The 112,561-nt window shown below is 63.9% G+C and carries 108 protein-coding genes (2 of these 108 only partly in view); 70 read left to right on the top strand and 38 right to left on the bottom strand.

All coding sequences use genetic code 11. The features are described from left to right. On the top strand, positions 1-159 hold the 3' portion of the coding sequence (locus CUR21_RS19085) for a transglutaminase domain-containing protein (protein WP_100198139.1). 126 nt of this gene lie to the left of the window's left edge; the window shows 159 of its 285 coding nt (coding positions 127-285); its start codon lies off the left edge, out of view; the stop codon is at positions 157-159. Positions 160-307: 148 nt separating this feature from the next. Here the strand turns inward: CUR21_RS19085 and CUR21_RS16360 are convergent, their stop codons facing one another. Both CUR21_RS16360 and CUR21_RS16355 read right to left on the bottom strand, forming a co-directional pair. Continuing rightward, a complete protein-coding gene (locus CUR21_RS16360) occupies positions 308-1,906 on the bottom strand; it encodes a peptide chain release factor 3 (protein ID WP_100198138.1) in 1,599 nt (532 codons plus the stop codon). A 49-nt stretch (positions 1,907-1,955) separates the two neighbouring features. Next, positions 1,956-2,987, bottom strand: coding sequence for a Hint domain-containing protein (locus CUR21_RS16355; RefSeq protein ID WP_100198137.1), 1,032 nt, complete (start codon positions 2,985-2,987; stop codon positions 1,956-1,958). Positions 2,988-3,121: 134 nt separating this feature from the next. Between CUR21_RS16355 and CUR21_RS16350 the strand changes: the two genes are divergently transcribed. Both CUR21_RS16350 and CUR21_RS16345 read left to right on the top strand, forming a co-directional pair. Beyond that, complete coding sequence (locus tag CUR21_RS16350; RefSeq protein WP_100198136.1) at positions 3,122-3,901, top strand: SDR family oxidoreductase; 780 nt, start codon at positions 3,122-3,124, stop codon at positions 3,899-3,901. Between the two features lie 118 nt (positions 3,902-4,019). Next, a complete protein-coding gene (locus tag CUR21_RS16345) occupies positions 4,020-5,102 on the top strand; it encodes an ABC transporter ATP-binding protein (protein ID WP_100198135.1) in 1,083 nt (360 codons plus the stop codon). A 3-nt stretch (positions 5,103-5,105) separates the two neighbouring features. On the opposite strand, the gene CUR21_RS16340 is transcribed toward CUR21_RS16345, so the two are convergent. Then, positions 5,106-5,783: a YafY family protein gene (locus CUR21_RS16340; RefSeq protein WP_100198134.1), complete on the bottom strand. Its 678-nt coding sequence runs from the start codon at positions 5,781-5,783 to the stop codon at positions 5,106-5,108. A 162-nt stretch (positions 5,784-5,945) separates the two neighbouring features. Between CUR21_RS16340 and CUR21_RS16335 the strand changes: the two genes are divergently transcribed. Genes CUR21_RS16335 through CUR21_RS16320 form a run of 4 tightly spaced genes read left to right on the top strand, consistent with a single transcriptional unit; the run spans position 5,946 to position 8,519 of the window. Continuing rightward, entirely contained in the window at positions 5,946-6,161 is a 216-nt protein-coding gene (locus tag CUR21_RS16335; RefSeq protein ID WP_100198133.1) for a twin-arginine translocase TatA/TatE family subunit, read from the top strand. A gap of 38 nt (positions 6,162-6,199) precedes the next feature. Further along, positions 6,200-6,769 (top strand): Sec-independent protein translocase protein TatB, encoded by a 570-nt coding sequence (gene tatB, locus CUR21_RS16330; protein ID WP_100198132.1) that lies wholly within the window; start codon positions 6,200-6,202, stop codon positions 6,767-6,769. After that, a complete protein-coding gene (locus tag CUR21_RS16325) occupies positions 6,766-7,683 on the top strand; it encodes a twin-arginine translocase subunit TatC (protein WP_100198131.1) in 918 nt (305 codons plus the stop codon). Before tatB ends, CUR21_RS16325 begins: the two co-directional genes overlap by 4 nt. Next, complete coding sequence (locus CUR21_RS16320; RefSeq protein ID WP_100198130.1) at positions 7,680-8,519, top strand: ATP-binding protein; 840 nt, start codon at positions 7,680-7,682, stop codon at positions 8,517-8,519. Before CUR21_RS16325 ends, CUR21_RS16320 begins: the two co-directional genes overlap by 4 nt. A gap of 70 nt (positions 8,520-8,589) precedes the next feature. On the opposite strand, the gene CUR21_RS16315 is transcribed toward CUR21_RS16320, so the two are convergent. From CUR21_RS16315 to bchF, 15 genes are all read right to left on the bottom strand, one after another. Continuing rightward, on the bottom strand, positions 8,590-9,063 hold the full coding sequence (locus CUR21_RS16315; RefSeq protein ID WP_100198129.1) for a cytochrome c family protein: 474 nt from the start codon (positions 9,061-9,063) through the stop codon (positions 8,590-8,592). Positions 9,064-9,176: 113 nt separating this feature from the next. Next, on the bottom strand, positions 9,177-10,388 hold the full coding sequence (gene hemA, locus CUR21_RS16310) for a 5-aminolevulinate synthase (protein ID WP_100198128.1): 1,212 nt from the start codon (positions 10,386-10,388) through the stop codon (positions 9,177-9,179). Next, positions 10,378-11,220, bottom strand: coding sequence for a putative photosynthetic complex assembly protein PuhE (gene puhE / locus CUR21_RS16305; protein WP_100198127.1), 843 nt, complete (start codon positions 11,218-11,220; stop codon positions 10,378-10,380). The genes hemA and puhE overlap by 11 nt, the downstream gene beginning before the upstream one ends. Before the next feature lie 99 nt (positions 11,221-11,319). Continuing rightward, complete coding sequence (gene acsF, locus CUR21_RS16300) at positions 11,320-12,420, bottom strand: magnesium-protoporphyrin IX monomethyl ester (oxidative) cyclase (protein WP_100198126.1); 1,101 nt, start codon at positions 12,418-12,420, stop codon at positions 11,320-11,322. Next, positions 12,417-12,713 carry a hypothetical protein gene (locus CUR21_RS16295; protein WP_100198125.1) on the bottom strand — a complete coding sequence of 99 codons (297 nt, stop codon included), beginning with the start codon at positions 12,711-12,713 and terminating at the stop codon, positions 12,417-12,419. The genes acsF and CUR21_RS16295 overlap by 4 nt, the downstream gene beginning before the upstream one ends. Before the next feature lie 13 nt (positions 12,714-12,726). Further along, the gene (gene puhC / locus CUR21_RS16290) at positions 12,727-13,194 is read right to left on the bottom strand and encodes a photosynthetic complex assembly protein PuhC (protein WP_100198124.1); all 468 of its coding nucleotides are present in this window, start codon (positions 13,192-13,194) and stop codon (positions 12,727-12,729) included. A 10-nt stretch (positions 13,195-13,204) separates the two neighbouring features. Beyond that, on the bottom strand, positions 13,205-13,843 hold the full coding sequence (gene puhB, locus CUR21_RS16285; protein ID WP_100198123.1) for a photosynthetic complex putative assembly protein PuhB: 639 nt from the start codon (positions 13,841-13,843) through the stop codon (positions 13,205-13,207). Positions 13,844-13,906: 63 nt separating this feature from the next. After that, a complete protein-coding gene (gene puhA / locus CUR21_RS16280) occupies positions 13,907-14,674 on the bottom strand; it encodes a photosynthetic reaction center subunit H (RefSeq protein WP_100198122.1) in 768 nt (255 codons plus the stop codon). Positions 14,675-14,693: 19 nt separating this feature from the next. Then, entirely contained in the window at positions 14,694-16,133 is a 1,440-nt protein-coding gene (locus CUR21_RS16275) for a PucC family protein (protein ID WP_100198121.1), read from the bottom strand. Further along, on the bottom strand, positions 16,130-16,798 hold the full coding sequence (gene bchM / locus CUR21_RS16270; RefSeq protein WP_100198209.1) for a magnesium protoporphyrin IX methyltransferase: 669 nt from the start codon (positions 16,796-16,798) through the stop codon (positions 16,130-16,132). The genes CUR21_RS16275 and bchM overlap by 4 nt, the downstream gene beginning before the upstream one ends. Before the next feature lie 2 nt (positions 16,799-16,800). Next, the gene (bchL, locus tag CUR21_RS16265; protein WP_100198120.1) at positions 16,801-17,703 is read right to left on the bottom strand and encodes a ferredoxin:protochlorophyllide reductase (ATP-dependent) iron-sulfur ATP-binding protein; all 903 of its coding nucleotides are present in this window, start codon (positions 17,701-17,703) and stop codon (positions 16,801-16,803) included. An 85-nt stretch (positions 17,704-17,788) separates the two neighbouring features. Further along, on the bottom strand, positions 17,789-21,385 hold the full coding sequence (locus tag CUR21_RS16260) for a magnesium chelatase subunit H (RefSeq protein ID WP_100198119.1): 3,597 nt from the start codon (positions 21,383-21,385) through the stop codon (positions 17,789-17,791). Beyond that, positions 21,375-22,970, bottom strand: a complete 1,596-nt coding sequence (gene bchB / locus CUR21_RS16255) for a ferredoxin:protochlorophyllide reductase (ATP-dependent) subunit B (protein ID WP_100198118.1) — start codon at positions 22,968-22,970, stop codon at positions 21,375-21,377. The genes CUR21_RS16260 and bchB overlap by 11 nt, the downstream gene beginning before the upstream one ends. Next, on the bottom strand, positions 22,967-24,304 hold the full coding sequence (locus CUR21_RS16250; protein ID WP_100198117.1) for a ferredoxin:protochlorophyllide reductase (ATP-dependent) subunit N: 1,338 nt from the start codon (positions 24,302-24,304) through the stop codon (positions 22,967-22,969). The genes bchB and CUR21_RS16250 overlap by 4 nt, the downstream gene beginning before the upstream one ends. Continuing rightward, positions 24,301-24,816, bottom strand: a complete 516-nt coding sequence (gene bchF, locus CUR21_RS16245) for a 2-vinyl bacteriochlorophyllide hydratase (protein WP_100198116.1) — start codon at positions 24,814-24,816, stop codon at positions 24,301-24,303. Before bchF ends, CUR21_RS16250 begins: the two co-directional genes overlap by 4 nt. A 521-nt stretch (positions 24,817-25,337) precedes the next feature. On the opposite strand from bchF, the gene CUR21_RS16240 reads away from it, so the two are divergent. The 8 genes from CUR21_RS16240 to idi all read left to right on the top strand — a co-directional run bounded on the left by CUR21_RS16240 (position 25,338) and on the right by idi (position 33,929). Next, positions 25,338-25,946 carry a B12-binding domain-containing protein gene (locus CUR21_RS16240; protein WP_157792046.1) on the top strand — a complete coding sequence of 203 codons (609 nt, stop codon included), beginning with the start codon at positions 25,338-25,340 and terminating at the stop codon, positions 25,944-25,946. Positions 25,947-25,993: 47 nt separating this feature from the next. Then, positions 25,994-27,406, top strand: a complete 1,413-nt coding sequence (gene ppsR / locus CUR21_RS16235; protein ID WP_232622834.1) for a transcriptional regulator PpsR — start codon at positions 25,994-25,996, stop codon at positions 27,404-27,406. A 171-nt stretch (positions 27,407-27,577) separates the two neighbouring features. Further along, positions 27,578-29,239: a magnesium-protoporphyrin IX monomethyl ester anaerobic oxidative cyclase gene (bchE, locus tag CUR21_RS16230; RefSeq protein ID WP_100198114.1), complete on the top strand. Its 1,662-nt coding sequence runs from the start codon at positions 27,578-27,580 to the stop codon at positions 29,237-29,239. A gap of 3 nt (positions 29,240-29,242) precedes the next feature. Next, positions 29,243-29,878, top strand: coding sequence for a bacteriochlorophyll 4-vinyl reductase (gene bchJ / locus CUR21_RS16225; RefSeq protein ID WP_100198113.1), 636 nt, complete (start codon positions 29,243-29,245; stop codon positions 29,876-29,878). 109 nt (positions 29,879-29,987) lie between these two features. Continuing rightward, positions 29,988-30,896, top strand: a complete 909-nt coding sequence (gene chlG / locus CUR21_RS16220) for a chlorophyll synthase ChlG (protein WP_100198112.1) — start codon at positions 29,988-29,990, stop codon at positions 30,894-30,896. After that, a complete protein-coding gene (locus tag CUR21_RS16215; RefSeq protein ID WP_100198111.1) occupies positions 30,893-32,182 on the top strand; it encodes a BCD family MFS transporter in 1,290 nt (429 codons plus the stop codon). Before chlG ends, CUR21_RS16215 begins: the two co-directional genes overlap by 4 nt. Before the next feature lie 2 nt (positions 32,183-32,184). Beyond that, complete coding sequence (locus CUR21_RS16210; protein WP_100198110.1) at positions 32,185-33,378, top strand: geranylgeranyl diphosphate reductase; 1,194 nt, start codon at positions 32,185-32,187, stop codon at positions 33,376-33,378. Next, complete coding sequence (gene idi / locus CUR21_RS16205) at positions 33,354-33,929, top strand: isopentenyl-diphosphate Delta-isomerase (RefSeq protein WP_100198109.1); 576 nt, start codon at positions 33,354-33,356, stop codon at positions 33,927-33,929. Before CUR21_RS16210 ends, idi begins: the two co-directional genes overlap by 25 nt. A gap of 108 nt (positions 33,930-34,037) precedes the next feature. Here the strand turns inward: idi and bchO are convergent, their stop codons facing one another. From bchO to crtA, 4 genes are read right to left on the bottom strand one after another with little or no spacing between them, the layout of a single operon-like run. Further along, on the bottom strand, positions 34,038-34,901 hold the full coding sequence (gene bchO, locus CUR21_RS16200) for an alpha/beta fold hydrolase BchO (RefSeq protein WP_100198108.1): 864 nt from the start codon (positions 34,899-34,901) through the stop codon (positions 34,038-34,040). 3 nt (positions 34,902-34,904) lie between these two features. Beyond that, positions 34,905-36,569, bottom strand: a complete 1,665-nt coding sequence (locus CUR21_RS16195; protein ID WP_100198107.1) for a magnesium chelatase subunit D — start codon at positions 36,567-36,569, stop codon at positions 34,905-34,907. Positions 36,570-36,576: 7 nt separating this feature from the next. Beyond that, complete coding sequence (bchI, locus tag CUR21_RS16190) at positions 36,577-37,632, bottom strand: magnesium chelatase ATPase subunit I (protein WP_100198106.1); 1,056 nt, start codon at positions 37,630-37,632, stop codon at positions 36,577-36,579. Further along, positions 37,632-38,405: a spheroidene monooxygenase gene (gene crtA, locus CUR21_RS16185; protein WP_369802543.1), complete on the bottom strand. Its 774-nt coding sequence runs from the start codon at positions 38,403-38,405 to the stop codon at positions 37,632-37,634. The genes bchI and crtA overlap by 1 nt, the downstream gene beginning before the upstream one ends. Positions 38,406-38,483: 78 nt before the next feature. Between crtA and CUR21_RS16180 the strand changes: the two genes are divergently transcribed. From CUR21_RS16180 to CUR21_RS16170, 3 genes are all read left to right on the top strand, one after another. After that, positions 38,484-40,070, top strand: a complete 1,587-nt coding sequence (locus CUR21_RS16180; protein ID WP_100198105.1) for a phytoene desaturase — start codon at positions 38,484-38,486, stop codon at positions 40,068-40,070. After that, positions 40,067-41,071: a 15-cis-phytoene synthase gene (gene crtB, locus CUR21_RS16175; RefSeq protein WP_100198104.1), complete on the top strand. Its 1,005-nt coding sequence runs from the start codon at positions 40,067-40,069 to the stop codon at positions 41,069-41,071. Before CUR21_RS16180 ends, crtB begins: the two co-directional genes overlap by 4 nt. A 195-nt stretch (positions 41,072-41,266) precedes the next feature. Further along, positions 41,267-41,746, top strand: coding sequence for a TspO/MBR family protein (locus CUR21_RS16170; RefSeq protein ID WP_100198103.1), 480 nt, complete (start codon positions 41,267-41,269; stop codon positions 41,744-41,746). Between the two features lie 193 nt (positions 41,747-41,939). Here CUR21_RS16170 and crtC read toward each other — a convergent pair whose 3' ends face one another. Further along, on the bottom strand, positions 41,940-42,782 hold the full coding sequence (gene crtC / locus CUR21_RS16165; RefSeq protein WP_100198102.1) for a carotenoid 1,2-hydratase: 843 nt from the start codon (positions 42,780-42,782) through the stop codon (positions 41,940-41,942). Next, entirely contained in the window at positions 42,779-44,329 is a 1,551-nt protein-coding gene (gene crtD, locus CUR21_RS16160) for a 1-hydroxycarotenoid 3,4-desaturase CrtD (protein WP_100198101.1), read from the bottom strand. Before crtD ends, crtC begins: the two co-directional genes overlap by 4 nt. 122 nt (positions 44,330-44,451) lie before the next feature. On the opposite strand from crtD, the gene CUR21_RS16155 reads away from it, so the two are divergent. From CUR21_RS16155 to CUR21_RS16075, 17 genes are all read left to right on the top strand, one after another. Then, positions 44,452-45,321, top strand: a complete 870-nt coding sequence (locus CUR21_RS16155; RefSeq protein ID WP_100198100.1) for a polyprenyl synthetase family protein — start codon at positions 44,452-44,454, stop codon at positions 45,319-45,321. Between the two features lie 76 nt (positions 45,322-45,397). Continuing rightward, a complete protein-coding gene (locus tag CUR21_RS16150) occupies positions 45,398-46,438 on the top strand; it encodes a methyltransferase (protein ID WP_100198206.1) in 1,041 nt (346 codons plus the stop codon). Positions 46,439-46,659: 221 nt separating this feature from the next. After that, complete coding sequence (gene bchC / locus CUR21_RS16145; RefSeq protein WP_100198099.1) at positions 46,660-47,604, top strand: chlorophyll synthesis pathway protein BchC; 945 nt, start codon at positions 46,660-46,662, stop codon at positions 47,602-47,604. Next, on the top strand, positions 47,601-48,605 hold the full coding sequence (locus CUR21_RS16140) for a chlorophyllide a reductase iron protein subunit X (RefSeq protein WP_100198098.1): 1,005 nt from the start codon (positions 47,601-47,603) through the stop codon (positions 48,603-48,605). Before bchC ends, CUR21_RS16140 begins: the two co-directional genes overlap by 4 nt. Before the next feature lie 63 nt (positions 48,606-48,668). Beyond that, positions 48,669-50,192 (top strand): chlorophyllide a reductase subunit Y, encoded by a 1,524-nt coding sequence (gene bchY, locus CUR21_RS16135; RefSeq protein WP_100198097.1) that lies wholly within the window; start codon positions 48,669-48,671, stop codon positions 50,190-50,192. 124 nt (positions 50,193-50,316) lie between these two features. Then, positions 50,317-51,819 (top strand): chlorophyllide a reductase subunit Z, encoded by a 1,503-nt coding sequence (bchZ, locus tag CUR21_RS16130; RefSeq protein ID WP_100198096.1) that lies wholly within the window; start codon positions 50,317-50,319, stop codon positions 51,817-51,819. Next, on the top strand, positions 51,812-52,024 hold the full coding sequence (gene pufQ / locus CUR21_RS16125) for a cytochrome PufQ (protein ID WP_100198095.1): 213 nt from the start codon (positions 51,812-51,814) through the stop codon (positions 52,022-52,024). The genes bchZ and pufQ overlap by 8 nt, the downstream gene beginning before the upstream one ends. Before the next feature lie 161 nt (positions 52,025-52,185). Next, a complete protein-coding gene (gene pufB / locus CUR21_RS16120; RefSeq protein WP_100198094.1) occupies positions 52,186-52,335 on the top strand; it encodes a light-harvesting antenna LH1, beta subunit in 150 nt (49 codons plus the stop codon). A gap of 13 nt (positions 52,336-52,348) precedes the next feature. Continuing rightward, positions 52,349-52,522 (top strand): light-harvesting antenna LH1, alpha subunit, encoded by a 174-nt coding sequence (pufA, locus tag CUR21_RS16115; protein WP_100198093.1) that lies wholly within the window; start codon positions 52,349-52,351, stop codon positions 52,520-52,522. A gap of 128 nt (positions 52,523-52,650) precedes the next feature. Further along, complete coding sequence (gene pufL / locus CUR21_RS16110; RefSeq protein ID WP_100198092.1) at positions 52,651-53,499, top strand: photosynthetic reaction center subunit L; 849 nt, start codon at positions 52,651-52,653, stop codon at positions 53,497-53,499. After that, positions 53,492-54,415, top strand: a complete 924-nt coding sequence (gene pufM, locus CUR21_RS16105; protein ID WP_100198091.1) for a photosynthetic reaction center subunit M — start codon at positions 53,492-53,494, stop codon at positions 54,413-54,415. Before pufL ends, pufM begins: the two co-directional genes overlap by 8 nt. 10 nt (positions 54,416-54,425) lie before the next feature. Further along, positions 54,426-54,668 carry an RC-LH1 core complex protein PufX gene (gene pufX, locus CUR21_RS16100; RefSeq protein WP_157792045.1) on the top strand — a complete coding sequence of 81 codons (243 nt, stop codon included), beginning with the start codon at positions 54,426-54,428 and terminating at the stop codon, positions 54,666-54,668. Between the two features lie 199 nt (positions 54,669-54,867). After that, on the top strand, positions 54,868-56,793 hold the full coding sequence (gene dxs / locus CUR21_RS16095) for a 1-deoxy-D-xylulose-5-phosphate synthase (RefSeq protein WP_100198089.1): 1,926 nt from the start codon (positions 54,868-54,870) through the stop codon (positions 56,791-56,793). Between the two features lie 144 nt (positions 56,794-56,937). Then, on the top strand, positions 56,938-57,618 hold the full coding sequence (locus CUR21_RS16090; protein WP_157792044.1) for a hypothetical protein: 681 nt from the start codon (positions 56,938-56,940) through the stop codon (positions 57,616-57,618). A 146-nt stretch (positions 57,619-57,764) separates the two neighbouring features. Then, complete coding sequence (locus CUR21_RS16085) at positions 57,765-58,418, top strand: protein-L-isoaspartate O-methyltransferase (protein ID WP_100198087.1); 654 nt, start codon at positions 57,765-57,767, stop codon at positions 58,416-58,418. A 73-nt stretch (positions 58,419-58,491) separates the two neighbouring features. Further along, entirely contained in the window at positions 58,492-59,853 is a 1,362-nt protein-coding gene (locus tag CUR21_RS16080; RefSeq protein WP_100198086.1) for a TolC family outer membrane protein, read from the top strand. A gap of 190 nt (positions 59,854-60,043) precedes the next feature. Continuing rightward, on the top strand, positions 60,044-60,925 hold the full coding sequence (locus CUR21_RS16075) for a hypothetical protein (RefSeq protein ID WP_157792043.1): 882 nt from the start codon (positions 60,044-60,046) through the stop codon (positions 60,923-60,925). Between the two features lie 113 nt (positions 60,926-61,038). On the opposite strand, the gene CUR21_RS16070 is transcribed toward CUR21_RS16075, so the two are convergent. Continuing rightward, positions 61,039-61,365 (bottom strand): DUF6280 family protein, encoded by a 327-nt coding sequence (locus CUR21_RS16070; protein WP_100198084.1) that lies wholly within the window; start codon positions 61,363-61,365, stop codon positions 61,039-61,041. Between the two features lie 218 nt (positions 61,366-61,583). Here CUR21_RS16070 and efp point away from each other — a divergent pair, with 218 nt between their 5' ends. Then, positions 61,584-62,147, top strand: coding sequence for an elongation factor P (gene efp, locus CUR21_RS16065; RefSeq protein WP_100198083.1), 564 nt, complete (start codon positions 61,584-61,586; stop codon positions 62,145-62,147). Between the two features lie 74 nt (positions 62,148-62,221). Here the strand turns inward: efp and CUR21_RS16060 are convergent, their stop codons facing one another. Together CUR21_RS16060 and CUR21_RS16055 are read right to left on the bottom strand one after the other, a co-directional pair. Beyond that, on the bottom strand, positions 62,222-62,995 hold the full coding sequence (locus tag CUR21_RS16060; RefSeq protein ID WP_100198082.1) for a folate-binding protein YgfZ: 774 nt from the start codon (positions 62,993-62,995) through the stop codon (positions 62,222-62,224). Further along, positions 62,992-64,800, bottom strand: a complete 1,809-nt coding sequence (locus tag CUR21_RS16055) for an ABC transporter ATP-binding protein (protein WP_100198205.1) — start codon at positions 64,798-64,800, stop codon at positions 62,992-62,994. The genes CUR21_RS16060 and CUR21_RS16055 overlap by 4 nt, the downstream gene beginning before the upstream one ends. A gap of 146 nt (positions 64,801-64,946) precedes the next feature. Here CUR21_RS16055 and CUR21_RS16050 point away from each other — a divergent pair, with 146 nt between their 5' ends. Continuing rightward, entirely contained in the window at positions 64,947-66,182 is a 1,236-nt protein-coding gene (locus CUR21_RS16050; protein WP_100198081.1) for an alanine--glyoxylate aminotransferase family protein, read from the top strand. Between the two features lie 87 nt (positions 66,183-66,269). Here CUR21_RS16050 and CUR21_RS16045 read toward each other — a convergent pair whose 3' ends face one another. Then, positions 66,270-66,671: a DUF305 domain-containing protein gene (locus tag CUR21_RS16045; RefSeq protein ID WP_100198080.1), complete on the bottom strand. Its 402-nt coding sequence runs from the start codon at positions 66,669-66,671 to the stop codon at positions 66,270-66,272. 213 nt (positions 66,672-66,884) lie between these two features. On the opposite strand from CUR21_RS16045, the gene CUR21_RS16040 reads away from it, so the two are divergent. Beyond that, a complete protein-coding gene (locus CUR21_RS16040; protein ID WP_198431737.1) occupies positions 66,885-67,676 on the top strand; it encodes a gamma-glutamyl-gamma-aminobutyrate hydrolase family protein in 792 nt (263 codons plus the stop codon). A gap of 83 nt (positions 67,677-67,759) precedes the next feature. Then, complete coding sequence (locus CUR21_RS16035; RefSeq protein WP_100198078.1) at positions 67,760-68,446, top strand: D-lyxose/D-mannose family sugar isomerase; 687 nt, start codon at positions 67,760-67,762, stop codon at positions 68,444-68,446. Between the two features lie 78 nt (positions 68,447-68,524). On the opposite strand, the gene CUR21_RS19050 is transcribed toward CUR21_RS16035, so the two are convergent. Both CUR21_RS19050 and kynU read right to left on the bottom strand, forming a co-directional pair. Further along, positions 68,525-69,643: a L,D-transpeptidase gene (locus tag CUR21_RS19050; RefSeq protein ID WP_304528571.1), complete on the bottom strand. Its 1,119-nt coding sequence runs from the start codon at positions 69,641-69,643 to the stop codon at positions 68,525-68,527. A gap of 176 nt (positions 69,644-69,819) precedes the next feature. Then, positions 69,820-71,016 carry a kynureninase gene (gene kynU / locus CUR21_RS16025; protein WP_100198077.1) on the bottom strand — a complete coding sequence of 399 codons (1,197 nt, stop codon included), beginning with the start codon at positions 71,014-71,016 and terminating at the stop codon, positions 69,820-69,822. 131 nt (positions 71,017-71,147) lie between these two features. Here kynU and CUR21_RS16020 point away from each other — a divergent pair, with 131 nt between their 5' ends. The 7 genes from CUR21_RS16020 (at position 71,148) to CUR21_RS15990 (ending at position 79,715) form a co-directional block, all read left to right on the top strand. After that, the gene (locus CUR21_RS16020) at positions 71,148-71,621 is read left to right on the top strand and encodes an isoprenylcysteine carboxylmethyltransferase family protein (RefSeq protein WP_100198076.1); all 474 of its coding nucleotides are present in this window, start codon (positions 71,148-71,150) and stop codon (positions 71,619-71,621) included. A 120-nt stretch (positions 71,622-71,741) separates the two neighbouring features. After that, complete coding sequence (locus tag CUR21_RS16015) at positions 71,742-73,319, top strand: Re/Si-specific NAD(P)(+) transhydrogenase subunit alpha (RefSeq protein ID WP_100198075.1); 1,578 nt, start codon at positions 71,742-71,744, stop codon at positions 73,317-73,319. Between the two features lie 13 nt (positions 73,320-73,332). Next, positions 73,333-74,835 (top strand): NAD(P)(+) transhydrogenase (Re/Si-specific) subunit beta, encoded by a 1,503-nt coding sequence (locus CUR21_RS16010; RefSeq protein ID WP_100198074.1) that lies wholly within the window; start codon positions 73,333-73,335, stop codon positions 74,833-74,835. Positions 74,836-75,054: 219 nt separating this feature from the next. Then, on the top strand, positions 75,055-76,338 hold the full coding sequence (locus CUR21_RS16005; RefSeq protein ID WP_100198073.1) for a DUF3422 family protein: 1,284 nt from the start codon (positions 75,055-75,057) through the stop codon (positions 76,336-76,338). Positions 76,339-76,432: 94 nt separating this feature from the next. Then, positions 76,433-78,403, top strand: a complete 1,971-nt coding sequence (locus CUR21_RS16000; protein WP_100198072.1) for a heme lyase CcmF/NrfE family subunit — start codon at positions 76,433-76,435, stop codon at positions 78,401-78,403. 5 nt (positions 78,404-78,408) lie between these two features. Beyond that, a complete protein-coding gene (locus CUR21_RS15995; RefSeq protein WP_100198071.1) occupies positions 78,409-78,867 on the top strand; it encodes a cytochrome c-type biogenesis protein in 459 nt (152 codons plus the stop codon). 71 nt (positions 78,868-78,938) lie between these two features. Then, positions 78,939-79,715, top strand: coding sequence for an enoyl-CoA hydratase-related protein (locus tag CUR21_RS15990; RefSeq protein WP_100198070.1), 777 nt, complete (start codon positions 78,939-78,941; stop codon positions 79,713-79,715). Between the two features lie 54 nt (positions 79,716-79,769). On the opposite strand, the gene CUR21_RS15985 is transcribed toward CUR21_RS15990, so the two are convergent. The 7 genes from CUR21_RS15985 to CUR21_RS15955 form a co-directional block, all read right to left on the bottom strand. Then, complete coding sequence (locus CUR21_RS15985; protein ID WP_100198069.1) at positions 79,770-80,156, bottom strand: hypothetical protein; 387 nt, start codon at positions 80,154-80,156, stop codon at positions 79,770-79,772. Beyond that, a complete protein-coding gene (ilvN, locus tag CUR21_RS15980; protein ID WP_100198068.1) occupies positions 80,156-80,716 on the bottom strand; it encodes an acetolactate synthase small subunit in 561 nt (186 codons plus the stop codon). The genes CUR21_RS15985 and ilvN overlap by 1 nt, the downstream gene beginning before the upstream one ends. A gap of 87 nt (positions 80,717-80,803) precedes the next feature. Continuing rightward, entirely contained in the window at positions 80,804-82,558 is a 1,755-nt protein-coding gene (locus CUR21_RS15975; RefSeq protein ID WP_100198067.1) for an acetolactate synthase 3 large subunit, read from the bottom strand. A 392-nt stretch (positions 82,559-82,950) separates the two neighbouring features. Next, positions 82,951-83,865, bottom strand: a complete 915-nt coding sequence (locus tag CUR21_RS15970) for a calcium/sodium antiporter (protein ID WP_100198066.1) — start codon at positions 83,863-83,865, stop codon at positions 82,951-82,953. A 110-nt stretch (positions 83,866-83,975) separates the two neighbouring features. Then, a complete protein-coding gene (locus tag CUR21_RS15965; RefSeq protein ID WP_157792042.1) occupies positions 83,976-84,650 on the bottom strand; it encodes a phosphotransferase in 675 nt (224 codons plus the stop codon). Positions 84,651-84,706: 56 nt separating this feature from the next. Further along, a complete protein-coding gene (locus tag CUR21_RS15960) occupies positions 84,707-85,357 on the bottom strand; it encodes a response regulator transcription factor (RefSeq protein WP_100198064.1) in 651 nt (216 codons plus the stop codon). After that, a complete protein-coding gene (locus CUR21_RS15955; protein ID WP_100198063.1) occupies positions 85,354-86,754 on the bottom strand; it encodes a cache domain-containing protein in 1,401 nt (466 codons plus the stop codon). The genes CUR21_RS15960 and CUR21_RS15955 overlap by 4 nt, the downstream gene beginning before the upstream one ends. A gap of 251 nt (positions 86,755-87,005) precedes the next feature. Between CUR21_RS15955 and CUR21_RS15950 the strand changes: the two genes are divergently transcribed. From CUR21_RS15950 to CUR21_RS15835, 24 genes are all read left to right on the top strand, one after another. Further along, positions 87,006-88,091: a TRAP transporter substrate-binding protein gene (locus CUR21_RS15950; protein ID WP_100198062.1), complete on the top strand. Its 1,086-nt coding sequence runs from the start codon at positions 87,006-87,008 to the stop codon at positions 88,089-88,091. A gap of 199 nt (positions 88,092-88,290) precedes the next feature. Then, positions 88,291-89,169, top strand: coding sequence for a TRAP transporter small permease subunit (locus CUR21_RS15945; RefSeq protein ID WP_232622841.1), 879 nt, complete (start codon positions 88,291-88,293; stop codon positions 89,167-89,169). A gap of 15 nt (positions 89,170-89,184) precedes the next feature. Beyond that, positions 89,185-91,536: a TRAP transporter large permease subunit gene (locus CUR21_RS15940; RefSeq protein ID WP_100198060.1), complete on the top strand. Its 2,352-nt coding sequence runs from the start codon at positions 89,185-89,187 to the stop codon at positions 91,534-91,536. A gap of 134 nt (positions 91,537-91,670) precedes the next feature. Continuing rightward, positions 91,671-92,456, top strand: a complete 786-nt coding sequence (locus tag CUR21_RS15935; protein ID WP_100198059.1) for a ThuA domain-containing protein — start codon at positions 91,671-91,673, stop codon at positions 92,454-92,456. Further along, the gene (locus CUR21_RS15930; protein ID WP_232622833.1) at positions 92,453-93,505 is read left to right on the top strand and encodes a Gfo/Idh/MocA family protein; all 1,053 of its coding nucleotides are present in this window, start codon (positions 92,453-92,455) and stop codon (positions 93,503-93,505) included. Before CUR21_RS15935 ends, CUR21_RS15930 begins: the two co-directional genes overlap by 4 nt. A gap of 150 nt (positions 93,506-93,655) precedes the next feature. Beyond that, the gene (fabF, locus tag CUR21_RS15925) at positions 93,656-94,915 is read left to right on the top strand and encodes a beta-ketoacyl-ACP synthase II (RefSeq protein ID WP_100198058.1); all 1,260 of its coding nucleotides are present in this window, start codon (positions 93,656-93,658) and stop codon (positions 94,913-94,915) included. Positions 94,916-94,918: 3 nt separating this feature from the next. Beyond that, on the top strand, positions 94,919-96,097 hold the full coding sequence (gene mltG, locus CUR21_RS15920) for an endolytic transglycosylase MltG (RefSeq protein ID WP_100198057.1): 1,179 nt from the start codon (positions 94,919-94,921) through the stop codon (positions 96,095-96,097). A 206-nt stretch (positions 96,098-96,303) separates the two neighbouring features. Beyond that, complete coding sequence (locus tag CUR21_RS15915; protein WP_100198056.1) at positions 96,304-96,630, top strand: hypothetical protein; 327 nt, start codon at positions 96,304-96,306, stop codon at positions 96,628-96,630. Beyond that, on the top strand, positions 96,590-97,933 hold the full coding sequence (locus tag CUR21_RS15910) for a DNA-packaging protein (RefSeq protein ID WP_100198055.1): 1,344 nt from the start codon (positions 96,590-96,592) through the stop codon (positions 97,931-97,933). Before CUR21_RS15915 ends, CUR21_RS15910 begins: the two co-directional genes overlap by 41 nt. Before the next feature lie 51 nt (positions 97,934-97,984). After that, positions 97,985-99,175: a phage portal protein gene (locus tag CUR21_RS15905; protein WP_100198054.1), complete on the top strand. Its 1,191-nt coding sequence runs from the start codon at positions 97,985-97,987 to the stop codon at positions 99,173-99,175. Further along, a complete protein-coding gene (locus tag CUR21_RS15900) occupies positions 99,172-99,414 on the top strand; it encodes a hypothetical protein (protein WP_100198053.1) in 243 nt (80 codons plus the stop codon). Before CUR21_RS15905 ends, CUR21_RS15900 begins: the two co-directional genes overlap by 4 nt. 4 nt (positions 99,415-99,418) lie before the next feature. Further along, positions 99,419-99,967: an HK97 family phage prohead protease gene (locus CUR21_RS15895; protein ID WP_100198052.1), complete on the top strand. Its 549-nt coding sequence runs from the start codon at positions 99,419-99,421 to the stop codon at positions 99,965-99,967. A 34-nt stretch (positions 99,968-100,001) separates the two neighbouring features. After that, on the top strand, positions 100,002-101,198 hold the full coding sequence (locus CUR21_RS15890) for a phage major capsid protein (RefSeq protein ID WP_100198051.1): 1,197 nt from the start codon (positions 100,002-100,004) through the stop codon (positions 101,196-101,198). 148 nt (positions 101,199-101,346) lie between these two features. Beyond that, complete coding sequence (locus CUR21_RS15885) at positions 101,347-101,949, top strand: hypothetical protein (protein WP_100198050.1); 603 nt, start codon at positions 101,347-101,349, stop codon at positions 101,947-101,949. Continuing rightward, a complete protein-coding gene (locus tag CUR21_RS15880) occupies positions 101,946-102,284 on the top strand; it encodes a head-tail adaptor protein (RefSeq protein ID WP_100198049.1) in 339 nt (112 codons plus the stop codon). Before CUR21_RS15885 ends, CUR21_RS15880 begins: the two co-directional genes overlap by 4 nt. Beyond that, on the top strand, positions 102,281-102,679 hold the full coding sequence (locus CUR21_RS15875; protein ID WP_100198048.1) for a DUF3168 domain-containing protein: 399 nt from the start codon (positions 102,281-102,283) through the stop codon (positions 102,677-102,679). The genes CUR21_RS15880 and CUR21_RS15875 overlap by 4 nt, the downstream gene beginning before the upstream one ends. Before the next feature lie 33 nt (positions 102,680-102,712). Continuing rightward, a complete protein-coding gene (locus tag CUR21_RS15870) occupies positions 102,713-103,126 on the top strand; it encodes a phage major tail protein, TP901-1 family (RefSeq protein ID WP_100198047.1) in 414 nt (137 codons plus the stop codon). Further along, a complete protein-coding gene (locus CUR21_RS15865; RefSeq protein WP_100198046.1) occupies positions 103,126-103,446 on the top strand; it encodes a gene transfer agent family protein in 321 nt (106 codons plus the stop codon). Before CUR21_RS15870 ends, CUR21_RS15865 begins: the two co-directional genes overlap by 1 nt. Continuing rightward, complete coding sequence (locus tag CUR21_RS15860) at positions 103,443-103,730, top strand: rcc01693 family protein (RefSeq protein WP_100198045.1); 288 nt, start codon at positions 103,443-103,445, stop codon at positions 103,728-103,730. The genes CUR21_RS15865 and CUR21_RS15860 overlap by 4 nt, the downstream gene beginning before the upstream one ends. Then, positions 103,639-104,292, top strand: a complete 654-nt coding sequence (locus CUR21_RS15855; RefSeq protein WP_100198044.1) for a phage tail tape measure protein — start codon at positions 103,639-103,641, stop codon at positions 104,290-104,292. The genes CUR21_RS15860 and CUR21_RS15855 overlap by 92 nt, the downstream gene beginning before the upstream one ends. Positions 104,293-104,302: 10 nt before the next feature. Continuing rightward, the gene (locus tag CUR21_RS15850) at positions 104,303-104,935 is read left to right on the top strand and encodes a DUF2460 domain-containing protein (protein WP_100198043.1); all 633 of its coding nucleotides are present in this window, start codon (positions 104,303-104,305) and stop codon (positions 104,933-104,935) included. Then, a complete protein-coding gene (locus tag CUR21_RS15845; RefSeq protein WP_100198042.1) occupies positions 104,932-105,795 on the top strand; it encodes a DUF2163 domain-containing protein in 864 nt (287 codons plus the stop codon). Before CUR21_RS15850 ends, CUR21_RS15845 begins: the two co-directional genes overlap by 4 nt. A 4-nt stretch (positions 105,796-105,799) precedes the next feature. Beyond that, complete coding sequence (locus tag CUR21_RS15840; RefSeq protein ID WP_100198041.1) at positions 105,800-106,279, top strand: peptidase; 480 nt, start codon at positions 105,800-105,802, stop codon at positions 106,277-106,279. Then, complete coding sequence (locus tag CUR21_RS15835) at positions 106,280-110,173, top strand: glycoside hydrolase TIM-barrel-like domain-containing protein (protein WP_100198040.1); 3,894 nt, start codon at positions 106,280-106,282, stop codon at positions 110,171-110,173. A gap of 45 nt (positions 110,174-110,218) precedes the next feature. Here CUR21_RS15835 and CUR21_RS15830 read toward each other — a convergent pair whose 3' ends face one another. Continuing rightward, positions 110,219-112,561, bottom strand: the 3' portion of a protein-coding gene (locus tag CUR21_RS15830; protein WP_100198039.1) for an error-prone DNA polymerase. 1,074 nt of this gene lie beyond the right edge of the window; only the last 2,343 of its 3,417 coding nucleotides appear in the window; the start codon falls outside the window, past its right edge — the gene reads right to left on this strand; its stop codon occupies positions 110,219-110,221.

Genomic DNA, 112,561 nt, shown 5'->3' with positions numbered 1-112,561 from the left:
ACCCTTCCCGCACGGTATGTAAATGGCCATCTGGGCGGTTTTGCTGTGCCGGTATCAGCAGGCCCGAGGGACTGTGCGGCGTGGATGAAGGCCGCTCTTGGGGGCGCGTGGCACCCCTTTGATCTTTGCAACGTTCAGAGACGGATCGGGGTGGCCTAGGGCCGGAATGCGGTCCATGCGCCAAGGCGCACCACCTTTGGCCCCCATCAGCTCTGGTCTTTCACCGTGATCACGGATGCGTTGTCCGAAAAATAGCGCAGCACGCCGGCTCCCCGCTTGGGGCGCACGGCGCGGGGTAAAACGGTGGTCAGACCATCATTTCCTTGGTCGCCGTCAACCGCAATTCGGGGTAATCGCGCACCACGCGGTCAATGTCCCATTGCAGGCGGGTGAGGAACACCACATCGCCATCATGATCTGTCGCGATATGTTGCTTGTTCACCGCGATCAGCTTGTCGACCTCGGCTTTCGGCCCTTGCACCCAACGCGCCGACGAAAACTGACTGCCTTCAAAGCGAACGGGCAGCGAATACTCTGCCTCGATCCGGCTGGCCAAGACGTCAAACTGCAACGCCCCGACGACGCCAACAATGAAGCCTGATCCGATCATCGGCTTGAAGACCTTGGCGGCACCTTCTTCGGCGAATTGCATCAGCGCCTTTTCAAGATGCTTGGCTTTCATCGGGTCACCGGCGCGCACACCTTGCAGAAGTTCGGGCGCAAAAGACGGGATGCCGGTAAAACGCAGGCCTTCGCCTTCGGTCAGCGCATCGCCGATGCGCAACTGGCCGTGGTTCGGAATGCCGATGATATCGCCTGCCCAAGCCTCTTCGGCCAGTTCCCGATCGGCTGCAAGGAACATCACCGGGTTTGCAATCGCCATCTGCTTTTTGCTGCGCACATGTGTCAGCTTCATGCCGCGTTCGAAATGGCCTGACGCAAGCCGGACAAAGGCCACGCGGTCACGGTGCTTTGGGTCCATATTGGCCTGCACTTTGAAGACCACGCCGCTGACCGCGGTTTCCTCGGGCGCGACCTTGCGGGTCGCAGTGGGTTGCGGTTGCGGTTCCGGACCATAGGTGCCGATCCCGTCCATCAGTTCCTTGACGCCAAAAGAGTTGATCGCGGACCCGAACCAGATGGGCGTCATTGAGCCGTTGAGCAGGGCCTCGCGGTCGAAAGCCGGTAACAGCTCTTTGGCCATCTCCAGCTCTTCGCGGAGTTTCGCCAGCGCTTCGGCCGGAACGTGTTCAGCCAGCTTCGGATCGTTCAACCCGTTGATCTGGATGGTTTCGGCCACCCGGTTGCGATCAGCGCGGTCCATCAGTTCCAGCCGGTCGTTCAGGATATCGTAGCAGCCAAGAAAATCGCGCCCAGAGCCGATTGGCCAGCTGGCGGGCGAGACATCAATGGCAAGGTTTTCCTGAATCTCATCGATGATCTCGAATGTATCGCGCGCCTCACGGTCCATCTTGTTGCAGAAGGTCAGGATCGGCAGGTCGCGCAGGCGGCACACCTCAAACAGCTTGCGGGTCTGGCTTTCCACACCCTTGGCGCCATCGATCACCATGACAGCGGCGTCCACCGCAGTCAGGGTGCGGTAGGTGTCTTCAGAAAAGTCGCTGTGACCGGGGGTGTCGACCAGATTGAAACGATAGTCGCGAAAGTCAAAGGACATCGCCGAGGCAGAGACCGAGATCCCCCGCTCTTGCTCCATCTTGATGAAGTCAGATCGCGTGCGGCGTGCTTCGCCTTTCGCGCGCACCTGACCTGCCATCTGGATGGCGCCGCCAAACAGAAGGAATTTTTCGGTCAGCGTGGTCTTGCCGGCATCAGGGTGCGCGATGATGGCAAAGGTGCGCCGGCGGGCGATTTCGGGCGGAAGGGAGGGGCGATTGGTCAACATGACGGCGCGTTTACCGCAAAGCGAAACGCCCGTCCATCACAGCTTGCGCCTACCTGTCGTCCGGGCCTCGGCGGGACGGCGCGTAAAGCGCCGTGCGTCCCAATGCATCGAGGAACTGGCGGCTCGCTTCGGTGCCGAAATGCTGCACATGCGCCAAGCCCGGAAACTGCGCCTTTACATCCTGCGCCATCTCGGAGGGCAGACGCGACAAGGTGGCATCGTTGACCATCAGGCTTTCGGCAGGGACACCTTCCGCGTAGATGATCTCGTGTCGGTCGAAGACCAGCGAGAAGTAGTCAACAAACCCCCCTTCGCGCTGAAACACCTGTTCGCCGTCGACCAAATGTTTTGCTTGCACCAAAAGTTCCGAAGTTTGCAATCCGGCCCGCTTTTGCCGCTGATAGAGAAAGATCCGGTGGTGGGGGCTGACGATCAGATCGCCCGCGTTGCCCAAGGTGCCCTCGGTGATCACCACGGGGGCAAAGGCGCCTTGTGCCCGCAGGGTGGCCTTGCCAAGCCAGCGCAGCGGCTGCGGGCCGTGATCGCGGGTCAACACCTTGTCACCAACGGACAGCGACTCGATTGGATGCTGGCGCCCATCCGCGAGGGTGATCATGGTGCCTCTGGCAAAGGACACGCACAGCAGATCGGCAAGCCGCACAGCCTCTGGCGCATCGTCGACGGCGACAAGCGTGTAATCAGAACTTGATGACATGGGCGACAAGGGCAGCACCAGCCCGACGCCACTTTCCAGCCGCATCAGCAAAAGATCGATCTTGTCGCCATCGGAGGCAATCAATGTGTAGCGTGCCTCCAGATCGATCGCTTCGCCGGGGTGACCGATCTGGCTGCCATCGGCCACCCGCTGCGTGTCTGGCCTCAGCGGTGTTTCATGCGACAGCATCAGCCGCAGGGGCTGGGTCGCGTCTTCCAGAGCATAGATGTCGCCCAGACAAACCTCATCCGCCGCGCCCAAGCCATCGCCGCCGTTGACCCCGTGGATGACATAAATGCTGTCAGCGCGGAACACTTGGCAGGCATGGCCGGGAAAGGCCGAGGCGTGTGGTTCTGGCGGGGTCATTCGAATACGTGCCTGTCCTGCTGTGCGGCACCCGCCCCCTCGGCCGCCTTAGGTTGAATTAGCCCGAAGGCCCTCTTGCGTCAACGCGGCAGGGACTGTTACCCACGTAGAACGGTGGCAGTCTGGGGGACAGGATGGATCTGGGGATCAAAGGCAAGCGGGCGCTGGTCTGTGCAGGCTCGAAAGGGTTGGGCCGGGGCTGTGCCGAAGCTTTGGCTGCGGCAGGGGTGGATCTGGTGCTGAATGCCCGTGGGGCTGAGGCGTTGGAGGCCACGGCTGCCATGTTGCGGGCGGCGCATGGGGTCCAGGTCGTGACCGTGGCGGCTGACATCACTGGTGATGCCGGGCGCGCACAGGTGCTTGAGGCCGCAGGTCATGTGGATATTCTGGTGACCAACGCTGGCGGTCCTCCTCCGGGCCTGTGGAGCGACTGGGAGCGGGCGGATTTCATCAAAGCGCTTGATGCCAATATGCTGACGCCCATCGCATTGATGACGGCTTTGCTGCCGGGAATGATCGACAAGGGCTGGGGGAGGGTTGTCAATATCACCAGCCAATCGGTCAAAGCGCCGATTGCACAGCTGGGGTTGTCGAATGCGGCCCGCACAGGGCTGACCGGCTATGTCGCGGGCACGGCGCGCCAAGTGGCGCCCCATGGCGTGACGATCAACAACCTCTTGCCGGGCATTCACGATACCGATCGCGCGACGGCGCTTGATGCTGGAGTGATGGCCGCGGAAGGGCTGACAGCGCAAGAAGCGCGGGCGCGGCGCGAGGCGACCATTCCGGCGCGCCGTTATGGAACGGCCGCCGAATTTGGGGCGGCTTGCGCCTTCCTGTGTTCAATGCATGCAGGCTTCATTGTCGGTCAGAACATCCTGCTGGATGGCGGCGCCACCAACGCCACGATCTGAACCCGCGCGGCGCCTTCTCAGCGCTGGGGATGTTTCGTCACAGGTGAGACCGGGCGCATACCCTTGCCCTGAGGCGGGGGGGCTGCTAGGGGAAGTTGACGAAAAAGCTAGGATACCCATGCAGCCTTCGCAGTCCCGCCTGATCGTAGATCGCCTGAGCCGGTCCTTCGGAGGACGCAAGGTGGTGGATGACGTCAGCCTTGAGGTTGGAGCCGGGCAGGTGACCTGCTTGCTGGGTCCGTCGGGCTGCGGGAAATCAACCACGCTGCGCATGATCGCCGGAGTGGATCAGCCGGGCGCGGGACGCATTTTGATTGATGGCGTCGAGGTTGCGGCGCCGGGGCGGCATGTGCCGCCAGAGCATCGCTCGGTTGGCCTGATGTTTCAGGATTTTGCCTTGTTTCCGCATCTGAGTGTTGCGGAAAACGTCGCCTTTGGCCTGAAAGGGGACCGCACGGCCCGGTTGCGGCGTGTGGACGAGTTGTTGGAGCGCGTCACGCTGAGCGGATTTGGCAGCAAGCATCCGCATCAACTTTCGGGCGGTGAGCAACAGCGGGTGGCCTTGGCGCGGGCCTTGGCGCCGCGACCGCGTGTGATGTTGATGGATGAGCCGTTTTCCGGGCTCGACAATCGGCTGCGCGATGGGATTCGAGATACGACGCTGGATATTCTGAAGGACGAGGGCGCTGCGGTGGTTCTGGTCACGCATGAGCCGGATGAGGCCATGCGGATGGCCGACGAGATTGCGCTGATGCGGGGCGGGCGGATCGTGCAAAGCGGCGCGCCCTATAACGTGTATAATGCCCCGGTCGACAAGGCCGCAGCCGCGTTCTTCAGCGATATCAACGTGATCCGCGGCACGTCGCGGGGGGCGCTGACAGAGACCCCCTTTGGCGCTTTTCTGACGCCCGGTCAGGAAGATGGCGCTGCGGTGGACATCGTGATCCGTCCTCAGCATTTGAAGATCGATTTTGACCGCGGTGGTCGCGGGCCGAACCCGACCCCGCAAGAGGGCACGCCCGCGCGGGGCAGTGTCATCCGCTCCCGCTATCTGGGGCGGGAAAGTCTGGTCGAGTTCCGCATGGCCTTTGACGGATCGACCCTGACCGCGAGCGTGCCGGGGGTGTTTTTGCCGAAGGTTGGCACTGTGTTGTGGCTGATGATCCGCCGGGACCGCTGCTTTGTCTTTCCCGCGCGCTGAGGTTCAGCTTTCGCCCGCCATATGCGCCCGGTAATCGGCCAAGGTTTGGCCAGGGCTGTCGGTGAAAGTTTCCTCTGTCTCGGCGATGGCCATGATGCGGTCTACGCGGAAACTGCGAAATCCATGGCGCTGCTCACACCACGCGGCAAGCGTCCAGACGCGGCCCGTGAGGTCGAGGGCCAAGGGCCGGATGTCGCGGTGGCTTTCGCGGCCTTCGGGATCGACATAGGTGAGCGTCAGCCGCTGGCGCGCTTTTATCGCGCGCCGCAAAAGCGGCACATGGCCAGCAGAGCGGTTGGTTTCCTTGCCGGTGAAGACAAACAGGTCATCGCTTTCGGCCTCGGGGGGGGCCGGCGTCACGCTTGCAATTTTCGTTGCCAGCACACGCGCGGCTCGGGCCAAGGCCGGGTCTGGCCCTTCGGCCACGAGGCGCACCCCGGCGCGCAGCGCCTCGAGTTCTGCTCCGGTCAGGATCATCGGCGGCAAGGTGATCGGGGCGCGCAGGATGTAGCCAACCCCGCGCTCGCCTTCGACCGGAAGGCCAGAGGCCATCAATGTGCTCATGTCGCGCCAGATGGTTCGAACCGAAACACCCAGACGGTCGGCCATCTCGCCCGCGCGGTGGAGCCGCCCGTCACGCAGGATCTGGATCAGGTCGAACAGGCGGTCGGTGCGGCGCATGGCAGGTCCGTTTGATAGGCAACTGACATATAGCTGTCAGGTATCTGAGTGCCTAGCCCCCGTCGCGTCCCTGAATCAGGCTAGGAACGCAGGCTTTGCAGCGTTAGTGAAGAACAACAGACAAGGGGTGGTGTGGTGCCCCGGTCAGCAGGAGGATTTGACATGCTGAACAACATCGGCCTTCCCGGCCTTCTTCTCATCGCGGTTGTTGTGCTCGTCCTGTTTGGGCGCGGCAAGATTTCCTCCTTGATGGGGGAAGTGGGCAAAGGCATCACGGCCTTCAAGAAAGGTGTGAAGGACGGCTCGGAAGAGATTGAAAACGCGTCGACAACGCCTGTGCGCGACGTCACGCCCGCGCCAGAAAAAGACAAGATCTGATCCGCCGTCCCGCCTGAGCGGAAAGGAAGACCTGCGCCATGTTTGATTTTGGCATGTCCGAATTGCTTGTCATCGGGGTGGTTGCGCTGATCGTGATCGGCCCAAAAGATCTGCCGGAACTGTTCCGCAGCCTTGGTCGGTTTACCGCCAAGATGCGCGGTATGGCGCGTGAGTTTTCGCGGGCGATGGAAGCGGCGGCGGATGAAGCCGGGGTTAAGGATGTGGCCAAGGATCTGAAAACTGCCACATCGGCCAAGTCGATGGGGCTGGAAGCGGTCAAGGAGGCGGCGTCTAAGTTTGAAAAATGGGACCCGCTGAAGAATGCGGCGCGGCCCACCGGCACGTCAGCGGCGCCGGCTTTGCAACCCGACCCGCAGGCTGCGCCTCCCGCAGAGTCTGCCACATCTGAGGCTGCCTCGATGGGACCTGCAACACAGGCGCTGGCCGAGGCAAAGGCGGCACGGCAGGCGATTGTTCAGGAGGCCGCGGAAAAGTTGAAGAAGCCCGCGCCGCCGATGGCGCCTGCTGACGCGACAGAGACGATCCTTGAACCGTCCCCCGCGCCTCACACACCAAACACTGACCGCACCCCCAAGGCCGAAGCATGACCAAATCCGATGAGATCGACGACAGCTCTGCCCCGCTGATCGAGCATCTGGCCGAGTTGCGCAATCGCCTGATCTGGGCGGTTTCGGCCTTTGTGGTGGCAATGGTTCTGTGCTTTTTGGTGGCGGAACCGATCCTTGCCTTTTTGTTGCGCCCGATCGAAGAAGCGATGCGCAATTTGGGAAATCCCAATCCCATCATGCAGTACACGGCGCCGCAGGAGTATTTCTTTACCTTGATTCATATCTCGGTGGTGGCGGGGCTGGCGGTGTCGTTTCCGGTAATTGCCTATCAGCTGTGGCGGTTCGTGGCACCGGGGCTGTATCGCAATGAAAAGAACGCGTTTCTGCCGTTCCTGATCGCCTCGCCACTTCTGTTCATCCTGGGCGGGGTGTTTTCGCACTATGTCGTGACGCCGCTTGCGATGGCGTTTTTCCTTGGCTTTGCGGATGCGACATCGGTGGTCTCGGCGCTGTTGCCGGTGCTGTCGGATGCGCCGATTGCGGATGTGCCGGTGGCCACGCCTTTGACCGAGGCTGTGCAAAATCAGGGCATCGAGATCGTGTTTCAAGGCAAGGTCAATGAAACGCTGGATATCTCGCTGAAGCTCATCATTGCCTTTGGTCTGTGTTTTCAGCTGCCGGTTCTTCTGACCCTGATGGGCAAGGCGGGGCTGGTGTCTTCGGCGGGGTTGGCGGGCACACGCAAATATGCGGTCGTGCTGATCCTGATCGTGGCCGCCTTGGTCACGCCGCCCGATGTCATGAGCCAGCTGATCCTGTTCATGGCTGTTTACCCGCTCTATGAGGTGTCAATCTTCCTGATCCGCCGGATCGAGAAGAAGCGTGAAGCCGAATTGCGCGCGCAAGGGCTTTGGGAAGACCCAGAGGCCGAGGAAGAAGACCACAAGGCATGACCGAAGACGCTTTGAACCGCATCGCCGCCGCGCTGGAGCGGCTGGCGCCACGCCCGCGCCCGGCGCCAGACTTCACGGCCGCCGATGCCTTTGCTTGGCACACCGACCCGGACAGGTTGGAGCCGGTGGCCAAGGTGGCCCGGGTCGATCTGTCGCTGCTGGTGGGTGTGAACCGCGCGCGCGACACGCTGTTGGACAACACGCGGCACTTTGCGCAGGGGCTGCCGGCCAACAACGCGCTGTTGTGGGGCGCGCGCGGGATGGGGAAGTCCTCGCTGGTCAAGGCGATCCATGCGGCGGTGCGCGCCGAAGGCCTGCCGCTGAAGATTGTCGAACTGGCGCGCGAAGACCTGCCTTCGGTGCAGCGCCTGCTCGCGCTTTTGCGTCAGGCTGATGCCCGGTTCATCCTGTTCTGCGATGATCTCTCCTTCAGCCATGATGACCAGCACTATAAATCGTTGAAAGCGGTGCTGGATGGCGGCATTGAGGGGCGGCCCGAAAATGTCTTGCTTTACGCAACCTCGAACCGGCGGCATCTGATGCCGCGCGAGATGATCGAGAATGAGCGGTCCAGCGCGATCAACCCGGCGGAAGCGGTGGAGGAGAAGGTTTCGCTCTCTGACCGCTTCGGACTTTGGCTTGGCTTCCATCCCTGTAGTCAGGACGATTATCTTGACATGATCCGCGGCTATTGCGCGGCGCATGGGGTGACGGTGGCCGAAGACCGGCTGCGCGCCGAGGCGATCGAATGGCAGGCCACGCGGGGCGCAAGGTCGGGCCGGGTGGCGTGGCAGTTCTTCTGCGATCTGGCGGCGCGCGAAGGGGTGCGGCTGTAGGTTTGCCGGAAAGTTCGATTGCAAAAGGCCCCGGAAGATCCGGGGCCTTTGCTGTTCTGGCAGAGCCTGATCAGTTGGTCGCAGCCGGAGCGGCTTCACCTTCCACGGCTGGCGACAGCGAGGCGATATAGGCCCAGACATCGGCCTGTTCCTTGGCATTGCCCAGCTTGAACGACATCTTGGAGCGTGCGCCGTTGTCATCCAGACGTGTCTTGAGGAACTTGGCCGGGTCCGCGACATATTCAGCAAAACTGGCTTCGTCCCAGACGAAACCGGTTGCGCCCAGGGCAACCAGCGACTCACCATAGCCGTTGAAATCGGCTTGGGTGCCGGCAGCGCGACCGGGCAGACCGTAAAGGTTGGGGCCGGTTTTGGCATTGCGGCCACCCAGAACCTTGCCCTCGGCATCTGCGATCACGTGGCAGGTCTGGCATTTGTTAAACACACGTTCCCCGGCTGCGGCATCACCGCTGGCGTCCTGCGCGAAAGCAGGCGCGGCAAGGGCAAATGAAGCGAAGGTCAGGGCAGTCAAAGCGCGTTTCATAGGGATCCTCCCAGAGGTTTATTTGGGGAAACATGGACCTGCTGCAGCAAAAAGCAAGTCACACCAAGGTACAGCACAACAAAATACAGTGTATGAACAAGCATGATACCGCGTCAGGCCACCGCATGCGCCAAGGCGCAGTGCCGCCACAAAGACGCAAGCGCTGTGACCAGATGGTCAATGTCGGCGTCGGAATGCAGCGGCCCCGGAGTGATGCGCAAGCGTTCGGTACCCTTGGGCACGGTGGGGTAGTTGATCGGCTGCACATAGATGCCCCAATCGTTCATCAGGATATCGCTGATCATCTTGCACTTGACCGGATCGCCGATCATCACCGGGATGATATGGCTGCCATTGGCCAGATGCGGAATGCCTGCGGCATCCAGCCGGGTGCGCAGGCGGGCAACACGCTCTTGCTGGGCCGCGCGCTCGTCCGACGACTCTTTCAGGTGCCGGATGGAGGCGGTCGCAGCAGCGGCAACGGCTGGCGGCAGGGCGGTGGTAAAGATGAAGCCGCTGGCAAAGCTGCGGATGAAATCGACCAAGGGCGCGGATCCGGTGATATAGCCGCCGACGCAGCCATAAGCCTTGCCCAGCGTGCCTTCGATCAGGTCGATGCGATGCGCGAGCCCTTCGCGCTCGGTGACGCCGCCGCCGCGTGGGCCATACATGCCCACGGCATGGACCTCGTCGATATAGGACAGCGCGCCATGGGCTTCGCAGACCTCGACGATTTCGCGGATCGGAGCCACGTCGCCGTCCATGGAATAGACCGACTCAAAAGCCACGATCTTGGGTCGGTCGCCCACGGCATGCAGCTTGCGGTCCAGATCGCGCCAGTCGTTGTGTTTCCACAGCACCTTGTCGGCGCGGGAATGGCGGATGCCTTCGATCATCGAGGCGTGGTTTTTCTCATCCGACAGGATGACGGCCCCCGGAATGCGCGCGCCCAGCGTGCCAAGGGCCGCCCAGTTCGACACATAGCCCGAGGTGAACAAGAGCGCCGCCTCCTTGCCGTGCAGATCGGCCAGTTCGCGTTCGAGCAGAATGTGGTGGTGGTTGGTGCCACCGATGTTGCGGGTGCCACCGGCCCCGGTGCCACAGGCGCGCACCGCGCTCACCATTGCCTCGACCACCTTCGGATTCTGACCCATGCCCAGATAATCATTGGAGCACCACACCGTCACATCACGCAGTTGCCCGTCCTTGTGATTGGCCGCGCGCGGGAAGTTGCCGCAGCTGCGTTCCAGATCGGCGAAGATGCGGTAATTGCCATCGGCTTTCAGCTGGTCCAGCTGGCGGGTGAAGAGGGCGTCAAAGTCCATGCGGGGTCTCTTTCAACGTCGTGTGCAGGGCTGGCTGGGGCTTGCCTTGCAATTGCGGTTTGCGCTCGGGCAGCATCCAGCGCCAAAGCTTCTGGTCGGGCAGGGGGATGACCATGAACCAATGCTCCAGAAGGGCGAGCAGGGTCAGGGCAGAGAGCAGCGTAAAGCCGATCAGCGCGCCGGGCGTAGAAGCGGCAGAGGCGCGTTCCAGCCAGCAATAGGAGGCATAGCTGAGCAGGGTGATCGAGAGCGGGAACACCCAGTTCATCGGCGCATGGCGGAAATGGCTGGCCAGATGCTGAAGCGGACGCGGCAAGAACTCGGTATGAATGCGCGGCACGCCGAAGAACAGGTTCAGCTTGGCCGAAATGCGCGCGAAGAACAGGATGGCAAAGGTCCAGAGTCCAAAGATGTTGGCTGCGTCTTGGGTCATCAATGCGATGGTGGCCAAAAGCGCGATCAGCACCAGTTCATGCCAAAGAATGGTCCCCACCGCACGTAAGAAGCGCAAGGGCAGGGACAGGTTTTCGGGGCAGGGCTTGGTGTTGGGGCCAGTGATGATGCCCGACAGAAAGGCAAGTTCGACCCAGGCCCAGACCGCGAGCGCCGAGAGAAAGGCCAGATAGGCCCCAAACGCCGAAGTGTCGGACAGGGTTTCATTCAGCCCGACAATCCCCGCCAGCAACAGCGGCAGTCCCAGCAGGACCGACCACAGATGCGCGTCATGGCCTTCGTTATCGGCACGCCGCACCCGCCACAGGATCAGCCCGGTGGAGATCCACCACAGGAAAATGGCTGACAGCGCGGCGAGCCATGGGTTAGTCAAGGACATACGTGGCCCCCCTGTGTCCAGAGGGGCCACGCGCGGCGGCGGGACGCGCCCATCCCGCTGCCGCAATCACCGCTTGCGCGGCGATCTGAAAGATCGCGGTCAATACGCTGGCTCCAGCCGCACATTTGCGGGGGGCGTCGTCTTGATGACCGGGATCGTGTAAAGCGAAACGAAGGCGGCAAGGGCGCGCGCCGTGCCCCAAGCCTTGGTCAGACGGCCTTTCGCGCCGCCCTGTTTTGCCCCGCGTTCCATATCCAGCATGGCCGCATTCATGCGGCGCAGGCCCGGAATCCAGCGCGGGTGGTCGATATCCAGCTCCACCGGAAACACCTGCCGTGCGATCGCCGATGTCTTGCGGAACACTTCCTGGTCATACCAGTCGATATCGACGCCCAGCGCGTCGTGGAAATCCACGCGGGCGTGATCGCGCACCCACATGGTGGAATAGACCGCCGTCAGGAAAAAGCGGATCCACAGCTTGTTCTGCCAGCTTTGCGTCAGTTTTGGATCGGTGCGCATCAGAAGGGCAAAGGCCTCGCCATGGCTGAACTCGTCATTGCACCATTCGCGGAACCATTTGAAAATGGGGTGGAACCGGTGTTCGGGATGCGCCTCAAGGTGGCGATAGATGGTGATGTAGCGCGCGTAGCCGATCTTTTCCGACAGGTAAGTGGCGTAGTAGATGAACTTGGGCCGGAAATAGGTGTATTTCTTGGCCTTGGTCAGAAAGCCAAGGTTCACCGCAACGCCCGCTTCGCGCAGCGCATCATTGATGAAACCGGCATGCCGCGCCTCATCACGGGCCATGTAGTTGAACAGCTCGCAAATGTCGGGATTGTTGCCGCGGCGTTTCATTTCCTTGTAAAGCACGCAGCCCGAGAATTCGGCCGTGCAGGAGGACACCAGAAAATCGATGAACTCGGCGCGCAAGGCAGGGTCCATACCGGCCCAGTCGACGTGATCCCAGTCGGCGTTCTTCTTGAAGTGGCCCTTGTTCGGGTCTGACCTCATCTGCGCGATCAGCACGTCCCATTCGGCGCGGACGGGGGTGACGTCGATGCGGTCCATCTCGTCGAAATCGGTGGTGTAGAACCGTGGATTCAAAAGCGTGGTGTCGGTGGCCATCGCGGTGGTGTCGAACTTGCCCGACAGTTCGGCGTGCAGTTCGCCATGCGTGGTGTCGTGAGACGCGTCTTTCATACCGTCAACTCCTCGGAAAAGGAGAATTCGCACAGCTCCATGAAGTCGAAATCGCCCGTCATCCGCACCCATTGGCGTTCCAGCCATGTGGCGCGGGTGATGGTGGCGACACGGTCTTCGATGACGAGCTCGCCATAGGCGGCCAGCACCGGCGCGCCATGCACAAGCACCTCGTCCCCCGGATGCACCACGGCGCCATTGTTGAAACGGACGTGGGCGTGCAGGGCCTCGAACCGGTGGCTGACCTCGACGGTGCAGGGCACCTGTTCCTTCGCTTTGGTGAAAAATCCCATGATCTTGGTTCCCTTATTTTGGTTGGTCCAGCAGCCGTTCGAACGCGGCTTTGTTGTCGCCGCCAAAGGCATAAAGCTCGGCGCTCCAGCCCGTGGTCGGGTCTTCGGCCACAAGACGGCCGTTGTCGTAGCGCACAATCCTCAAGGGTGGATTGCCCGTAACCTTGGCGACCAAGCGCGCACGCGCCATGGCCGACTGGATCACGGTGATGAAACCGCCATGCGGCAGATCCATCAGCAGGGTGCCGTCAGCATCGCGGACCACAACCGCCTGTGCTGACTTGCCTTCAAGAACCAGCCACCGCTCTGACACGGCGGTTGCGGCTGGCGGAACGCCCACATGCGGGCGGTTGGTCAGAACCGAGAGCGTGACGATGGCCAAGGTGATCATCGCAAGGGCGAACATGGCCCACAGAAGAACACGCGGGATCATCTCGCGCTCGGGCGAGGGACGGTCGGCAAGGCTGCGAAGCTGGGCCATGGTGCGCCTCTTATTCTGCGGCCAAGACGGCACCCACGGGGGCCATCGTCACGACAGGTTCGTTCAGTTTGGCCTGTGCCGCATCGGCAAGCAGACGGGCCACGTTCTGCGCATCAGCGATGCAACGCAGCGCGGGCTGTGTTTGCTTGGCAAAGCCGGGGCGTAGATGTGGCCAGAGCACCGCAAAAGACAGGCGCGCGCCTTCGGTGATTTCAAGCGCGATGGTGCCGGTGCCGCCGGGGCGCAGATCCAGCCGCGCGGTGCCGATCCGCAGGAAGGGAATGGTATAGGTGATGGGCAGCGCCGCCCCGATCCGCAGGATCACCCGCGCGCTGGTGATGGTGTAGATCGACGCCCGTGCCTGCGCAAAGGCCAGAAGATAGACCACGGCGTAACCCGCAAGCGCCAGAGCCAGATAGGGCAGGCCGGTCGCAACCATCAGTGCCGCGCCGCCATCCGCATAGGCCCCGCCTGCGCGCCAGACCACGATTGCCAGCATATAGGCGGCGATCCAGTTGATCTTATAGGCTTCCCGCGCAAGCGCCATGGCCTGCGGTTTGCCCTGCCAGAGGATCTCTTCCCCCTTTGGCAGTCCGGCCGGAACGCCGGGCATCAGTTCAAAGTCGAAATCGCGATTGCGGTCTGACATCTCAGACCCTCCGTATGTGCGGGTAAGACGGGGCGGCGCGGGCGCGCGCCGCCCCCCTTGCGTTCAGTTGCCGTATTTGCGACCCGTCGCATACATCCAGCCCGAAGCGACATAGGCCGAGATTTTCTCTTCCTCGAGCTTGGTCACGGTGGTGAGCGACTTGGTCGGCGGGATGTTGGCGAATTGGTCCGAGGTGATGGCGCGCACGCGAACACGATCGGCCCAGATCCGCGCCAATGTCATCGGGATCAGACGGCGCTCGCCCGAGTTCAGCTCGACCTCAAGGTAGCGCACCATCTGCTCGGGCGCGTCGACCCACATGTCGCTGATGCGGCCCACCACTTCCAGATCGGCGGCTTGAACCGGCAGGCCGCGCGGATCGCGCCCTGCGCTGACCGCAAAGCCCTTGGCCATCGCCATCGGCACGATCTTGGCATGGCCATGACCGTCCAGCTCGGGCTCGTCCCGACGCGGCGCCCAAGAGGCGGGGCCGACGCCATCCAGCATCGGGTTGCCGGTGGGGGCATGCGGGAAGCCTTCAGAGACGGCGGTGCGGGCCAAGGCAAGATCAGTGCGGCGATGTTCGGCTTCGTTCTGCACCGAAGGCACGGTCACGCTGCCTTTGCCATTCGGCAACAGAAAGGTCTTGGGCTTGGGCACAGGGAAGGGGCCCTGGTTCGGCGCGGGCAGGCCATCCTCGGTCTCCAGCGGATAGCCTTCGCGCATGTTTTCGGTTTGCAGGTAATAGATCAGCAGGGCGAAAAAGCCCCAGAACAGCCAGATCGACAGGCTTGCCAGATCAAAGTTACCAAAGAAGTTTACGCCAACCATGGATTGGTCCTCCGTTCATTCAGGTTGGGAATTCGGCAAGGGCCAGTTTGCCCCCGTCGGCGTCCGGTTTCGGTGGGGTCAGGATGCCGACCTTGACCAGCGGGCCAAGGACGACAAGGGTTGCAAAAAGCAACCCGATCTCAAGGTGATAGACGGCCGAATAGCCGATGCTCGGGTCGGTCAGCGCGCCCAGCTTGCCGCTGGTGGCCAGATGGCTGACGACATCGCGCAAGGTGCCGCCGATCAGGATGGCAAGGCCTGCCGCCGTTGCTTGCGCGGCGCCCCAAGCCCCCAGCGCAAGCCCCGCCCCCGCCATGCTGCGCGCTGGCATCGTCATGGCGGCGGTCAGGGTGGAGATGCCAAAGAGCCCGCCGCCAAAGCCGATGCCAAAAGCCCCTGCGTAAAAGATCAGGGTGCTGTCCAGCGGCGCCGCAAAGATCACGCAGGAGAAAGCCGTGATCCCGGCCAGAATGCCGCGTGCGGCCATGCGGTAAGGATCCAGCCCGCGCGTCAGCCAGCGCGCCGCCAGCAAAAAGCCGATCAACGCCCCGCAGGCCCAAGCGGCGGTCAAGAGCGTGGTCGCCCCGACCGACAGGCCCAGAATCTCGCCGCCATAGGGCTCCAGCAGCACGTCCTGCATCTGAAACGCCAGCGTGCCCAGCACCACCACCGCCAGCAATCGCCCCGCCGTGCCGCCTGCCAGCAGATCGCGCCAAGCATCCCGGAACTGTGGGCGCGGCGCGGCGCGCTCTGCCTTGGTCATCGGCGCCACTTTCTCCTGCTTCCACAGCGCGATGATGTTCAGCACAAGCGTGGCTGCCCCGCAGCCCTGCACCACGCGCACCAGCGTGATGGGGTCATAGTCGCGCAAAAGATAGCCCACGATCACCGCCGAGACGCCCATTCCCACCAAGAACATGATGTAAAGCAGCGCCACCACGCGGGGCCTTGTTTCATCGCTTGCCCTGTCGGCAGCCAGCGCAAGCCCCGCCGTTTGCGTCATGTGCATTCCAAGCCCGGTCATCAGGAAGGCCAGCGCCGCCAGCATCTCACCTGCCCAAGCCGGGCCATGGATCTGGTCGCCCGACAGCACGATGAGCGCGAAAGGCATGACGGCCAGCCCGCCCATCTGCCACAGGCTGCCAAACCAAAGGTACGGCACCCGCTTCCAGCCAATCGCGCTGCGATGGGTGTCGCTGCGATGGCCCAGAAAGGCGCGGAACGGCGCCACCAGCACCGGAATGGCAATCATCAACGCCACCAGCATCGCCGGGATCGACAGCTCGACGATCATTACCCGGTTCAGCGTGCCCAAAAGCAGCACCGTCGCCATGCCCACTGACACCTGAAACAGGCTCAGCCGCAGAAGCTGGCCCAAGGGCAGCCCCTCGGACGCTGCATCGGCAAAGGGCATCCATCCGGCCCCCAGCTTTGCAATGTCCTTCTTGCGCAGGATCATGGCCGGTACTCCAGACATTCGCTGATATAGAACCCGCGGCTGACCCGGTTGACGCGCGACAACCCCGGCCCGGCTGATTTCGCAAGGCTGTCAAAGGCATGCGGGATCATGGTGGGTGAGCGATCCGCGCGTGGAAACAGCTTACCGGCGGTGAAAAAGGTCATCAGAAACGGTGTGCGCGGGGCCACGGTGAACACGATCTTGCCGCGCGTGCGCTGCCCCAGCCGTTGCAAGATGCTGATGATATCCGCCGCCCGGTAATAGATCAGGCTGTCCATCGCGATCACATGGTCAAAGCTGCCATGGGCGTCGTCGGTCATATCGCCCGCGGCAAAGGTCACCCGCGGGCGGAACCGCGCTTCGAGCCTCTCTTCGGCAATGGCGATCAGCTGCGGCGAGATATCCACCGCCACCACATCCGCGCCGCGCCGCGCCAGTTCTGCCGTCATCAGCCCGGTGCCGCAGCCTGCGTCCAGAACCCGCGCGCCCGTCAGATCGGCCGGCAGTTGCGCCAGCATGATCGCGCGCATCTCATCCCGCCCCATGCGCACGGTCTGCCGGATGCGGCTGACCGGCGCGTCAGAGCACAAACGCTCCCACACTTTGGTGGCGCTGCGGTCGAAGTAATCCTCGACCCGGGCTCGGGTGGTGGAATAGTCGGACATGATCAATCAAATCCCAGAAGTTCAAAGATGTCGCGGTCAGGCAGGGGGGCGGGCGTCGATCCGGGGGCCTGCACCGACCGCCAGAGCGTATCGGCCAGCTTCATGTATTCGGCGCGCGCCATGACCACGTCTTCGGCGTCATCCATTTCGAACAGGGTCTTCTTCTTCAGACGGCTGCGGCGGATGGCGTCAATGTCGGGCATATGCGCCAGACGGTTAAAGCCGACGCGGGCGCAATAGCGGTCCACCTCATCGGTTTCGCGTGACCGGTTGGCGACGCAGCCCGCAAGCTGCACCTTGTAATTGCCCGATTTCGCCTGCACCGCTGCGATGATGCGGTTCATCGCATAGATGCTGTCAAAGTCGTTGGCGGTGACGATCACCGCGCGGTCCGCATGCTGCAAGGGCGCGGCAAAACCACCGCAGACCACATCGCCCAGCACGTCAAAGATCACCACATCGGTGTCTTCCAAAAGGTGATGCTGCTTCAAGAGCTTCACCGTCTGGCCCACGACATAGCCGCCACAGCCCGTGCCTGCGGGCGGCCCACCGGCCTCCACGCATTTCACGCCGTTAAAGCCAACGGCGACGTAATCTTCGGGGCGCAATTCCTCGGCGTGGAAATCCACCTCCTTCAGAATGTCGATCACCGTCGATTGCAGCCGCCCGGTCAGGGTGAATGTGCTGTCATGCTTGGGGTCACAGCCGATCTGCAACACGCGCTTTCCCATCATGGAAAACGCGGCCGACAGGTTCGAGCTGGTGGTCGATTTCCCGATCCCGCCCTTGCCATAGACCGAAAACACCTTGGCGCCTTCGATCTTCAGACTGGCATCCTGATGCACCTGCACCGACCCGTCGCCATCAAGGCCTCTCAGATTTGGTATCTCGTCACGCGGGCTCATGCTGTCGCCCCTTTCATCTGTTCAAAAATATCCCGGGGTCTGGGGCAGAGCCCCAGTCCACCGACGTCACAGGCGATCCCGCATCTCATTCTGCCGCGATCCCTTCCAAACGGTCTTCCATCTCATCGGCGGCGCGTTGCAGCGCGGCGAGGGTTTCGGCATCGGGCTGCCAATAGGCGCGATCCGAGGCTTCCAAGAGCCGCTGCGCCATCCGGTTGCTGGCTTCGGGGTTGAGGGTGGACAGGCGCTTGCGCATGGTCTCATCCAGCACAAAGGTCTCCGACAGGCGCTGATAGACCCATGGGTCCACCTGTGCGGTGGTCGCCGACCAGCCCAATGTATTGGTCACATGCGCCTCGATCTGGCGCACCCCTTCGGCGCCATGCCGCAGCAAAGCCTCGAAAAACTTGGGGTTCAGACTGCGTGACCGGGTTTCCAGCGCGATCTGGTCGCGCAGGCTGCGCACGGTGCCGGTGCCACGGGTCTGATCGCCGATGAAGACCGGGGCATCCTGCCCGCCACGGGCCCGCTTTACCGCGCGCGCAATACCACCCAGCGTGTCGAAGTAATGGTCGACCGACGTCACCCCAAGCTCGACCGACTCCAGATTCTGATAGGCCAGATCCACGTCCTTCAGCGCCTTTTGCAGCAATGCGGCGTTCTGCACAGGCTTTCCCAGTCGGCCGTAGGCAAAGCTCTTGCGCGCCTCATAGGCGTCGGCCAACTCATCTTCGGCGCCAAAGGCCGAGCTTCCCACCAGCACATTGACGTTCGAGCCATAAGCGCCTTCCGCATTGGAAAACACCCGCAAGGCGGCGGTGTCCATGTCCACCCCCATCTCGGCCGCATAGGCAAGCGCATGCGCACGGATGAAGTTCTGGCTCAGGGGCTCATCTGCCGTGGCTGCCTTGAAGGCCGCCTCTGCCAGCATGCGGGTCTGCAAAGGCAACAGATCGCGGAAAATCCCCGACAGGGTCATCACCACGTCAATGCGCGGGCGGCCCAGTTCCGCCAGCGGGATCAGATCGGCACCGGAGAGCCGCCCGTAATGGTCAAACCGTGGCCGCGCGCCCATCAGAGCCAGCGCCTGCGCGATGGGGCCGCCATCGGATTTGATGTTGTCCGACCCCCACAGCACCAGTGCGACCGAACGCGGCAGCCGCTCTGCCGCCGCCAAGAGCCGACCGGCCTGCGCCGCACCATCCTGCATGGCAAAGGCGGTCGGCATGCGGAAAGGGTCAAAGGCGTGGATATTGCGCCCGGTGGGCAAAATCTCGGGCGCGCGGATCAGGTCGCCGCCGGGCACCGGCTGGATGAACCGGCCCGACAGGGCCCGCAGAAGCGCCGGCATTTCATGCTCTTCGCGTAAAAGACGGTCTGCCTTTGCCTTGTCGGCGCTGTCAGGCATCAGGTTGAGCATCGCCTGCCGCTGGTCATCGCTCATGCGCTGGCCCAGCACATGCAGCCCATCCGTGATCAAGGCGCCTTCGGTTTCCAAAAGCTTGATCCAAAGCCGGTCGAGATCGCCGGGCTCCAGATCGACTGCCCGGGCTTGTTCGCGCAGCAGCGCGGTCAAATCAGCGGCCTCCGGCGCGCCCGGCGGCAGGGCGCGCAGGCGCGAGACGGTGTCCTTCACATCCGCAAGGCCCTTGTAGAGGCCGGATTGCGCCAAGGGCGGGGTCAGATGCGTGATCGTCACTGCATTTGATCGACGCTTGGCCAAAGTCGCCTCGGATGGGTTGTTCGCCGCATAGAGGTAGACGTTCGGCAGATTGCCGATCAGCCGGTCAGGCCAGCAGCTTTCCCCCAATCCCGCCTGCTTGCCCGGCATGAATTCCAGCGCGCCATGCATTCCGAAGTGCAGCAGCACATCGGCGCCAAAATCGTCACGCATCCAGCGATAGAAGGTGGTGAAGGCATGGGTCGGCGCAAAGCCCTTCTCGAACAAAAGGCGCATCGGGTCGCCCTCATAGCCGAAGACTGGCTGCAGGCCGACAAAGACATGGCCCATCTGGCGGCCCAGAACATACACGCCGCGCCCGTCGCTCTGCACGCGCCCCGGGGCCGGGCCCCAAGCGGCCTCCACATCGCGCAACCAGCGTGTCTTTGCCACCATCTCCGCCGCGGGCACGATCGCGGCCACATTGGCGGGCTGCCCGTAAGTCTTTGCCGATCCGCCCAACACTGCCTCGCGCAGATCCTCGACGGTGGCAGGCGGGTCAACGCAATAGCCCGCGGCGCGCAGGGCGTGCAGCGTGTTGTGCAAGGACTCGAACACCGCCAGATAGGCTGCGGTTCCGGCCGCCCCGGCATTGGGTGGAAATCCGTAAAGCACGATCCCCACCTTGCGCGCCGCTACCTCCGAGCGCCGCAGGCGGGCCAAACGCGCGACCTTGTCGGTCAAGGCCTCAATCCGCTCGAAGCAAGGCGCCATGGCCCGCGTCGTCAGCGCCTCGGCGCTTTGCGGCTGGCACCGTTGAGCACAACCCGTGCAACCGCCCAGATCATGCCGTCCGGCAAAGACAGTGGGATTGGTCGCGCCGTCGATTTCGGGCAGGGCGATCAGCATGGTGGTCTCGACCGGACCAAGGCCGCCGCCCGAGCTGCTCCATTGGCCCAAGGTCTGAAACTCGAGCGGATGCGCAGCGATATAGGGCACATCCAGTGCGGCAAGCGCCGCCACCGCCGCCGGACTGTCATTATAGGCGGGACCGCCGACCAGACTGAACCCGGTCAAAGACACCAGCGCGTCGATCTTGGCCCCGACCGGACCCTGAAAATAGGACTCCAGCGCGGGGCGGCCATCCAGCCCCCCGGCAAAGGCGGGCAAGACCGCGATGCCCTTGGCTTCAAACGCCGCGATCACGGCATCGTAATGCGCGGTGTCGCCTGCAAGGATATAGCTGCGCAGCATCAGCAGCCCGACCGTGGCTCTCGCATTCTCCGGCCGTGGGATGGCTGCGGTCTGGGTGCTGATGCGCTCGGGCAGCTGAGGGTGGTAAAGGCCGACCTCCGGATAATCGATCGGTGCCGCCGCCGCGATCTTGGCCCAGTCACGCTTGCCGGAATAGCGGCTCACCAGAAAGCGCACCATGGCTTCAAGGTTGTCGTCCGACCCGCCAAGCCAATATTGCATCGACAAGAACCAGGCGCGCAGATCCTGCGCCTTGCCGGGGAAATACTTCAGGATCTTGGGCAGACGCCGCAGCATCGCCATCTGCTTTTCGCCCGAACTGGCCGAGGGTTGCTTGCTGCCGCGCAGCTTTTTCAACAGCGCCATCGGCCCCGAGGCTTCGACGCTCATGTCCAGATCGCCCATCCGCGTCAGCTTGACGACCGAGGGGTCGGCAATCACGCCGACAAAGGCATCGGCGCGCGTGCGCGCGGCCTGCAATTCGGGCAGGATCGCCGCGATATGCTCTTCGATGAACAGAAGGTTCGCCACAACCAGATCCGCGCTATTCACTGCGGCCTTGGCGGCGGCCAGAGCGGCGGGGTTTTCGGCCCATTCGGCGGCGGCATGCACGGACACCTCGATGCCCGGAAAATCTTTGGCAAGCCGGGGCGCGATTCGTGCCGCCGGGCCTGCCGCATGGGCATCCAGCGTCACGATCACGAAACGGTAAACCCCGTCGCCTTTCGGCGCAGTCATTCCCGACGATGTATATCCATCATCGCGCATAATGGGCTTTTGCCTCATAGAGGGTTTCGACAGAAATCTCGGCCACGCCCTTTTCGGCGGCATAGCTTTCGGTGTTGCGCTTGGCCTTGCCACGCACAAAGAAGGGGATCTTCTTCAACTCGCGCTCGGCAGCCGCCTGCCAGACCGGTCCAGCCTGCGCTGCCTCTGCCGTTGTCATCTGTTCATAAATATCCCGGGGGGGGGCGAAGCCGGGGGGCAGCGCCCCCCCAGCAAGATCGGCCACGGGCGCGACGTCCCCAATTTCACGCAGATCGGCCTTGGCGCCGTGGTGGCTGGGGCCAGCGTCGGAGTGAAACTCGAAATCCTCGCGGAACATGGTCAGAAGGTGTTCTTCCAGACCCATGACCAGCGGATGAATCCAGCTGTCAAAGATCACATTCGCGCCTTCGAACCCCATTTGCGGGCTGTAGCGGGCGGGGAAATCCTGCACATGCACGGGGCTCGAGATCACGGCGCAAGGAATGCCCAAGCGTTTGCCGATATGGCGTTCCTGCTGGGTGCCAAGGATCAGTTCGGGGGCGGCGGCGGCGATGGCGTCCTCGACCTCGAGGTAATCATCGGTGATCAGCGCCTCAAGCCCGTAAGCCTTGGCCGCGGCGCGCAAGGGCCGGGCGAATTCGCGGTTGTAGCAGCCCATGCCAACCACTTCGAAGCCGATTTCGGTCGCGGCGATGCGGGCGGCGGCGATCACATGGGTGGCGTCGCCGAAAATGAACACACGCTTGCCGGTCAGATAGGTCGAGTCCACCGATGCGCTCCACCACGGCAGGCGCAGACCGCTTTCATCCACCTGCGGCGACAGGCCGGTGAGGGCCGCCACTTCGTGCAGGAAATCGCGGGTGGCGCCCACACCGATCGGCACCGTCTTGGTGTAGGGCTGGTTGCAGGACCGCTCCAGCCAGCGGGCGGCGGATTCGCCGGTTTCGGGGTAGAGCAGCACGTTGAAATGCGCCTGACCCATGCGGGCGATATCGGCGGGTGAGGCGCCCATCGGGGCCGCCACATTGACCGCAATGCCCATCAGGCCCAGAAGCTTGGTAATCTCGGCCACATCATCGCGGTGGCGGAACCCAAGCGCGGTCGCGCCAAGGATATTGCAGGTGATGGTTTCGGTGCGCGGCATCGGTTTGACCAGCGCGCGGCAGATCTGGTGAAAGGTTTCATCCGCGCCGAAGTTTTCCTTGCGCTGATAGCTGGGCAGATCGAGCGGGATCACCGGGCAGGGCAGACCAATGGCCTCGGCCAAACCACCGGGATCATCCTGAATGAGTTCGGCGGTGCAGGAGGCCCCCACGATCATCGCCTGCGGTTTGAACCGGGCATAGGCGTCGCGCGCGGCATCCTTGAACAGGTTCGCGGTATCGGCGCCCAGATCGCGGGCCTGAAAGGTGGTATAGGTGACCGGCGGGCGATGGTTGCGCCGTTCGATCATCGTGAAGAGAAGATCGGCATAGGTATCGCCCTGCGGCGCGTGCAGCACATAGTGCAGCCCGGTCATCCCGGTGGCGACACGCATCGCACCCACATGGGGGGGGCCTTCATAGGTCCAGAGGGTCAGCTTCATGGCTGGCCTCCGGGGCTCTGCCCCGGACCCCGGGATATTTGGGAACAGGTGATGGGGGCGGTCAGGAGCGCTTTGCGCCGCAGGGGACGGCTGAAGAGGCCAGCAAGATCGCCCGCCTGTTCATAGAAATGCACGGGGGTGAACACGAGTTCGATCGCCCATTTGGTGGTGTGGCCCTTGGCCTCCAGCGGGTTGGCAAGGCCAAGGCCGCAGACGGTGAGATCGGGACGGGCGGCGTGCTGGCGATCCAGCTGGCGTTCGACATCCTGACCTTCCGAGATGACCGGGCCTTCGGGCAGCAGGTCGAGATCGGGGCCGGTGATGGCGGCGTGGAGGAAGGGGGTGCCGACCTCGATCGGGGTCATGCCGCATTCGCGGGCGAGAAAGCGGGCGAGCGGGATTTCGAGTTGGCTGTCGGGGAAGAAGAACACCGATTTGCCGTTCAGCGTGCTGGCATGCGCGGCGACGGCCTTGGCAGCGCGGGCACGCGGCGCGGCGGTGACGCCATCGAACTGCGCGCGCGGCACGCCGAACGCTTGCGCCACCGCCCAAAGCCAGGCGGTGGTGCCCTCTTCGCCAAAGGGAAACGCAGCGGGCAAGTGGGTGGCGCCGCGCCGGATCAGGGCGGCATGGGTATCGCCCAAGAAAGGCTGGACCAGTGCAAAGACCGTGTTGGGACCGACGGCGGGCAGATCGGCCGAGCGGCGGGCGGGCAGCATCCGCACCGGGCCGATGCCGAGCTGTGCGAGCAAGGACAGGCACTGGTCTTCGACCACATCGGGCAGGGCGCCCACGACAAGGAGTTCGCGGGCGGTGGTGCTGGCCAGTGTGGGGACCATGGCGGCAAGGCAGGCATCTTCGCCTTGGGTAAAGGTCGTCTCGATGCCGGAGCCGGAATAGTTGTAGACCCGCACATGGGGGGCGTGCAGCGTGGTCAGCCGTTCGGCCGCGCGGGCGAGATCCAACTTGATCACCTCGGACGGGCAGGAACCGACAAGAAAGAGTTGCTTGATATCGGGGCGGCGGGCCAGAAGGCGGGCGACCTCGCGGTCGAGTTCGGTATTGGCATCGGCCAGACCGGCGAGATCCTTTTCTTCCAGAATCGCGGTGCCAAAGCGGGGTTCGGCGAAGATCATCACGCCGGCTGCGGATTGCAGCAGATGCGCACAGGTGCGGCTGCCCACGACGAGGAAGAAGGCGTCCTGCATCTTGCGGTGCAGCCAGATGATTCCCGTCAGGCCACAGAACACTTCGCGTTGGCCGCGTTCCTTGAGGATGGGAGTGTCGCGGCAGCCGCGTGTTTGCAGATCAAGGGCGGGGGTGTCGAGGCTCATGCGGCAACCCCTTTGAGCGACGTGTCGGGCTGTTCTGCCTCGGCATCGCGGCGTGCCATGCGAAGCTTCCACAGAAACTGCGCGGCATTCACGACATAGGCGGCGTAGGCGGCCAGAGCGACGGCCATTTGGGCGGAGGCGGACAGGGCGCCGCTGCCCAGACCGTAAAGATAAAAGCTGTGCAGGGCGATGACGCCAAAGCTGACGACATCTTCCCAAAAGAAAGCAGGCGCAAAGAGATACTGGCCAAAGACCACCTTCTCCCAGATCGCGCCGGTAACCATGATCACAAAGAGCAGCGCTGTCTTGACCAGAATGGAGAGGGTCGCTGCCGCATAGCCATCTCCCGTCCAGAGAAACCGCAGGACAAGGATGAGCGAGAGGCCAAAGACCAAAAATTGCAGCGGCGCAAGAATACCCTGCACGAGCGTCCATTTTGTCGCGTCCCGGCGGGCCCGCTCTGCGGGCGAATAGAGGCGCCTGCGCTCTGGCTGATTTGGCTTTGGCTGCATGTGCCGCGGCCCTCCCTTTGGTCTGCGTTCCTACAGGTTAGACGGAGAGCCGAAAGTGTCAACATAAACTTACACATTTCGCGTAAGGGTGCTGGCGGCCTTGGGCGCCCAGTTCTCAGGCGGTCGCACAAGGGCAAATAAAAGATTTCCGTGGCGCAACACTGAGTTGCCTGCCTTAGAGCGCCGGGGTGTCTGGGTGCGTGTCAATTTGATTTGACAACTTTGGTCCTAAGGCAGACAGTGAGGGAAGCAATGCACGGTTAAGGGTTGCGCCGCCGGGTCTGCCGTTCACACGGTTGTGTCGCTGGCGTGCGGTCTGCGAAGTGAACTCGGAGCCTGAGATGCGAGATGGCAATCTTTCGATGGACGGGCTACGCAGGCTGAGCGAGGCGGGCCTTTCGCGGTTTGCGGCGGATGTGATGGCGCGTGTTGCCGCGCGCGGAAGTGCAGGCCCCGTAGCTCTGAGAGAACCGCTTCTGGCATCTGTGATGGCTTCGGTGCGCGCGCAAGATGCACACCCGTTGGATTTGGTTCTGGCCAAGTTTGAAAGGGCACGGGTTTCGACAGAGGTGCTGGCGGATCACTACATTCCGGAAGTTGCCCGCCGGTTGGGACGGGCTTGGGAAAACGATACGGCCTCCTTTGCAGAAGTCAGCATCGGCTCTGCGCGCCTTCAGGCGCATCTGAATGAGCTTGGGCGGTCATGGCAGGCCGATGGCACCGATGGGGTGGGCAGGTCTACCTTGCTGCTTGTGGTGCCCGAGGGAGAGCAACATACGCTCGGGGCGCGCGTGGTGTCGGGCTGGATGCGGCGTCAGGGCATCTCTGTCTGCCTTCGCGTCGGGCCAAAGGCCACAGAGCTAGCCGCACTTTTGGCGCAATGTCGCTTCGATGCCGCAATGATTTCTGTTGCTTGCCATGAAAGGCTTGAATCTTGCACCGGCTTGGTGAAAACCCTCAGGGAAGAAACATCAAACGGACTGCGCATCGCTCTTGGAGGTGCGATACTGGGGCGGGGGGAAGACATCGAGACTGTAGCAGGGGTGGATATCGTGACAAACGATCTGCCAAAAGCGGTCGAGGCTCTTGACCTTAGCTGCAAACGGCCTTTGGTGACAGTCATAACGTAGAGTGTGCCAGCCCTTGGGCGGTGCGCAGCAAAAGAACGGATAGTCAGGTGACAACGGATGGACGGCACCTTTTGAACGGCGGCAAGCTTCCGTTGATGGCCCCAGACATGCTGGGCGAAATCATAGCTTCTGCTTGCGATCTGGCTCTTCTCATCTCTCCTGCCCACAAGGTCATCTCGGTTCTTGCGAACCCCGCTCATGGCATGCAGGCGCGGGTGGCAGATTGGGAGGGTGCAGCACTGCCCACTTTGCTTGCATCAGAGAGCTGGCGCAAGCTGGAAGCACGGTTGGTAGATCTTGGTAATCGCCGGACGCCTCCGGTGATTGAGTTGAACCATGCCGATCGCACCGCATGGGAATTTCCGGTGCGCTATTCCCTTCACAAGATCGGATCGGATGACTCGGTTCTGATGATCGGGCGCGACTTGCGGCCGATTGCCGAGGTGCAGCAGCAGCTGATCAGTGCACAACTCGCGCTGGAGCGGGATTACGAAGTGCAGCGGGAAGCGGACACCCGCTACCGTGTTCTGATGGAAGTGGGGCGCGACCCGATTGTGATCGTGTCGATGTCCACGGGCCGGATCACAGATTTGAACGCGGCTGCTGCAAATCTGATGGGCGGAAGCCGCGCCGAAATGATTGGGGCGGCGATCGCTCAAGAATTCGAAGGCCGTCGGCGGGGTGAATTTCTGGAAAGCATGGCAAACCTTGCCGTTGCGGAAAGTGGTGGCCCGATCGAACTTTCAGCGCATCGGTCACAGCGGCGGCTTTTGGTTACGCCCACTATGTTCCGTGCGGCAGGTGAGCGTTTGCTGATGTGCCAGATCGATCAGGCCGACAGCCTTTCGCCGCAGGGTGATGAGCTGACGGCCAATCTGGCCCGGCTGTATCAGGAAGGCGTGGACGGCATCGTTTTTGCCGATGCCGAAGGCAATATCGTCTCGGCCAACGAAGCGTTCCTGAATCTCACCGATAGTGCCAATACGGCTGCGGTGCGCGGCCGGTCTTTGGCGGATTTCTTTGCCCGTGGGGCGGTCGACCTGCGCGTGTTGATGGACAACGTCAAGCGCACCGGGCAGCTGCGCCTTTACGCAACGCGCCTAACCACCGATTTTTCCGGCCAAACAGCGGTAGAGCTTTCTGCAAGCTGGCTCAACAACCGACCGAACCCGGTGTTGGCTTTGGTGGTGCGCGATGTCAGCCGTGCCGACACCTTGCGCCGGCCTGCGGGTCCGCCAAATGAAGAAGGCATGCGCAATGTGATGGAGCTGGTGGGGTCGTCGACGCTCAAGGACATTGTCGCGGAAACCACGGATGTGATCGAAAAGATGTGCATTGAGACGGCGCTGGAATTGACCCGCAACAACCGGGTGGCTGCGGCCGACATGCTCAGCCTGTCGCGGCAGTCGCTTTACGTGAAGCTGCGCAAATATGGGCTGATCAACAAAGACGGCGACTGAGACGCCGGGTAGATGCAAGACTGCTGTGAAAATGGGGCAGGCGACTGCCCCATTTTCGTTTCGCGACCTCTTGTCCGAAGAAGTGCCGGCTGCGTCTCGATTTGACATAGATCAACGTCAGCCCCGAGGAGATGTGTCAATAAGAGTTGACACTTCTTTCGGAGATACGGCATGCGGATCGTGTTTGTTCACCCGAATTATCATTCCGGCGGGGCGGAAATCGCAGGCAACTGGCCGCCCGCTTGGGTGGCCTATCTTACCGGTTCACTGCGCGCGGCGGGTTTTGATGATATCCATTTCATCGACGCGATGACGAACCATTATGACGCAGACGCGCTCCGCAGCCGGCTGCGCGCCTTGTCGCCCGACGTGGTGGGCACCACTGCGATCACCCCCGCGATTTACGAGGCTGAAGAGGTGCTGCGGGTTGCGCAGGAGGTGGCTCCTCAGGCCCTGCGCGTTTTGGGCGGCATCCACGCAACCTTCATGTTTCGTCAGGTGCTGACAGAAGCGCCATGGATCGATGTGATCGTAAGGGGGGAGGGCGAGGAAATCCTCGTCGACCTGATGCAAGCCGTGCAGGCGGGCCGTTGGCCTGCCGATCGGCGCAAGATCAAGGGGTTGGCCTTTCTCGACGGCACCGAGATTGTCAGCACCCAAGCCGCGCCCACGGTCAAGAACCTGGATGGGATCGATCCGGATTGGTCCATTCTGGAGTGGGACAAATACGTCTATGTTCCTTTGGGCGTCAAAGTCGCCATCCCGAACATGGCGCGCGGCTGTCCTTTTACCTGCTCTTTCTGCTCGCAGTGGAAATTCTGGCGCGACTACCGGGTGCGTGACCCAATCAAGGTTGTGGACGAGATCGAGCGTCTGGTGAACGATCACGGCGTCGGCTTCTTTATCCTTGCCGATGAAGAGCCGACCATCAACAAGAAGAAATTCGTCGAGTTTTGCCAAGAGCTTATCAATCGTGGTCTGCCGGACCGGGTGAAATGGGGCATCAACACGCGCGTGACCGACATCTCGCGTGACCGCGACCTTCTGGGCTTTTATCGCAAGGCGGGGCTGGTGCATGTGTCTTTGGGCACTGAAGCGGCAGCGCAGTTGAAACTCGATCTCTTCCATAAAGAGACCACTGTCGCCGAGAACAAGGAAGCCATCCGGCTGTTGCGCGCGGCAGATATCTTCGTCGAGGCCCAGTTCATCGTCGGGCTCGACAATGAAACCGGCCAAACGCTGGAAGAAACGTTCCAGATGGCCTGGGACTGGCAGCCAGATCTTGCCAACTGGGCGATGTATACCCCTTGGCCCTTCACCCCCTTGTTCCAAGAGATCAAGGATCAGGTCGAAGTCTTCGATTACTCGAAATACAACTTTGTGACGCCCATCATGAAGCCCGCGGCGCTGACGCGGGGGGAATTGCTGGATGGGGTCATGAAGAACTACCGGCGCTTTTACATGCGAAAAGCTCTGTTCCATTACCCGTGGCGCGGCAGCGGCTTTCGGCGGCGCTACCTGCTTGGCTGCCTTAAAGCGTTCCTCAAGGCCGGTGTCGCGCGCACTTTCTATGACCTTGGCAAAGCCGGTTACTGGGGTCCGCAAACCCGTGACACCGTCGATTTCCATTTTGACGCCAGCCGCACGGTGGCCGAAGCGCAGGTGGCCGACTGGGACGCCAGTGCCGACAAGGTGCGCCGTCACAAAGAACGGCAAGAAGCGGTCCGGGCGCAAATGAAAGTGCGCGCGACGGAACGCAGCCTTGCTTCAGAGCCGCGCCTGCCGATGGCCTGTGGCGACGGCATGGCAAATGCGCGTGAACTGGCGGAGTGAACTATGGCCAAACCATCCCAGAAAACCGCCTGTCTCGGTCCGAACGCGATCCTGCAGACCATTGAGGTTCTAGACAAGAATGTGGGGCGGAACCTTCGCACCGTTGTCTTGTTGCAGGCCGGAGTAGAGGTGCCGCCCCCCAATGCTGGCATGCTGCCGGAAACCGATTGCGCGGCTGTGCATGACGCGTTGCGCACCTTGCTGCCTGCAAGGGCAGAAGGATTGTTGCATGACTCGGGCTTGGCCACGGGCGATTACCTTTTGCGACATCGCTTCCCCGGCGCCGCCAAGGCCGCTCTGCGCTTGCTGCCGCGCCCGCTTGCGGCGCGCGTTCTTGCCCGCGCGATTGCGCGCAACGCTTGGACGTTCGCAGGCAGTGGCGGTTTTGAGGTCACGGGCACGGAGCCGCTGACGTTCAAGGTGACAGGAAATCCGCTCATCAAAGGCGCGCGCGCCGACCGTCCGATCTGCCATTGGCACGCAGCGGTGTTTGAACGGCTTTTCACGCAGCTGGTGTGGCCGAATGCGCGTGTGATCGAAACAGCCTGCGCTGCAAGCGGGGCGCCATGCTGCTGTTTTGAAGTGCATCCAGTTGCCGTCGCATGGCCGCAAGATGCGGGCACCAGACGCGCGGCTTGAGGGGCTCCATCGTTCTCGTGGCGCGCGTCTGCAAGAAATGTAATTCTTGATTGACACATCTTGCGGCAAAACTCTTGCTCGACTCTCGATTGTCCTGTTTAGTTGACAGATGACCATGAGCATCGCCCCCGTTGCCCGCACGACCCCGCAGCCCCGCGCCTTGCTGGAGCTCATCAAGCCAATCACGTGGTTTCCACCCATTTGGGCCTATCTCTGTGGCGCGGTGTCATCGGGCGTTCCTTTGTCGGATCAGTGGCCGGTTGTCCTTTTGGGGATGGTTCTGGCGGGACCCATCGTTTGCGGCATGTCGCAGGCGGCAAACGATTGGTGCGACCGCCGGGTCGATGCGGTGAACGAGCCAAACCGTCCAATCCCCTCGGGCCGCATTCCGGGCCGCTGGGGGCTTTATGTTGCGCTTGCCATGACGCTGCTTTCGCTTGTCATCGGGTGGTTGCTGGGGCCATGGGGATTTGGGGCGACGGTGGTCGGCGTGATCGCGGCTTGGGCCTATTCAGCCGAGCCGGTGCGGCTGAAACGCTCTGGATGGTGGGGCCCGGGTCTTGTCGGTCTTTCCTATGAAGGCCTGCCATGGTTCACCGGGGCAGCCGTGCTTTTGTCGGCTGCGCCCGAGTTTGAAGTGGTGATGATCGCCTTTCTCTATGCTGTCGGGGCGCATGGCATCATGACCCTGAATGATTTCAAGGCTCTGGAAGGGGACCGCCAGCACGGGGTGCGTTCACTTCCTGTGGTGCTGGGGCCGGAAGTGGCCGCGCGTATCGCCTGCACCACCATGGCCTTGGCCCAAGCGCTTGTGATTGCATTGCTGTTGATATGGGGTGCGCCTTGGCATGCCTTGGCGATCACTGTCTTGGTGATGGCGCAGATGGCTGCGATGCGCAGGCTCTTTCGCGATCCCAAGAGATATGCCCCGTGGTACAATGGCACCGGGGTCGTTTTCTATGTCTCAGGCATGATGATCGCAGCCTTTTCGCTGCGAAATCTTGGGGCGGCAGGATGAAGCTCAGCTGGGTGCAGATTGCGCGTCTGGGGCTGGTGCAAATGTGCCTTGGCGCGGTGGTGGTGCTCACCACCAGCACATTGAACAGGCTGATGGTCGTCGAACTCGCATTGCCTGCCTTGGTGCCGGGGCTGCTGGTCGCGCTGCATTACGGCATCCAGATCACGCGGCCTAACTGGGGGTTTCGCTCCGACACGCGTGGCAACCGGACAGTGTTCATCATCGGCGGCATGGCCGCACTCTCCTTGGGGGCCTTTCTGGCAGCGCTGGGGGTGGTGATCATTCCGGCACAGCCACAGGCGGGGCTTGCCCTTTCTGTCATGGCCTATGCCTTGATCGGGGTTGGCGTCGGCGCGTCGGGAACTTCGCTCTTGGCCTTACTGGCCACCGCCACCGCGCCGCAACGGCGTGCGGCGGCGGCGACCATCACTTGGTTGATGATGATCTTTGGCATCGCGGTCACCGCAGGCACTGTGGGCCATTTTCTGAAAGACTATTCCCCCGCGCTTTTGCTGGAATGCGTCGCCATCGTGACCTTCGGCGCCGTTGCAGTGACAACGCTTGCCGTCTGGGGGATCGAGGCACGTGTGATCGCCGAGCGTGAGGCCGATCCGGCGCCCTTTCGTCAGGGTCTGGCGCAAATCTGGGCGGAGCCGCAGGCGCGCGCCTTTACCTTGTTCGTTTTCCTGTCGATGACCGCTTACTTCATGCAGGAACTGATCCTAGAGCCTTTTGCCGGGCTCGTCTTCGGCTTTGGCGTGGGGCAAAGCACCCAGCTCTCCGGCGCGCAGAATGCTGGCGTTTTCGTTGGCATGCTGGCGGTGGGGATCGCTGCAACGGGTCTGCGCATTGGCACTCTGCGGCACTGGGTGGTGGCGGGCTGCTGGGGTTCGGCCTTGGCCCTTGTCGGCATCGCAGCGCTTGGCCACAGCGGAATCGGCTTTCTGGTCCCAGCGGTCATTTTTCTTGGCTTTTTCAACGGCATGTTCGCGGTGGCCGCGATCGGCTCGATGATGGCCTTGGCCGGGCAGGGGCGCAGCGCGCGCGAAGGCACGCGGATGGGCCTTTGGGGCGCGGCCCAAGCGCTTGCCGCCGGGTTTGGTGGCCTGCTGGGTGCGGCTTCGGTCGATTTCTTGCGACTTTGGCTGCAAGCGCCTTCCGCCTTCGGGCTGGTGTTTCTGGTTGAGGCAACTTTGTTCGGTGTCGCAGCGATCCTCGCAGTGCGGGTGATCGATGTTCCCCGCAGATCTGCCGCCCCCCACCCCCATGCAATTCCCGGAGAGTGACCATGCCTTATGATGTTTTCGTTGTCGGCGGCGGACCTTCCGGGGCAACGGCGGCAGAAGACCTCGCCCGGGCAGGCTACCGGGTGGCCATGCTGGACCGGGCCGGGCGGATCAAGCCCTGTGGGGGCGCCATCCCGCCGCGCGCGATCCGCGATTTTGACATTCCTGACAGCTTGCTGGTGGCCAAGATCAACACGGCCCGCATGATCAGCCCCACGGGCCGCGCTGTGGATATTCATATCGAGGGCGGCTATGTCGGCATGGTCGACCGCGAGGCGTTCGATGAATTCCTGCGCGACCGCGCCGCGATGACCGGGGCCGAGCGGCTGACCGGCACTTTCCTGCGGATCGAGCGTGATGCGGCGGGCACACACGTGATCTGGCGCGACAAGGTGTCGGGCGCCGAACGGCGCAGCCGCACCCGCCTTGTCATCGGGGCCGACGGTGCGCGCTCGGCCGTCGCACGCGCCGAAGTGCCGGGCGGGGACAAGATTCCTTACGTCATTGCCTATCACGAGATCATCAAGGCCCCCACAGGCACCATGGCCGCCAATTCCGATTACGATCCGATGCGCTGCGATGTGGTTTATGATGGCAAGATCAGCCCGGATTTTTACGGCTGGGTCTTCCCGCATGGCAAGCACGCCAGCGTTGGCATGGGCACCGAGGTCGACGGGGTCGACCTGAAAGAGGCCACCGCCGCCCTGCGGGCCATGGCAGGGCTCGCAGGCTGTGAAACCGTCCGCAAGGAAGGCGCGCCCATCCCGCTCAAGCCTTTGGACCGCTGGGACAATGGTCGCGATGTCGTGCTTGCGGGCGATGCGGCAGGGGTCGTGGCGCCCTCTTCGGGAGAGGGTATCTTCTACGCCATGGCCGGGGGGCGCGTGGCGGCCACTGCGGCACAGGCCGCGCTGCAATCGGGTCGCGCCAAGGATCTGAGACTCGCGCGCAAGATGTTCATGCGTGAGCACGGCACCGTCTTCCGGGTCTTGCGCTCGATGCAGGATGCCTATTATCGCAGCGATGACCGGCGCGAACGCTTTGTCAGCCTATGCCACGATCTTGATGTGCAAAGGCTGACATTCGAGGCCTATATGAACAAATCCTTGGTGAAGGCACGGCCCATGGCGCATATTAAGATCGGGATCAAGAACATGGCACATCTGTTGGGATGGGTATCGCCAAAGTGGTCGTGAACGCGCGCGCCTTTGCGGAAGAATTGATTCCGGCCTGGGTTGAAGGCCGCCTTACCCCCGTGGGCAAGCTTGAGGTGCATCAGCGTGGATTGCGCCACAAGGCGGTGTCGGTCTTCGTGGTGGACCATGGCCGGGTGCTGATTCAGCGGCGGGCCATGACCAAGTATCACACGCCGGGTCTTTGGGCGAATACCTGCTGCACGCATCCTCGCTGGGACGAAGATCCCGCCGCCTGCGCGGTGCGTCGTCTGCGCGAGGAGCTTGGGATCACCGGCCTGTTCCCGGCATTTGCCGACCGGGTGGAATACCGCGCCGATGTGGGGGCCGGTCTGATCGAACATGAACTGGTCGATATCTTTGTCGCCGAAGCCGGACCCGACCTCTCCGTCACCCCTAATCCCGATGAGGTGATGGAGACCCGCTGGATCGACCTCTACGATCTCGCCGCCGAAGCGCGGCGGAGCCCCGCCAAGTTTACCCCTTGGCTGCAGATCTACATGAACGAACACATGGCCCGCATCTTCGGAGCCAGCGTTGGCCTGACGCGCTGACTGTTCTTTTTGCTCCAAAGCCCAAGATTTGCACCTTTTCCAAATACTCCGGGGGGAGCCGCAGGCGGGGGGCAGCGCCCCCCTCCACGGCGCCGCCAAAGCAAGGCGTCAAGCCAGTGCCCGCAGCCACGGCTTCAAGGCCGCTGAAACCGCCTCGGGCGCCTCTTCATGGACCAGATGCCCATAGCCCGCGATCTGGGAAAAGGTGGCCTTCGTCATATGCGCCACCGCATCCCGAGACACGTTGGCCGGCACAGCCCTGTCACCTTCTGAGGCAATCAGCAGAACAGGCGTCGTCAAGGCGGGCAAGCGCGTCATCAGCCCCTCCAGCCGCCACTGTGCCATCATGCCCAGCGTGCCGCTGACGTGATCCGCGTCCTGCACCAGCGCCAGATATTGGTCCTGCCCCGCCTTGTCGAGCGGCGAGCCTGTTCCGGCCAGAAGCTTGCGCACCGTCGCCGGTTGGCCCCACAGCCGCGACACCACCGACCCGACAAACGGCGTGGCCGCGAGCGCGCGCGCCATCAGCGGGAACATCACCCCCGCCGCCCCATCAAAGGTGCCAAGCGCGGCGTTGATGCCCACCACCCCCTGCACAGGCAAAAGCTCCGCCATCCGCAAGGCGATCGCGGCCCCCGCCGAATGGCCAATCACCACGTGAGGGGTCCATTCTTCCGACTGGCACAGACGGGTCAGATCCTCGGCCATGGCGTCCAGCCCAAGCCGTCGCATCCCGCCCGCGCGGGTGCAGCCCTGACCGGGCAGATCCGGAACAATCACCCGATACTCTTGCGACAAAAGGGGGATCAGCGCGCGGAAGCTGTGGCCCGAGCCGCCCGCCCCATGCAAAAGCAGCAGCACCGGGGCCGCGCGTGGGCCGGTGTCGATCACCCACCAGTCATGCGGGGACACACGCCGATGGCGGGCCTGCGCGCGAAAAGGCCAGTCTTCAGGAAGGCGGGCGGACTCCACCGTTCAGTCCCCCAAGGCCGCGCCAAGCACGCCAGACAGCCGCCGCGCATCCGCGCGGGGCAGCGCGACATAGGCCGCGCCCATCGCACCCGCCATCTGGGCAAGGCTGGTCTGCGGCCGGTTTGCGGTGTCGATCACAACGGCCGGAAACGCGCAGGATCGGATCGTGCGCGCCAGTTGCATGGCCTCTTGTTCCGCCTGCATGCGGTCGGGGCTGCCGTCGAGCGCGATATTGCCACGCCCGTCGGTCAACAGCGCGATCGTCGGCGTCAGTCCGCGCGCGCGCGCCTGCGCCGCCGTCGCCAGTGCCGCCTTTATCCCCGCCGCAAGCGGTGTGCCGCCGCCTCCGGGCACTCCCGCAAGACGGCGCTTCGTTTGCACAAGGCTGCGCGTCGGGGGCAGAATGACCTCGGCCCCCGTGCCGCGAAAGGCCACCAGAGCCACATGGTCGCGTCGGGCATAGGCCGCCGCAAGCAGCAACTCGACCGCACCCTTGGCCTCCGCCAGACGGGCGAATGCCGCCGAGCCCGAGGCATCGACCGCAAAGATCAGCACCCGGTCTGAAGTTTCCTGAAAGCGCTTCACGCGGATGTCAGATCCGCGCACCAACAGCACCGCGTCCGATTGTGCCGTCCGTCTGCGCAACGGCTGCCACGGGGCCGCTGCCCGCAAGGTGCCGACCAGATCGATACGCATCCCCGCACCCGGCTTGCCCGGGCGGGAAGGCAACGGCCGCCCGCGTCGGTTGCCCGCGCGCGCCAAACCCGTCCCAGTGGCGCCCTTGGCGCCGCGGGCCGCCCGTCCGGCCGCCAGTTGTGCCAGAAGATCAGCGGGCAGGGCGGCGCGCACGGCCTCGATCATCATCTCTCCGGGGATGGCTTCCGCGTCAGGCGCGTCGTCCGACGGCTCCGGCTCGCCCGGTTCCGATGGGGGGGGCGGGCTCTCGGGCGTCTTGGCCTCGGCAGAGGGCAAGGGGAGGGCCCGCTGAGCATAGACCATTTCTGCGGCCTGCATTACATCGCTCTCGGTCGCCGTGACGCGCCCAGCCAACGCGGCCAAGGCGCGCGCGACGGCCATCGCAAGCAAAGGCGCGCGCAAAGAGGTGATGCCCAACTCGGCGGCCGCGACTGTCAGCGCGCGTGCGGCCTCCTTTGGCAGCACAACGCCGGGCAGGCGGGTCCGGGCTGCGTCCAAGGCGCTGGCATCCAGCGTGATGTCCGAACTTTCAGACCATGCCAGCCCGTCCAGATCAACAAAAAGCGCCAAGCGTTCGGCCAGCCCCGCGGGCAGGCCTTCGCCGTCTTCCGCCGCCTCGTCCAGCGCGATCAAACAGGCTCCGCCCTGATCCAGCGCCTGCCCCAGTCGCGCCGACAGGCCGGGCGGCACCCGTTCGGCCATGGTCAGGATCAGCGCGGCGGGCCGCGCCAGCACTCCGCGCGATCGCACGGGACGGCCCGAGGCCAGCGTGGCAGACAGGTCAAGGCCGCCATAAAGCGCCTCGTCCGAAACCCCGGGATGCAGTCGCGCAAGCGGCAAGGGCAGGGCGGTCAAAGCATTTGTGACCCGGTCGCGCAGGGCACCACTGCGGGCCCGCAGCCAGAGGCCTCCCACCCCCGCAGGATCAACAGCCATCACCTGAAGCGCGAGGATGATGCGGTCCCACTCCATGGCAGCCTTACGGCAGAACCTCATCCATCATGCGGGCCACCCGCACGCCCGACCCGGCTTCGTCCAGCGGATCGCGGCGCAAACGATGCGACAAGGCCATCACGGCCACCGCTTTAAGATGCGCCCGTCCCACCGTTTCGGCCCCCTCGAAGGCCGCCTGGGCGCGCGCCGCGCGCAGCAGCGTCAACTCTCCGCGCAAGCCGTCCGACCCCAGCGCGATGCACAATGCCGCACAGTCATGCAGCACAACGGCGGGCGTTTTCAGGGCGGGCAAAGCCACACGCGCCGCCAGAATGCGCTCACGCAAGGCGGCATCCGCTGCCTGCCACTCGGGCATGAAAGCGTCATAACCGGTCTCATAGGCATCGCGGCGCAAAATCACCGCAACCCGGGTGTCCACATCCCGCGGCGAAGTCACCTCGACTGACAGGCCAAAGCGGTCCAGCAGTTGCGGGCGCAATTCGCCCTCCTCGGGGTTCCCCGAGCCCACCAGCACAAAGCGCGCCGGATGACGGATGGAAAGCCCGTCGCGCTCCACCACATTCTCGCCCGATTGCGCCACGTCGAGCAGCAGATCAACGATGTGATCTTCCAGCAGGTTGACCTCGTCGATATACAGGTATCCCCGATTTGCCCGTGCCAGCAGACCCGGTTCGAACGCCTTTTCCCCCCGGGTGAGCGCCCGTTCAATGTCCAGCGCGCCCACCACCCGGTCTTCCGTCACGCCAAGCGGCAGATCGACCACCGGGGTTGGTTTGCGGGTGATTTGGGTGGCGCTCACCTGCGCCCAGTCTGGGCACAGATCCGGACGCGCCGAATTGACAGGGCAGCCCTCCACCGCCTCGATCTCGGGCAAAAGGGCGGCAAGTGCGCGCACGGCGGTTGATTTCCCGGTGCCCCGATCTCCGAAGACCAGCACCCCACCGATGGCAGGGTCAATCGCGGTCAGCACCATGGCCTGCTTCATCGCCTCTTGCCCCACGATGGCCGAAAAGGGAAAGGGCTGGCGCGGTGCGGGGCGGCTGGGCAGCGCATGCAGTTTCGGCGCGGTTTCTGCGGGCATCAGGCGGCGTCCTTCTCTGTGATCAGATGGGATAGCGGATCTTCGCCTTCCCAGCGGCCCACTGTGCCCAGAAGGGCAAACCGGGCATAAAGCTCTTCGGAGAACCAGTCCCCCGCGCGCACCGCCTGAATGGCGCGGGCGTGGGGGCCATCCTCACGCGCGAAGGCAACCATGCTCGCGGCATCGGGCCAGATCGAAAATGTGACCTGATGCAGCAAGGGCACCTCACCAATCCCGATTTTGAAGGCCACATTGGGGTCCGCGCCAATCACGGCCGAGATATCGGGCACCCGTTTCCAGAATTGCACTGCGCGGGCAGGGCGCAGAGTGGCACGGGTCAGCGCAACGATTGGCCCATGTCCGGCGGATCTGGTCGTGGGCTGAAAGGGGTTTTCGCCATCCCATGCTCCGCGCGCCGCCGTCGGCGCCAGAAACAAGGTCCAACTCTCGGTCGCCTTGCGACGCCATTCGGCAAAGGTCGGACTGAAAGCGACCGCATCGCGCGCTGACGCCTCATCCGGCCAAGTTGCCAGAATCGCCCAGACGCCCCAGTTCGGCTTCGGCGTGAAACCTTGCCCGGTGCCTGATCCGCAAAGCTTCCAGAACAAGGCTCTGCCTTCGCCGCGCATCTGCAGTCGTGCCGCTGCCATCTGCCCCAGCACCCAAAGCCGGGCAAAGGCGCCGTCAAATCGGAACAGGCTCAGCGTGGCAACAGGAATGATCGGCCCTCCAGCAAAGAATACTGTAAATTCAGTCTTACACTTTTTGCGCACAAGAGGAAGTATGAACTCGTGCGTCAGGCCCGAAAACCCAATTGTTGTAAATTAAAATGGACAGGCTATCATTGGGTCATGCAGACCACGTCGCGCCCTCAGGCCCCGCTCCTCCCTTCTGAACCGGATTCGGATCAGGCCATCGTCATTGGTGCAGGCCTAGGGGGGCTTGCCTCGGCCATGCGGCTTGGGGCCAAGGGCTATCGCGTCACCGTCATTGACCGCTTGGATCGTGCCGGGGGCCGCGGGTCTTCCATCAGCCGCAACGGCCATCGCTTTGATCTGGGGCCCACCATCGTGACGGTGCCGCAAGGGCTGCGTGACCTTTGGGCCGCCTGTGGGCGGGACTTTGATGCGGACGTGCGCCTCGTGCCGATGGACCCCTTCTACGAAATCCGTTTTGCGGACGGCGAAAGCTTTACGGCGCGGCAGGATGATGCGGCGATCAAGGCCGAGGTGGCGCGCATATCGCCCGCCGACTCGAAGGGGTATGAACAGTTCCTCAAAGACTCAGAGGCGCGTTACTGGTTTGGGTATGAAGATCTGGGCCGCAAGCCGATGCACAAGATCTGGGACACGCTCAAGGTGATCCCGAAATTCGCCATGCTGCGCGCCGACCGGTCGGTCTATGCCCATGCCGCCGCACGCGTGAAAGACGAACACCTGCGTTTCGCGCTGTCGTTTCATCCGCTCTTTATTGGCGGCGATCCCTTCAATGTCACCTCCATGTACATCCTTGTCAGCCACTTGGAAAAAGCCTTCGGCGTGCACTACGCCATGGGCGGGGTGCAGGCGATCGCAGATGCCATGGTGCGGGTGATCGAAGCGCAGGGCGGCACGGTGGTGCAGGGCACAGAGGTGGATGAAATCACCCTTTCGGCCGGGCGTGCTTCGGGCGTGCGACTGGTGTCGGGAGAAAGATTGCCAGCCTCGGTTGTCGTCTCCAATGCCGACGCCGGCCATACCTATGACCGCCTGCTGCGCAACGCAGCCAAGCGCCGCTGGACACCAAGGCGTTTAAAGCGGGCGCGCTGGTCGATGGGGCTTTATGTCTGGTATTTCGGCACCCAAGGCACGGCGGGGATGTGGGGAGATGTTGGACACCATTCTATTGTCGTGGGCCCGCGCTACCGTGACCATATCAAGGACATCTTTCTCCGTGGTCGCCTTGCAGACGACATGAGCCTTTATGTCCATCGTCCCTCGGTCACAGATCCATCTTGTGCACCTGCCGGAGACGATACGTTTTATGTTCTCTCTCCGGTCCCGCATCTGGGCCATGCCAATGCCGTGGATTGGGCGACGGAAGAAGAGCCCTACCGCGCCAAGATGCTCAAGGTGCTGGAGGACCGTCTGCTGCCGGGAGTCACGGGCCGGATCACCGAAAGCCTGACCTTCACGCCGGAAACCTTTCGCGACCGCTATCTTTCGCCTCACGGTTCCGGGTTTTCAATCGAGCCGCGGATCCTGCAATCGGCTTGGTTCCGCCCGCATAACGTGAGCGAGGAGCTGCCGGGGCTTTATCTTGCAGGGGCGGGCACCCATCCGGGCGCAGGCCTTCCGGGCGTTGTGGGCACGGCGGAGGTGCTGGGCAAGCTGGTCCCCGACCCGAAGGTGCGCCGGGAAACGGCGGCAGAGCAGGCATTGCGGATGGCGGCCGAATGATCGCGCCGGCTGATATGGAGGCATGCCGCGCGGCGATCCGGACCGGTTCGTTGTCCTTTCACGCGGCCTCGCGGCTGTTGCCCGCCCGGGTGCGCGATCCGGCGCTGGCGCTCTATGCTTTCTGTCGGGTGGCCGACGACGAGGTGGATGAGGGGCGGGACAAGGCGGGGGCCGTGCTGAGGCTGCGCGACCGGCTGGAGCTGGTTTATCAGGGCCGCCCGCGCGACGGCTATGCCGACCGCGCCTTTGCCGCAGTGGTCGAGGATTTCGAGATGCCACGCGCCTTGCCTGAGGCTTTGCTGGAAGGGCTGGCGTGGGATGCGATGGGGCGCCGCTATGACAGCCTGTCGGGCGTGCTGGACTACTCCGCCCGTGTTGCGGCGGCGGTCGGGGCGATGATGTGCGTGCTGATGCGGGTGCGCGAGCCCGACGCGCTGGCCCGTGCCTGCGATCTGGGGCTGGCCATGCAGCTCACGAACATCAGCCGGGACGTCGGCGAGGACGCGCGGGCGGGGCGGGTGTTCCTGCCGCTGGACTGGCTGCGGGCGGAAGGGGTGGAGCCGGAGGCCTTTCTGGCCGCGCCAGCCCCGAGCGCTGGGCTGCGGCGGGCCACGGCACGGCTTTTGGGGGAGGCGGAGCGGCTCTACCTCCGGGCCGAGGCGGGGGTGGCGGCGCTGCCGCTGGGCTGCCGACCGGGGATCTATGCGGCCCGGCATATCTATGCTGGCATCGGGGGGCAGGTGGCGCGGGCGGGGCATGACTCGGTCAGCCAGAGGGCGCGGACCGGCGGGGGGCAGAAGCTGGGCTGGCTGGTGCTGGCGGGCCTGCGGGCGCTGGCCTCGCCGGTGCTGCCGCAGCCGGCGGTCTTGCATGCCCGGCCCGCCCCGGAGGTGGCCTTTCTGGTGGAGGCGGCGGCCCGCAAGGATGCGGCGCGGGGCCGTTCGGAGGCGCTGTTCGAGGTGCTGAGCCAGCTGGAGGCGCGCTCGCGCGGGATGGCGTGAGCTGCTCCCTGTGTTACAAAATCAAAATCATTTCTTATCAACCCTTTGGCTCTGTGAGATTCACGGAAAATTAAGATTAGACCGCCGCCAGACCGCCAAGCGGCGGCCGGGTCCTTTGCCCTTGGGGCAGGGTCGCGGTGCCTTGTGCTTGGGGCCCCGTGGATTAGATAAAGCACAAGCATGAGGTGCAGGCGCATGGATTATTCGTTGTTTTTCACCTATCTTGCCGCCTGTGGCGCGGCGGCGGCGACGGGGGCGATGTTTCAGCCCGGCGCGTGGTATCAAAGCCTGAACAAGCCGTGGTGGACGCCGAAAGACTGGATGTTCCCGGTGGCTTGGACCTTGCTGTATCTGTGCATGGCGCTGGCGGCGATGCGGGTGGCGATGCTGGCGGGCCGCGTGCCGGGCGTGGGGCAGGCGCTGGCCTTCTGGGCGGTGCAGATCGCGCTGAACACCTTGTGGACGCCTGTCTTTTTCGGCCTGAAGCGGATCAAGGCCGGGCTGGTGGTGTTGGGCTTTCTCTGGCTTGCGGTGGCGGCCACCCTTGTCGCCTTCTGGCGGATCGACCCGGTGGCGGGCCTGCTGTTTGTGCCATACCTTGTGTGGGTGAGCATTGCGGGCGCCTTGAACGCTTCGGTGTGGCGGCGCAATCCGGCCGAAGCGCGCGCGGGCTGAGCCTGCGGGAGCGCTCCGCGCGGGAGTATTTGGAAAAGGTGCAAGCCATGCCTGCGTCTCTTTTCGGGACGGTGCAGCACAGGACAAGGCGCCACCTCGCAATCCTTCTCTTTCTGCCTTGCAGCTTTCCCAAATACTCTCGGGGGCCCGGGGGCAGACAGCCCCCGGGGGCTGGCCAGAGGTGCTGCCCTTGTCAGTCCGGGAACACCCAGCCTTTGCGGCGGGGGACGCGCAGGGCGAGCATGGGTTTGAGCAGGGGTTGGCGAAAGCGGGTGAGATCGAGCGCTTCGTGCACGCCGGTGGTGGACTCGCCGTTCAGCCGGGTTTCCACGAGGCTGCGGCTGTAGAAAGGCGCATCCAGCATGTTCAGGCGCTGGCGCGGCATCACGCCCGGATCGGCGCGGGTTTCGCGTTTCACCTGCCACAGGCTGCGGGCAAAGCGGGTGCGGGGCGGGGCGTCCACCCCTTTGACCTGCCCGCTGCTGTCGATCTCGACGGCGAGGTCGAGGCGGCTGCCATCGCGGCGGGTGGCGTCATAGATGCAGATCGTGCGGTCGCGCAGCGGAAAGCGGCCCCATGTCCAGAAATCGAAATCTGCTTCCAGCGCCCGGCTGCCGAAATTCGCGTCGAAATAGCCGTGCCCGTCCCAGTGATGGCCTTGGCTGAGCCGGACCGAGATCTGGCCGCTGGGCGCGAAGGGGCGCCAGATATGGGCGCCGTCCGGGGTGAGCCGCACCTCGGCCGAAGTGATGGCCTGCGGGGTCAGGATGATCTGGCCGCGCACCGGGGTGACCATCGGCGGCGCCCCCCATTCGTTGATGTCGATGATGAGCTGCCGTCCGGTCCAGTGCATCTTGCTGGGGCCGACTTCAAAAGTGTCGGCGCTGCGGCGCAAGGCGGCGCGGCCGCGGTCTGTCATGGTGAAGCGGCTGCCGGGGCCATAGGTGGCCACATTGAGGCAGCAGTGGTTTTCCGGATCTTGGCGGCCCGACCAGCGATACCATGGCGAGAACACCGAGCCGATGAAGCCGATCACCGAGACGGCGCGCGTCCCGTCGGTGCTGACGCCGTCGACATACCACCAGGCGTAGCCATCGGGGCCGACCGCGACGCGGAAATCCGGTCCTGCGTGATCGCCTCGGCCGTATGCCGTGCGGAGAGGGCTGCCATCGGCACCCCCGCCCCCGGATGCGCGCCGCCCCCCGCCAGCGTGAGCCCCGGCAGGCGGGTCCGGGCGGTCGGGCGCTGAAAGGCCGCCAGCAGCCCCTCGGGCGAGCGGCCGTAGATCGCGCCTTGCGAGGCCGGGTAGAGCCGGGCCAGTTGGCTGGGCGTGGTCAGCGCCTGCGGCGGCGGGGGCGGCGAGAAGGTCAGGCCGAAGTCCTGAAGCCGGGGGAAGGTGCGTGCGCGGCATTGCGGTTCCTCGTCTGGATGGGCGGGCAGGCCTGCGGGTGCGTTCAGGATGATTTCGAAGCGTTCGAGCCCGCGGGGCGGATGGGGGAGGCGGTCTTGCGCGCACAGGTAGAGGGTGGGTTTGTCCGGCGCGCGCCCGGCGCCGATGGGGCCGAATTCCGCCTGCGGATCGTCGGTGAAGAAGACGTTGTGATGCGCGAGCGCGGGGCCTTGGACGGTGGCGGCAAAGGCCCAGACATGGGCCGAAAGGCTGCGGGGCTGGGTTTTCGCCGCAGGCAGGGCGGCTTGCGCCTCGGGGCCCAAGAGGCCGGCGGTGAGGGCGGCGGGGTCGCCGTTGAAGACGCAATGCTGGCAGGGAAACAGGTGGCCGCCTTCGGTTTCCACGGCGCTGACGCGGCCTTGGGCGGTGAGGATGCGGCGGGCGCGGGTGGCATAGTGAAAGCGCACCCCAAGGCCGGTGGCAAGATCGGCAAGGCTTTGGGCAAGGCTGTGGAGGCCGCCGCGCACGGCCCAGACGCCTTGCGCCTCGGCCTGCCAGATCAGCGCGAGCACGCCCGGTGCATGGCGCGGGCGGCCGCCGACATAGGTGGCGTAGCGGGCGAAAAGCTGGATCAGGCGCGGGTCGCGGAAGTGAGCTTTGAGCAGCCTTTCGAGCGAGACACCGGGCAGGAGGGCGGGCCAGAGCCTGGGTTGCACGGCGGCGGTGCGGGCGATGCGGGCAAGATTTGGCGTGGCGCTGCGCATCACCGGCGCGTCGAAGGCGGCCAGAAGCGCCTGCGACAGGCGGTTGAAGCGGGCGAAGGCGGCGGCCTCTCGTGGCCCGGCAAAGCGGTCGATGGCTTCGATATTCGCCTCGGGGTCGGGGAAGAGGTCGAGCGACGGGCTGTCTTGCCAGAAATGGCGGGCGAGGATGGGCAGCGGGGTGAGGGTGACATGATCGTCCAGCCGCTGGCCCGCGAGGGCGAAGAGGGCGTCGAATTCGGCGCGCATCGTGAGGACGGTGGGGCCGGTGTCAACCGGGCCTGCGGCAGAAGGCAGGGCGCGCGCCTTGCCGCCGGGGCTGTCGGCGGCCTCGAGCACGCGGACGCGCAGGCCGCTGGCCGCCAGACGGATGGCGGCGGCGAGGCCTCCGATCCCGGCCCCGATGATGACTGCGGTGTCGCGGCTTTGCATGGGGGCATGATGGCGGGTTGCGGGAGGTTGTAAAGTGGGAATGACGCGAAATGTGTAAGTTTTGGTTTACACATGGCCAAGGCGCTGCCACGATGGGGCAAAGCGTCAGGAGAGGGCAGCTTATGGCACTGGATGGGCGGATCGAAGCGGCGATGGGGCGGGCGATGGCCTTGGCGCAATCCGAAGCGGCGCCACCGCGTCTGGGGGCGGCCTTGCCTTATGCGGTGTTTCCGGGGGGCGCGCGCATCCGGCCGACGATTCTGATGTCGGTGGCGCTGGCCTGTGGCGATGACCGGCCGGGGCTGACGGATGCGGCGGCGGTGGCGCTGGAGCTGATCCATTGCGCGAGTCTGGTGCATGATGATCTGCCCGCCTTTGACGATGCCGATGTGCGGCGGGGTAAGGCGACGGTGCACCGGGCCTTTGGGGAGCCTTTGGCGGTGCTGGCGGGGGATTCGCTGATCGTGCTGGCCTTCGAGGTGCTCGCGCGGGCGGGGGCAGAGGCGCCGGAGCGGGCGCTGGGGCTGGTGCGGCATCTGGCGCAGCGCACGGGGATGCCGTTTGGCATTTGTGCGGGCCAAGGCTGGGAGAGCGAAGGGCAGATCGATCTGGCGGCCTATCACCGGGCGAAGACGGGGGCGCTGTTCATTGCGGCGACGCAGATGGGGGCGCTGGCGGCGGGGCAGGATGCGGAGCCGTGGGAAGAGCTGGGCGCACGCATTGGCGCTGCATTTCAGGTGGCGGATGATCTGAAGGACGCGCTGCTGGGGGCGGAGGAGATGGGCAAGCCTGCGGGGCAGGATGTGGCGCATGGGCGGCCTTCGGCGGTGACGGAGCTGGGCGTGGCGGGGGCGGTGGCGCATTTGCGCGACATTCTTGGGGGCGCGATCGCCTCGATTCCGGCCTGTCCGGGGGAGGCGATGCTGGCGCAGATGGTGCGCGCCTATGCCGAGAAGATGACGCCCGCGCGCTTGACGGCGGCGAAGGGATAAGGGGGTGGCGGATCTGCCCTTGCCCCGGCCCGAGCGGCTGCGGCGGACGGGGCCGGCATGGCTGACCCGTCTGGCGATGTCACCGCGCTTTCACGCCGTGATCGAGCGGATTCCGGGGCTTAGGCTGAGATCGCGGGCCGAGGGGCGCGCGCTTTTCGACGTGGTTTCGGGCTTTGTGCAGTCGCAGGCGCTGCTGGCGCTGGTGGAGTTGCGGGTGTTGCACGCGCTGGCCGAAGGGCCCGCGTCGCTGCCGCGTTTGGCGCAGAGGGCGGCGGTGCCCGAGGCGCGGATGCAGATTTTGGTGCAGGCGGGGGCTGCGCTGAAACTGCTGCGCCACGCGCGCGGGCAATGGCATCTGACCCCGCGCGGCGGGGCCTTTCTGACCGTGCCGGGGCTGGAGGCGATGGTGCGGCACCATGATGTGCTTTACCGCGATCTGGCCGATCCGGTGGCGTTTTTCCGAGGCCAGACCCAGCCCGAACTGGCGGGGTTTTGGCCTTATGTCTTTGGCGCGGGGGCGGCCGCCGAGCCTGCGCTTGCCGCGCGCTACAGCCGCCTGATGGCGGACAGTCAGGCGCTGGTGGCAGGCGACACGCTGCGGCTGGTCAGCCTGCGGGGCGTGCGCCATTTGATGGATGTGGGCGGCGGCACCGGCGCCTTTCTGCGCGCGGTGGCGGCGCAGTATCCGGCGCTGCGGCTGACGCTGTTCGACTTGCCCGCGGTGGTGGAGGGGGCCGCCCCTCTGGCGCGGCTGACCGTGCATCCGGGCAGTTTCCGGGACGATCCGCTGCCGCAGGGCGCGGATATGATCAGCCTGATCCGGGTGCTTTATGACCATTCCGACTCTACGGTGGCGGCCTTGCTGGAGGCGGCGTTTGCCGCCTTGCCGCCGGGCGGGCGGCTGTTGATTTCGGAGCCGATGTCGGGAGGCGCGCGCCCCGATCCGGCGACGGATGTTTATTTCGCGGTTTACACATTGGCGATGCAGACCGGGCGCACACGCTCGGCCGTCGAAATTGCAGCGCTTTTGTCTGCGGCAGGCTTTACCGGCCTGCGCGACTACCCCGGGCCAAGGCCCTATGTCACCTCGGCCCTGACGGCGCAAAAGCCGTTCTGACCGCAAAGGCACTGCCGCGCAGGCGGCAAAAACAGGCCCGTCGTTGCCAAAAGCGCCTTTGGGCGCTGGCCGGGGCTTGGCTGTGCAACAGGCGCGACAGCTATCTGCTCAAAACATGTCCATTTAAATTGACACTTTGAATTGTAAGTCTAAACTTACAGCTAGTGAAAAGGTTCCGTTGCATCGCGACTCTGTGATCGGCGGAAAGGGGAGACAGACTGGTGAAAACATCTGCCGTCATCTTGTCGGGGCCGCGTGACCTTGGGGTTGCGACCTTGGGCCTTGTGCCCCCGACGGCAGGGGATCTGGTGGTCGAGGTGTCGCATTCGGGCATTTCGACGGGCACCGAAAAGCTGTTCTGGTCGGGCACGATGCCGCCCTTTCCGGGAATGGGCTATCCGCTGGTGCCGGGATATGAGGCATTTGGCGAGGTGGTGGAGGCCGCCCCGGAAACCGGGTTCCGCGTGGGCGAGCATGTGTTTGTGCCCGGCGCGAATTGTTTTGCAGAAAATGTGCGCGGCCTGTTTGGGGGCGCATCGCGCCATCTGGTGACACCTGCGGCGCGGGTGGCGCGGCTGGACCGGGGGGCCGGGGCGGAAGGTGCCTTGCTGGCGCTGGCAGCCACGGCGCGCCATGCGCTTGCCGGGTTCAACACCGCTTTGCCCGATCTGATTGTCGGCCATGGCACGCTGGGCCGGTTGCTGGCGCGGCTGACGATTGCGGCGGGGGCGCCTGCGCCCACCGTGTGGGAAGTGAACCCCGCCCGGCGCGAGGGCGCGCTGGGCTATGAGGTGATTGACCCCGCAACCGACAGCCGCCGCGACTATAAGGCGATTTACGATGCCAGCGGTGCCAAGGGCCTGTTGGACCCGCTGGTGATGCGGCTTGCCAAAGGCGGCGAAGTGGTGCTGGCGGGGTTCTATACCGAGCCGGTGAGCTTTGCCTTTCCGCCCGCATTTATGAAAGAGGCGCGCATTCGGATTGCCAGCGAATGGACCCCCGATGATCTGGTGGCGGTGCGCGCGCTGATCGAAAGCGGCGCTTTGTCGCTTTCCGGGCTGATCACCCACACCCGCCCTGCTGCGGATGCGACAGAGGCCTATGCCTTGGCCTTTGAAGACGCGTCTTGCCTGAAAATGATATTGGACTGGAGCGGCCACGCATGACTTTGGATATTCCGAACCTCAAGGATTTCGATGCCCGTCTGCGCGCCGAGGCGCATGATGAACCTTCGCTGGAAGTGCCGCAGGGCGCGCCCACCAAGAAGACGCAGATCATTGCGATCTATGGCAAGGGCGGGATTGGCAAATCCTTCACGCTGGCCAACCTGAGCCACATGATGGCCGAGATGGGCAAGCGGGTGCTGTTGATCGGCTGCGATCCGAAATCGGACACCACCAGCCTGTTGTTCGGCGGCAAGGCCTGCCCCACCATCATCGAGACCTCGACCCGCAAGAAACTGGCGGGCGAAGAGGTCAAGATTGGCGATGTCTGCTTCAAACGCGGCGGTGTGTTCGCGATGGAGCTGGGCGGGCCAGAGGTGGGGCGTGGCTGCGGCGGGCGCGGGATCATCCACGGGTTCGAGCTTTTGGAAAAGCTGGGGTTCCATGACTGGGACTTTGACTATGTTCTGCTGGATTTTCTGGGCGATGTGGTCTGCGGCGGCTTTGGCCTGCCGATTGCCCGCGACATGGCGCAGAAGGTGATCTTGGTCGCGTCGAACGACCTGCAATCGCTGTATGTGGCGAACAATGTGTGTTCGGCGGTGGAGTATTTCCGGCGGCTGGGCGGCAATGTCGGCGTGGCGGGGCTGGTCATCAACAAGGATGATGGCACGGGCGAAGCGGCGGCTTTTGCGGAAGCGGTGAAGATCCCGGTGCTGGCGGCAATCCCGCAAGACGATGATCTGCGCAAGAAATCGGCCAATTACCAGATTGTCGGCAGCTATGAGAGCCAGTGGGGGCCGCTGTTCGAAAGCTTGGCTTCGGCGGTGGGCGTGGCGCCGCCGGTGCGCCCGGTGCCGCTGACGCAGGATGGGCTTTTGGCGCTGTTCAGTGCCGAGCATACGGGGGCCGATTTCGTGCTGACCCCCGCCACGGATGCCGACATGCGCGGCGCCTTCGCGGGGGCGCGGCCTTCGCTGGAAGTGGTGTATGACAATGTTTGATCTCGACACCCTGACCCGGCTGGAAGAGGCGCTGCGCGTGTTGCAAGCCAAGGGGCGTGCGCGATGAGCGGGTTGCGCCATGTGGCGCCCGAAGCGGCTGTGCCATCGCTGGATGGGCAAGGATGCCATGCCGGGGCCGACCAGATGGCGGCGGCCGCGCGGGCAGCGGGCAACACGGAATTGTTAAACCGTTACGCGAAAGATTACCCGCAAGGGCCTCATGACAAACCGCAATCCATGTGCCCGGCTTTCGGGTCCTTGCGCGTGGGGCTGCGGATGCGGCGGGTGGCGACGGTGCTGTCGGGCTCGGCCTGCTGTGTGTACGGGTTGACCTTCGTGTCGCATTTCTACGGGGCGCGGCGGTCGGTGGGCTATGTGCCGTTCAACTCGGAATCGCTGGTGACGGGCAAGCTGTTCGAGGACATCCGCGATGCGGTGCATGAACTGGCGGACCCCGCGCGCTATGATGCGGTGGTGGTGACGAACCTGTGCGTGCCCACCGCAAGCGGGGTGCCGCTGCGGCTGTTGCCGAAGGAAATCAACGGCGTGCGGATCGTGGGGATCGATGTGCCGGGGTTCGGCGTGCCAACCCATGCCGAGGCCAAGGATGTGCTGGCGGGCGCGATGCTGGATTACGCGCGCGCCGAGGTGGCGGCAGGGCCGGTGGCGGCGCCAACCACGGGGCGCAGCGACCGCCCGGCGGTGGCGCTTTTGGGCGAGATGTTCCCGGCCGATCCGATGATGATTGGCGCCATGCTGGCGCCGATGGGCTTGGCCGCGGGGCCGGTGGTGCCGTGCCGCGCGTGGCGCGAGCTTTACGCCGCGCTGGATTGCAAGGTGGTGGCGGCGATCCATCCGTTCTACACGGCGGCGGTGCGGTCTTTCGAGGCGGCCGGGCGCAGCGTGGTGGGCTCTGCCCCGGTGGGCTATGAGGGCACGATGGACTGGTTGAGCTCTGTCGGGCAAGCCTATGATGTGACGGCAGAAAAGATCGCGGCGGCCCAGAATGCCTTTGGCGCCTCCATCCGCGCGGCTTTGGCCGCCAACCCGATCCGGGGGCGCATCACGCTGTCGGGCTATGAAGGGTCGGAGCTGCTGGTGGCGCGGCTCTTGATCGAAAGCGGCGCCGAGGTGCCCTATGTCGGCACGGCCTGCGCGCGCAGTGCTTGGAGCGAGGCAGACCGCGCTTGGCTCGCCGCGCGCGGCGTGGCGGTGAAGTTCCGTGCGAGCCTGGAAGACGATTGTGCCGCCATGGCGGGCTTTGCGCCCGATCTGGCGATCGGCACCACACCGGTGGTGCAGAAGGCCAAGGAGCTGGGCATTCCGGCGCTGTATTTCACCAACCTGATTTCGGCGCGCCCCTTGATGGGGCCGGCGGGCGCGGGATCGCTGGCGCAGGTCATCACCGCCGCGATGGGCAACAAGAGCCGCATGGCCGGCATGAAGGCGTTCTTTGAGGGTGTGGGCAAGGACGACACCTCGGGCATCTGGGAAGGCGCGCCGAACCTGCGCCCCGATTTCCGCGCCGCCCACCAGAAGAAGCTGGACAAGCTGGCGCGCGCGGCCAAGGCGGAGGAGATGATATGACCCATCGCCTCGATTTTTCTGCGAAAAATCGTAAGGACAAAGTTTCTGCGAAACTTTGGTTGGAATGTTCGCAGAACATTCGTGCTGCTGATCTTTCGCAGAAAGATCGTGGGGAGGGCACCCCATGCTGATTCAGGACCATGACCGGGCGGGCGGCTATTGGGGGGCGATCTATGCCTTTTGCGCCGTCAAGGGATTGCAGGTGGTGATTGATGGCCCGGTGGGCTGTGAGAACCTGCCGGTCACCTCGGTGCTGCATTACACCGACGCGTTGCCGCCGCATGAATTGCCCATTGTCGTCACCGGATTGGCCGAGGATGAGATGTCCTCGGGCACCGAAGCCTCGATGGCGCGGGCCTGGAAGGTTCTCGACCCGGCGCTGCCGGCGGTGGTGGTGACCGGGTCGATCGCCGAGATGATCGGTGGGGGCGTCACCCCGGCGGGCACCAATATTCAGCGCTTCCTGCCGCGCACCATCGACGAGGACCAGTGGCAATGCGCTGACCGCGCGATGACCTGGATCTTCACCGAATTCGGCATGACCAAGGGCCGGATGCCGGTGGAGAAAAAGCGCGAAGACGGCGCGCCGCCGCGCGTCAATATTCTGGGCCCGATGTATGGCACCTTCAACATGGCGAGCGATCTGCACGAGATCCGCCGCTTGGTCGAAGGCATCGGGGCCGAGGTCAATATGGTGATGCCCTTGGGCGCCCATCTGGCCGAGATGCGCAATCTGGTGAATGCCGATGTGAACATCGTGATGTACCGCGAATTCGGGCGCGGTCTCGCGGAGGTGCTGGGCAAACCTTATTTGCAAGCGCCCTTCGGCCTTGAGTCGACCACGAAATTCCTGCGCAGCTTGGGGGAATTGCTGGGGCTGGACCCGGAGCCGTTCATCGCGCGGGAAAAGCACAGCACGCTGAAGCCGGTCTGGGATCTGTGGCGGTCGGTCACGCAGGATTTCTTTGCCACCGCGAGTTTCGCGATTGTGGCCAATGACACCTATACGCGCGGCGTGCGCAACTACCTTGAGCATGATCTGGGCCTGCCTTGCGCCTTTGCGGTGTCGCGCGTCGCGGGGGCCAAGACCAACAACGAGGCGGTGCGCGCGCTGCTCAAACAGCATCGGCCGCTGATCGTGATGGGGTCGATCAACGAGAAGATGTACATGGCGGAGATGAAGGGCGGACCCGGATCGTTTGGGGGTCCGGCCCCGAGTTTCATCGCCGCGAGCTTTCCCGGGGCCGCGATCCGGCGGCACACCGGCACGCCTTTCATGGGCTATGCCGGGGCGGTCTGGATCTTGCAGGAAGTGTGCAACGGGCTGTTCGAGGCGTTGTTCCACATCCTGCCCTTGGGGTCTGAGATGGACAGCGCCGCCGCCACCCCCACCACCTTGCGCCGCGATTTCCCATGGGATCTCGACGCGCAGGCGGCACTGGACCGCATTGTTTCCGAGCACCCGGTGCTGACCCGGATCTCGGCCGCCAAATCCTTGCGGGATGCGGCGGAGAAGGCCGCGCTCGACCACGGGGCCGAGCGGGTGATTGTCGAATTTGTCGAAGGATTGCGCGGGGATGCCCGCCCAACCCAAGACGCGAACGCCAAGGGAGGCATTCATGAGTGACCAGACCGCAGGCGGCCATGTGCATCGCACGCCAAAGGCCGAGTTCTATGTGTATTTCGTGCTGATCTTCCTGGTCGCGGTGCCGCTGTCGCTGTTGGCCTGGGCCTGGACGGCGCTGCGCCACCAGCGCCTGCCGGTGCATGGGCCCTTGGCCCGCGCCTGGCTGGAAGCCAAGGCGATCACGCCTGCCATTTTCCGGCCCTGACCCGGCCGCAAGACTTTCCTTCCGCCGCGCCCGTCGGAAGCCATCGCTTCGTTTCCCCGCAGATCTTTGCGGGGGATCGGAAAACACGGAACCGGCACTCCGCCGGCCCGTGACCCCCGCCGCAGGGTATGCGGCGGCAGTCTCCAAATCCGGAGGATACTATGGCTGACAGAACTGACCTGAGCTTCACGGGTCTTACTGACGAACAGGCGCAAGAACTGCACTCTGTGTACATGAGCGGGCTTTGGCTTTTCACGGCGATTGCCGTGGTGGCCCACCTGGCTGTGTACATCTGGCGCCCTTGGTTCTGAGGAGGATCAAACAATGTCGAAATTCTACAAAATCTGGCTGATCTTCGATCCCCGTCGCGTGTTCGTGGCACAGGGCGTGTTCCTGTTCCTGCTGGCGGCGATGATCCATCTCGTCCTGTTGTCGACCCCGTCGTACAACTGGCTGGATATTGCGGCCGTCAAATACAACCGCGTGGTCGCGGAGTAATCCGTGCCGCCGTCGCGGGCGATCTGCTGGTCAGATCGCCCGTGAAAATCACACCGAATTTCAAGTCGGCCCGCCATGGCGCATTCCGCCCATGAGGGGACCGCCTCCATCAACGCGGAGAGGGAAGCATGGCACTGCTCAGCTTCGAACGAAAATACCGCGTGCCGGGCGGCACGCTTGTCGGCGGGAACCTGTTCGACTTCTGGGTCGGGCCTTTCTACGTTGGCTTCTTTGGAGTCGTGGGCTTTTTCTTTGCAGCCCTTGGCACCATCCTGATTTTCTATGGCGCAAGCCTGCAAGGGACCTGGAACCCCTGGCTGATCTCGATCGCGCCGCCGCCTGTGGAAATGGGCTTGGCGGCCGCGCCCTTGCGCGAGGGCGGGTTGTGGCAGGTGATCACGATTTGCGCGACCGGGGCTTTCGTGTCCTGGGCGATGCGCGAGGTGGAGATCTGCCGCAAGCTGGGCATGGGATACCATGTGCCGGTGGCCTTTGGGGTGGCGATCTTTGCCTACCTGACGCTGGTGGTGATCCGCCCGATGCTGATGGGGGCTTGGGGCTATGCCTTTCCCTATGGCATCTGGACGCATCTCGATTGGGTGTCGAACACCGGCTATCAATACGGCAACTTCCATTACAATCCGGCGCATATGATCGCGGTGAGTTTCTTCTTCACCACGGCCCTTGCGCTGTCGTTGCATGGCGCGCTGATCCTGTCGGCGGCCAACCCTGAAAAGGGCAAGGAAATGCGCACGCCCGACCATGAGGACACCTATTTCCGCGATCTGATCGGCTATTCGGTGGGCACCTTGGGCATTCACCGGGTGGGGCTTTTGCTGGCGCTGAACGCGGGCTTCTGGTCGGCGGTGTGTATCGTGATTTCGGGCACCATCTGGTTCGACCAATGGGTTGTCTGGTGGGATTGGTGGCTGAACCTGCCGTGGTGGGCGGGGATCGAGGGAGGCGTCAATGGCTGAGTATCAAAACATCTTCACGCAGGTGCAGGTGCGGGCCGAGCCGGAAATGGGCATGGTCGAAGGCGTCGAGTTGACCAACCGCACCAAGAGCGCGAGCTTCTCCAACCTGATGGGCTGGATCGGCAACGCGCAGCTGGGGCCGGTCTACTTGGGCACCATGGGCGTGATCTCGCTGGCGGCGGGGGCGATCTGGTTCTTCATCGTCGGCGCGTGGTTCTGGCATCAGGCGGGGTTGAACCCGGCAGTGTTCCTGCGCGACCTGTTCTGGTTCAGCCTTGAGCCGCCGGCCGAGGAATACGGCCTTGGCTTTGCGCCTTTGGGCGAGGGGGGCTTGTGGATCATCGCCAGCTTCTTCCTGCTGGTGAGCGTCTGTGCCTGGTGGGTGCGGACCTACCTGCGGGCGCAGGCGCTTGGGATGGGCAAGCATGTGGCTTGGGCCTTTGCCTCTGCCATCTGGTTGTTTCTGGTGCTGGGTCTGTTCCGGCCGATCCTGATGGGATCGTGGAGCCATGCCGTGCCTTATGGCATCTTCAGCCATCTGGACTGGACCAACCTGTTCAGCCTGACCTATGGCAATCTGTTCTACAATCCGTTCCACGCGCTTTCGATTGCCTTCCTCTATGGCTCGGCCTTGCTGTTTGCGATGCATGGCGCGACCATTCTGGCCGTCAGCCGCTTTGGCGGTGACCGCGAGCTGGAGCAGATCGTGGACCGCGGCACGGCGAGCGAGCGGGCGGCGCTGTTCTGGCGCTGGACCATGGGGTTCAACGCCACGATGGAGGGCATTCACCGCTGGGCCTGGTGGTTTGCGGTGCTGGTCACGCTGACCGGCGGGATCGGCATTCTGCTGACCGGGACTGTGGTGGACAACTGGTATGTCTGGGCACAGGAACACGGCTACGCGCCGTTGGATTGAGGGGATCACGATGTCTGACAAACCGTTCTACGTAGACGAAAGCCCGACAAGCCGCCTGCGCACCTGGATTTTCGGCCAGATGATGTGGGGGGCCTTTCTGGCGGGGGCCTTCCTGCTGGCGATCGGGCTGATCCTGGGGGCGATCTATGGCATCGGGCTGTTGTTGCCCGAGGAAAGCCGCCAGACGCCCGATCCGATGCCGCGCTCGAGCCTGGAGCAGCCGCTGACGGTGGCGGGCCACGATCTGGCCTGATCCGATGCGAGGGCGGCGCGCAGCCGCCCTTGCCAGACCATTCGGGCCAGAACGCCGGCCCGGATCCGGGGCACAACCACAGCCCGGTTCCCTTCCTGTTGGCGACAGGGACCTGGTGCCGTGTGGAGGTGATCCATACGGCACTTTTTTGCTTTCGGTCGATGCGGATCGAGGGCCAACCTTTCGGGAGGACGCGACCATGGGCCTGCACGGCATTCACACCCCGACGCTGGACCGCGTGTCCGGCCCTGCCGATCTGAAGGCCTTGAGCGATGCCGAGCTTGCGGCTTTGGCCGATGAGCTGCGGCGCGAGACGATTGAGGTGGTGAGCCGCACGGGCGGGCATCTGGGATCGTCGCTGGGCGTGGTGGAGTTGACGGTGGCGATCCATGCCGTGTTCAACACGCCGATGGACAAGCTGATCTGGGATGTGGGGCACCAGTGCTATCCGCACAAGATTTTGACCGGGCGGCGCGACCGGATGCTGACCCTGCGGCAGGCGGGGGGATTGAGCGGGTTCACCAAGCGGGCGGAATCGGAGTTTGACCCGTTTGGCGCGGCGCATTCCAGCACGTCGATCAGCGCTGCGCTTGGCTTTGCCGTGGGGCGCGAGATGGGGATGCCGGTGGGCGACACCATTGCGGTGATCGGAGATGGCGCGATCACGGCTGGCATGGCCTATGAGGCGATGAACCATGCGGGCCATCTGAAAAGCCGGATGTTCGTGGTGCTGAACGACAATGACATGAGCATTGCGCCGCCCGTGGGCGCCTTGCAGCGCTATCTGAACGACATTGCCGCCAAGGGGCCGCTCGCCACGCTGAAGGCGGTGGCCGAAGGGGTGGAGGCGCATTTGCCGGGGCCGGTGCGAGATGGCGCGCGGCGCGCGCGGGCGATGGTGACGGGGATGCCGGGGGGCGGCACCTTGTTCGAGGAATTCGGCTTTACCTATATCGGCCCGGTGGACGGGCATGATGTGCCGCAACTGCTGGCCACCTTGCGGGCGGCGCGGGCGCGCGCGACCGGGCCGGTGTTGATCCATGCGGTGACGGTGAAGGGCAAGGGCTATGCCCCTGCGGAAGGCGCGGATGACAAGTATCACGGGGTGGCGAAATTCGATGTGGCGACCGGCGCGCAGGTGAAGGCGAAGTCGAATGCGCCGAGTTACACCAGCGTCTTTGGCCAACGGCTGACGGAAGAGGCCGCGCGCGATCCGCGCATCGTGGGAATCACCGCCGCCATGCCGGGGGGCACCGGGCTGGACGTGATGGCGCGGCGCTTTCCGGCGCGGGTGTTTGATGTGGGCATCGCCGAGCAGCATGGGGTGACCTTTGCCGCGGGTCTGGCCGCCAGTGGCCTGAAGCCGTTCTGCGCGATTTATTCGAGCTTCCTGCAACGGGGCTATGACCAGATCGTGCATGATGTGGCCTTGCAGAATCTGCCCGTGCGCTTTGCCATCGACCGGGCGGGGCTGGTGGGGCAGGACGGGGCCACCCATGCCGGGGCCTTTGACGTGGCCTTTCTGGCCAATCTGCCCAACATGGTGGTGATGGCGGCGGGGGATGAGGCAGAGCTGTGCCATATGATCGCCACCGCCGTGGCCCATGACAGCGGGCCGATCGCCTTTCGCTATCCGCGCGGCGAGGGCCTTGGCGTGGAGATGCCCGAGCGCGGGCAGGTTCTGGAGATCGGCAAGGGCCGGGTGCTGCGCGAAGGGCGGGAGGTGGCGCTGCTGTCCTTTGGCGCGCATCTGGGCGAGGTGCAGGCGGCGGCGGATCTGCTGGAGGCCGAGGGCATTTCGGTGACGGTGGCCGATGCCCGCTTTGCCAAGCCGCTGGATCATGCGCTGATCGACCGGCTGATCGAAGGCCATGCGGCGCTGATCACGGTGGAGCAGGGCAGCACCGGGGGCTTTGGGGCCTTGGTGCTGCATTATCTGGCAGGGGCGGGGCTGTTGGAGCGCGGGCGCGCGATCCGCACGCTGGTGCTGCCCGACCGGTTCATCGATCAGGCCGCCCCGGCGCAGATGTATGACTGGGCGGGCTTGCAGGCAGGCGATATTGCGGCGGCGGCGCGACAGGCCTTGGGCCGCGCGGGGGCCGCGCGGGGGCTGCGGCTGGTATAAGGGCGGTGCGCGGGGCGGATGTCGGACGCCTCCGGCGGGAGTATTTTGGAAAGGTGCAAGCGGCAGCGCCGCGCGTGGGCTTGCCAAATCGGCGCGCTCTGCGCAGGAAGGCGGGCGTGAAGTGAGCCGGGAGTGGAACAGGTGATGATGGGACGGCGGTGGGGCGCGGTGGTGCTGGCGGGGGCGCTTATGCTGGCGGCGGCGGCCGGGGCGGCGCCGGTGCAGCTGGAGGTGCGCGCCGAAGGGCCGGATGGGGCCGAAGGCGACGCGGTGTCGTGGTCGGCGGTGCCGCTGGACCTGCCGGAGGAGGCGAATGTGCTGGATGCCATGGTGATGACCGAGGCACCGGTGCAAGGGCCGTGGCGGGTGGCGCTGGAGCCGGGGCGCTATCTGTTTTCGGGCTTCACGCCGGTCGAGCTTTATGAGGCCGAGGTGGAGGTGACCGCCGGGATGGCGGAGATCGTGGTGCCGGTGCTGGAGATCGCGGGCGGGGTGGCGCTGCGCTGCGCCGAGGCGCGCTGCGACTTTGCGGATGCGGCGACCGGGCTGCGGGTGACGCTGCCACAAGGATGGGCGGTGGATCAGCCTTATTTCGCGGATTTGGGCGATGGGGTGCTGGCCGAAGAGATCTCGACCGTGTTTTTCGAGGATGTCGAGGGCGATGGCGGGGCGGTGTGGTTTTTGAACCCGCTGGACTGGATCAGCGACGAGACGGGGCCCTGCCGTGCGGTGGCGCAGGGTGTGCTGTGCACCTTTGACGAAAGCCCGGCGGCCGAAGCGGCATTCGCGGTGATTGCGCCCACATTACAACGTGTTGCGCCATGATCTTGGGCACAGACTGCGGCGCGGGAGACGCAGTGGGGCAAAAAATCCCGATGCCGTCGCAGCGCCGCCCGACTGTGGCGTTGCCCCCGCCGGGGAGATGTGGCAAGAGAAAAGCAGCAGCCGATCTAGACCCGTGAGTTCAACCCATGACCGATTTCTCTGCCCGCCGCGTGATGATGGTTGACACCCAGGTGCGACCTTCGGACGTGACCAAATTTCCGATCATCGAGGCGATGCTGACGGTGCCGCGCGAGGTGTTCGTGCCGCGCGACAAGCGCGAGGCGGCCTATATGGGCGAAAATCTGGTGCTGCGGACGGACCGGGTGGTGCTAGAGCCGCGCACGCTGGCCAAGATGCTGGATGCGCTGGACATTCAGCCGGACGAGCTGGTGTTGGATCTGGGCTGTGGCTTGGGCTATTCGGCGGCGGTGATCGCGCGGCTGGCCGATGCGGTGGTGGCGGTCGAAGAAGATGAGGCCTTTGCGGGCGAGGCGCAGAACCTGCTGTCGCAGGCGTCGGTGGACAATGCCGCCGTGATCGTGGGGCCACTGGCCGCCGGGGCGGCCAAGCATGGGCCCTATGATGTGATCACGGTGCAGGGCGGCGTTGAGGTGATCCCGCAGGCGGTGCTGGACCAGCTGAAGGATGGCGGGCGCATTGCGGCGCTGTTCATGGAAGGCGCCTTGGGTGTGGTGCGGGTTGGGTTCAAATCGGGCGGACAGGTGAGCTGGCGGTTCGTGTTCAACGCCGCCGCCCCGGTGCTGCCCGGTTTCCGGAAAGAAAGCGCCTTCACGCTCTGACAGCGGAGGCGCGCGACAAAAAGGCAGATCCTGCGCGTTCAAAGCGGGGACAATCGACAGGAGCGGTCAGGATATGCGTGGATTTTTTGCAGCGGCAGCGGTGGCGGTCAGCGTGATGGCGGCGCCTGCGGCGCAGGCCCAGACTCTGACAGATGCCTTCATCGCGGCCTACCGGACGTCGAACCTTTTGGACAAGCAAGAGGCCACGCTGCGGGCGGCGGATGAGGATGTGGCGCAGGCGATGTCGACGCTGCGGCCGGTGGTGGATTTTGCGCTGAACAGCGGCTATTCGCGCAGCCAGCAAACCGCGAGCGGGCCGTTTGTGGAAGGGGTGCGCACCACCTTTGATCTGTCGGCGCAATTGGTGCTGCTGGATTTTGGTCGCCGCGCGATCCGCATCGAGATTGCCAAGGAAACGGTGCTGGCCACGCGAGAGCTGTTGCGCAGCGTGGAGCAGGATGTGCTGTTCGCGGCGGTGGCCTCATATGTGGAGGTGCAGGTGAACCAGCAGCTGCTGGCCTTGCGCGAGTCGAACGTGCGGCTGGTGACGCAGGAATTGCGGGCGGCGCAGGACCGGTTCGAGGTGGGGGAGATCACCCGCACCGATGTGTCGATCGCCGAGGCGCGGCTGGCGGCGGCGCGGGCGGGGCTTGCGGCGGCCGAGGGCAATCTGATGGTGGCGCGTGAGGCCTTCAAGGCCGCGACCGGGGCCTATCCGCGCGGTCTGGCGCGCTTGCCGACCTCGCCCAGCTTGCCCGCGTCGATGGAGGCGGCGCGCGCGGTGGCGCTGCGGACGCATCCGGCCATTCTGGGCGCACAGCGCCGGGTGACCATCAACGAATTGGCGGTGGAATTGCAGAAGGCCGGGTTCAAGCCAACGGTTTCGGCCCGCGCCGGGGTGGGCATCAATGATGTGGGGGCCGAGAACCAGAGCTTTGGCCTGTCCCTGAGCCAGCGGGTCTATTCGGGCGGGGCGCAGGCCTCGCTGTTGCGGCAGGCGATTGCGCAGCGCGATGGTGCGCGGTCGGATCTGGCGCAGGCGGGGGTGCAGATTGCCGAGGCGGTGGGCAATGCCTGGGCCGGGCTGTCGATTGCCAATGCGCAGGTGCAGGCCGGGGATCGGCAGATCCGCGCGGCGCAGACCGCCTTTGACGGCGTGCGCGAAGAGGCGAACCTTGGCGCGCGCACCACGCTGGATGTGCTGAACGCCGAGCAGGAATTGCTGGACGCGCGGGTGACGCGGATCGAGGCCGAGGCGCAGCGCTATCTGGGCGTTTACCGGGTGTTGCAGGCCATGGGTCTTTTGTCGGTGGAGCATCTGAAGCTGGGCATCCCGACCTATGATCCGGCGGCCTATTACAATGCGGTGAAGAACGCGCCGAGCCATTCGGCGCAGGGCAAGAAGCTGGACCGGATTCTGGAAAAGCTGAAGTAAGCGGCGCGCTGTGCCCCGGCAGCGGGGCACAGTGGCGGACAACGCGCGCCTTCGCGCCATTTTCTTGTGCTGCGGCGCGGGGCGGATTACACTGAAGGCGGATACCGGCGGGCGGGATGACCTTCGTGTCATCGCGCAAGGCAAGCCGGAGGGCAGCAAGACGACGGGCAGGTGTCGAATGTCGGAACCGATGAGCACTCATGATATTGAGGATGTTCTGTCCTCGATCCGGCGGCTGGTGTCGGAGGATTTGCGCCCTGTGCGCCCCGGAGAGCCGGTGACGCCAGAGGGGCCGGGCAAGCTGTTGCTGACCCCCGCCTTGCGGGTGGTTTCAGACCCCGAGGCCTCGGAGGCCCCCGAGGCCCCGGAGAGTCTTGACGGCGTGGGCGAAGACGTCGCCGCGACAGAGGCGACCCGTGGACTGACGCAGGACACGGAAGCCGGTGCGGCGGTGCCGGAGGCGGCGGCGGAAGAAGGCTGGGGGCCGGGGGCGGTTGAACCGGTGCGTGCCGTTTCAGAGCCCGCGCCCGCGCTGCCGGTGGAAAACGTCGTGTCGCGTCTGGGGGCGGCGGTGGCCGAGGAAGAATGGGAATCGCCCTTTGGCGACCCGGAAATCTGGCAGATAGAGCCAGAGGAGACGTTGCCCCGCTTTAAGGCGGCCCCGCGGGCCAGTGCGCTGGAAGCCCGTTTTGCCGAAACCTTTGTCGAAGCGCCGATGGCGGACTTCGCATCTGTGCAGGCAGAGTTTGACGCGCCCCCTGCCTTCGCAGCGGTTGCCGGGCGGCCTGCGCGCGAGACCCGCCCTTCGGAGGAAGACGCGGGTTGGGCCGATGCGGCCGAAGCCGCCGTCCGGGCCGATCTGGCGCGGGAGACGGAGGAAGAGGTGATTTCCGATCTGGAAAGCGTTCAGGCGGGCGGCATGACCTTTGATGAAGAGGTGTTGCGCGATCTGGTGCGGGATCTGATCCGCGAGGAATTGTCAGGCAATCTGGGCGAGCGGATCACCCGCAATGTTCGCAAGCTGGTGCGGGCCGAGATTGCGCGCGCGCTGGCGGTGCGCGAATTCCAATAGGGGATTGCGCCTGCAAACCCCTTGCGTGCCAAGGGTGCCCGATGTTTGATGCCGGAAAAACAAAACGCGCCCCCGCAAGGGCGCGTTTTGTTTTGGCGCGGAGAAAGCGCCGATCAGGCGGCTTCGCCCATTTCCGATTCCAGCGCGTGACGACGCTCGGACTCTTCGCGGCTGAGCGCGACAGAGGTGCGCACGCCTTTCGACACGAATTCCATCAGGCCCTTGACCACACGTTCGTTCGGATCGATCCCGGCACAGGACAAAACTTCACGCCCGTCGCGCGAGCGGGCCCAACGGGCAATCTGCTCTGGCCCGTTGCCGTATTTTTTGTCATCTGCGATGGCATCGTCCAGCGCAGCAAGCACAACGGCGGCAAAAAGCTTGCGCGCGCGCTGACCTTGTTCGAAATTGAAGGCAGTGCTGTCAACGAAACCAGTCATATGAGGCAGTCCTTTATTCTTGCTCTTGTCTTTCTTGGCGTCGGGCGAACCTAAACATTTCACAGCGATTCGGCAGCACCTGTTTTGCATTCCTGTCATGCGCCTGACGCATGACTGACGCAAGGTCATACTGTATTTAGTCTGCTTGCTCGCTTTGCATCGCCCAGATATAGGGGGCTTCTTTTTGACTTCAACCTTTTGTCAAGGTTTCGCCGCAAATGCCGAAAATCAACGGAAACGAGATCAAGCCCGGAATGGTGCTGGAACATGACGGCGGCCTGTGGGCGGCCGTGAAGGCCAATCATGTGAAACCCGGCAAGGGGGGCGCCTTTGCGCAGGTGGAGTTGAAGAACCTGCGCGACGGGCGCAAGCTGAACGAGCGCTTTCGGTCGGAAGACAAGGTGGAGGAGGTGCGGCTGGAGAACAAGGACCAGCAGTTCCTGTATGAGACCGATGGGCGGCTGGTGTTCATGGATGCCGAGACCTATGAGCAGATCGAACTGGACGCCGACCTGCTGGGCGAGCGGCGGCCGTTTTTGCAGGACGGAATGACAGCGACGATCCGCTATTATGGCGATGAGGCGCTGGCGGTGACGCTGCCGCAAAAGGTGAAGTGCCGGATCGTGGAGACCGAGCCGGTGGTGAAGGGGCAGACGGCGGCGAACAGCTTCAAGCCCGCCATTCTGGACAATGGCGTGCGGATCATGATTCCGCCCTTTATCGGGCAGGATGAAGAGATCATCGTGCACACGGAATTCATGGAATATTCCGAGCGCGCGTAAGGGGACGAATTTTCTGCGAAAATTCGCGGTGGCGTCCGGGGCTGCCGGGATCTTTCGCAGAAAGATCGTGTCGGTCAGGCGAGGGGATGCAGGCGGGCGGTGCCGGCCTGCATGTCCTGCATCCGGTCGAAGCGCAGATAGGCGATGGCCTGCCCGCCGGATTGGGTAAAGAGCGTGCCTGCTTCTTTGCCGTCCGACAGGATGGGGGTGCCCACGGGGGCGCTGCCTTCGATCCTGACGGTGACAAGGCCTTTGCGCAGCTCGGTCTTGTGTTTCATGCGGGCGGTGACTTCCTGCCCGACATAGCAGCCCTTGCGGAAATCGACCCCGTGGAGGCGTTCGAACCCGGACTCCAGCAGGTAGCTTTCGTTGGGGATCAGCTCGATGCCGCTTTCGGGGATGCAATGGGCCACGCGCAGCGCGTCCCAGTCGATGCGGGGGGCGTGGCCCGGCTGGCCATAGGCGCGCCAGCCCAGTGCCGGGTGGCGCGGGTCGGGCCAGGCGCCGCGGGGGGCAGGGCCCAAGCCGCGGGTCACCGAAAGGTCGGTGGCGGTGATCTGCACATCGGCGCGCAGGCGGTAAAGGCTGAGGCGGCGCGCGGTGTCGGCGGCAAGGTCGGTCTTGATGTCGAGCCAGAGGTGATCGCCGTCTTCGGGGCGGAGGACGAAGAAATCGGCGAGATATTTGCCTTGCGCGGTGAGCAGGGCCGCCCAGATCAGGCCGGGCGCGCGTTCCAGCGGCAGCATGTCATTGCTGATCAGGCCTTGGAGAAAGCTGAAGCGGTCTTTGCCGGTGACCTTGAGCACCTGACGGTCGGCGGCGGTTTCGCCAAGGGGCTGTGCGGTCATGGCTGAAGCTCCTGATCCTTGAATTGCAGGGCGTGCAGGGTGGCGTAAAGACCGCCTTGGGCAAGCAGTTCGGCATGGGTGCCGATCTCGACCGCGCGGCCCTGATCCATCACCACGATGCGATGGGCGTGGCGGACGGTGGCGAGCCGGTGAGCGATGACGAGCGTGGTGCGCCCGGCGGCGGCCTGTTCCATCGCGGTGGCGAGCGCGGCTTCGGAGGCGGCGTCGAGGGCGCTGGTGGCCTCGTCCATCAGCAGGATGGGCGTGTCGCGCAAAAGGGCGCGCGCGATGGCGATGCGCTGGCGCTGGCCGCCGGACAGGTTGGAGCCGCGCGGCCCGGCGGGGGTGTCGATGCCCTGCGGGAGGGCCGCGACAAAGCCGGCGGCCTGTGCCGTTTCGATCGCGCGGGTGATTTGATCGGCGGTCACGTCGGATTGGCCGAGAAGCAGATTGTCGCGCAGGCTTTCGTCAAAAAGCGCGGAATCCTGCGAGACGGCCGAGAACAGGGCGCGCTGGTCGGGCAGCGCCATGCGGGTGGTGTCGATGCCGTCGATCCGCACATGGCCTTGGCTGGGGTCAGAGAGGCCGGTGAGGAGGTGAAAGACGGTGGATTTGCCCGCGCCCGAAGGGCCGACCAGCGCGGTCAGCTGGCCCGGCTCGGCGGTGAAGGAGAGGCCGCGCAGGACCGGCTGATCGCCATAGGCGAAATGCACATCCTCGAAGGCAAGGCGCGGCGGCTGTTGCGCCGGGCGCGGCCCGGAGGCGGGGCGGCGGTGCGCGGGCTGCATGGCAAAGAGTGCGGCTATGCGCTGGAGGCTGGCGGCGCCGATCTGCCACAGGCCCGCCATATCGCCCAAGCGGCGGATGGGTTGGAAGGTGAGCACCATGGCCGAGAAGAAGGCCATGAATTCGCCGGTGGTGCGGGTGCCTGCCGCGACCTCTCGTCCGCCAAGCACCAGCACGGCCAGAAAGCCCAAGCCCGTGATCACATCGACCAGAGAGGGCAGCACGGCGCGGCCGAAGGCGGCCTTGGTTTCGGCGGTGACGATGCGCGACAGGATGGCGTCAAAGCGGCCGGTCTGATGCGCTTCCATCCGGTTGAGCTTGACCGCCTGAATGCCGTGAAAGATTTCGTCGAGCCGGGTGGCGCGCAGTCCGGCCTGATCGCGCAGCAGCGTGGCCTTGCGGCGCAGGTAGCGGCGCAGGATGGCGGCGGGCAGGATCAGGAGCGGCGTGCCCACCACGGCGGCAAGGGTCCACCATGGGTCGATGGTGAGGGCGACCGCGAAAAGGCCGATGAGCGCCACCACATCGCGCCCGACACCGGCAAGGATCGAGATCCAGATGCCTTGCACCGCCGCTGTGTCGCCTTGCACCCGTTCGATCAGCGCGCCGGGCGAATTGTCTTGGAAAAACCGCATGTCGAGCTGCAGCAGATGCGCGAGCAGGCGGCTTTGCATCACCGAGGCGACCCGCTGCGAAATGCTGGCGAGCAGGGTTTTCGAGGCGAGCGAGGTGGCCGCGCGCAAGGCGAAAAGGCCGAAGATCGCGCCCCCCACCAGCCAGAGCCCGCTGCTGCTGCCGCTGCCGAAGACGCGGTCGAACAGCGGCTCCAGCATATAGGACAGCAGGCCAAGCGTGCTGCCTTCGATCACCATGATGAGGAAGGCCAGAAGCAGTGGGCCGGTCTCTGGGCGCAGGTAGCTGTGCCAGAACCAGCGCGCGAGCGGGCCATCGCCTGTTGCCGGGTCCGGCGGCGGCAGGGCGGCGGGCTGGGGATCGGGGGGGGCGGATGGCGCTTTCATGGGCGTGATGTAATGCCAAACCCCCCGCTGCCGCAATGGCTGCTCCTGTAATTGCCTGTGTGGGGCAATTGCCTGTGCGGGCGATTGACCTTGTCGCGGCGCGGCCCTAGCCATGAGCCAGCGAAATCCCGCAAAGGCGCCTGACGATGCACGATACCCTGTCTTCCCTTCCCAACGCCCGCCCCGATCTGTCGCGGGGGCGGCCTTATCTTGCGATCCCCGGGCCTTCGGTGATGCCGGACCGGGTGCTGAACGCGATGCACCGCGCGGCGCCCAATATCTATGCGGGAGCACTGCCCGAAATGGTGGCGGCGCTATGGCCGGATCTGCGCGCGGTGGCGGGCACGGCGCAGCATGTGGCGGCCTATATCGGCAATGGGCATGCGGCGTGGGAAGCTGCCAATGCGAACCTGTTCAGCCGGGGCGACCGGGCGCTGGTGCTGTCGACCGGGCGCTTTGGGCTGGGCTGGGCCGAGAGCGCGCGCGCGATGGGGGTGGAGGTCGAGGTGATGGACTTTGGCACCTCGGCCCCGGTGGATATGGCGCAGGTCGAGGCGCGGCTGCGCCAAGACCGCGAGGGCCGGATCAAGGCGGTGCTGACCACGCATGTGGACACCTCAAGCTCGGTGCGGACGGATATTCCGGCCTTGCGCGCGGTGCTGGATGCGGTGGCGCATCCGGCGCTGCTGTGCGTGGATTGCATCGCCTCTTTGGGTTGTGACGAATATCATATGGACGCTTGGGGCGTGGATCTGACGGTGGCGGCGAGCCAGAAAGGGCTGATGACCCCGCCGGGAATGAGCTTTGTCTGGTTTTCCGACAAGGCGCGCGCCGCCGGGGCCGAGGCGGATCTGCGCACGCCCTATTGGGATTGGCGCAAGCGGGCAGCCCCCGAGGAGTTCTGGCAATATTGGGCGGGCACGGCGCCGACGCATCATCTGTTCGGATTGCGCGAGGCCTTGTCGATGCTGCGCGAAGAGGGGATGGCCAATGTCTGGGCACGGCACGAGGTGTTGGCGCGCGCGGTCTGGGCGGCGTTCGACGCTTGGGCCGTGGGGAATGCGCGGATCGGGCTCAATGTGGCGGACCCGGCGCATCGGTCGCGGGCGGTGACGGCGGCGCGGCTGGGCGCGCCGGATGCGACACGGCTGCGCGACTGGACGGAAACGCAGGCCGGGGTGACGCTGGGGATTGGCCTTGGCATGGCGCTGCCCAGTGACCCGGCGTGGCACGGCTTTTTGCGGGTGGCGCATATGGGGCATGTGAACGCGCATATGACGCTGGGGGCGCTGGGGGTGATGCAGGCGGGGCTGATCGCCTTGGACATCCCGCATGGGCCGGGCGCGCTGGAGGCGGCGGCGCGGGTGATTGCCTTGGGGTGAGGGGGACGATTTTTCTGCGAAAAATCGCTCTGCTTCGCCGGTGCGCAACAGCGAGGCAGAGCCGGATTTTCGCAGAAAACTCCGGGTTCAGGGCTGGTTTGCCGCCAGCCACGCCGTCATCCAGGCGATTTCCGCCTCTTGGCTGGCGATGATGCTTTCGGCCAGTTTGCGCACCTCGGGATCGCTGCCGTGTTCCAGCACGATGCGCGCCATGTCGACCGCGCCTTGATGGTGCGGGATCATGCCCGCGATGAAATCGACATCGGCATTCCCGGTCAGCGGAATGGCCATCTCGGCATGCATCTTGGCATTGGCGGCCTCGAAGGCGGCATTGGCGGGGCCGGGCTGGCTGTGCGCGGTGCCATGGCCGGCATGGCCTGCGCCATGGGCGCTGTGATCCATGCCTTGCGCCAGCACGGGCGCGGCAGCGAGCAGGGCAAGGGTGCAAAGGGTGGTCAAGACTGGGGGAGTGAAGACTGGGCGTTTCATGGGCTGCTCCGTGTTGCTGGGCGCGATCTTCGCAGCTTCCCCCTGCGGGAAGGCAAGTCACGCCCGCGTCACCCTGCCAAATTTTCCACGCGGGTGTGCCGGGGGGCCTGCGTGGCAAAGGGCTGCGCTTGGGATGTGCGCAGGTGCGCAGTTGGCCTCGGGCGATTTTGCGCTTATGGTTTGGCCATGCAACAGGAATCCGGCACATCGTCCATGACCCATCTTTCCGCGCGCCGTCCGGTTGTCGGCATCATCGGCAATATGAGCCTGCTCAACGAAAGCTATCCCGTCCATGCCGGGGGCACGATGAATTCCGAGGCGGTGGCCGAGGTGTCGGGCTGTTTGCCGCTGATCGTTCCGTCGGACCCGCGGTTAGTGTCGGTGCCTGAGCTTCTGGAGCTGTGTGACGGGTTTTTGCTGACCGGTGGGCGGCCGAATGTGCATCCGAGCGAATATGGTGAGGAGGAAACCCCGGCGCATGGGGCCTTTGACCGCTGCCGCGATGCGATCACCCTGCCGCTGGTGCGCGCCTGTATCGAGCGCGGGCAGCCGGTGTTTGGGATTTGCCGCGGCTTTCAGGAGGTGAATGTGGCGATGGGGGGCACGCTTTACCCCGAGATCCGCGATTTGCCGGGGCGGATGAACCACCGGATGCCGCCCGATGGCACGCTGGAGGAAAAGTTCGCGCTGCGCCATCCGGTGCGGTTCACGCAAGGCGGGGTGTTCCATCGGCTGATGGGGGCGCAAGAGGTGATGACCAACACCTTGCACGGGCAGGGCATCAACCGCCCCGGCGCGCGCATCGTGATTGACGGGACTGCGCCCGATGGCACGCCCGAGGCGATTTATGTGCAAGGGGCGCCGGGATTCTCGCTTTCGGTGCAATGGCACCCGGAATGGAATGCCGCCGGAGACCCGGTGTCGCGCCCCTTGTTCGCGGCCTTTGGCGCGGCGGCGGCGGATTGGGCGGCGGGGCGGCGTCCGGCGGTTGCGCGGCGGGCTTGAGCGCTTGTTTGCGCTAACGGGGTGGGTATAGTCGGCGGCAAAGCAGGAGGGAGCTTGCCGTGACCCAGACATCACCCCATTCCATGACACGCAGCCGGATCAATGAGATCATGGCGGCAGCGGATGACATGATCCGCCACTTTGGCTTTGTGCTGCCGCCCTTTGCCTATTGGACGCCAGAGCAGTTTCGCGCGCAGAATGCGAAAGCCGAGCGGATCATCGGCGCGCGCATGGGCTGGGACATCACCGATTATGGGCAGGGCCGCTTTGACGAGATGGGGCTGTTCCTGTTCACGCTGCGCAATGGGGACTTGTCGGATCTGCAGCGCGGCGGGGGCATGTGCTATGCGGAAAAGCTGTTGATTTCGCGGCAGGATCAGCTGTCGCCGATGCACACCCATGTGATTAAGGCCGAGGATATCATCAACCGGGGCGGGGCGACGCTGGTGATCGAGCTGTTTGGCAGCGATGATCAAGGGCGCTTTGCCCGCGACCGGGGCGGCGTGGTGCGCTGTGACGGGATCGCGCGCGCCTATGCGCCCGGTGAGAAGCTGAAGCTGGCGCCGGGGGAGAGTGTGACGCTGATGCCGGGGGATTGGCACGCCTTCTGGGGCGAAGGCGGCGATGTGCTGATCGGTGAGGTCAGCACGGTGAACGATGATCTGACGGACAACATTTTTGTCGAGCCGATTGGCCGTTTTGCCGAGATCGAGGAAGACGTGGCGCCGACGCATCTGCTGGTGAGCGATTACGACCGCTGGCTGGCCTGAGCCGCTTTGCCGGGACATGAAGAACGCGCGCACCAAGGGTGCGCGCGTTTGTGTTTTGGCCGAGGCCAGTGACGGGCCTTAGGGTTTTGGACAGGTGCCGTTGACCAGAGGCACCGCGCAGCCGGGCGCCGCCGGGGTGGCGGCCGGGGCTGGGGCGGGTGGTGTTGGCGCCGCCGCGCTGGGGGCGCTGACACTGGGGGCGGTGACGGCTGCCGGGGCCGGGGTGGTTGGCGCGGTGGGCAGGCTGGGCTGCGCCGGGGCCACCGGAGCGGTGACGGCCGGGGTCGTGGGCGGCGTGTCCAGCGCGGGCGCGGTGGGGGTGGTCCGCGCGGGGGCCACGGCTCCGGCGGCGGGCGTGGCCGATGGCAGCGGCAGAGGCGCAGTGGACATCGGGCCCATCACGGGACCCACCACGGGCGCGGTGGCGGTGGCAGGCGTTGCCTCTGGCGTGGTGGCCGGGGTGGCGACCGCCGGGGCGGGTTCGGGCTTTTTCTTCTTCGGCGCAGGCGGCGGCAGTTTCAGGCCTTTTGGCATTTCGCCGCGCGCGGTCAGCACGATGACTTTGGCATTGTCCGGCACGCGGGTGTAAAGATCCATCACGTCTTGGTTGATCATGCGGATGCAGCCCGACGAGGCGTTCTTGCCGATGGACCACCAATCGGGGGTGCCGTGGATGCGGTAGCCGTAATCGACCCCGTTGGTCGTGAGATAGAGCGCGCGCGCGCCGAGCGGGTTGGTCGGACCGCCGGGCTGACCCTTTTCCCATTTCGCAAGCTCGGGCTTACGCTCGATCATTTCTTTCGGCGGGGTCCAGGTTGGCCATTGGCGGCGGTTGGTCACCAGCGCCTCACCGGACCATTCAAAGCCTGCTGCGCCCACGGAGATGCCGTAGCGGATCGCCTTGTTGTTGCCGGTGATGAAGTAAAGATGCTTGGTGGCCGGGTTGATGATGACGGTGCCGGGCGCCTCGGTCGAGGGGTAGTCGACGATCTGGCGCTGGAATTGGGCGGGCACCTTGCTTGTGTCAATCGCCGGGATCGCGATGCCATTGTCGGAGGTGGCAAGATAAAGCCCCTCTTGCGGAAGCGCGACCGGCGCGGCGGTGGAGGGGGACGTGGTGGTGGTGGTGGGCACGCAGGCAGCGAGGCCTGCCGTAACGGTTGCGGCAAGCATGACCCGGAGCACAAAAGCTGACATTCTGGAAATCCCGTAACAAATTCGATGCTTGGGCTGGCATGCCCCGGCGCGATCAAGGTGAGCCTAGCCGAGCCTGTGCCAGACGTCAAAGCCCCTGCGCAAAGACTTGCCCAAGGGGGGATCGTCTCGCGCAACTGTGATTTGAACAGGGCTTTGCATCCGGTCGCAGGCTTGGGTCAGGTGACCTTGGCGCGGGCCTTGAACTGAGGGCGATCCCAGCTGCCGCTGGCCATGATCTCGGACAGGATGCGGACAGCGCCCTGCACATCGGCATCGGAGGTGTAGAGCGGGGTGAAGCCAAAGCGCAGGATATCAGGGGCACGGAAATCGCCGATCACGCCTTGGGCGATCAGGGCCTGCATGATGGCATAGCCTTCGGGGTGGCGGAAGCTGACCTGCGAGCCGCGCTGGCTTGGGTCGCGCGGTGAGGCGAGGGTGAGATCGGGGCAGGCGGCTTCGACCCCGGCGATGAACGCCTCACACAAGGCGATGGAGCGGGCGCGCAAGGCCTGCATGTCGACGCTGTCCCAGATGTCGAGGCTGGCTTCGAGCGCGGCCATTTGCAGCACGGGCGGGGTGCCGACGCGCATGCGTTCGACCCCGGTGCCTGGGCGGTAGTGCAGATCGAAGGCGAAGGGGGCCGCGTGGCCGAGCCAGCCTGACAGCGCGGGAAGCGCGCGGTCTTGGTGGCGGGGGGCCACATAGATGAAGGCGGGGCCGCCGGGGCCGGAGTTGAGGTATTTATAGGTGCAGCCCACCGCGAAATCGGCGTTGCAGCCTGCCAGATCCACGGCCAGCGCACCGGCGGTATGGGCCAGATCCCAGACGGTGAGGATGCCCTTTTCCTGCGCGCGCGCGGTGAGATCTGCCATGTCGTGCAGGCGGCCGGTGCGGTAATCGACTTGGGTGAGCATCAACACCGCCACCTCGTCGCTGAGCGCATCGGCCACGGCTTCGGGGGCGACGGTGACGAGCCGGTAATCAGGGCCAAGCGTGCGGCACAGGCCTTCGGCCATGTATAGATCAGAAGGGAAGTTGCCGGTGTCGGACAGGATGACCTTGCGGCCGGGCGCCATGTCGAGGGCGGCGGCAAGGGCCTGATAGACCTTGATCGAGAGCGTGTCGCCCAGCACGGTGGCGCCGGGCTCCGCCCCGATCAGGCGGCCGATGCGGTCGCCCAGCCGGGCGGGTTGATCCATCCAGCCTGCGGCATTCCAGCCCCGGATCAGCAGGTTGCCCCATTCTTCGGTGACGCAAGCGGCCACGCGGGCGACGGCGGCGCGCGGCAAGGGGCCCAGCGAATTGCCGTCCAGATAGATCACGCCGGGGGGCAGGTGGAACAGGTCGCGGGTGGCGGCGAAATCGGTGGGCATTTGTCTGGCCTTTGGGTTGTTTTGCGCGCAGTTTGGCGAAAGTCACGGGCGGCGCAAGGGAGGCAAGCGGCTTTCTGTGTTGCCAGAGCGACAATCTTGCCCTTAGCCCTAAGCCATCGGGGAGGCGAAGGATGCGACGACCGTTTTGGCAGTGGGTGGATGTGCCGCCGGTCTGGCTGGGGCTGGCGCTTGCGGCGGTCTGGGGCTTTGATCAGGCGATGCCATGGGGGCTTTTCGGGCCGTCGGGGCGCTGGGTGGGCGCGGTGCTGGGTGCTTTGGGCGTGGGGCTGATGGCGGCGGCGGTGGGGCAGATGTGGTGGGCGCGCACCACGGTGGTGCCGCGCGGGCAGCCACGGGTGCTGATCACGCGCGGGGTGTTCGGCTGGACGCGCAACCCGATTTATCTGGCGGATGTGCTGATCCTGTCGGGCGCGGTCCTGTGGTGGGATGTGCCGGTGGCGGTGCCCTTGGTGCTTGGGTTCCTGCTGATGCTGCAACACCGCTTTGTTCTGCCAGAAGAAGCGGTGTTGCGCGCTGGCTTTGGCGCGGCTTTTGCGGCGTGGACGCAGCGCACGGGGCGTTGGTTCGGTCGCAATCTGCGATAGAAATGCCGCAAATCGGCAGAAGTCTGTGAAATAATCTTGCGCGGTGCGCAAGGGACCGCAATAGAGGGCCGGAGCTTTGCGCGCGAGCGCGGCACGGACCAGAGCATCGGGGGAGACAGAGTGAAGATCGGGGCACCGAAAGAGATATTCGAGGGCGAGAATCGCGTCGCGATGACGCCGGAGTCGGCGGTTCAGTTGATCAAGCTGGGCCATGCTTGCGTAATCGAGACCGGAGCGGGCGCCAAGGCGGGCTTTACCGATGCCGCCTATGAGGCCGCGGGTGTGGCGGTGGTGCCGACTGCTGCCGCCCTGTATGAGGCTGCGGATATCGTGGTCAAGGTGCGTGGGCCGGAGGCCGAGGAGGCCAAGCTGTTGCGCGCCGGGCAGACGCTGATTTCCTTTTTCTGGCCCGCGCAGAATGCCGATCTGCTGGCACAGGTGGCCGCGCAAGGGGCCACTGTGGTGGCGATGGACATGGTGCCGCGCATCAGCCGCGCGCAAAAGATGGACGCGCTGTCGTCGATGGCCAATATCGCGGGCTATCGCGCGGTGATCGAGGCGGGCAACAACTTTGGCCGCTTTTTCACCGGGCAGGTGACGGCAGCGGGCAAGGTGCCTCCGGCGAAGGTTCTGGTTGTGGGGGCGGGCGTGGCCGGTCTGGCCGCGATTGGCACCGCGACCAGCCTTGGCGCGATCGTGAACGCGTTCGATGTGCGCCCCGAAGTGGCCGAGCAGATTGAATCGATGGGCGCGAATTTCGTGTTTCTGGAGTTTGACGCCAGCGAGTTGCCCGATGGTGCGGCCACGGGCGGCTATGCGGCGCCGTCGAGCCCGGCCTTTGCCGCCAAGCAGCTGGCGAAGTTCCGCGAGCTGGCGCCCGAGATGGACATCGTGATCACCACCGCGCTGATCCCCGGACGGCCCGCGCCGAAGCTGTGGACCACGGATATGGTGGCGATGATGAAGCCGGGGTCGGTGATCGTGGACCTTGCGGCCGAGCGCGGTGGCAACTGTGATCTGACGGTGCCCGACCAGAAGATCGTGACGGAAAACGGCGTAACCATCGTGGGCTATACCGATTTCCCGAGCCGGATGGCGGCACAGGCCTCGACGCTGTATTCCAACAACATCCGCCATATGCTGGCCGATCTTACACCAAAGAAAGATGGTGTGGTCGCCCATAACATGGAGGATGACGTGATCCGCGGGGCCACGGTCGCCCATGCGGGGGCGGTGACCTATCCGCCGCCGCCGCCGAAGGTGGCCGCGATTGCGGCGGCCAAGCCCAAGGAAAAGGTGAAGGAGCTGACGCCAGAGGAGCGCCGCGCGCAGGAAACGGCGGCGTTCAAGGCGCAGACCAAGCAGCAGGTGACGCTGCTGGCGGTGGGGGGCGCGCTGATCCTTGCGGCGGGTCTGGTGGCGCCGCCCAGTTTCATGCAGCATTTCATCGTGTTCGTGCTGTCGGTCTTCATCGGTTTTCAGGTCATCTGGAACGTCAGCCACAGCCTGCACACGCCCTTGATGGCGGTGACCAATGCGATTTCGTCGATCGTGATTCTGGGGGCGCTGATTCAGATCGGGTCGAGCAGCTTTCTGATCACGCTGCTGGCCGCGCTGGGGGTGTTGATGTGTGCTGTCAACATCTTCGGTGGCTTCCTTGTGACACGGCGCATGCTCGCCATGTTCCAGAAATCGTAAGGAGACGAGACCCATGGATTACGGTTTCACATTCGCCGCTTATGCGGTTGCGGCGGTCTTGTTCATCCTGAGCCTTGGCGGGCTGTCGGGGCAGGAAAGCGCCAAGCGCGCGGTCTGGTATGGCATCGCGGGTATGGCCTTGGCCATTGTCGCCACCCTGATGGGGCCGGGGCAAGGGCTTTGGGCGGTCAGCCTGATCCTGATCACCCTGGGCGGTATCGTTGGCTATCAGCTGGCGACCAAGGTGCAGATGACGCAGATGCCCGAGCTGGTGGCGATCATGCACAGCCTTGTGGGTCTGGCGGCGGTCTTTGTGGGCTTTAACGCCGATTTGCAGATCAGCGCGGTGATGGGGATGCTGGCGGGCGCCGGGATCGACCGCTGCGATCCGGCCTTGAGTGCCATCGCATGCGCCGAGAAATTCGGGCAGGCCGGGGTGTTCGACGGCATTTCCAGCTTTGGCGCGCTGATTGCCAAGAAAACCGCCGTCGAGATCACGATCCTGCGCATCGAACTGGTGCTGGGCATCTGGATTGGTGCGGTGACCTTTACCGGATCGGTGATTGCCTATGGCAAGCTGGCCGGCAAGGTGAACTCGGCAGCCAAGCAGCTTCCGGGCGGGCATATGCTGAATGCGGCAGCGGCCATCGGGTCGGTGGTGCTGGCGGCGATGTATCTGAACGACGCGGGCAGCTGGACGCTGATCTTGCTGGTGTTGCTGGCGCTGTTCATCGGCTATCACCTGATCATGGGCATTGGCGGCGCCGACATGCCGGTGGTGGTGTCGATGCTGAACAGCTATTCCGGCTGGGCGGCGGCGGCGATCGGCTTCAGCCTTGGCAATGATCTGCTGATCGTGGTCGGGGCCTTGGTGGGTTCGTCCGGGGCGATCTTGTCCTACATCATGTGCAAGGCGATGAACCGCAGTTTTGTCAGCGTGATCCTGGGCGGCTTTGGCGGCAGTTCGGGGCCACAGATGGAAGTCACCGGTGAGCAAGTGGCCATCGACACCGAAGGTGTGGCGGCGGCGCTGAACGAGGCGGACAGCATCATCATCATTCCGGGCTATGGGATGGCGGTGGCGCAGGCGCAGCAAGCGGTGTCGGAACTGACGCGCAAGCTGCGGGCGAAGGGCAAGACGGTGCGCTTTGCCATTCACCCGGTGGCGGGCCGTTTGCCCGGGCATATGAACGTGCTTCTGGCCGAGGCGAAGGTGCCTTATGACATCGTGCTGGAGATGGACGAGATCAACGAGGATTTCCCGAGCACGGATGTGGCGATCGTGATTGGCTCGAATGACATCGTGAACCCGGCCGCGCAGGAAGACCCCAACAGCCCGATTGCCGGGATGCCGGTGCTGGAATGCTGGAAGGCCAAGCAGGTGTTCGTGTCCAAGCGCGGGCAGGGGACGGGGTATTCGGGAATTGAGAACCCGCTGTTCTATAAGGAAAACACACGGATGTTCTATGGCGATGCCAAGAAATCCCTGGATGCGCTGTTGCCGCTGATCGACTGACCGGGCCGATTTTTCTGCGAAACATCGGTTGAGACGAGAAGAAAGACGATTTTTCTGCGAAAAATCGGACGAAGGCCCCGGCGGCGTGCCGGGGCCTTTGACATTCGCGCAACAGCGAAGCGGCATACTGAGGTATGCCTGTGTTTCGCATTTCCCGCCGCGCAGGGCCGCCCTAGGTTTGGGTGAGAGGCCGGGACCGGCCTGCCCGGAGTGCCTGTCATGCCCAGCTTTGCCGATCACCCGCAGCGCTATACGATTGTGAATGAGCTGCATGCGCGGCCCTTTCCCGCGATCGAGGTGCCGGGGACGGCGGTGTATCTGGCGATCAAGGAGCCGGAGGATGCGGCCAACCGGGACCGGGCGCTGGACCGGCGGCATTTGCTGGACCTGCTGGACCGCAATGGCAGCGCGCATCCGCAGCCCGACGCCACGCATTTCTTTGGCGAAATCGGCCGTCATCAGCTGAAATGGGAAAGCCATACCGAATTCGTGACCTATTCGGTCTTTGGCAAGGGCGTGTCGTCGCAAGCCTTTGATCCGGCAGAGGCGCGGGTGTTTCCCGAGGAGTGGCTGGCGCAGGCACCGGGCAAGCGGCTGTGTTCGGTGCTGATCCGCATCGAGCCTTTGCCCGAGGATGAGGCGCAGGCCTTGGCGCGGCTGGAGGACTGGTTCGTGGGCGAGAGCCTTGCCGTGTCGAAAGTGGTGGATGGGGCGGCGATTGTGGCGGGGGATTTCCGCATCGATCCGGCGGGGCATATGCGCTTTGCCGTGTTCGTGCGACCCGGCACCTCGCCCCGGCGGGTGGGGCGGATCGTGCAGCGGCTGTGCGAGGTGGAGACCTATCGCGCGATGTCGATGCTGGGGCTGGTGCGGGTGCGGCATCTGAACGGGCGGCTGAATGCGCTGGACCCGCGGCTTTCGGCGCTGGTGACGGCGCTGGATGGCCATGAGCGCAGTGCCGAGGCGATGTTGCATGACCTGCTGGCGATTTCGGCCGAGTTGGAGAGCCTGTCGGTGAAATACACCTTCCGCTTTGGGGCGACGGCGGCCTATGAGGCGATCGTGAACCAGCGGATCGAGGTGATGCGCGAGATCCGCATCAATGGCCGCCAGACCTTTGCCGAATTCATGATGCGCCGCTATGATCCGGCGATGCGGACGGTGAAATCGGCCGAGAGCCGGTTGCGCAGCATGGCGGAACGGGCGGCGCGGGCGGCGGAACTGTTGAGCACGCGGGTGGATGTGGACCGATCCGCGCAGAACCAGAAGCTGCTGGAGAGCATGGACCGCCGCGCCGATGTGCAGCTGCGCTTGCAGCGGACGGTGGAGGGGTTGTCGACGGTGGCGATCAGCTATTATGCGATCAATCTGGCGAGCTATGCGATCTACCCGCTCACCGAAGCCTGGGGGGTGTCGAAAGGGATGGGCACGGCGGTGTTGACGCCGCTGGTGCTGTTGGCGGTCTGGTTGATGGTGCGGCGCATCCGGCACCATCTGGATTGAGCCTGCGCGCAACTGTGACCGCGACACGCGCGCGCATCCCATGGCGCGAGCGGCGAATTGCGCCTAAGATAGCCGCAGCGCATGGGGGATTTGCATGATCGTCGAGTTTGGTCACTTTGCCTTGGTTCTGGCCTTGGCGGTTGCGGTGGTGCAGATGGTGGTGCCGATGTGGGGCGCCTATCGGCGCAACGCGGCGCTGATGGCGGTGGCGGAACCGGCGGCGATGATCCAGTTCGTACTGGTGGCGGCAAGCTTTGCGGCCCTGACCTATGCTTTTGTCGTCTCGGACTTTTCCTTGGTTCTGGTGGTGCAGAATTCGCATACGCTGAAGCCGATGCTGTACAAGATTTCTGGCGTTTGGGGCAATCATGAAGGGTCCTTGCTGCTTTGGGCGCTGATCCTTGCGCTGTTTGGGGCCTGTGCGGCGTGGTTTGGCGGCAATCTGCCGCCCACGCTGAAGGCGCGGGTGATTGCGGTACAAGGGTCGATTGGCGTGGCTTTCCTGCTGTTCATGCTGCTGACCTCGAACCCGTTCCTGCGGCTGGCGGTGCCGCCGCTGGACGGGCTGGATCTGAACCCGCTGCTGCAAGATCCCGGTTTGGCCTTTCACCCGCCGTTTCTGTATCTGGGCTATGTGGGCCTGAGCATGGCGTTCAGCTTTGCGGTGGCGGCGCTGATCGAGGGGCGGGTGGATGCGGCATGGGGGCGCTGGGTGCGGCCTTGGACGCTGGCGGCTTGGGTGTTTTTGACCATCGGCATCGCGCTGGGGTCGTGGTGGGCCTATTACGAACTCGGCTGGGGCGGGTTCTGGTTCTGGGACCCGGTGGAGAACGCGTCCTTCATGCCATGGCTTTTGGCGGCGGCCTTGCTGCACAGCGCCATCGTGGTGGAAAAGCGTGAAAGCCTGAAGGCCTGGACCATTCTGCTGGCAATCATGGCCTTCGGCTTTTCACTGATCGGCACTTTCATCGTGCGGTCGGGCGTGATCACTTCGGTGCATTCCTTTGCCAATGACCCCGAGCGCGGAGTGTTCATCCTGATGATCCTTGCGGTGTTCATGGGGGGGGCGCTGACGCTTTTCGCCTTCCGCGCCGGGGTGATGGAGGCCAAGGGGCTGTTTGCGGTGGTCAGCCGCGAGTCGGCCTTGGTGGCGAACAATCTGCTGCTGTCGGTGGCGGCTTTCGTGGTGTTCATCGGCACCATCTGGCCGCTGCTGGCCGAGCTGTTCTTTGGCCGCACGCTGAGCGTGGGGGAGCCGTTCTTCAACGCGGCCTTTTCACCCTTTGCGGTGGCTTTGGCGGTGATCTTGCCGCTGGGGGCGATGATGCCGTGGAAGCGCGGCGAGATTCTGCGCGGGATGCGGCCTTTGCTGCCGGTGGCGCTTTTGGCCTTTGCGCTGGGCACCTTGGTCTGGGCGATGCAGACCGGGCGCACGGCGCTTGGCCCGGTGGGGGTGGCGCTGGGCATCTGGGTGGTGCTGGGCGCGGTGCTGGACCTGTGGAGCCGGACGGGGCGCGGCGCGTTCGCGGGGCGGATGGCGCGTCTGGGGCGGCTGCCGCGCGCCGATTGGGGCAAGGTCACGGCGCATGCGGGCCTTGGGATCACCATTTTCGCGGTCTGCGCCATGCTGGCCTGGAAGACCGAAGACATCCGCATCGTGCAAGAGGGCGGCAGCTATCCGCTGGGGTCCTATGAGGTGACGCTGCAATCGGTGGATGAGGTGCAGGGGCCGAATTACTCCAGCACCATGGCCACCATGATCGTGCGGCGGGACGGTGCGCTGGTGGCGACGCTGACGCCGGAAAAGCGCTTCTATCCGGTGCAAGGGATGCCGACGACCGAGGCGGCGATCGATTACGGCTTCTGGCGCGACATCTATCTGGTGATCGGCGATCCGCAGGCCAATGGCGGCTATGCGGTGCGCTCTTACATCGAGCCCTTTGCCAATTGGCTGTGGGCAGGGTGCCTGATCATGGCCTTTGGGGGCTTGCTGAGCCTGACGGATCGTCGCTACCGGGTGGCGGCGGGGGCCAGCCGCCGCTCGGCCGCGGTTCCGGCGGAGTGAGGGGCATGAAGCGCATCCTTCTGGGGCTTATGCTGGCCTTTGCCCCGATGGCGCCGGTCCATGCGGTGCAACCCGATGAGGTGCTGGCCGATCCGGGGCTGGAGGCGCGGGCGCGCGCGATCAGCCGCAACCTGCGCTGCCCGGTCTGTCAGGGCGAGTCGATCGACGATTCCAACGCGCCGATCAGCCGCGATCTGCGGCTGGTGGTGCGCGAGCGGATCATGGCGGGTGACAATGACGCCGAGGTGCTGGATTTCGTGGTCAGCCGCTATGGCGAATTCGTGCTGTTCAATCCGCGTGCCGAAGGCGCGAACCTGATCCTGTGGCTGGCCGGTCCGGCCGTGCTGTTGCTGGGCGGGATCGGCGCCTTTGCCTATGTCCGCAGACGTGGGCAGGCGGCGCCGGCACCCGCGACGCTCAGCGCGGAAGAGCAGGCGCGGCTGCGCGATCTCTTGGGCAAGTGACGCGGCGTTTGGGCTTTTCTTGCCATCGCGCGCGTGGCTAGTCTTTGCGCGGCACGAGGCAGGGGGAGCAGATGGACTATCAGACAATCCGCGTAACGGCGACAGGCGGCGTGGCCACCCTCACGCTGAACCGGCCCGAGGTGATGAATGCGCTGTCCAGCCAGATGCGGGCAGAGCTGCTGGATGCCTTTCGCGCGGCGGAAAAGACCGCGCGGGTGATCGTGCTGACCGGGGCGGGGCGGGCCTTCTGCTCGGGTCAGGATCTGGGCGACCGGGCGCGGATCGCCGAGATCGATCTGGAGCGAACGCTGCGCGACGAATATGAACCGCTGTTGCGCGCCATCATGGACTGCGCGGTGCCGGTGATCGCGGCGGTGAACGGGCCAGCGGCAGGGGCGGGGGCCAATCTGGCGCTGGCCTGCGATGTGGTGATCGCGGCAGAGAGCGCCAGTTTCATTCAGGCCTTCACCCGCATCGGCCTGATGCCGGATGCGGGCGGCACCTATTGGTTGCCGCGTCAGGTGGGCTTTGCCCGCGCCATGGGGGCGATGCTCTTTGCCGACAAGATCAGCGCGCGGCAGGCGGCGGAGTGGGGGATGATCTGGGAAGCGGTGGCGGATGATGCCTTTGCCGACCATATCACGGCCCGCGCCGGGGCCTTGGCCACAGGGCCGACGGTGGCCTATCGCGGCGTGAAACAGGCGCTGCGGCAAAGCTCCAGCAATGATCTTGACGCGCAACTGGCGCTCGAGGCGCAGCTTCAAGGCGCCTGCGGCCAGACCCGCGACTTCATGGAAGGCGTGGTGGCCTTTCTGGAAAAACGCCCCGCCGCTTTTGAGGGGCGCTAGGCGCCGCCCCCCCCCGCACACACATCACGGGGGGGCGGGCCTTCGCGGCTGGCCTCAGCCGCCGTTGCCTTCTGGCGCGGTCGCAGGGCAAGGCTGCAACAGGCGGATGCCGCGTTCGGTCATGATCACCACAACCTCGGGCGCCGCCTCGCCTTCCACCCCCAGCAAGGGCGCGCGGGCGGCCAAGACGCGGCCCACCGGCTCTGCCATCCCTTCTTCGGTCATGGTGCCTTCAAACAGCAGCGCGTTCAGACCACGCACGCTTTGCGCGTCATCCAGCCGGATCGCGCCGCCTTCGCCGCCGGGGAAATAGCTTTCGCGGTCATAGCGGGCCTCGGCATAGGCGCCGCATTGCTCGGGCTTGCCGTAATCGGCATAGGTTTCCGCCGAAAGCGGCGCGGCACAGAGCGCGGTGGCGGCAAACAACACCAGCTTCCGCATCACAGCCCCCGCGACAGCGCTGCCACACCCGTGCGGGCAATCTCGCGCAGGCCCAAGGGGCGCATCAGCTCGGCAAAGCTGTCGATCTTTTCCGGCGTGCCGGTCATCTCGAACACAAAGGATTCCAGCGTGCTGTCCACCACATGGGCGCGGAAGATCTCGGCCAGACGCAAGGCCTCGATCCGGTGCTCGCCCTTGCCCGCCACCTTGAACAGCGCCAGCTCGCGCTGCACCGAAGGCCCTTCTTCGGTCAGATCATGCACGTCATGCACGGGCACGATGCGGGCCAGCTGCGCCTTGATCTGCGCGATGATCTGCGGCGTGCCGCGTGTCACGATGGTGATGCGGCTCAGATGCCCGGTGTGGTCGGTCTCGGCCACGGTCAGGCTCTCGATATTGTAGCCCCGACCCGAAAACAGCCCGATCACCCGCGCCAGCACACCGGGTTCGTTGTCGACGATCACCGCAAGCGTATGCGCTTCGATCACCTCGGCATAGGGATCGCGCAGGTCATAGGCGGAATGGCTGGTGGAGCCTTGTTTGATATTGAGCGGCGACATGGGCCTGCCCTTTCATCTGTTCATAAATATCCTGGGGGTCCGGGGGCAAAGCCCCCGGGAGTTCAGCAAAAGATCACGCCTCCGGCGTCACACCAGAACGGCGCCCTTGGCCCCGATCACGCCTTGGGTATCGGCATCGCCAAGCAGCATCTCGTTGTGCGGTTTGCCCGAGGGGATCATCGGGAAGCAGTTTTCGTGCTTTTCCACCAGACAGTCAAAGATCACCGGGCCGTCATAGCGGATCATCTCCAGGATCGCGTCGTCCAGATCCTTGGGATCACTGACCTTGATGCCCTTGCAGCCAAAGGCTTCGGCCAGTTTCACGAAATCGGGCAGGGATTCCGACCAGGACTGCGAATAGCGCTCGCCGTGCAAAAGCTCTTGCCACTGGCGCACCATGCCAAGGCGTTCGTTGTTCAGGATGAACTGTTTCACGGGCGCGCGGAACTGCATGGCGGTGCCCATTTCCTGCATGTTCATCAGCCAGCTTGCCTCACCGGCGACGTTGATCACCAGCGCCTCCGGGTGGGCGATCTGCACGCCGATGGAGGCAGGCAGGCCATAGCCCATGGTGCCAAGCCCGCCGCTGGTCATCCAGCGGTTCGGGTCTTCAAAGCCAAGGAATTGCGCCGCCCACATCTGATGCTGACCGACTTCGGTGGTGATATAGCGGTCCATGCCCTTGGTCAGGGCTTCCAGCCTTTCCAGCGCGTATTGCGGTTTGATGATGCTGGTCGAGTTCTTGTAGGTCAGGCATTTCACCGCGCGCCAGTCGTTGATCTGCGCCCACCATTTGGCCAGACCTTCCTTGTTGACCTTTCGCCCGCGCGATTTCCAGATCCGCAGCAGGTCTTCCAGCACGTGGCCGACATCGCCCAGGATCGGCACATCGACGCGGATCACCTTGTTGATGCTCGACGCATCGATGTCGATATGCGCCTTGCGCGAGTTCGGGCTGAAATCCTTGAGCCGGCCGGTGATGCGGTCGTCAAAGCGGGCGCCGATGTTGATCATCAGGTCGCAGCCATGCATCGCGAGGTTGGCTTCATAAAGCCCGTGCATCCCCAGCATCCCCAGCCAGTTCTTGCCGCTGGCCGGATAGGCGCCCAGACCCATCAGGGTGGAGGTGACGGGAAAGCCGGTGGCCTCGGCCAGTTCGCGCAAGAGCTGGCTTGCGGCGGGGCCCGAGTTGATGACGCCGCCGCCGGTGTAAAGGATCGGGCGTTCGGCGGTTTCGATCATTTCCACCAGACGGGTGATCTGGTCGATGTCGCCTTTCAGCTTGGGCTGGTAATGGCCGGTCTTGATCTTTTCCTTCACCACATAATCCGAAGTGGCAAATTGCACATCCTTGGGGATGTCGATGAGCACCGGGCCGGGGCGGCCCGACCGTGCGACATGGAAGGCCTGATGGATGGTCGAGGACAGGTTGGCAGTGTCTTTCACCAGCCAGTTCATCTTGGTGCAAGGGCGGGTGATGCCCACGGTGTCGGCCTCTTGGAAGCCATCGGTGCCGATCATGAAGGTGGGCACCTGGCCGGTCAGCACCACCAGCGGGATCGAATCCATCAGCGCATCCACCAGCCCTGTCACCGCGTTGGTGGCGCCGGGGCCCGAGGTCACCAAGGCCACGCCCACCTTGCCGGTCGAGCGCGCATAGCCTTCGGCCATGTGGATGGCGCCCTGTTCGTGGCGGACAAGGATGTGGCGGATGTCGTTTTGCTGAAAGATCTCGTCATAGATCGGCAGGACCGCACCGCCCGGGTAGCCAAAGACCACTTCGACGCCCTGATCCTTCAGCGCCTGCACCACCATCCGGGCACCTGTCATCGCCTGTGTCATCGTTCGTTTCTCCGCCTGTGCCAGTCTTCTCTGGTGTGTCGCAACAAAAAGCCCCCGGGGTTTCCGGGGGCGCATGGGAACCTGTTATGGTCAACCGTTACCGGCCCATGCGCCAAAAACCCCCAAGTACGAGAATATGCAGCATTGCTGCCCCCTCAAATCCTTACGCGGGGCAAACTAGGCGCGCGTCTTGGGGGCGTCAACAGCAAAAATCCAAATAAAGTGTCGCCAGATGCCGGTATTTTTGGTTTTTTATTACGTTTTGGTGATCGGTGTGGAAATTTTTGGAACAATGACGCGTTTCACAAGATTTCTCTTGCCCTGAGTCGCAAGAATAACCCCGCCGGTGCCGGGCACGGGCGGGGTGACATGCGCCGGAAGGGGCCGCAAGGTCAGGTCATGATCAGGGCGACATAGCCTGCGTAGATCGCCAAGAGCGCCGCGCCCGCAAGCCGTGGGATGCCCTTGAGCAGCACCGCGAAGGCCACCAGCAGCAGGGCAGTGCCTGCGACCCAAGGCATGTCGGCGGCGGCAAAGCGCGGGTCGGCCGGAATGGGGGTGATGAGCGCCGTGATGCCGAGGATCGAGAAGATGTTGAAGATGTTCGATCCGATGACATTGCCCACGGCGATTTCGGTTTGCTTGCGGAACGCGGCGATCACGCTGGTGGCCAGTTCCGGCAGGCTGGTGCCGACGGCCACGACGGTGAGGGCGATCACCGCTTCGGAGACGCCAAAGGACTGCGCGATCAGGGTGGCATTGTCGACCAGCAGCCGCGCGCCGATCACCAGAACGATCAACCCGCCGATGGTTTGGGCGAGGGCGATGGGCATCTTGGCGGGGGGTGCTTCGTCCAGATCAGGTTCTTCTTTGCCGAGGACGAAGGCCATGACCATGAAGATGGTCAGGCCCACCAGCAGGATCACGCCATCCAGACGCGAGATCACGCCATCGAGCAGCATGATCCAGAGGCCGGCGGTGGCCAGCACCATGATGCCAAGGTCACGCCAGACCTTGCGCAGCGGGATCATCAGCGCGGCGATGGCGGCCGAGGTGCCAAGGATCAGCAGGATGTTGGCGACGTTCGAGCCCAGAACATTGCCAATGGCAATGGCGGGCTGGCCGGCAAGTGCGGCCTGAACCGAGACCAGAAGCTCGGGCGCGGAGGTGCCAAAGCCCACGATGGTAAGGCCGATCACCATGGGGGAGAGATTGAAGTGACGGGCAATGTTCGATGCGCCGCGCACCAAGTATTCGCCGCCAAGGAAAAGGGCGACGAGGCCGATGCAGAACAGAAGATAGGTCAAGTTGGCGTCCCCGTTGGTAAAGCTCTGGCCGGATGAGTGGTGGCCATGACTTTGGTGTGATGGCTCAAATTGCAAGGGGTTGGGGGCAAGTTCCCTCTTGGATGCAGCTTTTAGCGCTGTGGTGTTGCCTGCGAGGCAAAGGTGGCAAGGAGGTGGCGGGCGTGGTCCGGTTCGGCCTGCCAGCACGAGGCGATTTCCCATGCCAGATGGGCGGCGGTCATCGGGGCAGGCACATCTGCGCTGAAGGTCAGGTCCAGAAAGGCCAAGTCGATGCGGGCTTCGTCCCAATCGATCAGGCAGGGGCCGGTGGGAGTCAGGATGACATTGCCGGGGCCTAGATCGCCGTGGATGGCCTGTGTCGGGCCGAATGCAGCGGCGGCCCAAGCGGTGCGCAAGCGGGCCAGCACATCTGTCGGCAGGGTGCTGAGGTCCGTGTCGCCGCTGCGGGTCCGGGTCAGCAGGTCGCGCAGGCTGGCAAAGCCGGGGCGCTGCGGCAGCTGCGGGCAAAGCCGGTGGAAGGCATGGATCTGGGGCGCAAGCGCCCGCATATCGGCGGCGGTGGCGGCGCGGCCCGTCACCAAAGGTTCCGCTGTCCAGCCATGCTGCACGAGCTGCCCATCAGGGCCGGGACGCAGGGGCGGCACCTGGAACCCGGCGGCGCGGGCGGCGGCATGAAGCGGGGTGAGCCAGCGGATCTGATCTTCGCTGCGTCGGGTGGATTTGGCGACCACCGCGCCAGTCGGACCTTCGCAGAGCCAGACGATGTTGCGATGCCCGCCGGTCAACGGCTGCCTTGGCGTCAGGCCAAGGGGAGCGGGCGGGACGGGCCTGTCAGGCAGGGTCAACGCCCGTGCCCCGTGCCTTGCAAGACGCCATGTTCCATCGCATAGCGCGTGAGGCCGGCGGTTGAGGCAATGCCGAGCTTGCGCTTGATGTTCTTGCGGTGGGTTTCCACCGTGCGCACCGAGATGTTGAGCGCGAGCGCCACTTCCTTGTTGGATCTGCCCTGTGCCAGTTCCAGCAGGATGGTCTGTTCGCGGCTGGTCAAGGGTTCGCGCGCATCTTCGGCAAGCGGCTTGAGGCTGTCGCTGGCCCCGGTGCAAAGGTAGCGGCGGCCTTGCATCACTGTGTCGATCGCGAGCTTCACCTCTTCGGTGGGCACATCCTTGAGCAGATAGCCCATCGCGCCATGGCTGAGCGCGGTGGAGATGTATTCGGGGCTGTCATGCATCGACAAGATCAGGATGCGGGTGTCGGGGCGGTTTTCCAGAATGATCTCGGTCGCGGTCAGGCCGCTGACCTGTGGCATGTTGAGATCAAGCAGGATGACATCCGGATCAAGCTCGGCCACACGGTCGATGGCTTGGCGTCCGTTGCACAGGGTGCCGACGACGTGGATGTCGTCATAGGTTTCCAGAATGGCGCGGATGCCTGCGGCCACCATCGGGTGATCGTCGACGATCAGCACACGGGTCTGGCTGGAATCGGTCATGCTTGCGCCTCTGCGGTTTCGGTGGGGGGCAGCATGTGCGAGAGCGGCACCTGCGCCTCGATCAGCGTTCCGCTGCGGGTGGACAAGATCCGCAGCGTGCCGTCAAGCCGCTCCATGCGTTCGGCCATGTTGCGCAGGCCCAGCCCTTCGCGCCGGGTCGCGGGCATCCCGTGGCCATTGTCTTCGATGCGCACCACAGCGCCCGTCTTGGTGCCGCGCACCAGCATCTTGACGCGGGTGGCGCCGGAGTGGCGTTCGATATTGGTCAGCGCCTCTTGGGCGATGCGGTAGAGGGCGATCTTGGCTTCGGGGTCAAGCCGGTTGCGGAAGGGGTTGGTGACATAATCGACCGTGATGCCGGTGCGGCGGCCGAATTCTTCGGCCAGAGATTGCAGGGCGGGGCCAAGGCCCAGATCATCCAGCACGCCGGGGCGCAGGTCGCGGCTGATGCGGCGCACCTCTTGAATGGCGCCGTTCAGGTTTTCGATGCCTTGGCCAAGGCTTTCGCCAGCGCGGGCGTCTTGGGTGGCAAGACGGCGGCGGGCGAGTTCGAGCGTGTAGCGCACGCCGACGAGAATCTGGCTGATGCTGTCATGCAATTCGCGCGCGACGCGGCCGCGTTCTTCTTCCTGCGTGTCGAAGATGCGTTGGGTGAGGGCCTTGAGTTTCTGATCGGCCAGCCTGCGCTCACGGAGGTTGAGGATCAGGCCCGAGAAGAAGACGGCCAGCACGGCGGCGGCGGTGATGGCGCCGATGTAGAGAAAGGTGCGGGTGACATGCGTTTCCGTTTCGGCCTGCACCGCGGCGACCGAGGTGAGCACATCATCGATGAAGACGCCGGTTCCGATCGCCCAGCGCCAGTCTTGCAGGCCGATCACATAGGTGATCATCCGGCCGTCGCGCCCGGTGGAGGGTTTGGGCCAGACATAGCTGTGAAAGCCCGCGCCTTGGCGGGCGAGTTCGATCAGGCGGTCGACGACAGGGGTGCCTTCGGGATCATGCAGGCCCGCCCAGCCCCGTTCGATCAGCCATGTCTGGCGGGGGCTGACGAGGTTGCGGCCATCGTAATCATAGACGAAAAAGAAGCCATCGGTGCCATAGGTCATGGCCGCGAGGATCTGCGCGACGCGGGTTTTGGCGTCTTCGTCATCGGGCAGCGCGTTGCCATAGATCGGCCCAAAGGCAGTGCGGGCGATGGAGAGGTAATTCTTCAGCTCGGCGCGTTTGGTGGCGATCAGCTGAGCCTCGAGCACCGCGATTTCGCGTTCGGACATCAGGCGGGCTTCGCGCGTGACGAGCACGGAGAGGATCGCCATGGCGAGCACAAGGGGCAGGGTGGCAAGCAGAAAGACCTTTTGCCCGTAGGTGAGTCTGGATCTGCGGGTGGGATCGGTCATCGGCAGGTCTCGCTTGGCTCTGCGCCAGAGTGCGGGCGGATCGCGACAGGGTCAATCGCGGCCTGTGCGGCAGCGTGCCTGCGGGGCAAAGATTCTTGCGTTGACGCTGGGGCATTCGAAAGATTTATGCGCCTTGCCTGCGCGCTCTCCGTATTTGTAGGTATTTCAGGCGCGACGCGCTCACGCTAGCGTGAGCGGATCGGGATGGTGGAGGCCATCCGGGCGGAAGGTATCATGGGAGGAGAGTGTTGATGGACCGTCGTTCCTTTTTGACGAAGGCTGCGCTGGGCGGGGCGACCGCTGCGGCGGCAAGCACGCTGGCGGCGCCGATGTATGCGCAAGGCAACCGCACGCTGACGCTGGTGACCACTTGGGGACGCGGGCTGGCGGGGGTGCATGACAGCGCCCAGCGCTGCGCCGACATGATCACCGCGCTGACCGATGGGCAGCTGACCGTGGATCTGAAGGCGGCGGGCGAATTGGTGGGCGCCTTCGAGGTGTTTGACGCGGTGACCTCGGGTCAGGCTGACATGTATCACGGGGCGGATTACTATTTCGTGGGCCAGCATCCCGCCTATGCGTTTTTCACCGCAGTGCCGTTTGGCATGACGGCGCAGGAGCTTGCGAACTGGTATTACCACAATGGCGGCATGGAGCTGCATGACGAGCTGGGCCAGATCTTTGGCATCAAGTCTTTCCTTGCGGGCAACACCGGCGCGCAAGGCGGTGGCTGGTTCCGCAAGGAGATCACCGGGCCCGAGGATTTCCAAGGGCTGAAGTTCCGCATGCCGGGCTTGGGCGGTCTGGCCTTGGGCAAGATGGGCGCGAGCGTGCAGAACATTCCGGGCAGCGAGGTCTATCAGGCGCTGTCCTCGGGCGCGATCGATGCGACCGAGTGGATCGGGCCTTGGGCCGATGAGAAGCTGGGCCTGCAGGAGATCACCAAGATCTATTACCCGGCCGGCTTCCACGAGCCGGGGGCGGGCCTGTCGCTGGCGACCAACCGCGATGTCTATGAGAGCCTGACGCCGACGCAGCAGAAGATCATCGAGATCGTCGCGGGCGACGGGCACCAGTGGAACCTGGCGCAGTTCCTGACGCAGAACGGGGCCGCCTTGGCGCGGTTGCAGGCGGCGGGCGTGCGCACGATGGAATTCCCCGAGTCGGTCTGGGATGCCTTTGGCGCGGCGAGCCAGGCGGTGCATGACGAGAACATGGGCGATGAGATCTACAAGAAGGTTTACGACTCGGCGATGGCCTCGATGAAGGCGTCTTCGGCCTGGCTTGCGATCTCGGACGGCACCTATACCGCGCAGCGCGACCGCGTGCTGGGCTGAGCTCGAAGAGGCGGGCGGCGGCAATCCTGCCCGCGCCGCGCAGGGGACCGACCCCGGGGGGATCCTCCCCCCGGACCCCCCTGGGATATTTATGAACAGATGAGAGGGGGCGTCCGGTCTGATGTGAGGGCCGGGGGCTGCCTGCACGGGAGGGGGCGCGGTGATAGACGCGATCTGGTGGGTGCTGGGCCATATCGGCATGGCCTTTGTCAATTTCGGGGTGGCGCTGGCCAATCCGGGGATGTGGCTGAACTGGGCGGACCGTGAGGCGCTGGCGCGCTTTATCTATTACGGCGGCTCGGTTGAGTTCTTCTTCGTGGTTCTGACCGGATTTCTGGTGCTGACGGTGATTGGCCTGGTGGTTCGGCCCTTCATGTGGCGGATGGTGCGCGGGCTGGAGGCGATGGCCAATGGGATCGGGCGCTTTGTGGCCTGGTTTGGTTTGCTGATGGTGTTGCAGCAGATCGTGATCATCTTCTTGCAGCGCATCTTTCGGGTGGCGGCGCTGGAATTCGGGCCGCTGGCGCCTTTTGGCTATCCGCTGCTGCCGGGGCCGTCTTTCGCGCGCGACCTGTCGTGGTGGTCGGAAGAGTTGAAGCTTTACAACGCGATGATCGTTTGCCTTTGCGTGACCTATACCTTTGTGCAAGGCGGCCATGTGCGGGTGGATCTGATCTATGCCAATGTCCGGTTCCGCACCAAGCGGCTGATCGACATGGCGGGCTGTCTGCTGTTCATGATGCCGGCGGCGGTGCTCACTTGGCTGTATTCTTGGTATTTCATGTGGCGGTCTTTGGTCACGCCGAAGGTTTCGGCGAGTGACAAGCTGGAAAGCCTGTTGGCCAAGGCACGCATCTTCAAGTGGAATGTCGAGACGATTGCGTTTTCGCCCAACGGCTTTGATGCCTATTTCCTGTTCAAGCTGTTGATGATCGCCTTTTGCGCGCTGGTGTTCGTGCACGCCTGGGCGTTCTTGTGGCGGTCCTGGCTGGAGTTCGTGGAAGGGCCTGTGGCCGAAGGGCGCTATCTGGACCGGGATGCGCCCGGTGGCAGCGCGCAAGACCTGCAAACGCATTAAGGGACGGAAATTACCATGCTTTTTGGTCTGGACGGCGTTGAGGTCGGTCTGATTATCGTGTTCCTGTGCCTGTTTGGAGGCATCATCTCTGGCTTTCCGGTGGCCTTTGCGATTGGCGGCGCGGGGATCATCGGCTTTGGCATCATTGCCGCGCTGGATTCCGCCGGGGTGCTGGTGCATCAGGCGATTGACACCGGATCGGAGGCCTATCGGGCGCTGGTGGCGCAAGGGGTGGCGGCGATTGACATCACCACCTTCCGATACCCTGACTTGCCCCGCGTGGAGGTGTCCTTGTTCCCGGGCGGTTGGGAACTGGCGATGGACCGCAACCTGAGCTTTATCGTCAACCGGATGAACGAGCGGGTGATTGCAGGCGCGTCGATCGAGACGCTGCTGGCCGTGCTGATGTTCGTGATGATGGGCATCGTGCTGGAGCGGTCAAAGATTGCCAATGATCTGCTGACCACGATGGCGCGGGTGTTCGGGCCGCTTCCGGGGGGCTTGGCGGTTTCGGTGGTGGTGGTGGGCGCGTTTCTGGCGGCCTCGACCGGGATCGTGGGGGCGACGGTGGTGACGATGGGGCTTTTGAGCCTGCCCACCATGCTGCGCGCCGGATACAGCCCGCAATTGGCGACCGGGGTGATTGCGGCAAGCGGGACGCTGGGCCAGATCATCCCGCCGTCGATCGTGATCGTGCTTTTGGGCACGATGGCGGGGGATCTTTATGCGTCGGGTCAGGAGGTGCGGGCGCAGGCGGCGGGCTGCACGGATGCACTGACCTATCTGGGCAAGGCGGCGGTGGTGTCGGTGGGGACGCTGTTTCAGGCGGCGATCCTGCCGGGGCTGCTGCTGGCGGTTCTGTATGCGGTGTATGCCTTTGGCTATGCGGTGGCCAACCCGGCGAAGGCGCCGGCCATTCATGTGGCGGCCGGTGGTGGCCAGATCATCACCCGGCGCGAGGCGACGGTATGGTTTTTGTGGGTGCCGGTGGCGTTGATCGGCGGGTTTCTGATGCTGTCGCAGGTGAACCTGATCGGCTCGCAGGACATGACGGTGGACAGTTTCAGCGAGGCCAGCCAAGGCGCGTCGTTGCGCACCAATGTCAACGAGCAATGCCGGGCGAGCATGATTGCGCTGCACGGGCAAGAGCGCTGGGATGCGGCCGTGGCCGAGCAGGCGGCGATTGCTGCGGCGGGCGGGACCACGCAGGCGCGGGCGCTGACGCCGGAAGAGCGCGAGGCGGCGCGGATCGCGCGGGAGGAAAGCCGGGCGCCGGTGGGCAGTGGGGTGGCGGTGCTGATGCTGCTGGCCGCGCTGACGCTGACCACGGCGCGCGGGCTTGCGCCGATGGCAGAGCATCGGCCGGTGTGGATTGGTCTGGGCGCCGTGGTGATGGCGCTTGCGGTGGATGCGCTGTTCGTCGGGCCGCTGATGTCGCCGGGGCTGAGTCTTTTGTGGCTGGCGCTGCCCTTTGCGGTGGTGGTCTGGGCGATCTGGGCGGCGCTGCCGATGCTGCTGCAAAGCGAGATCCTGCGGGTGGTGTTTCCGCCGCTGGTTCTGGTGGTGGCGGTGCTGGGGTCGATTCTGGGGGGGATCACCAACCCGACGCCGGCGGCAGCGCTGGGCGCGGGGGGGGCGCTGCTCCTTGCGGCCTATCGGCGGTTGCAGGACGAAGGGCGCAGCCCGAGAGTTATTCTGGCGACGTCATTCGCCTTGGTCATCATGCTGTTGGTGGGGGTGAACTTTGACCTGCGTCTGGGGCTTGGCACCACGACGACCGAACAGGTGGTGGCCTTCTGGGTGGCGATGGTGGCCTATAGCTTCACGATGTTCGGCATCCTTTATGCTTGCTGGGTGCTGTGGCGCGGGGCGGTGCTGACATCGGTGGTGCGCGAGACCGCGAAGATCACCAGCATGGTTTTCGCCATTCTGATCGGCAGCCAGATCCTGAACCTTGTGCTGATCAGCTTTGGCGGCGAGCATTACATCCAGAGCTTCCTGCGCAGTTTCGACAATGAGCTGACGGCGTTTCTGATCGTGATGCTGGTGCTGTTCATTCTGGGATTTGTGCTGGATTTTCTGGAGATCATCTACATCGTGGTGCCGATCGTGGGGCCGGTGATCTATGGCGGCACCTTTGACCCAAGCTGGGTCACCATCATGATCACGGTGAACCTGCAAACCAGTTTCCTGACCCCGCCCTTCGGCTTTGCGCTGTTCTACTTGCGCGGGGTGGCGCCCAAGGAGGTGACGACGCGGCATATCTATACCGGGGTGGTCCCCTTTGTGCTGATCCAGCTTGGGGCGTTGCTGCTGCTGTATTTCGCGCCATGGATCGTGACGATCGTGCCGCGCCTGCTGGGCTGAGCGCGCGGGTCTGTGTGGCGAGGCAAGGCCAAGCAACAAAACGCCGGGGCGCCGCGCCGGGACAAACAGCGCTGCCAAAGCGCTTTGGGCTGTGATACTCCGCTGCCGTGAGCGCAAGCAAGGAGGGAATCGCCATGGCGATCCGGGTGACGGTTTGGGGCGAAAACGTCCATGAGCGGAAGAACAAGGTGGTGGCGGACATCTACCCCAAGGGGATGCACACGGCGATTGCCGATGCGCTGAACCGCGATGCGGGCGTGACGGCTTCGACGGTCACGCTGCAGGACCCCGATCATGGGATGACGGCGGAAAAGCTGGCCGAAACCGATGTGCTGATCTGGTGGGGCCATGCGGCGCATGGCGATGTATCGGATGAGGTGGTGGAGCGTGTGTGCAATGCGGTCTGGTCGGGCATGGGCGCGATTTTCCTGCATTCGGCGCATTTCGCGAAGCCCTTCAAGCGCTTGATGGGCGCGCCGTGCAACCTGACGTGGCGTGAGGCCGGGGAGCGGGAACGGATCTGGCTGACCAGCCGCAACCATCCGATTGCCGCCGGGCTGCCCGATCACTTTGAGCTTGAGCATGAGGAAATGTATGGCGAGCCGTTTGGCGTGCCAGAGCCGATGGAGACGGTGTTCGTGTCATGGTTCCAAGGCGGCGAGGTGTTCCGCTCGGGCCTGACCTACAAGCGCGGCGCCGGGTCGGTGTTCTATTTCCGCCCGGGGCATGAAACCTATCCCACCTATCACGATGCCAATGTGCAGCGGGTGATCCTGAACGCGGTGAAATGGGCGCATAATCCGGCGGCGCGGCTGGCCGATCCGTCGGCGGCCCCGAATGTGCCGGTGGATCAGGCGCTGGAGCCGATCGAAGAGCGCGGCCCGCGTCTGCACCATGACGGCGAGGAGGGGTTCCGGTGACCATACGGCTTTTGATCCTCGGCACCGGGGGCATGGCGCAGAACCATGCCGAAGGCTTTGGGGCGATGGAAGGGGTGCAGCTGGTGGCGGGGGTGGACACCCGGCCGCAGCAGTTGGCGGCGTTTTGTGAAAAGCACGGGATCGCGCAGGGCTTTGGCTCGGTGGCCGAGGCGATTGCCTGGGGTGAGTTCGATGCGGTGACCAATGTCACGCCGGATGCGGCGCATTTTGCCACCACGCTGCCGATGCTGGAGGCGGGCAAGCATGTGCTGTGCGAAAAGCCGCTGGCAACCCATGCTGCCGATGCCGAGGCGATGGCGCAGGCGGCGGCGGCTGCGGGTGTCGTGAACATGGTGAACCTGAGCTATCGCAACGGGGCGGCCTTGCAAAAGGCGGCGCAAATGGTCGCCGAGGGCGCCATCGGGCGCATCCGGCATTTCGAGGCATCCTACCTGCAAAGCTGGCTGACGCAGCCCGCTTGGGGCGAATGGTCCGAGCAGCCGCAATGGCTGTGGCGGCTGTCCACCGCGCATGGGTCGAAGGGCGTGCTGGGGGATGTGGGCATCCATATCCTTGACTTCGCCACTTTCATCGCGGGCGAGGCGGCGGTGGATGTTTCGGCGCGGCTGGCGACCTTTGACAAGGCGCCGGGGGGGCAGATCGGGGAATACAGGCTGGACGCGAATGACAGCGCCACGATGCAAATCCGGCTGGAAGGCGGCGCCTTGGGCGTGGTGCACACCACACGTTTTGCCACCGGGCACATGAATGATCTGCGCTTGCGTCTTTATGGCGATCAGGGCGGGATTGAGGTCAGTTTCGAGAACAACATCAGCCGCTTGCGGGCCTGTGTGGGGGCGGATCGTCTGACCGCCACTTGGGCCGAAGTGGAGTGCCCCGCCACGCCTTCGGTCTATGAGCGCTTCATCGCGGCCATTCGCGGCCAAGGTCTGGCGGTGCCGGATTTCGCGCGCGGTGCCATGCTGCAACGGCTTTTGGACCGTGCCGAGGAAAGCGCCCAGCGTGGCGGGCTGGTGCTGCCGGTCTGACAGTTTCGACCGGTAAACATCCCGGGGGGAGCGGGGGGCTGGCCCCCCCGTTTTCTGCCGGGTGGCCCGGCGCAACCGTCCCGGCGGTTGCGCTGACCAAGGCCCGCGTGTATCACGCGGCAAAGCGTTTTCGTGCTGAGGAGACATCGTATGCGTCGGGTCGTTGTGACAGGTCTGGGGATGGTGACACCGCTTGCCTGCGGGGTCGAAGAGACCTGGAGCCGGTTGTTGGCCGGGCAATCCGGCGCGGGGCCGATCACGCGCTTTGACCCGAGCAATGTGGTCACGCAATATGCTTGCGAGATTCCGCTGGGCGATGGCAGCGACGGCACCTTCAACCCCGACGACTGGATGGAGCCGAAAGACCGCCGCAAGGTGGACGATTTCATCCTGTATGGCATGGCCGCCGCCACCCAAGCTGTGCGCGATTCCGGCTGGGTGCCCCAGACCGAAGAGGAAAAGGAGCGCACCGGCGTGATGATCGGCTCTGGGATCGGCGGGCTGTCGTCGATTGCCGAAACGGCCGTGCTGATCAAGGAAAAGGGCCCCAAGCGGGTGTCGCCCTTCTTTATCCCCGGCGCGCTGATCAATCTGGTGTCGGGGCAGGTGAGCATCCGCTTTGGCTTCAAGGGGCCGAACCATGCGGTGGTGACGGCCTGCTCCACCGGGGCCCATGCGATTGGCGATGCGGCCCGGCTGATCATGCTGGGCGATGCCGATGTGATGGTGGCGGGCGGCGCGGAAAGCCCGATCAGCGAGATCGGGATTGCCGGGTTCAACGCCTGCAAGGCGCTTTCCACCAAGCGCGCCGATGATCCGGCACGCGCCAGCCGGCCCTATGACGCGGACCGCGACGGGTTCGTGATGGGCGAAGGCGCGGGCGTGGTGGTGCTGGAAGAGTATGAACATGCCAAGGCGCGCGGGGCAAAGATCTATGCCGAGGTGCTGGGCTATGGCCTGTCGGGCGACGCCTATCACATCACCGCCCCGTCGGAGGATGGCGACGGCGGCTATCGCAGCATGGCGGCGGCGCTGAAGCGGGCGGGTTTGCAGCCCTCGGACATCGATTACATCAATGCGCATGGCACCAGCACGATGGCGGACACCATCGAGTTGGGGGCGGTGGAGCGGCTGATGGGCGATGCGGCGGCGGGGGCGACGATGTCTTCGACCAAATCGAGCATCGGGCATCTTCTGGGGGCGGCGGGTGCTGTAGAGGCGATTTTCTGCATCCTTGCCATCCGCGATCAGGTCGCGCCGCCGACGATCAATCTGGACACACCGGCGGTGACGCCAAAGCTGGATCTGGCGCCGAACGCGGCGCGGCATCGCAAGATTGATGTGGCGCTGTCGAACTCCTTTGGCTTTGGCGGCACCAATGCCAGCCTTGTCGTCGGCAAGGTGCGCTGAGGGATGTGGCGGTCGGTCGCGTCGAATGCACTGACATTGTTCATCGTGCTGCTGGTGATGGCAGCCGGGCTTTTGGCTTGGGGGCGTGAGCAATACACCGGGCCGGGGCCTTTGACCGATGCGATCTGCTTCCGCGTCGAGCGCGGGGCGTCCTTGAGTTCGGTCAGCCGGGCGCTGGAAGCGCAAGGTGCGGTGTCGGATGCGCGGATCTTCCGCATTGGGGCCGATTATTCGGACAAGGCGCAACTGCTTAAGTTCGGCAGCTATCTGCTGTCTCCGGGTGCGTCGATGGTGGATGTGCTGGATTCGATCACCACCAGCGGGCAATCGACCTGCGGGCGCGAGGTGAACTTCCGCATCGGGGTGAACAGCGCCGATGTGGTGCTGCGTGAGCTGGACGCCGCGACCAACCGCTATGTCGAGGTGGTGAAATTCGATCCGGCCGCTGAAGCGAAGCCGCAAGCCTATGTGGACGTGGTCGAAGAGTCGGATCTGCGCTTCCGGGTGACTTTGGCCGAAGGCGTGACAAGCTGGCAGGTGGTGGATGCGCTCAAGCGCGCGGATTTCCTGACCGGCGAGGTGGCGGAGGTGCCGCCAGAAGGCAGCCTTGCGCCCGACAGTTATGAGGTCGACAAAGGCTCGGACCGGGGAGCCTTGCTCGCGCGGATGACCGCGGCGCAAGAACAGATTCTGGCGACACTTTGGGCCAGCCGGGCAGAGGGCTTGCCCTATGCTTCGCCGCAAGAGGCGCTGATCATGGCCTCGATTGTCGAGAAGGAAACCGGGGTGGCCGAAGAGCGGCGGCAGGTGGCGAGTGTGTTTGTCAACCGGCTGGAGCGCGGGATGCGGTTGCAGACCGACCCGACGGTGATTTACGGCATCACATTGGGGCAGGGCGTGCTGGGGCGTGGCATTCGGCAAAGCGAGTTGCGGCGCGAGACGCCCTATAACACCTATGTCATCGACGGGATGCCACCGACGCCGATCGCCAATCCGGGGCGGTTGAGCATCGAGGCGGCGCTGAACCCTGACTCCACGGATTACATCTTCTTCGTGGCCGATGGCACCGGCGGGCACGCCTTTGCGGTGACGCTGCAAGAGCATAACGCCAATGTCGCACGCTGGCGCGAGATCGAGCGTCAGCGCGGCCAAGAGGGCCAGACCGGGGTGCAGGGGGAGTGAACCCCTGTTGCCAAGGTTAGCAAAAGGTTAACGTGGCGGGCGCTAAGCCATTGGTGTGGCTTGGTATTTTGCTTGACTTGCCGCGCGGTCTGATGTATCACTTGTGACATGCTAGAAGAAGTGTCGAGAGCGGCGGGGTCAGACCCCTGACCGCTCTTTTTCATTTCTGCTCGTCGGAGGGATAGCGTGGCGGGTGGCAGCACAGCATGACAATCAACTTCACGGCTCAAGACGAAGACGAGACCGTCACGCCACAGGATCTGTTGTTGGTGGCCGAGCGACAGTTGGCGCGGGCGGTCATCCGGTTTCAGCAGGTGATCACAGAGGTCGAGAACGGACGGTTCGACCAGTTGACCGAGGCCAAAAAGGTTACGGACAACCTGAGCAGTTTTGTCCGGCTGTTCATGGATGAGAGGAACAAAGTTGACAAACTCCGCAAAACTCTTGCCGGGGCTGTCGGAACCGGTGAGCTCGACTTTGCCGCCGCGCGCGATGAGATCGGGCGGCGTCTGGCTCTCCTCCGCGACGCCTGAGGTGATCGACAGCTTTTTGAACGGCTTGTCGAGTGCGGCGCTGATGGCGCTGCCTTGGATGTTCGAGTTCTGGGCGCTGCCGCATCAGCTGCCGCCGGAAGGGGCGTGGAAAAGCTGGGTGATCATGGGAGGGCGCGGCGCGGGAAAGACACGGGCCGGTGCGGAATGGGTGCGGGCCCAAGTGGAAGGCGCGCGCCCGCAAGATCCGGGCCGGGCCAGCCGGGTGGCGCTGGTGGCGGAAACGCTGGATCAGGCGCGCGAGGTGATGGTGTTGGGCGACAGCGGCATTCTGGCCTGTTCGCCCCCGGATCGACGGCCAGAGTGGAACAGCACGCGGCGGATGCTGACTTGGCCAAATGGGGCGGTGGCGCAGTGTTTTTCGGCGCATGACCCGGACAGTCTGCGGGGTCCGCAATTCGACGCGGCTTGGGTGGATGAGCTTGCGAAATGGAAGAAGGCGCAGGAGACATGGGATCAGCTGCAATTCGCGTTGCGTCTGGGACCGCATCCGCAACAGGTGGTGACGACGACGCCGCAAAGCATTCCTGTGCTAAAGGCGATCTTGCGCAATCCGTCGACGGTGATGACGCATGCCCCGACCGATGCCAACCGGGCCTATCTGGCGAAGTCGTTTCTGGAGGAGGTGCAGTCCCGCTATGGGGGGCAGCGGCTGGGGCGACAGGAGCTGGACGGCGAGCTGATCGACGATCTGGAGGGCGCGCTGTGGACGGTTGCGATGCTGGAAAGCACGCGCGGCCCATCGCCTGAGCGGCTGAGCCGGATCGTGGTGGCGGTGGACCCACCGGTGACGTCCAAGACCACGTCGGATGAATGCGGCATCGTGGTGGTGGGGGTGCAGACCGAAGGCAACCCGCGCGACTGGCGGGCGGTGGTGCTGGAAGATGCCAGCATCAGCGGCACCCCCACCGATTGGGCGCGGGCGGCGGTGGCCGCCTATGAGCGCCACGGGGCCGACCGCATGGTGGCCGAGGTCAATCAGGGCGGCGACATGGTGGAACAAATGATCCGCCAGCAAGGCGCGCTGGTGGCCTATCGCGGCGTGTCGGCGACCCGGGGCAAGAGCCTGCGGGCGGAACCGGTGGCGGCGCTGTATGAACAGGGCCGGGTTGTCCATGCAGGCATCTTGCGCAAGCTGGAGGATCAGATGTGCCTGATGACGCGCACCGGGTTTAAAGGCGCGGGCAGCCCGGACCGCGTGGATGCGCTGGTCTGGGCTTTGCATGAGGCGATGATCGCGCCAGCGCAAGGGTATGGCGGCGATCCGCGGATGCGGACGCTGTAACCGCGCGAGGGTGCGCGTCGGGAGTTTCCCGAAGAACGGAGATCGGAAAACATGGTGTTCAACTTTCTGCGGCGGGGCGAGGTTTCGCCCCCGCCCTCTGCCGTTGTGGAGAAAAAGGCGAGCGCCACGGGGCGTGTGTCGGCGTGGGGCAGTGTGGGACGGGTGAAATGGAGCCCGCGCGATGCCGCCTCGCTGACGCGGACGGGGTTTCTGGCAAACCCGGTGGGCTTTCGGGCGGTGAAGATGGTGGCCGAGGCGGCAGCCGCGCTGCCTTTGATTTGTCAGGACGCCGAGCGACGGTTTGAGAGCCATCCGGTGCTTGCGCTGATTGGTCGGCCCAATGCGGCGCAAGGGCGTGCTGAATTTCTGGAAGCGGTTTATGGCCATTTCCTGCTGAGCGGGAACGCCTATCTGGAGGCGGTGCCGGGACTGGAGCTTTTGCCGGGAGAGTTGCATGTGCTGCGATCGGACCGGATGGCGCTGGTGCCGGGGGCGGATGGTTGGCCCGTGGCCTATGATTACACGGTGGGCGGGCGGACGCATCGCTTTGACATGCGGGGCGCGGCGAAGCCGATCTGTCATCTGAGGGCCTTTCACCCCCAAGATGACCATTATGGCCTGTCGCCCATGCAGGCGGCGGCAGTGGCAGTGGATGTGCACAACGCGGCAAGCGCATGGTCGAAGGCCTTGTTGGACAATGCCGCGCGGCCTTCGGGGGCGATTGTCTACAAGGGGGTCGATGGACAAGGGGCGCTGTCGAACGATCAATACGACCGTTTGGTGGGAGAGATCGAGGCGAACCACCAAGGCGCGCGCAATGCCGGGCGGCCCATGCTGCTGGAAGGCGGGCTGGACTGGAAGCCGATGGGGTTTTCGCCCAGTGACATGGAGTTTCAGAAGACCAAGGAGGCGGCCGCGCGCGAGATTGCCGTGGCCTTTGGCATTCCCCCGATGCTTTTGGGAATTCCGGGAGACGCGACTTACGCCAATTATCAGGAAGCCAACCGGGCGTTCTATCGGCTCACGGTGCTGCCGCTGGCGGCCAAGGTGATGGCGGATGTGAGCCACTGGCTGGCGGGTTTCGTGGGGGAAGCGGTGGACCTGAGGGTGGACCTGGATCAGATCCCGGCGCTGGCGGGAGAGCGCGATCAGCAATGGGCGCGGGTGGGGGCCGCGGATTTCCTGACCGTTGCGGAAAAGCGGCGGCTGTTGGGCCTGCCCGCCCTGTCTGATGCAGAATGACGGTGCGCAAGCCCGGGGGGTCACGGTTTCTGTATGACAGTTTCGATGCGGCGGCGGCGCGGATCGAGGCGAATGAACGGGTGGCCGAAGAGCGTTGGGCGGCGCTGGACTTCCGGCTTGGCCAGATCGACGCGGTGCTGGAGCGTTTGGAAAAGCGGATCTGGCTGGGGGTTTATGGGGTTGCGGCCTTTCTGCTGGCGCAGGGGGCCGAAGCCATTCTTCAGGCGGCAATGAGGTGACGCGATGACGGATTTTGGCGCGCCGGAGCGGAAGTATCTGCGACCGGAGCAAGGCCTGACGGTGACCGAGGGCCGGATCGTTGAAGGCTATGCCAGCCTGTTCGGTGTGCCGGATCAGGGGGGCGATGTGGTGCAAGCGGGGGCGTATCGCGCATCGCTTGCGCGGCTTCTGGCCAAGGGCGGCAAGGTCAAGATGCTGTGGCAGCATGACCCGGCGCAGCCGATCGGGATCTGGGAGGAGGTGCGCGAGGACGCGCTTGGCCTTTGGGTCAAGGGACGGCTGTTGACCGAAGTGGCGCAAGGCCGGGAGGCGGCAGCACTGCTGGCGGCGGGGGCGATCGACGGCTTGTCGATCGGCTATCGCACGGTGAAATCTGAACGCAATGGCAAGGGCCAGCGGCTTTTGTCGGAGCTGGAGCTTTGGGAGGTGTCGCTGGTGACCTTTCCGATGCTTTCCGAGGCGCGGGTGCAGGCGAAGTCGGAAGAAGGCTGGCACTGGCGCGATCTGGCCGCGATTTTTGAAGACGCGCGCCGCCAACTGGCCGAGCGGTAACGCCCCGGCTTTCGTTCAAACATCAGGAGTGACGATGACCGAGAGAAAGGCTCGGGCCGGGACAGATGTGTCCACGGCCCCGGAACCGGGTGCAGAGGTGAAATCTGCGATGGCTGGGTTCTTGAATGAAATCAAACTGTTTCAGGCCGAAGTGAAACAATCGCTGCAACATCAGGAAGAGCGACTGACCATGTTGAACCAAAAGACGATGACCTATGGCCGTCCGGCCTTGTCGGCTTCTGCCGAACAGGACGCCCCGCATCAGAAGGCGTTCGATGCCTATTTGCGCTCGGGCGATGATGATGGCTTGCGGGGGCTGGTGCTGGAAGGCAAGGCGCTGAACAGCGCGGTGGCGGCGGACGGGGGCTATCTGGTGGACCCGCAGACGGCGGACAGCATTCGGTCGCTGTTGGTGTCGACCTCGTCGCTGCGCTCGGTGGCCAATGTGGTGCAGGTGGACGCCTCGTCCTTTGATGTGTTGGTGGACCGCACGGAGGTGGGATCGGGCTGGGCCACCGAGACGGCGGCGCAGGCCGAGACCTCGACCCCGGCACTTGAGCGCATTTCGATCAAGCTGCATGAACTGTCGGCGATGCCGAAGGCCAGCCAGCGGTTGCTGGATGACAGTGCCTTTGATGTTGAAGGCTGGCTGGCGGGCAAGATTGCCACCCGGTTCCTGCGCGCGGAGGCCGCAGCCTTTGTGAACGGCGATGGCGTGGACAAGCCGCGCGGGATCATGCTGCCGCCAAAGGTGGCGCAGGCGGCCTGGCTTTGGGGATCGCTGGGCTATGTGCCAACCGGGGCGGCGGCGGATTTTGCCTCGACCAATGCGGCTGATTGCATCGTCAATCTGGTCTATGCGCTGGGGGCGGATTACCGGGCGAACGGCACCTTTGTGATGAACTCGAAAACCGCGGGGGCTGTGCGCAAGATGAAGGATGCCGATGGGCGCTTCATGTGGTCGGACGGGTTGCAGGCCGGGGAGCCACCACGCCTGATGGGGTATCCGGTGCTGATCTGTGAGGATATGCCCGATGTCGCGGCCAATGCCTATCCGATCGCTTTCGGGGATTTTGCCACGGGCTATACCATCGCCGAGCGGCCTGATTTGCGCATCCTGCGTGATCCCTTTAGCGCCAAGCCGCATGTGCTGTTTTATGCCAACAAGCGCGTCGGGGGCGATGTCACCGATTATGCCGCGATCAAGCTTCTGAAGATCGCGGTGTCGTAACGGCACAGCGACGGCCCGCCGCCCGCTGGTGGCAGGGTTGATTTCGGGCGCGCGCTGGCCTTGCCACGCCGACTGGCTGCTCCCCCTCCGACAGAGCGGTGTGGGGCGCGCGCCCGATCTTTCAGGTGGGGCAATCGGAGAGAAATGGATGATGTTGACCGAGCAGACCGCGGTGCCGCTCGAGGCATTGCCGGTGCAGGCGATGAAGGATCATCTGCGTCTGGGCACCGGCTTTGCCGATGACGGATTGCAAGATGGGTTGGTGGCGGCCCATCTGCGGGCCGCGATTGCGGTGATCGAGGGGCGCATCGGCAAGGCGTTGCTGGCGCGGCGGTTTCTGTTGCGGCTGAACCGTTGGCGCGCGGATCGGGGGGCGCAGGCCTTGCCCATGGCGCCGGTGTCGGCATTGGTGTCGGTGACGCTGCGCGATGCCGCCGGTGTGGCTTTCGTGGTGGCGCCGGAGCTTTACACCCTTGAGCCCGATATGGCGCGGCCGCGTTTGCGCGGGACGGGGCAGAGCCTGCCCCCTGTTCCTGAGGGCGGCAGCGTCGAGATCGCATTTGACGCAGGCTTTGGCAGTGACTGGACGGCGGTGCCGGTGGATCTGGCACAGGCGGTGCTGCTGCTGGCCGCCGACTTCTACGAGATGCGGCATTCCGGCGGGCAAAGTGGTCCGGCCTTGCCTTTGACGGTGCAGGCCTTGATCGAGCGCTGGCGCACGGTTCGCGTTCTGGGGGGAGGTGGGGCATGACGCCTGTGCATCTGAACCGCCTGCTTACGCTGGAGCGCCCCGTGGTGGCTGCGGACGGGGCTGGTGGCTTTGCTACGCTTTGGGAGGTCGTCGGCACCGTTTGGGGCGAGATCGTGCCGGGCATCGGGCGGGATGCGAAGGGTGAGGAGACGATGCTGGCAAGCGTGGCGTATCGGATCACGCTGCGGGGGGCGGCAGCCGGATCTGAGCGGCGGCCGGTTGCGGGGCAGCGGCTTAGGGAGGGCGCGCGCGTGTTTCAGATCCTTGCTGTCACCGAGCGCGATGCGGTGGGCCGGTATCTGACATGCTTTGCCCGCGAGGAGGCCGCGCGATGAGCTATGCTGGCGCGGCAGCCTTGCAAGTGGCGGTCTATGACCTGCTGGTTTCTGCCCCCGGCTTGGAGGGGGTTCTGGTGGTGGACGCGATGCCGCCGGCGGGGGGCAGTGGCACCTTTGTGCTGATAGGTCCTGAAGAGGTTCTGGATCAGTCTGACAAGAGCGGCGGTGGCGCCGAGCATCGGATTTCGGTGAGCGTGATCAGCGATGCCAGCGGCTTTCTGGCGGCCAAGACCGTGGCGGGCGCGGTGCATGAAAGGCTGGTTGGCGCGACACCCGCACTGAGCATCGGGCGCGTCGTGGCGATTGGGTTCCTCAAGGCCGTGGCCAAGAGGCTGGCGGAAGGCGAGGCACGGCGGATCGACCTGACGTTCCGCGTGATGATTGAGCTTTAAAGCTCTGATATATATTCACAATGGAGTTAATCTATGGCCGTGCAAAGCGGAAAGGATCTGCTGCTCAAGCTGGATCTGACGGGGGATGGCATGTTTGAAACCGTGGCGGGCCTGCGGGCCACACGGATCAGCTTCAATGCCGAAACGGTCGATGTCACCAGCTTGGAGAGTGCTGGAGGCTGGCGCGAACTTTTGGGTGGCGCCGGGGTGAAGTCGGCCGCGATTTCCGGCTCGGGGGTGTTTCGGGATGCCAACACCGACGAGCGCGCGCGCCAGATCTTTTTCGACGGTGAGGTGCCGAACTTTCAGGTGATCATTCCCGATTTCGGTGTGGTCGAAGGGGCGTTCATGATCACCGCGATCGAATATGCGGGCAGCCACAACGGAGAAGCCACGTATGAAATGTCGCTCGCGTCTGCGGGTGCGCTGAGCTTTGTGGCGCTGTGATGGCGAACCCTTGGACGGGCGAGGTGGTGGTGGTGCTGGATGGGCGCCCCACCGTGGCCAAGCTGACGCTTGGCGCCTTGGCCGAGTTGGAAGAGACGCTGGCGGTGGGGTCATTGATTGACCTTGTCCAGCGGTTTGAGGCGGGGCGCTTTTCCTCACGCGATGTGGTGGCGCTTTTGGTGGCCGGGTTGCGGGGCGGCGGCTGGACCGGAACGGCGTCTGATTTGCGATCGGTGGAGATCGGCGGCGGACCGATGGAGGCGGCGCGGGTGGCGGCCGCTTTGCTGGCGCGGGCCTTTGCCTTGCCGGGGGAGACATGAGCGGCATGGACTGGCCCGGGCTGATCCGGGTGGGCCTGTTCCACCTTGGCCTGCCGCCCGAACAGTTCTGGCGGCTGACGCCTGTGGAGCTGCGGATCATGCTGGGGGCAGAAGCAGGCAGCCCGCCGCTGACCCGCGCGCGGCTGGCCGAACTGGCCGCCGCTTTTCCTGATACAGCGAAGGAGAGGTTTGATGGCGCAGATCGAAGAACTGCAGGAGCAGGTGGCGGCCTTGGAAGCGGTGCTGGGGGCCTCGTCAACGATGGTAGGCACCTTCGAGAGTGAGCTGGTCAGCCTGCAAGCTTCCCTGCAGTTCACAGGGCGCGAGGTGAACACCCTGTCGAACGGGATTGGCGGCGGGCTTCGGCGGGCGTTTGACGGGCTGATCTTTGACGGAATGAAACTGTCGGATGCGCTGCGGACCGTGGCGCAATCCATGATCAACGGCGTTTACAATGCCGCGATGCGGCCCGTTCAGGGGGCCGTCGGCGGACTGGTGGCACAGGGGGTGACGGCCGCGATGGGAAGCCTGCTGCCGTTTCAGAACGGGGGCGCTTTTGCGCAAGGACGGGTGATGCCTTTTGCAAAAGGCGGCATTGTGGCGAGCCCCACCCGGTTCCCGATGCGAGGCGGACAAGGCCTGATGGGAGAAGCGGGACCAGAGGCCATCATGCCGCTGGCACGCGGTGCAGATGGGCGGCTGGGCGTGCAGGCTGCGGGCGGCGGACGCCCTGTGACGGTGGTGATGAACATTCAGACCCCGGATGTTCAGGGGTTCCAGCGCAGTCAAAGCCAGATCGCGGCACAGGCCTCGCGCGCGTTGGCGCGGGGACAAAGAAACAGGTGAGGAGCCGGAAATGGCGTTTCATGAGATCAGATTTCCCGCCAACCTCAGCTTTGGTTCGGTCGGGGGGCCGGAGCGGCGCACGGATGTGGTGACGCTGGCCAGCGGCCATGAAGAGCGCAACACGCCGTGGGCTCATTCGCGCCGCCGCTATGAAGCGGGGGCGGGCTTGCGAACCTTGGATGACATCGAGGCCCTGATCGCCTTTTTCGAAGCGCGCCGGGGAAGGATGCATGGCTTTCGATGGAAGGACTGGACCGACTATAAATCATGCGCGCCATCGCGAAAGCCCAGCGCCATCGACCAAGTGATCGGCACCGGCGATGGTGTTCAAAAGGTGTTTGCCTTGGCGAAGACCTATCGATCCGGCAGCGAGACCTATGTCAGACCAATCACCAAGCCCGTTGTGGGAACGGTTCTGGTGGCGGTTGCCCGGGACCCGAAAGTGGAAGGGGCGGAATTCACGGTCGACCATACGCGTGGCGAGATCACCTTTTCGGTGCCGCCCGATCTTGGGGTGACGGTCTATGCCGGGTTTGAGTTCGATGTGCCCGTGCGCTTTGACACAGACAGCATCCTGACGTCGATCGCCTCGTTTCAGGCGGGCGAGGTGCCGGATGTGCCGGTGCTGGAGGTGCGGATTTGACGCGGGCCGCATTGCAAGAGCATTTGAAGACCGGGTCAACCACTCTGTGCCGCGCGTGGCAGGTTCAGCGCAGGGATGGGGTGACGCTCGGCTTTACTGATCATGACTGTGATCTGATGTTTGATGGCGTGACCTTTGTCGCGCGCAGCGGTCTGACCGCAGGAATGCTGGATATGACCACCGGGCTTGCAGTGGACAACACCGAGGTTTCCGGGGCGCTGACGGCGGAGGCCATAAGCGAGCAAGACATTCTGGCGGGACGCTATGATGGGGCGGAGGTGACCACGTTTCTGGTCAACTGGGCAGATGTGTCGGCCCGCACGATCTTGATGCGTGGGACATTCGGTGAATTGACCCGCAGTGAAGGCGCGTTCCGGGTGGAACTTCGCAGCCTGACCGAACGCCTTAACGTGAGGACAGGGCGCATCTACCATGCCGCGTGCGGCGCGGTGCTTGGGGATGCCGCATGCAAGATGGATCTGTCCACGCCGCAGATGTCTGTCTCTGCGCCGATCGCAAAGATCATCGACGGACGCCGGTTGGTATTTTCCGGTTTGGGCTCATTTGCAGAGGGCTGGTTTGCTGATGGGCAAGTCAGGATTTTGTCTGGGGTGGGGCATGGGCAAGTGGGGCGGGTGAAGGCCGATGCGCTAGACGCTGAAGGCCGGGTGCTGGATCTGTGGCACGCGTTCGGTGTGGTGCCCGCGCCGCAGGACCAGGTTCTAATCGTGGCAGGGTGTGACAAGCGGATGTCGACCTGCAAGGCGAAGTTTGACAATTTTCTGAACTTTCGCGGGTTTCCCCATATTCCGGGCGAGGACTGGATGCGGTCAAGCCCAAGTCGAAGCCGACGGAGGTGACTGCATGCCAGATCTTGTGGGAGCGAAGGCAGAAGCCGCTGCTGCGCAGGCCGAACGCATTGTAGAGGAAGCGCGCCGTTGGCTTGGCACCCCCTATCGACATCAGGCCTCGGCTTGCGGCGCGGGCACTGACTGTCTTGGCTTGGTCCGAGGCATTTGGCGCGCGGTGATTGGCCCGGAGCCTGTCGCGCCACCGCCCTATTCCATGGATTGGGCAGAACCCTCGAAGGATGAGGTGCTCAGGCGCGCCGCCGATCACTTTTTGCGGCTGAAAACCGAGCCTCGGCTTTTGTTGGGGGATGTCTTGTTGTTCCGGATGCGGGATGACGCCGTTGCAAAGCATCTTGGCATCGTTTCGGCAGTCTCCCCGCGCGGGAGGTTTATCCATGCATATTCCGGCTATGGCGTCGTCGAGAATTCACTCTCTGACCCATGGTTGCGCCGCGTTGTTGCAGTCTACGGCTTTCCTGAAAAGGGCGAATGAATGGCGACTATTCTTTTTGCCGCGGCCGGGGCCGCCTTGGGCTCGGGCTTTGGGGGCACGGTGCTTGGCCTTTCAGGGGCGGTTCTGGGCCGGGCGGTTGGTGCCACAGTGGGCCGTGCGCTGGACCAAAGGCTGTTGGGGGCAGGGTCGGACGCGGTGGAGATCGGACGGATTGACCGATTTCATGTGATGGGGGCGAGCGAAGGGGCGCCGATCGCCAAGCTGTGGGGTCGGATGCGGATTTCTGGGCAAGTGATCTGGGCTTCACCCTTTCGCGAGACGCGCCAAACTTCGGGCGGCAAGGGCATGCCATCGCCCAAAACGGTTCAATATGCATATTCGGTGAGTCTTGCGATTTCCCTGTGTGAGGGTGAGATTTTGGGCATCGGGCGCATTTGGGCGGATGGGGATGAGATCTCGCCCGCGTCCTTGACACTCCGTGTCTATCACGGGACGGAAAGTCAGCTTCCCGATCCTTTGTTGGAAGCCCATATCGGAGACTTCGCACCCGCATATCGTGGGACAGCCTATGTCGTGGTGGATACGCTGGATCTGGGCGCCTTTGGCAACCGTGTCCCGCAGTTCAGCTTTGAGGTTATGCGTCGCGCGCAAGGCCCAGAGGCCAGCAAACTGCCCGATTACCAAGATGCTATTCGTGCTGTGGCGTTGATTCCGGGAACAGGGGAATATGCGCTGGCGGCCCAGAAAGTCTGGTTTGAGGGGGATCTGGGTGTTTCGCGCGCCTTGAACGTTAACGCGCCCAGCGGTGAGTCCGATCTGATCACCTCGCTGACCCAATTGACGCGTGAATTGCCGAACTGCCGCGCGGTATCGCTTGTCGTGTCGTGGTTTGGCAATGACTTGCGGTGCGGGGACTGCGAGATCAGGCCCAAGGTAGAGCAGAAAACACAAGATCCTGCGCAAATGCCGTGGAGATCGGGCGGCATTTCTCGCAACGAAGCCGAGGAAGTGCCAAGACGTGGTGGCAGCTCCATTTATGGAGGCACACCATCCGATCAAAGCGTGATTGAGGCGATCCGGGCGCTGAAGGCGAAGGGTCAGTCCGTCATGTTTTATCCCTTCATTCTGATGGATCAGATGGAGGGGAACACTCTGCCAGACCCTTATAGTGACGCCCAATTTCAGCCGAGCCTGCCTTGGCGTGGGCGGATCACGCTTTCGCGCGCAACCGGAAGACGGGAGAGCCCTGATCAGACGGCAGATGCGGCCGGTGAAGTCGCGTCCTTCTTTGGCACGGCGCAAACGCACGACTTTTCAATCGAGTCTGGTCGCATCGCGTATAACGGCCCGGCGGAATGGCGTTATCGGCGGTTCATCTTGCACTATGCGTATCTTTGCAAGCGTGCCGGAGGTGTTGAATCCTTTTGTATCGGTTCTGAAATGCGGGGTCTCACGCAGATCAGAGCAGAAAACCACGCCTTTCCTGCCGTTTCGGCGCTCGTCCAGCTTGCGGCTGACGTTCGAGAAATTCTTGGACCCGATGTCAAGATAAGCTACGCGGCAGATTGGAGCGAGTATTTTGGGCTTCGCAACGGGGGAGATGTTTTCTTCCATCTCGATCCTCTTTGGTCGGACAGCAACATCGATTTTATCGGTATCGACAATTACATGCCGATTTCGGATTGGCGTGATGGAGAACATCATGCCGACGCTGCTTGGGGTGCTGGTAGCCGTATTGCCTATCTGGACCATAATATCTCAGGTGGGGAAGGATATGACTGGTTTTATGACGGTCCAGAGGCGGTGGAATTGCAACATCGATCCCCGATCAAAGACATGGCCTTCGAAGAGGATTGGGTTTTCCGCTACAAGGACATCAGATCGTGGTGGTCCCTGCCGCACCATAACCGAGTTGCCGGGGTTCGATCCGAACAGGCAACCGGATGGGTGCCGCAATCCAAACCCATCCGCTTTACAGAGTATGGCGCCCCGGCGATCGACAAGGGAAGCAACGAGCCAAACAAGTTTCTGGATGCCCGATCTTCAGAGTCTGCGCTGCCAAGAGCGTCTTCGGGAATGCGCGATGATTTTGGCCAGTTTCAATACTTTCGGGCGCATCATTTGCATTGGTCGAAACTCCAGAACAACCCCATTTCTGGCCTTTACGATGGCACGATGGTTGATGTGGAAAAATGCTATGCTTGGGCTTGGGATGCAAGGCCATTTCCCGAGTTTCCAAAGACTGTATCGCTTTGGTCCGATGGTCCCAATTACGCGCGTGGACATTGGCTGAATGGGCGGGTGACTTCGGTGCCGGCAGATCGGCTGGTGGCCGAAGTATGTGAAGGATCTGGATTGACGGGCGTTGACAGCGAAAATCTGTATGGTCTGAGCCATGGTTATACCGTTGGTGACAATCTCTCTGCACGCGCAGTTTTGCAGCCGCTGTCTTTGACCTTGGGATTTGACAGCCGTGAGATGGATGGCAAGATTCAATTTCAGTCGCGTCTGGACTGGAATGTGACCGATATTCAGAAAACGGATCTTGTTTCAAAACCTGACGCGCAATCAGATTTCGAGGTTGTCAGAGGTTCAAGTGGAGACTCCGTTGCAAGGCTGCGGTTTTCTTACATTCGGGATGACGGCATGTTTTCATCTGCCGTCGTCGAAGCGCGCGACGCGGACACTGCATCCTTGTCTTTGGTGGAAACCGAATATCCGATGCTTTTCCCGACTGAGATCGCAAAGTCCATCGTGGACAGATGGATGGTTGAAACGCGCAATGCACGCGATCAAATCACTTTGGGTCTTCCGCTTTCTGTTGGTTTTCAGGCTCTTGGCACCGTGGTTCGGTTGGAAGGGGTGTGTTACCGCGTCGATCACATGGAAATAAATCAGCATGCGGTGATCAGGGCAGTCCGCGTTGAGCCGTTGGCGGTTTCTCAGACAAGCACAGATGGAGATGTCAGCACCTGGACGCCGCATGTTGAGGCTTCACCCCTGTTTAGGCTGTGGTTGGATTTGCCCCTTGTGGCATCGGAACAAATTCCACATGCGCCTTTTCTGGCGGTGACTGCTGATCCTTGGACCGAGCCAGCAGTGCTTTTCTCGTCGAATGCAGATTATGGATACACTTTCAATTCCAAATTCGATCGGCCAGCTTTTGTGGGAAAAACACTTTCCGACCTTCCGCGTGCCGCGGCTGGACTGATTGATCGTGGCCCTGATCTTATGGTTGAATTGTCTTTGGGAGAAATGGAATCAGTCTCTTTGTCTGGCATGCTTTCTGGTTTGAATTTGGTCGCGATCGGAGATGGCTCTGCTGAGAACTGGGAAATCTTTCAGTTCATGAAAGCAGATTTGGTCTCTCCGCAGCGCTACAGCATCTCTGTTCGACTTCGGGGATTGGCGGGGACGGATGCTATCATGCCAGACATATGGCCAGCAGGAAGCTATATTGTTCCTTTGTCTGACAAATTACGCCAGATCAGCCTTTTGGAAGAGCACTTGAACACTGAACGCCATTTTCGTCTGATCGGCGCTGGCCAGTTTCTTGGTGGTGAGGCGCAAAGACATGATGTCATTTCGTTTCGGGGAATTGGATTGCGGCCTCTCTCTGTCAGTCATTTTAACGTTCAAATCGCGGAAGAGGGTTTGCATCACTTTCGCTGGATACGGCGAACGAGGTTCGGAGGAGACGCATGGGAGGGATATGATGTCCCTCTTTCAGAAGAGCGGGAAATCTATCTTTTTGTGGTCTTGTCTCTGACCGGCGCGGTGGTGAGACGTGAAGTGGTGGATGGCACAAGTTTCTTTTATTCTGCGGAGATGCGTATCGAAGATGATATGACGGGCGCCTATCACGCGGAGGTGTCGCAGATTTCAATGCGATTTGGAGAGGGGCCCAGACGCCGGGTTTCTGTTTTCCATTGAGCGTGGCGATCGAAGCATCCAGTGATGTGAATATCAAAATGCTTTTCAGTGGAAGTCGCGGCTTGGAAAGAGTTTCTTGGATTGCTCGCGTGGATGGCGGGCCGTTGATTGCCCTCTGCTGATCACAGGTCGCTTTGTTTCGTCCGCGCGACCGTCATTGGATGCGATCAGAACACGGCGGCCGAGGGTGGTCAGCAATGCAGAAATGTCTTCAATACTTTCGGCAATCAGATGAACAACTTGGCCGTCACGCTCGATACGGCCCCGGACTCGAAGAAGACGACCTGCTATCACCGCCTTGCGGAATGTGTTGTATATGCTTTTCCAGACGACAACGTTTGAGGTGCCGGTTTCGTCCTCAAGAGTCAGGAAAATCACTCCGGAAGCTGTGCCGGGACGTTGGCGCGTGATGACGAGCCCTGTCACGGTGACGCGGCCCTGTGCCTCCATAAGCTGGCTGTGGGAGATGCAGTCCGGCAGCTGGCCGCGCAAAAGCTCTACCGGGTGGGCCCGTAGTGAAAGGCGCAAGGTCACATAATCTTCGATCACTTCTTGGCCAAGAGTCATCGGTGGAAGGGACACGCTTGGTTCTATGCCCCCTTCGCCATCATGGCCGAACAGAGGCAGAGGTTTGGATGCACGCAGCGCATTGGCTGCCCAAATCGCATCGCGCCGCGCCATGCCAAGGGTTGCAAAAGCATCTGCCTCTGCCAGACGGTGCAGGCTTTCTGGATGGATGCCGGCCCGTCTCCACAGACTTTCAACATCAGGATAGCCGTTGGCGCGGGCGGAAACGATCCAATCGGCATCTTCCTCGCTCATGCCCTTGATCTGGCGAAAGCCCAGCCGCAGAGCCAAAGTGCCATCCGGTCGGCTTTCCAGCGTGCAGTCCCAAGAGGAATGGTTGACCGAGATTTGCCGCACCTCGACGCCGTGATCAATCGCATCGCGCACCAATTGGGCGGGCGCGTAAAATCCCATGGGTTGACTGTTCAAAAGGGCGCAGGTGAAGGCGGCCTGATGATGGCATTTGAGCCATGCCGAAACGTAAACAAGTTTGGCGAAACTGGCCGCATGGGATTCCGGAAATCCATAGCTCCCAAATCCTTCGATTTGAGAAAAACAGCGCGCTGCAAAATCAGCGTCATAGCCGCGGGAAATCATTCCCGAAATGAAACGGTCACGGAAGCCGCCGATGGTTCCCATTCGTTTGAAAGTTGCCAGAGACCGGCGCAGAAGATCGGCTTCCGAAGGTGTGAAGCCCGCGGCGACGACAGCAATCTGCATGGCTTGTTCCTGAAACAAGGGCACGCCAAAGGTACGGTCCAGAACCTCCATCATCGCGGGGCCAAGGTCTTCGACCTTTTCTTTACCCTGTCGACGGTTGATGAAGGGATGTACCATTCCACCCTGTATGGGGCCGGGGCGGACGATGGCGACTTCGCAGACCAAATCATAAAATTTGCGTGGTTTCATACGTGGCAAAAAGTTCAACTGTGCCCGGCTTTCGACCTGAAACACGCCAATCGCATCGGCGCGGCAGAGCATATCATAGACCTTTGGGTCTTCGTTGGGGGTGCTCGCAATGGTCAGGTGTAAGCCGCGATGCTGAGCCAAAAGCCCGTAAGTCTTGCGGATACAGGTCAACATTCCAAGCGCCAGAACATCCACCTTGAGCAGATTCAGAGCATCAATGTCATCTTTGTCCCATTCGATGACCGTGCGATCTTCCATGGCTGCGTTCTCGATCGGACAAAGTTCATCTAACCTGCCATGGGTGATGACAAAGCCACCCACGTGCTGTGACAGGTGGCGTGGAAAACCGATGATCTCGGCGATCAGCTGTATGGTCAGCGCCATGCGCTGATCTGTCGGGTCCAAGCCTGCGTCGCGCATCCTGTCTTGGCCCGGGGCCGAAGACGACCAGCCCCAGATTTGTCCAGACAGCCGGGCAATCACATCTTGCGACAAGCCCATCACTTTGCCGACTTCACGAATGGCCGCGCGAGAGCGGAAGTGGATGACCGTCGCAGTCAGGCCAGCGTGGTCACGGCCATAGCGTTCGTAGATCCATTGGATCACCTCCTCACGCCGCTCATGTTCGAAATCGACGTCGATGTCCGGAGGTTCGTTGCGCTCTTTCGAGATGAACCGCTCAAAGATAAGCGTGATCGTTTCTGGCGGCACCTCTGTAATGCCAAGCAGGTAGCAAACAACAGAGTTGGCAGCCGATCCGCGCCCTTGGCATAAGATGCCACGGGATCTGGCAAAGCTCACGATGTCATGCACCGTTAAAAAATAAGACGCATACTTTACCTCGCCGATGAGGCTGAGCTCTCTCTCGACCCGGGCGATGATCTTTGGCGGCGCGCCTTCGGGATAGCGCCA

This window comes from Pseudorhodobacter sp. MZDSW-24AT (assembly GCF_002794355.1).
In the GTDB taxonomy this organism is placed as follows: domain Bacteria; phylum Pseudomonadota; class Alphaproteobacteria; order Rhodobacterales; family Rhodobacteraceae; genus Pseudotabrizicola.
Note: the sequence above shows the minus strand (reverse complement) of the source record. Positions and strands in the feature narration are given on the sequence as shown.

What these genes read in the sequence shown, in the direction of transcription:
- CUR21_RS16360 (WP_100198138.1), bottom strand. Translation starts at nt 1,906, where the DNA reads ATGTTGACCAATCGCCCCTCCCTTCCGCCCGAAATCGCCCGCCGGCGC.
- CUR21_RS16355 (WP_100198137.1), bottom strand. Translation starts at nt 2,987, where the DNA reads ATGACCCCGCCAGAACCACACGCCTCGGCCTTTCCCGGCCATGCCTGC.
- CUR21_RS16350 (WP_100198136.1), top strand. Translation starts at nt 3,122, where the DNA reads ATGGATCTGGGGATCAAAGGCAAGCGGGCGCTGGTCTGTGCAGGCTCG.
- CUR21_RS16345 (WP_100198135.1), top strand. Translation starts at nt 4,020, where the DNA reads ATGCAGCCTTCGCAGTCCCGCCTGATCGTAGATCGCCTGAGCCGGTCC.
- CUR21_RS16340 (WP_100198134.1), bottom strand. Translation starts at nt 5,783, where the DNA reads ATGCGCCGCACCGACCGCCTGTTCGACCTGATCCAGATCCTGCGTGAC.
- CUR21_RS16335 (WP_100198133.1), top strand. Translation starts at nt 5,946, where the DNA reads ATGCTGAACAACATCGGCCTTCCCGGCCTTCTTCTCATCGCGGTTGTT.
- tatB (WP_100198132.1), top strand. Translation starts at nt 6,200, where the DNA reads ATGTTTGATTTTGGCATGTCCGAATTGCTTGTCATCGGGGTGGTTGCG.
- CUR21_RS16325 (WP_100198131.1), top strand. Translation starts at nt 6,766, where the DNA reads ATGACCAAATCCGATGAGATCGACGACAGCTCTGCCCCGCTGATCGAG.
- CUR21_RS16320 (WP_100198130.1), top strand. Translation starts at nt 7,680, where the DNA reads ATGACCGAAGACGCTTTGAACCGCATCGCCGCCGCGCTGGAGCGGCTG.
- CUR21_RS16315 (WP_100198129.1), bottom strand. Translation starts at nt 9,063, where the DNA reads ATGAAACGCGCTTTGACTGCCCTGACCTTCGCTTCATTTGCCCTTGCC.
- hemA (WP_100198128.1), bottom strand. Translation starts at nt 10,388, where the DNA reads ATGGACTTTGACGCCCTCTTCACCCGCCAGCTGGACCAGCTGAAAGCC.
- puhE (WP_100198127.1), bottom strand. Translation starts at nt 11,220, where the DNA reads ATGTCCTTGACTAACCCATGGCTCGCCGCGCTGTCAGCCATTTTCCTG.
- acsF (WP_100198126.1), bottom strand. Translation starts at nt 12,420, where the DNA reads ATGAAAGACGCGTCTCACGACACCACGCATGGCGAACTGCACGCCGAA.
- CUR21_RS16295 (WP_100198125.1), bottom strand. Translation starts at nt 12,713, where the DNA reads ATGGGATTTTTCACCAAAGCGAAGGAACAGGTGCCCTGCACCGTCGAG.
- puhC (WP_100198124.1), bottom strand. Translation starts at nt 13,194, where the DNA reads ATGGCCCAGCTTCGCAGCCTTGCCGACCGTCCCTCGCCCGAGCGCGAG.
- puhB (WP_100198123.1), bottom strand. Translation starts at nt 13,843, where the DNA reads ATGTCAGACCGCAATCGCGATTTCGACTTTGAACTGATGCCCGGCGTT.
- puhA (WP_100198122.1), bottom strand. Translation starts at nt 14,674, where the DNA reads ATGGTTGGCGTAAACTTCTTTGGTAACTTTGATCTGGCAAGCCTGTCG.
- CUR21_RS16275 (WP_100198121.1), bottom strand. Translation starts at nt 16,133, where the DNA reads ATGATCCTGCGCAAGAAGGACATTGCAAAGCTGGGGGCCGGATGGATG.
- bchM (WP_100198209.1), bottom strand. Translation starts at nt 16,798, where the DNA reads ATGTCCGACTATTCCACCACCCGAGCCCGGGTCGAGGATTACTTCGAC.
- bchL (WP_100198120.1), bottom strand. Translation starts at nt 17,703, where the DNA reads ATGAGCCCGCGTGACGAGATACCAAATCTGAGAGGCCTTGATGGCGAC.
- CUR21_RS16260 (WP_100198119.1), bottom strand. Translation starts at nt 21,385, where the DNA reads ATGCGCGATGATGGATATACATCGTCGGGAATGACTGCGCCGAAAGGC.
- bchB (WP_100198118.1), bottom strand. Translation starts at nt 22,970, where the DNA reads ATGAAGCTGACCCTCTGGACCTATGAAGGCCCCCCCCATGTGGGTGCG.
- CUR21_RS16250 (WP_100198117.1), bottom strand. Translation starts at nt 24,304, where the DNA reads ATGAGCCTCGACACCCCCGCCCTTGATCTGCAAACACGCGGCTGCCGC.
- bchF (WP_100198116.1), bottom strand. Translation starts at nt 24,816, where the DNA reads ATGCAGCCAAAGCCAAATCAGCCAGAGCGCAGGCGCCTCTATTCGCCC.
- bchE (WP_100198114.1), top strand. Translation starts at nt 27,578, where the DNA reads ATGCGGATCGTGTTTGTTCACCCGAATTATCATTCCGGCGGGGCGGAA.
- bchJ (WP_100198113.1), top strand. Translation starts at nt 29,243, where the DNA reads ATGGCCAAACCATCCCAGAAAACCGCCTGTCTCGGTCCGAACGCGATC.
- chlG (WP_100198112.1), top strand. Translation starts at nt 29,988, where the DNA reads ATGACCATGAGCATCGCCCCCGTTGCCCGCACGACCCCGCAGCCCCGC.
- CUR21_RS16215 (WP_100198111.1), top strand. Translation starts at nt 30,893, where the DNA reads ATGAAGCTCAGCTGGGTGCAGATTGCGCGTCTGGGGCTGGTGCAAATG.
- CUR21_RS16210 (WP_100198110.1), top strand. Translation starts at nt 32,185, where the DNA reads ATGCCTTATGATGTTTTCGTTGTCGGCGGCGGACCTTCCGGGGCAACG.
- idi (WP_100198109.1), top strand. Translation starts at nt 33,354, where the DNA reads ATGGGTATCGCCAAAGTGGTCGTGAACGCGCGCGCCTTTGCGGAAGAA.
- CUR21_RS16195 (WP_100198107.1), bottom strand. Translation starts at nt 36,569, where the DNA reads ATGGAGTGGGACCGCATCATCCTCGCGCTTCAGGTGATGGCTGTTGAT.
- bchI (WP_100198106.1), bottom strand. Translation starts at nt 37,632, where the DNA reads ATGCCCGCAGAAACCGCGCCGAAACTGCATGCGCTGCCCAGCCGCCCC.
- CUR21_RS16180 (WP_100198105.1), top strand. Translation starts at nt 38,484, where the DNA reads ATGCAGACCACGTCGCGCCCTCAGGCCCCGCTCCTCCCTTCTGAACCG.
- crtB (WP_100198104.1), top strand. Translation starts at nt 40,067, where the DNA reads ATGATCGCGCCGGCTGATATGGAGGCATGCCGCGCGGCGATCCGGACC.
- CUR21_RS16170 (WP_100198103.1), top strand. Translation starts at nt 41,267, where the DNA reads ATGGATTATTCGTTGTTTTTCACCTATCTTGCCGCCTGTGGCGCGGCG.
- crtD (WP_100198101.1), bottom strand. Translation starts at nt 44,329, where the DNA reads ATGCAAAGCCGCGACACCGCAGTCATCATCGGGGCCGGGATCGGAGGC.
- CUR21_RS16155 (WP_100198100.1), top strand. Translation starts at nt 44,452, where the DNA reads ATGGCACTGGATGGGCGGATCGAAGCGGCGATGGGGCGGGCGATGGCC.
- CUR21_RS16150 (WP_100198206.1), top strand. Translation starts at nt 45,398, where the DNA reads ATGTCACCGCGCTTTCACGCCGTGATCGAGCGGATTCCGGGGCTTAGG.
- CUR21_RS16140 (WP_100198098.1), top strand. Translation starts at nt 47,601, where the DNA reads ATGACTTTGGATATTCCGAACCTCAAGGATTTCGATGCCCGTCTGCGC.
- bchY (WP_100198097.1), top strand. Translation starts at nt 48,669, where the DNA reads ATGAGCGGGTTGCGCCATGTGGCGCCCGAAGCGGCTGTGCCATCGCTG.
- bchZ (WP_100198096.1), top strand. Translation starts at nt 50,317, where the DNA reads ATGCTGATTCAGGACCATGACCGGGCGGGCGGCTATTGGGGGGCGATC.
- pufQ (WP_100198095.1), top strand. Translation starts at nt 51,812, where the DNA reads ATGAGTGACCAGACCGCAGGCGGCCATGTGCATCGCACGCCAAAGGCC.
- pufB (WP_100198094.1), top strand. Translation starts at nt 52,186, where the DNA reads ATGGCTGACAGAACTGACCTGAGCTTCACGGGTCTTACTGACGAACAG.
- pufA (WP_100198093.1), top strand. Translation starts at nt 52,349, where the DNA reads ATGTCGAAATTCTACAAAATCTGGCTGATCTTCGATCCCCGTCGCGTG.
- pufL (WP_100198092.1), top strand. Translation starts at nt 52,651, where the DNA reads ATGGCACTGCTCAGCTTCGAACGAAAATACCGCGTGCCGGGCGGCACG.
- pufM (WP_100198091.1), top strand. Translation starts at nt 53,492, where the DNA reads ATGGCTGAGTATCAAAACATCTTCACGCAGGTGCAGGTGCGGGCCGAG.
- pufX (WP_157792045.1), top strand. Translation starts at nt 54,426, where the DNA reads ATGTCTGACAAACCGTTCTACGTAGACGAAAGCCCGACAAGCCGCCTG.
- dxs (WP_100198089.1), top strand. Translation starts at nt 54,868, where the DNA reads ATGGGCCTGCACGGCATTCACACCCCGACGCTGGACCGCGTGTCCGGC.
- CUR21_RS16090 (WP_157792044.1), top strand. Translation starts at nt 56,938, where the DNA reads ATGATGGGACGGCGGTGGGGCGCGGTGGTGCTGGCGGGGGCGCTTATG.
- CUR21_RS16085 (WP_100198087.1), top strand. Translation starts at nt 57,765, where the DNA reads ATGACCGATTTCTCTGCCCGCCGCGTGATGATGGTTGACACCCAGGTG.
- CUR21_RS16080 (WP_100198086.1), top strand. Translation starts at nt 58,492, where the DNA reads ATGCGTGGATTTTTTGCAGCGGCAGCGGTGGCGGTCAGCGTGATGGCG.
- CUR21_RS16075 (WP_157792043.1), top strand. Translation starts at nt 60,044, where the DNA reads ATGAGCACTCATGATATTGAGGATGTTCTGTCCTCGATCCGGCGGCTG.
- CUR21_RS16070 (WP_100198084.1), bottom strand. Translation starts at nt 61,365, where the DNA reads ATGACTGGTTTCGTTGACAGCACTGCCTTCAATTTCGAACAAGGTCAG.
- efp (WP_100198083.1), top strand. Translation starts at nt 61,584, where the DNA reads ATGCCGAAAATCAACGGAAACGAGATCAAGCCCGGAATGGTGCTGGAA.
- CUR21_RS16060 (WP_100198082.1), bottom strand. Translation starts at nt 62,995, where the DNA reads ATGACCGCACAGCCCCTTGGCGAAACCGCCGCCGACCGTCAGGTGCTC.
- CUR21_RS16055 (WP_100198205.1), bottom strand. Translation starts at nt 64,800, where the DNA reads ATGAAAGCGCCATCCGCCCCCCCCGATCCCCAGCCCGCCGCCCTGCCG.
- CUR21_RS16050 (WP_100198081.1), top strand. Translation starts at nt 64,947, where the DNA reads ATGCACGATACCCTGTCTTCCCTTCCCAACGCCCGCCCCGATCTGTCG.
- CUR21_RS16045 (WP_100198080.1), bottom strand. Translation starts at nt 66,671, where the DNA reads ATGAAACGCCCAGTCTTCACTCCCCCAGTCTTGACCACCCTTTGCACC.
- CUR21_RS16040 (WP_198431737.1), top strand. Translation starts at nt 66,885, where the DNA reads ATGACCCATCTTTCCGCGCGCCGTCCGGTTGTCGGCATCATCGGCAAT.
- CUR21_RS16035 (WP_100198078.1), top strand. Translation starts at nt 67,760, where the DNA reads ATGACACGCAGCCGGATCAATGAGATCATGGCGGCAGCGGATGACATG.
- CUR21_RS19050 (WP_304528571.1), bottom strand. Translation starts at nt 69,643, where the DNA reads ATGTCAGCTTTTGTGCTCCGGGTCATGCTTGCCGCAACCGTTACGGCA.
- kynU (WP_100198077.1), bottom strand. Translation starts at nt 71,016, where the DNA reads ATGCCCACCGATTTCGCCGCCACCCGCGACCTGTTCCACCTGCCCCCC.
- CUR21_RS16020 (WP_100198076.1), top strand. Translation starts at nt 71,148, where the DNA reads ATGCGACGACCGTTTTGGCAGTGGGTGGATGTGCCGCCGGTCTGGCTG.
- CUR21_RS16010 (WP_100198074.1), top strand. Translation starts at nt 73,333, where the DNA reads ATGGATTACGGTTTCACATTCGCCGCTTATGCGGTTGCGGCGGTCTTG.
- CUR21_RS16005 (WP_100198073.1), top strand. Translation starts at nt 75,055, where the DNA reads ATGCCCAGCTTTGCCGATCACCCGCAGCGCTATACGATTGTGAATGAG.
- CUR21_RS16000 (WP_100198072.1), top strand. Translation starts at nt 76,433, where the DNA reads ATGATCGTCGAGTTTGGTCACTTTGCCTTGGTTCTGGCCTTGGCGGTT.
- CUR21_RS15995 (WP_100198071.1), top strand. Translation starts at nt 78,409, where the DNA reads ATGAAGCGCATCCTTCTGGGGCTTATGCTGGCCTTTGCCCCGATGGCG.
- CUR21_RS15990 (WP_100198070.1), top strand. Translation starts at nt 78,939, where the DNA reads ATGGACTATCAGACAATCCGCGTAACGGCGACAGGCGGCGTGGCCACC.
- CUR21_RS15985 (WP_100198069.1), bottom strand. Translation starts at nt 80,156, where the DNA reads ATGCGGAAGCTGGTGTTGTTTGCCGCCACCGCGCTCTGTGCCGCGCCG.
- ilvN (WP_100198068.1), bottom strand. Translation starts at nt 80,716, where the DNA reads ATGTCGCCGCTCAATATCAAACAAGGCTCCACCAGCCATTCCGCCTAT.
- CUR21_RS15975 (WP_100198067.1), bottom strand. Translation starts at nt 82,558, where the DNA reads ATGACACAGGCGATGACAGGTGCCCGGATGGTGGTGCAGGCGCTGAAG.
- CUR21_RS15960 (WP_100198064.1), bottom strand. Translation starts at nt 85,357, where the DNA reads ATGACCGATTCCAGCCAGACCCGTGTGCTGATCGTCGACGATCACCCG.
- CUR21_RS15955 (WP_100198063.1), bottom strand. Translation starts at nt 86,754, where the DNA reads ATGACCGATCCCACCCGCAGATCCAGACTCACCTACGGGCAAAAGGTC.
- CUR21_RS15950 (WP_100198062.1), top strand. Translation starts at nt 87,006, where the DNA reads ATGGACCGTCGTTCCTTTTTGACGAAGGCTGCGCTGGGCGGGGCGACC.
- CUR21_RS15945 (WP_232622841.1), top strand. Translation starts at nt 88,291, where the DNA reads ATGGCCTTTGTCAATTTCGGGGTGGCGCTGGCCAATCCGGGGATGTGG.
- CUR21_RS15940 (WP_100198060.1), top strand. Translation starts at nt 89,185, where the DNA reads ATGCTTTTTGGTCTGGACGGCGTTGAGGTCGGTCTGATTATCGTGTTC.
- CUR21_RS15935 (WP_100198059.1), top strand. Translation starts at nt 91,671, where the DNA reads ATGGCGATCCGGGTGACGGTTTGGGGCGAAAACGTCCATGAGCGGAAG.
- fabF (WP_100198058.1), top strand. Translation starts at nt 93,656, where the DNA reads ATGCGTCGGGTCGTTGTGACAGGTCTGGGGATGGTGACACCGCTTGCC.
- mltG (WP_100198057.1), top strand. Translation starts at nt 94,919, where the DNA reads ATGTGGCGGTCGGTCGCGTCGAATGCACTGACATTGTTCATCGTGCTG.
- CUR21_RS15915 (WP_100198056.1), top strand. Translation starts at nt 96,304, where the DNA reads ATGACAATCAACTTCACGGCTCAAGACGAAGACGAGACCGTCACGCCA.
- CUR21_RS15910 (WP_100198055.1), top strand. Translation starts at nt 96,590, where the DNA reads ATGAGATCGGGCGGCGTCTGGCTCTCCTCCGCGACGCCTGAGGTGATC.
- CUR21_RS15905 (WP_100198054.1), top strand. Translation starts at nt 97,985, where the DNA reads ATGGTGTTCAACTTTCTGCGGCGGGGCGAGGTTTCGCCCCCGCCCTCT.
- CUR21_RS15900 (WP_100198053.1), top strand. Translation starts at nt 99,172, where the DNA reads ATGACGGTGCGCAAGCCCGGGGGGTCACGGTTTCTGTATGACAGTTTC.
- CUR21_RS15895 (WP_100198052.1), top strand. Translation starts at nt 99,419, where the DNA reads ATGACGGATTTTGGCGCGCCGGAGCGGAAGTATCTGCGACCGGAGCAA.
- CUR21_RS15890 (WP_100198051.1), top strand. Translation starts at nt 100,002, where the DNA reads ATGACCGAGAGAAAGGCTCGGGCCGGGACAGATGTGTCCACGGCCCCG.
- CUR21_RS15885 (WP_100198050.1), top strand. Translation starts at nt 101,347, where the DNA reads ATGATGTTGACCGAGCAGACCGCGGTGCCGCTCGAGGCATTGCCGGTG.
- CUR21_RS15880 (WP_100198049.1), top strand. Translation starts at nt 101,946, where the DNA reads ATGACGCCTGTGCATCTGAACCGCCTGCTTACGCTGGAGCGCCCCGTG.
- CUR21_RS15875 (WP_100198048.1), top strand. Translation starts at nt 102,281, where the DNA reads ATGAGCTATGCTGGCGCGGCAGCCTTGCAAGTGGCGGTCTATGACCTG.
- CUR21_RS15870 (WP_100198047.1), top strand. Translation starts at nt 102,713, where the DNA reads ATGGCCGTGCAAAGCGGAAAGGATCTGCTGCTCAAGCTGGATCTGACG.
- CUR21_RS15865 (WP_100198046.1), top strand. Translation starts at nt 103,126, where the DNA reads ATGGCGAACCCTTGGACGGGCGAGGTGGTGGTGGTGCTGGATGGGCGC.
- CUR21_RS15860 (WP_100198045.1), top strand. Translation starts at nt 103,443, where the DNA reads ATGAGCGGCATGGACTGGCCCGGGCTGATCCGGGTGGGCCTGTTCCAC.
- CUR21_RS15855 (WP_100198044.1), top strand. Translation starts at nt 103,639, where the DNA reads ATGGCGCAGATCGAAGAACTGCAGGAGCAGGTGGCGGCCTTGGAAGCG.
- CUR21_RS15850 (WP_100198043.1), top strand. Translation starts at nt 104,303, where the DNA reads ATGGCGTTTCATGAGATCAGATTTCCCGCCAACCTCAGCTTTGGTTCG.
- CUR21_RS15840 (WP_100198041.1), top strand. Translation starts at nt 105,800, where the DNA reads ATGCCAGATCTTGTGGGAGCGAAGGCAGAAGCCGCTGCTGCGCAGGCC.
- CUR21_RS15835 (WP_100198040.1), top strand. Translation starts at nt 106,280, where the DNA reads ATGGCGACTATTCTTTTTGCCGCGGCCGGGGCCGCCTTGGGCTCGGGC.